The sequence below is a fragment of the Mesorhizobium sp. CNPSo 4661 genome, assembly GCF_057784215.1.
Window position 1 is genome coordinate 1 of the sequence record NZ_JBWGIO010000020.1, and the last position, 110,789, is coordinate 110,789.

Here is a 110,789-nt window from a genome sequence, read left to right on the forward strand (position 1 = left end):
CGTGCCGTCGAGCGGCTCTTCCCTCAGCCGGCGTTCGAGATTGATGAGCTTGCCTTCGGCGCGGCGGCGGCCAAGCTCACCCTTTTCGATGGTGGCAACGCCGGCGGAGTCGTAGCCGCGATATTCGAGCCGCTTCAACGCATCGACGATGAGCGGCGCGACCTGGCTTCGGCCAACGATTCCAACGATACCGCACATGGCGCGTGCCCCCGATTCCCAGCGGAAAATCCGGCGTTATCTAGGGACTGCCGGCCTGCCGCGAAAGTCACTTTGCGTTTCGTTCCGTGTCAGTGGAACGGTTCTTTGCCAAGGCACAATGCCAGACTGCGCTTGCAATCCGGTTACCTGAACCGCTCGGGTTTTCAGGGCCCAGGTTTTCCACTCGTTCATATCTGATCGAGCAGCGACCGCCTCCCGAAGGAGGCGCTGAAGATCATTCCGCGGCCTTCTTCTTCGCCGCGGCGGCCGAGGCGAAGCGCTCGCGCAGCTCCTTGCCCTTGCCGGGGATCGTCTTCTGGCGGGCACGGCCGAAGGCCAGCGCGTCGTCGGGCACGCTCTCGGTGATCACGCTGCCGGAGGCGATATACCCGCCCTTGCCGATCGTGACCGGCGCCACCAGCGAGGAGTTCGAGCCGACAAAGGCCCCCTCGCCGATATCGGTGAAGAATTTCGAGTAGCCGTCATAATTGCAGGTGATGGTGCCGGCGCCGATATTGGCCGCGGCCCCGACCCGCGCATCGCCGATATAGGTCAGATGGTTGACCTTGGCGCCCTCCTCGATCGTCGCCTGCTTGACCTCGCAGAAATTGCCGACCTTTGCCTTGTTGCGAAGATCAGCGCCCGGCCTGAGCCGCGCGAAGGGCCCGACATCGCAATTGGACGCGATCGTCGCGCCCTCGATATGGCTGAAGGCGTGGATCTTGGCGGCCGAAGCGATCCTGACGCCCGGCCCGAACCAGACATTCGGCTCGACGATCGTGTCGGCGCCGATCTCGGTATCGTGCGAGAAATAGACGGTCTCGGGCGCGATCAGCGTCACGCCCGCAAGCATAGCCTCGCGCCGCCGGCGTGCCTGCCAGACCCGCTCCGCCTCGGCGAGTTCGGCCCGGTTGTTGATGCCGAGCGCGTTTTCGAAACTGGCTTCCGTCGCCACCACGCTGAGGCCTTGCGCGCCGGCGATCTCGACGATGTCGGTCAGGTAGAACTCACCCTTGGCATTGTCGTTGCCGACTTTTTCGAGCAATTGCAGCGCCTGGTCGCCGGCAATGGCCATCATTCCCGCATTGCAGAAGGTGATCTTCTTCTCGTCCTCGCTGCAATCCTTCTCCTCGATGATGGCAAAGAGCTTTCCGCGTCTTTCGATCAGGCGCCCGTATCCGGTTGGGTTTGGAGTGCGAAAGCCGATGACGACGACGGCCGCGCCCTCTGCCAGCTTCTGCCGCGCGGCTGCCAGCGCTTGCGCATCGATCAGCGGTGTGTCGCCGAACATGACGAGAATATCGTCATAACCCTTTGATATCGCTTCGCGAGCGGCGAGCACCGCATGCGCGGTGCCGAGCCGCTTCTCCTGCACGAAAGTCTCCGCCTTCGGCGCGAATTTCTGCGCCGCCTTGCGCATCTCGTCGGCGCCGTGGCCGATCACCAGCGCCAGGCCGGTTGCACCGGCAGCCTCGGCGGCCTTCACCACGTGAGCCACCATTGGCAGGCCGGCAATGGCATGCAGCACCTTGGGCATGGCGCTTTTCATGCGCGTGCCTTCGCCGGCGGCGAGGATGACGGACAGGCAGGATCTCTGGCTCATATAAAGGCAACCATGTGAAAGGGCTTGAATCAACGCATGCTAGCAGCGGGGTGATGCTGCACCAATGCGGTTAAATTCCGGTGAGGTGGGAGAGCAGCTGACTCTTAATGAGCGGGTCCGCCATTCGATCTGGTGCTACGCGCCCGGCTCTACCCCAGCCGTCCCAGCACCGGAAAATTCTCCAGAAGCCAATAGGACGCGCTCTGCACGCCGCCGGTCAGGAAGAACACGCCGGCGACGACCAGCAGCGCGCCGATCGCTTTTTCGACACGACCGAGATGGACGCGGAATTTGCCGAGGAAGCGCATGAAGGCGCCGGAAAACAGCGCCGCGATCAGGAACGGAATGCCGAGGCCGAGCGAATAGGCGGCAAGCAGCAGCGCGCCCTCGCCCACCGTCTCGCGTCCGCCGGCCAAAGTCAGGATCGGTCCCAGCACCGGGCCGATGCAGGGCGTCCAGCCAAAGGCGAAGGCCAGCCCCATGACATAGGCGGCGACCATGCTGGCGGGCTTGCCCTGCGACTGGAAGCGCGCCTCGCGCGACAAGAGCGGAATGCGCAGGATGCCGAGGAAGTTGAGGCCCATGACGATGATCAGCGCGCCGGCGACCATCGCCAGCGGCTCCTGCCAGACCCTCAGCAGGTGGCCGATGGTCGAGGCGCCGGCGCCGAGCGCAACGAAGACGGTCGAGAAGCCGAGCACGAAAGCGAGCGAGGCATAAAGCAGCGCGCCGCGCGTGCCTTCCCGCGCCGTCACGCTTTGGTTGCCGCGGAAATCGTCGACCGAAACGCCGGCCATGTAGCAGAGATAGGGCGGCACCAGCGGCAGCACGCATGGCGACAGGAACGAGATCGCCCCTGCCCCGACCGCGCTGACATAGCCGATGTCCAATGCCATTTCGTCCGCCCTGCTTGTGCTGGCGACGATATAGCGACGCGGATGGCGCTTCGCCAATCACCATTGTGTGGCACGTCGCCGCTTCGCCAAGGAAGAAACAGCCGCGCCAACGCGTTGACATAGCCAGCGCGGAACTTCCGCGCGTGTTCTCAGGGAGATTGTCATGAAATCGATCGCACTCGGGTTTGCCGCACTTCTGCTCGGCACCGTCGCGTCCCATGCCGCCGAAGCGTGGAAGGAAGCCGAAGTCGGCGGCACCAAAATCTACACCGATGCCAAGGGCATGACGCTTTACACTTTCGACAAGGACGAAAAGGGCAAGTCCACCTGCTACGACAAATGCGCCGCCAACTGGCCGCCGCTGAAGGCCGAGGCCGGCGCCAAGGCAGACGATGAATGGACTGTTATCGACCGCACGGACGGCTCCAAGATGTGGGCCTATGACGGCAAACCGGTCTACACCTTCGTCAAGGACAAGAAGGCCGGTGACATGGCCGGAGAAGGCGTCGCCGGCGCCTGGCACGTCGTCAAGGCCGATTGAACCTGCCCTCGCCACCGCCCGGCTGGAGGGTGGCTGCCGGGTCTCTCTCGACTCGGCAGCCGGCAATCCCTTTCCGATCCGAGCCGCTTCGACGATCGTCTTGCGACAAGAGCGCACGACCGTATCTCATGTGATCGAGACGCGGACCTCGCCATCCCCAAAAAATGTGATCTTTGCCATACACTCTAAGAGTGTATCGCCGATCGCCGCTTCCCAAATTGCCCGCCTCCCCTTGACCGATTGCAAAAGCGCGGCCATGTGAGCGACGAAAAGAGTGGGATTTCGTCGCGCGTCGCGGAGTTCTTCCGCCACCTCACAGCTGATTAAGAGACCTCATGGACGTCGTCGTCGTCGAATCGCCGGCCAAGGCGAAGACAATCAACAAATATCTCGGCAAGAACTATAAGGTTCTGGCCTCGTTCGGCCATGTCCGCGATCTGCCGGCCAAGGACGGCTCGGTGCGCCCCGACGAGGACTTCGCCATGTCCTGGTCGGTCGACACCGCGTCGGGCAAGCGCCTGGCCGACATCGCCAAGGCGGTCAAGGATGCCGACGGCCTGATCCTCGCCACCGACCCCGATCGCGAGGGCGAGGCGATTTCCTGGCACGTGCTCGAAGTCCTGAAGCAGAAGCGCGCGCTGAAGGACAAGCCGGTCAGCCGCGTTGTCTTCAACGCCATCACCAAGGCTTCGGTGCTGGATGCGATGGCCAATCCCCGCCAGATCGACGCGCCGCTGGTCGACGCCTATCTCGCCCGCCGTGCGCTCGACTATCTCGTCGGCTTCACGCTGTCGCCGGTGCTGTGGCGCAAGCTGCCGGGCGCCCGTTCGGCCGGCCGCGTGCAGTCGGTGGCGCTGCGCCTGGTCAGCGACCGCGAATCCGAGATCGAGCGCTTCATCCGCGAGGAATACTGGCAGATCGCCGCCATCCTCAACACGCCCCGCAACGACAGTTTCGAGGCGCGGCTGACCGCCTTCGCCGGCAAGAAGCTGCAGAAGCTCGACATCGCCAACAAGGCGCAGGCCGACGACATCAAGGCCATGCTCGAAGGCGCGACCTTCAAGGCTTTGTCAGTCGAGGCCAAGCCGACAAAACGCAATCCCGGCCCGCCCTTCACCACCTCGACGCTGCAGCAGGCAGCATCGTCTGGGCTCGGCTTCTCGGCCACCCGCACCATGCAGGTGGCGCAGAAACTCTATGAAGGCATGGATGTCGGCGGCGAGACCGCCGGCCTCATCACCTATATGCGTACCGACGGCGTGCAGATGGCGCCGGAGGCGATCGAGGCCGCCCGCGACGCCATCGTCAGCGAGTTCGGCGCGAAATACCTGCCGGAAAAGCCGCGTTTCTACACCACCAAGGCCAAGAACGCCCAGGAAGCGCACGAGGCGATCCGCCCGACCGATTTCAAGCGCACCCCGACTTCCGTTCGGCAATATCTCGATGCCGACCAGGCGCGCCTCTACGAGCTGATCTGGAAGCGCGCCATCGCCAGCCAGATGCAGCCGGCCGAGATCGAACGCACCACGGTCGAGATCGAGGCGGTCAACGGCGCCCGCACCGCGGAGCTGCGCGCGATCGGCTCGGTCATCCGTTTCGACGGCTTCATTGCCGCCTATACCGACCAGAAGGACGAGGACGCGGAGGACGAGGAGAGCCGCCGTCTGCCCGAGATCCGTTCCGGCGAGCAACTTGCCCGCCAGGCGATCAACGCCACCCAGCACACGACCGAGCCGCCGCCGCGCTATTCCGAGGCGTCGCTGATCAAGAAGCTGGAAGAACTGGGCATCGGCCGGCCGTCGACCTACACCGCGATCCTGAAGACGCTCGAGGACCGCGACTACGTCACCATCGACCGGCGCCGGCTGGTGCCGCAGGCCAAGGGCCGGCTGCTCTCGGCCTTCCTCGAAAGCTTCTTCGAGCGCTACGTCGAGTATGACTTCACCGCCTCGCTCGAGGAGAAGCTCGACGAGATTTCCGACGGCAAGCTCGCCTGGAAGGACGTTCTGCGCGACTTCTGGAAGGATTTCTCCGGCGCCGTCGACGACATCAAGGAACTGCGTGTCACCGACGTGCTCGACGCGCTCAATGAGGAACTTGCGCCGCTTGTCTTCCCGGAACGCGAGGACGGCTCCAACCCGCGCATCTGCCCGAAATGCGGCTCGGGAAACCTCTCGCTGAAGCTCGGCAAGTTCGGCGCCTTCGTCGGTTGCTCGAACTATCCGGAATGCTCCTACACCCGCCAGCTCGGCGACGCCGCCAACCCCAATGGTGAGAACGGCAATGGCGACGACGGCGTCAAGCTGCTCGGCAAGGACCCCTACACCGCCGAGGAAATCACGCTGAGGAGCGGCCGTTTCGGCCCCTATATCCAGCGCGGCGAAGGCAAGGAGGCCAAGCGCTCGAGCCTGCCCAAGGGCTGGACGCCGGAGTCGATCGACCACGAGAAGGCGCTGGCGCTGCTGGCCCTGCCGCGCGATGTGGGAAAACACCCCGAAACCGGCAAGATGATCTCGGCCGGCCTCGGACGCTACGGGCCGTTCGTGCTGCATGACGGCACCTATGCCAATCTGGAAAGCATCGAGGACGTGTTCTCGATCGGCTTGAACCGCGCTGTCTCGGTGATTGCCGAGAAGCAGCAGAAGGGCAAGGGCGGCCGCAACGGCGCCACGCCCGCGGCGCTCAAGGACCTTGGCGACCATCCCGATGGCGGCGGCAAGATCGTCGTGCGCGACGGCAAATACGGTCCCTATGTCAATTACGGCAAGGTCAATGCGACGCTGCCCAAGGGCAAGGACCCGCAATCGGTGACGATGGAAGAAGCGCTCGCTCTGATTGCCGAGAAGGAAGCCAAGGGCGGAGGCGGCAAGAAGCCCTTCCGTCGGGGCGCGAAGAAGGGGTAGCGGGACGTGGCGCGCAGGATCTCCGGAAGAAGCCACGGCGATCCGCGCAACGCCGACACGAGGGCCAAGGTGGTCAAGGACGATTACCGGCCCTCGCGCGACGAGTTGCTGCGCTACATCGCCGAAAATCCCGACCGGTCCGGCAAGCGCGAGATCGCCAAGGCCTTCGCCCTTCGCGGCGACGACCGCATCTGGCTCAAGGATATGCTGCGCGACCTTCAGGACGAGGGCCTGTTGACGAAGGAGCGCAAGCGGCTCTCCCGTGTGGGCGCCGTGCCTCACGTCGCGGTGCTCGATATTTTCGGCCGTGACGACGACGGCGTGCTGCTGGCGCATCCGAACGAATACACCGGCAACGGCTCGCCGCCCGTCATCGCCATCCGCATTTCGCGCGGCGCCAGCGGCCCGGTGCCCGGCATCGGCGACCGCGTTTTAGCCAAGACCTTCCCGACCGACGATCCGTCGGGCCCCGCCTATACCGGCCGGGTGATGAAGATCTTCGAGAAGCGCAGCGACGCGGTGCTCGGTGTCTTCCGCGTGCTGAAGGACGGCACGTTCCGCATCGAGCCCGTCGAACGGCGGCAGCCGGAACTGATCGTCGACAAGGAATTCCAGAACGGCGCCAAGAACGGCGATCTCGTCGAGGTCGAGCCGGCGCGGGCATCCCGTTACGGACTGCCCAGGGCAAAGGTGCTGGCGGTGCTGGGATCGCTGAGCAGCGAGAAGGCGGTCTCGATGATCGCCATCCACGCCCACGACATTCCCCATGTCTTTCCGGCGGACGTGATCGCCGAGGCCGAAGCGGTGAAGCCGGCGACGCTCGATCACCGCGAGGATTGGCGCGATCTGCCGCTGGTGACCATCGATCCGGCCGACGCGAAGGACCATGACGACGCCGTCTTCGCCGCGCCCGATGCGGACGAGAAGAATCCCGGAGGCGTCGTCGTCACCGTGGCGATCGCCGATGTCGCCGCCTATGTCCGCTATGGTACCGCGCTCGACCGCGAGGCGCTGAAGCGCGGCAATTCGGTCTATTTTCCGGACCGCGTCGTGCCGATGCTTCCCGAACGCATCTCCAACAACCTCTGCTCGCTGCGCGAGGGCGAGGACCGGCCGGCCATCGCCGTGCGCATGACCTTCTCCTCGGAAGGCCGCAAGCTCAGGCATTCCTTCCACCGCGCGATGATGAAGTCGGCCGCCAAGCTTGCCTACCCGCAGGCGCAAGCCGCGATCGACGGCGTGCCTGACGACAAGACGAAGCCGATCCTCGATAGCGTCCTGAAGCCGCTTTGGGATGCCTATTCGGTGCTCAGGCGCGGCCGCGACTCCCGCCAGCCACTGGAGCTCGACCTGCCGGAGCGCAAGATCCTGCTGAAATCCGACGGCACGGTCGACCGCGTCACCGTGCCGGAGCGACTCGATGCGCATAAGCTCATCGAGGAGTTCATGATCCAGGCCAATGTCGCGGCCGCCGAGACATTGGAGGGCAGGAAAGAACCCCTCGTCTACCGCATCCACGACGCGCCGTCGCTGGCCAAGCAGGAATCGCTGCGCGAGTTCCTGCAGACGCTCAGCCTGTCGCTGGCGCGCGGCGCGCAGATGCGGCCCAGCCAATTCAACGGCATTCTGGAGCGGGTGCGCGGCGCCGACAACGAGGCGCTTGTCAACGAAGTGGTGCTGCGCTCGCAGAGCCAGGCCGAGTACTCCCCGAAGAACATCGGCCATTTCGGCCTCAACCTCAGGCGCTACGCGCATTTCACCTCGCCAATCCGCCGCTATGCCGATCTGATCGTGCACCGCGGGCTGATCGCCGCACTTGGTCTGGGTCCCGGTGGCTTGACGCAGCAGGAGGCGGACAGGCTGGAAGAGGTCGCCGCGCTGATCTCGGCCACGGAACGCCGCGCCATGGCCGCCGAGCGCGACACGGTCGACCGGCTGATCGCCGCCTATCTGGCCGAGCGCGTCAACGACACGTTCGACGCGCGCATCTCCGGCGTCACCAAGGCGGGGCTCTTTGTCCAATTGCCGCAGTACGGCGCCGATGGCTTTATTCCGGTGTCAAGTTTGGGCGGCGACTACTATATCTACGACGAAACCGCCCGATCGCTGTTCGGGGAACGCACCGGCAAAGGCTATCAGCTTGCCGACCGCGTCGAAGTCCGGCTGGTCGAGGTCGCGCCAATGGCCGGCGCGATGCGTTTCGAGATGCTGACCGACCCGAAGCCACTGCCCGGCTCGAAGCGGTCGTTCCACAAGGCCAAGGGCCGCGCCCGTGCGTCGCAATCACGCACCGGTCCGCGCGGCAGGAGAAGATGATGCCAGGCGATATGCGCGTGGAAGAACAGGTTTTCGGCGGCGAGCATCACTCCGGCCGCGTCGCGCGCCCGCTATGGACGGCGATCAAGCGCGGCTTGCTCGGCCGCTGCCCGCATTGCGGCAAAGGGAAGCTGTTCAGCGCCTTCGTGAAGCCCGTGGACAAGTGCGAGGTCTGCGGCGAGGAACTGCACCACCATCGCGCCGACGACCTGCCTGCCTATCTGGTCATCGTCATTGTCGGCCATATCGTGGTTGGCTCGTTCATGGCCGTGGAGGCCGCCACCACGCTGTCGACTTGGCAGCACGCGCTGATCTGGGTGCCGCTGACCATCATTCTCGCTCTCGTGCTGCTGCAGCCGGTCAAGGGCGCCGTCATCGGCCTGCAATGGGCGCTGTATATGCACGGCTTCGGCGACGAGAAGGACGAATTCGAGAGCCATTGATAAGCCAGGTCTCGCCGCTGCCCGGCCCTGGTGCAAAGGCAGCGACGAGCAAGCCACTTTCGCATCCGGGAAGTTTCCGCTAGGTCGAGCGCATGGAACGAATGACCAAGGCGGATGTCGACAAGCTCGATAAGGGCCTGGCCGTGCGCAGCGGCCGGGCGCTGCGTCCGCGCGATGCCGCGACCCTCATTCTCCTCGACCGCAAGGGCAAGGACGTTCTGGTGCTGATGGGCCGGCGCCACGCCCGCCATGCCTTCATGCCCGGGAAATTCGTCTTCCCCGGCGGCCGCACCGACCCGGCGGACAGCCGCATTTACGTCGGCGCCCCCCTGCCCGGCGAAGAAGAGAAAAAGCTGCTCGCGGGTCCTGGCCGCGCGAGCGCGGCGCGGGCGCGGGCAATCGCCCTGTCGGCGATTCGCGAGACCTATGAGGAAGCCGGCCTGCTGATCGGCCGCAAGGGCGCCTTCTCCACCGTAAAGCGCGACTGGCAGGGTTTCGCCGAACATGGCGTGGTCCCGTCGCTGGACGTGCTTCGCTTCATCGCCCGCGCCATCACCCCGCCCAACCGCGTGCGCCGTTTCGATACGCGTTTCTTCAGCGCATGGCGCCACGACGTTGCCGTGGAGTTGCCCGGCGGCGGTCCGACCAACGAGTTGGAGGAACTCGTCTGGCTGCCGCTCGCCGATGCCCGCAAGGCCGACATCCCCGACATTACCGGCATGATCCTGGAAGAACTGCAAAGTCGGCTTGCCGACGATCCCTTGCTGCGGCCGGGGGGCGCCGTGCCGTTCTTCCGGCTCGTCCGCAACCGCTTTGTCCGCGAAGTCCTTTAGAAGCAGAGCATTTTGATCCCATGACGGTCGATACCCAACAACAGGGCGACGAACGCGTACACTGGCTGCCGATGATCGCGGCGATCTCCTCGATCAGCGTCGTCGGCATCGCCATCGGCCTCGGCATGCCACTGCTCAGTGTCATCCTGGAGACACGCGGCCACTCGGCCTCGATGATCGGCCTCAACACGGCGGTTGCTGGCCTGGCCTCGATCGCCGGTGCGCCGCTCGCCACGCCTTTAGCCATGCGGCTCGGCGTCGCCTGGACCATGCTGTCGATGATTGCCATCGGCGCGCTGGCCTTTGTCGGCTTCCACTTCGCGCCAGATTTCTGGATGTGGTTTCCGCTCCGCGTCGTGCTGCACATTTCGCTCACGGTGCTGTTCATCCTGTCGGAGTTCTGGATCAGCACCTCCGCGCCGCCGCACCGGCGCGGCCTCGTGCTCGGCATATACGCCACGGTGCTGTCGCTCGGCTTTGCCGCCGGGCCGTGGCTGTTCGCTCATCTCGGAAGCTCGGGGTTCAGACCCTTTGGCGTCATCATCGCCCTGGTGACGCTGGCCGCGATTCCCGTGCTGGCGGCACGCAAGGAGAGTCCGACCATCGTCGCCGACAGCGAGACCAGCCACTTCCTGCGCTACATCTGGCTGGTGCCGACCGCCACTTTCGCCGTGCTGGTCTTCGGCGCGGTCGAGACCGGCGGCTTCGCGCTCTTCCCGGTCTATGGCAACCGCATCGGTTATTCAGAAGCCGACGCGGCGCTGCTTTTGACCATGATCGGTCTCGGCAATGTGCTGCTGCAGATCCCGATCGGCATGATCAGCGACCGCATTTCAGACCGGCGCTACCTGCTCCTGATCTGCGCCACGGTAGGGCTGATCGGAACCGCCTTCATGCCGTTCTTCGCCCAGAACTGGCATCTGATGGCGGCGCTTCTGTTCGTTTGGGGCGGCGTCGTGGCGGCCATGTACACGATCGGCCTTGCCCATCTCGGCTCGCAGCTTTCCGGCCATGAGCTTGCCTCCGCCAACGCGGCCTTCGTGCTTTGCTATGGCGTCGGCATGGTGCTGGGTCCGCAGGCGATCGGCATCGGCATGGATGCGTTCGGCCCCTCGGGCTTCGGCTGGTCGCTGGCGATCTTCTTCGCCGCCTACATGCTTCTGGTCCTGGTCAGGCTGGTGCGCAAGATTCTGTAGAAGAACGTAGCCGAAGCTTCGGGCATCCTGACATCACCATGTCAGCAGCACCCCTGCTATACCCTGTCTCCAACGCGAGGTAGGAGAATTGCTATGATCGACAGCGGCTTTGAAACCAGATCCCTCAGGATGGAATTGCTTCTGCTCGTCACATTCCAGGCGCCGGCCGCCGATGTCGAGCGCATCATGGAGGCAGTGGTGGCGATCACGCCGCTGCGCATGGGCAAATATGACAGCAACGCCTATCAGTCGGCGCAAGGCGTCGAGCGCTATCGGCCGCTCGAAGGCGCCGCCGCTGGCGCCGAGACGGAATTGCGCCGGCGGCCCGGCACCGTCGAAGTGTCGTTCGAGATCGCCGACGACCAGGCGCTCGCCGCTCGTGTCGTCGAGGCGATATTCCAGGCCCACTCCTATCAGGAGCCCGTCATCCGCATCCAACCGCTGCTCGCCAGCCGTTCCAAGGGTCTTGACGACCATGCCAATCCCAACCGCTGGTGGAACACCACGGGCGACTGGAAAAAAACCGCTCAGCGGATCGAGGAGAACGCCTGAAGCAGCGAAATCAGCCGTGCCGAGATGAGGCAAGGACGGCGCCCGGGCTTGACTTTCCGGGCGCGTTCTTTATGTGTCGCGCCAAGTTTCCCGCGTCCGGGTGTTTTCCCCGTGCTCCAGCGGCCAAAACTCCACGAACATTAACGGACGAAAATCATGGCCAAAGCCGCAAACATCAAGATCAAGCTTCTGTCGACCGCCGACACCGGGTTCTTCTACGTCACCAGCAAGAACAGCCGTACCAAGACGGACAAGCTCTCGTTCCGCAAGTACGATCCGGTTGCCAAGAAGCACGTCGAGTTCAAGGAAACCAAGATCAAGTAATCTGGTTATCCTGAGAAATCAAAACGCCGCCTTCCGGGCGGCGTTTTTGTTTTTGGAAAGACCCCAGGAAAAGTCGGACACGGCTTTCCGACAAGAGGAAGCCGCGCGGCTGTCCGCGCAAGCTTCCGATGTCGGTTTTGAGAAAAAGGGGGCCGGTCGGCGTTTGGCAGCGGTACGAGGAGGCCACTATGTGCCAGCGCCGGCCGGCCGACCCCACGGACCCAGGAGATGCGGCGGACCTGAGCATCATGGGGTATTTTCTGGATCGAGCCGGCTAGTCTACCCTCGTGCCGGCCTCGTCTTCGGTCTATGCATCGCAGATTTGCGCAAGACCTTATAAAAATCAATCATTTCTTAACCACCGCTCGCGAATCGCTTGGGTTAAGGTAAATTCGTAACCCTGTCGGGACGGCCGGGAATCAGCGCCTTTTGCAGGGCATGTCTCCGAAAGTGGGAACATGCGCAAAAGTTAAACCTAAAGCATAAACAGCAAATCTGAAAGATCGCGGCGGCGCGCCTCAGGCAGCCTTAGCGACCACCCGGTTGCGACCGCCGCTTTTGGCCTCATAGAGCGCCAGGTCGGCACGCTTCATCAGAGCGGCGACGCTGTCCGTCCCTTTCAGGACCGAGGATACGCCGACACTGACCGTGACCTCGATCGCCTTGCCGTCGGCACCGATGGCAAAAGGCGCCTGCGCGATCTCGGCGCGAATGCGCTCGGCCACCTTCTCGGCCACCGCGCCGTCGGTATCCGGCATGACCACGACGAACTCCTCGCCGCCGAAACGACAGGCGAGATCGATGCCACGCACATTCTTGCGCAGCCGCCGGGCGAACTCGCGCAGCACGTCGTCGCCGCCATCATGGCCGTGGGTATCGTTGATCGACTTGAAGCGGTCGAGATCGGTGATCATCACCGACAGTGGCCGCCGCCGCGCCACGGCGCGATCGAACAGCGTCTGCAGATGGCTGTCGAGATAGCGTCGGTTGTGCAGCCCTGTCAGCCCGTCGATCACCGCCATCTCGATCGTCTGGGCGACGCTGGCGCGCAATTGGTCGTTGTAGCGCTTGCGCCGCACCTGGGTGCGCAGCCGCGCCGTCAGCTCGTGCTGGTCGATCGGCCGCATCAGGTAATCGTTGATGCCGAGCTCCAGCCCGCGCAGGATGCGGCCCTCCTCGCCCTCGTCGGCCAAAAGCATGATTGGCAGGAAGCGGGTGCGGTCGAGCGAACGTAGCTGCGAGCAGAGCCTCAGCGCATCGAAGTCGGAGAAGGCGGTCGACACCAGCACGCATTCATACGGCGTCTCGGCCGCCTGGAAGAACCCGGCATGGGGATCGGTCGCGACATCCAGCTCGGCGCTGTTGCGCAGCATCTTCTGGATGCGTTCGACCGAAGATTGGCGCTCGTCGACAAGCAGTACCCTCGGCTTGGTGTCCTCGGTCGCGAAATCGCGGCTCAGAAGTTCTTCGATGCCGATATTGCGCGTGGTCGAGGCGCGCAGCCGTAATTCGTCGGTCAACGATTTCAACCTGACTAGGCTCTTCACGCGCGTCATCAGTTGCAGGTCGTTGACCGGCTTGGTCAGGAAATCGTCGGCGCCCGCCTCGAGGCCGCGCACCCGGTCCGACACCTGGTCGAGCGCGGTGATCATGACGACGGGGATATGCGAGGTCGCCGGATCGCTCTTCAGGCGCTTGCAGACCTCGAACCCGTCCATGTCCGGCATCATCACGTCGAGCAGCACGACGTCGACCTTGCCGTTCTCGCAGGTCTCGATCGCATCCGGGCCGTTGCTGGCCGTCAGCACCTCGAAATACTCGGCAAGCAGCCGAACCTCCAGCAGCCGCACATTGGCGGGGATATCGTCGACGACGAGGATCCGCGCTGTCATCTCAAAAAACTCCGGTTCTGCTGGTCTTGGGCATCAGGCGTCGCCCAGATAGGATTTGATCGTCTCGATGAAGCGCGGCACCGAAATCGGCTTGGAGATATAGGCCTCGCAGCCGCCTTGGCGGATGCGCTCCTCGTCGCCCTTCATGGCGAAGGCGGTGACGGCGATGACCGGGATCGAATGCAATTCGTCGTCTTCCTTCAGCCACTTGGTCACTTCCAGGCCGGAGACCTCGGGCAGTTGGATGTCCATCAGGATGAGGTCCGGGCGGTGCTGGCGCGCAAGATCCAGCGCCTCCAGCCCGTTGCGCGTGCGAACCGTCTCGTAACCGCTGGCTTCGATGAGGTCCCGAAAGAGCTTCATGTTGAGCTCATTGTCCTCGACGATCATGACCTTCTTAGCCATCAGTTTCCCGTCCCGACCGCCCTCGAAGCCGAAGGCCGTCGCAATGCGTCCCCCTCGGACCGCACCCAACCCTTTTCCACCCTAGCCCAATATGATTGACGAAACGGAAACCGAAGGTTGGAAAAGCTGCACGGATTCCACCTTCGGACGTTGCACGGGGAGAGAGCGGAGGCTTGCCGCAAGCGACGCTTGCCGTTACTGCGGAAGGAGACTCGAAAATCCACCATTCAAAGGTAATGATGGCGAACGCAGCGTCAATGCGCGAGGAAGCGGAAACCATTGCCGTCAAGGCGCTGGGCTTCATTGCCGCGGATCCCGAACTTCTGCCCCGCTTCCTGGCGATCACCGGCATCGCCGTGCAGTCGATCCGCAAAGCCGCCGCCGAGCCCGGCTTCCTTGCCGGCGTCCTGCAATTCATCCTTGCCCACGAGCCGACGCTGCTGCGCTTCGCCGAGGAAACCGGCACCCCGCCAGCCGCCGTCGGCAAGGCACTGCGCGCGCTTCCGCTCGGCAACGACGACCACGAGCGTTCGACATGAGCGACGATCCTGAGACGGCGCGGCAGATCGAAGAGCTTGCCGCCGATGACCGGCCGCTGCTGGTGCTCGACGTCGACGATGTCGTGCTCGAATTCATCCGGCCTTTTCCGCACTATCTGAAGTCGCGTGGTTTCGGCCTGACACTCGCTTCCTTCCGGCTCACCGGCAACATCGCCGAGACGGCAACCGGCCGGCTGATCGAGCAACCCGAGGTGACGGCGCTCTTGGGCGAATTCTTCGATGCCCAGGCGGATTGGCAAAGCATCGCCGACGGCGCCGCGGACGCGCTCGCAATGCTCGGCCGAGGCGCCGAGATCGTCATGCTGACCGCCATGCCGCACAAGCACCGCGCCGTGCGCCGCGCGCACCTCGATGCGCTGGGGCTCAATTATCCGCTGCTGACGACGGAAATGGCCAAGGGACCTGCCATCGCGAAACTGCGCGGCGTCAAGGGCCGTCCCGTCGCCTTCGTCGACGACCAGCCCTCCAACCTGGTCTCGGCGCGCAATTCCGTGGCGGATGCCCATCTCTTCCACTTGATGGCCGACAACGCGTTGCGCGCCTTCCTGCCGCCGACGTCCGAAGACATCTTCTCGGTCGAGGACTGGCGCGAAGCGACGCCAAAGATCGCGGCGGCGCTTGGGCTCTAACTCAAGTGCTCAGGGCTGCAGCTTCGCGCCAGCCCCGCCATTGTCGCCGCCGTCAGAATCGTCGCCTCCGGTGGAATCATCCGTTCCGTTGGCGCCGTCATTGCCCGAATTGTCATCCTGGCCGGCGCTGTCATCCTGGACTTCATCCGGCCCCTTCAGCATGGCGCCATTGACTGTGACGGATCCATCGGCCTTGGTGTTGATCATCCATTCCAGCCGGCCGTCCGGCAGCGTCTTGCCAAAACCTTTGACCGCCAAGGCGAACGGGAAGGCCTGCGCCATCTGCTCATCGCTCTTGGCCGCTTCCTTCAGGGCATCGACGATCTTGTCATAGCCGGCGACGTCGATGGTCACGGTCGCATCGGGCTTTTCGCCGGGGAAGGTCATCTCACCTTCCATCGCGACCTCGATGGCGCCATTCTTCAGCGTGCTGTGCCCGATCACGACCTTCGGGTTCTTGGCCTTGAAATCGGCGACCAGAGCCTTGCCGAATTCATCCGACAGCGGCGGATTCTTATTGAGATCAAAGGCTTCGATCGCTTTCTTGGCCATCGTATCGAGATCGATATTGGCGCCGCCGAAGTTCAGATCGATGTCGGTTGGCAGCAATGCGGCGGTCCATTCCGGAAGGGTCTGCCGCGGGATCGTCAGGCCGGTTGCCTTGATCGTGTAGTCGAGCTTGCCGTTCTGGGAGACACCGTCCATCCCGAAGGCGGTGCTGAATTGCGCGGCCCCGAACTTGCCGACGGGGCTCTCCACCTCGAAATCCTTGAAGCCGTAGTTGCCGTCGACCCGTTCCCAAACGGGCAACGCAGCCAGCATGAGCGATTTGAGCTCCGCCTGGTTCGCCTTGAGCTTGGTTTCGTCCTCATTGGCCACGGCGAAGGCAAGCAGGTCGAGCAAGGGCTTCGTGCGCACGCCTTTGCCCTTTGCGTCCACCGAAAGTTCCGGCGTTTTCAAGGTGAGTGGGAAATTCATTCCGCTATTGGGATCATCGATCTTGATCTTCTCGACGAAGTCCGAAACTTTCTGGGTGGCAGTGAAGTCGACGCCGCCATTGGCGGACTTGGTCGCCGTAACGGTGGCAGTGCCGGCGCCGGTCGAGACATCGGCCTGCTGCTTGGCTTCCCGGGACGTCATGGTCATCCCGGCCAACGAGCTGGTGGCGTTGGTGAAGGCGGCAAGCGCCGGATCGTAGACACTGGTCAGCTTGCCGTCCTTGATCGTGAACTCCATGCTCTGACGGCCTTCCGGCCCATCAAGCTCGAAGGACGCGCCCTGCGAGAAATTCGACGAGACGTCCCAGGACCCGTCGCTGCGCGGTTTCACCATCAGGGCGTATGGCGCCATGTCGAATTTCAGGAGCTTCTGCTCCGGCAGAGCACTGACGAGCGCCTTGATGTCGAGCGCGATCTTGTAGGCGCCACCCTCGACCGAAACCTTGAGCACTCCCTTGTCGAAGGCCTGCTTGCCAAAATAGCGCGACAGATTGTCGGACAGCTCCTTTGCGCCCTGGTTGTCGACGGTCTGGGCAAAAGCTGGCGCGCTGAGCGCAAGGGCAAAGGCAAGTGGCAAAATACGCTTCACGTCGGTTCTCCGTTGGTCTCGGAAGACGAAATATTTGTGCTTCTGGTAGGCAAGAAGCGTTACAGCCGCAAGACACCGACTGTAGGCCAAAAGCGCATCCGGCTAAAGCACAAGTCGCATCAGCGGCCGGCCGGGCTTGCGCTCCACAAGTCTTTCGAAGCCTGCCTTCTCGAACACCCGCGACGAGCCGACGAAAAGCCCGATCGAGCGCGAATCGCGCGACAGGTCGATCGGGCAGGCTTCCAGCAGCCGCGCGCCGTTCTCACGCGCAAATGCGATGCCGCCCTCGACAAGGCGATGCGTGACGCCGCGGCCCCTCGCCTTGACGCGGATGAAGAAGCAGGAGATCGCCCAGACATCCGGATCGCCGGCATCGGCAGGATCGACCGGCGCCGAGCCCCTGCCCTGATTGTTCCACTCGGGCACGTCGGCGCGCGGACCGATCTGCATCCAGCCGACGGCCTTGCCGTCCTCGAAGGCTAGAAGCCCAGGCGGCGGGCCGGCCTCGATTCGCGCCTTGATGTGGTCCTTGTTGCGTTCCTTGTCGCTGGCGCGGCGCTCCGCCGGCGTCAGCCGGAAATGGGTGCACCAGCAGCCGTAACAGGCGCCCTGCTTGCCGAAGAGGTCCTCGAAATCGGTCCAGCGCTCAGGGGTCAGCGGTGCTATGGTTGTGCTCATGCGTTCTCCCCAGGCCAAGCTTGTTGCCAGCCTTGCGCTGTCGTACCATTGCATCTGTTCTCTTTATGTTCGCAGCGATGGCGGCTCCTGTCAACAATCCCGAACACGGTTTTTGCCGTGACTGCCTGGCTCTCCAGCGCTCGCAGACGCGTCGCTGCGATCGCTGCGGCAGCCCGCGCCTGGTCCGTCACGCCGAGCTCTACCGGCTCAAGATCGCCCATATCGATTGCGACGCCTTCTACGCGGCGATCGAAAAGCGCGACAACCCGGCGCTGAAGGACAGGCCGGTGATCGTCGGCGGCGGCCGGCGCGGCGTCGTCTCCACGGCCTGCTATATCGCCCGCATCCAGGGCGTGCGCTCGGCCATGCCGATGTTCAAGGCGCTCGAACTGTGCCCTGAAGCGGTGGTGATCCCGCCCAACATGGAGAAATATGTCGGCGTCGGGCGCGAAGTCCGCGCGTTGATGCTGGCGCTGACGCCGCAGGTCGAGCCGCTGTCGATCGACGAGGCCTTTCTCGACCTCGCCGGCACCGAGCGGCTGCACGGCATGCCCCCGGCGCTGGTGCTGGCGCGCTTCGCCCAGACGGTGGAAAAGGAGCTCGGCATCACCGTTTCGGCCGGCCTCTCCTACTGCAAGTTCCTGGCCAAGATCGCCTCGGATTTCCGCAAGCCGCGCGGCTTTTCGGTGATCGGCGAAGCAGAGGCGCCGAGCTTCCTCGCCGCGCAGCCGGTGACGATGATCTGGGGCGTCGGCAAGGCGCTGGCCGCGACGCTGGAGCGCGAGGGCATCCGCATGATCGCGCAATTGCAGCGCATGGATCGCGGCGACCTGATGCGCCGCTACGGCGTGATGGGCGACCGACTCTATCGCCTGTCGCGTGGCGAGGACGACCGCCCGGTCGACCCCGGCGGCGATGCCAAGAGCGTCTCGGCCGAAATCACCTTCGACACCGACATCGCCGCCCTGGCGGAACTGGTGCCGGTGCTGCGCGGGCTCTCGGAAAAGGTCTCGGCGCGGCTGAAGAAATCAGGCATTGCCGGGCGCACCGTGGTGCTGAAGCTGAAGACGCAGGATTTCAAGCTCCGCACCCGCAACCGCCAGCTTGGCGATCCGACTCGGCTGGCAGACCGAATCTTTCAGACAGGGCTCGATTTGTTGCGCCGCGAAGCCGACGGCACCAGATTCCGCCTGCTCGGCATCGGCGTCAGCGACCTTTCGGACGACGAAAAGGCCGATCCGCCGGATCTGGTCGACGTACAGTCGCGCAAGCGCGCGCTGGCTGAAGGCGCGATGGACACGCTGCGCGACAAGTTCGGCAGGAAAGCCGTCGAGACCGGCTACACATTCGGCAAGGGCCGGGCCGCCAATCCGCCCGAGCCGCTGGAAGATTGAGGGGTCAGGTCCGCTTGAGGTCGATCCGGCTCGTCACCACCATCTTGCCGGTCGCCGGATCCATGTCGGTCACCGTCATGCGCATATTGTCCGGCCCGACCTTCTCGACCGTCAGCTCCGCGTCGCGGTCGCCATTGACGATTTTCGCCCAGTGGATGTCGAGATTGATCGCATCGCCCTCGCGGCTTCCGCTGAGCCCGGCGGGTCCGCTGCGCGAGCCGATATAGGTGCCGGTGTAGCTCGCCCCGCTGACTTTCAGGTCGGCGCGGATTTCGCGCGACATGATCAGCAGCGCGCGGCAGGTGCCGTCGAGCGACAGCGAGTCCGCCGTCGCGTCCGAGGTGAAGGTGCAGTTGATGTTCATCACCGGCGTGTTGGTTCGGATCCTGACCGTTCCCTTGCCGGAGAACTTGCCCTGCAGCGAGCGCAGGAAGGCCGCCTCGTCGGCATGCGCGCCCGTCGAGCAGAAAAGACAGGCGGCGGCCAGCAAAGCAGCGGTCGATTTCATCAAGACGTCCCCTCTTGCGATTGTGGCCTTCCAACGGAAGGCGTGGACTTAACGGGTACCCGGGCAGCAGGTTCCGATGCAGCGATGACGGTTTTTTGACACCCGATCCGCTGGCCCAGTGAAATGACGCCGCTAGCGGTTGCGGCCCGGGTCCGGGCTTGCGACATAGGCCCCCAAATGGCGCCCGCTCCCTCGATCCCAAAAGCCGCGTTCTGGATGGCTCTGTCAATCGCCTCGATGCTGGCGATGTCGGTTGCCGGTCGCGAGACGACCGCCGAGTTCAACGTCTTCCAGGTGCTGGAACTGCGCTCGGTGATCGGCTTCTTCATCCTTTTACCGCTGGTGATGATGAACGGCGGTTTTGCGGCGATGCGAACCGAGCGTCCCTTCGCCCATATCGCCCGCAACATCATCCACTATACCGGCCAGGCCGCCTGGCTCTATGCGCTCACCCTCATTCCGCTCGCCGTGCTGATCTCGATCGAGTTCACCACGCCGATCTGGACGGCGATTCTCGCGGTCAGCTTTCTGGGGGAAAGACTGTCGCGCTCCAGGCTCACGGCGATCGTGCTCGGCCTGGTCGGCGTGGTCGTCATCGTGCGCCCCAGCGCGGGTTCGATGGACCCCGGCCACCTGGTCGTCCTGGGCGCAGCGGTCTGCTTCGGCATCTCGATGGTGCTGGTCAAGTCGATGACCAAGACCGAAAGCGTGGTGCGCATCATCTTCTGGATGCTGATCATCCAGTCGGTGGTCGGCCTGATCCCGGCTCTCTACGGCTGGCACACCCCCTCACCCGGCCTCTGGCCATGGATCTTCATCATCGCTTTCACCGGCATGTCGTCGCATTTCTGCCTGGCGCGCGCGCTCACCCACGCCGACGCCACCATCATCTCGCCGATGGACTTTTTGCGCGTGCCGCTGTCGGCGCTGGTCGGGTGGCTGCTCTATCACGAGCAGATCGACGTCTTCACCGCCGGCGGCGCCGCCCTGATCCTCGCCGGCAACCTGCTCAATTTGCAGCGCAAGGCGCCGCGGGTGGCAGAGGCGGAGGCGGCAACGCCCTGAGCTAATGCATGTCGCGCAAAAGTGACCTCGGTTTTGCGGCAACGACATGCATCAAACAAAGGCCTAAAGCGCGTCGCCTGAATCCGTTTCAGCGCGACGCGCTTTAGAGCAATTCCAAGAAAAGTGCGCAGCGGTTTTCTGCCCGAAATTGCGTAAAAACAAGAAGTTAGACCAACTCCACTTCCACCACGCCCTGCACCGCACGCATGGCGGAGGCGATTTGTGGCGAGACGCGATAATTACCCAAGCCTATCTCAACCTCGCCCTGCGCCTCTCCCTTGAGAACGATGATGCTGACTTGACTGTCGCCACGCTGTTTGAGCTGCGATTGAATTATCGATGATGGTCCATCGTCTCTGACAAAGATGCGTAGCGCTTTCTGGATGCGGCTGGCTTCATCGTCCAGTGATTGCACCGAGTTAATGCGCAGGTTTACGCCCTCGGGCCTGTCTTCGGCTGCAACCATAATCACCACCGAACTGCCGGGTTCCAGCATGTCGCGATACTGCGCCAGACCTTCGGAAAACAGCACAGCCTCATACTGTCCCGTCGTGTCGGAAAACTGCACAACGCCCATCTTGTTGCCGGTGCGGGTCTTGCGCTCCTGCTTGGAAGTGACCGTGCCGGCGAGGCGTCCGGCCGCTGCGCCGCGTTTGACCGCAGCCGAGAATTCCGCCCAGTTCTGCACCCGCATCTTTTGCAGTGCGGCCTTGTACTCGTCGAGCGGATGCGCCGAGAGATAGAAGCCGACGATCTGGAATTCCCGGTGCAGCTTGTCGGCGGCAAGCCACGGATCGGTCACGGGCAGGTTGAGCGCCTGCGACTGGCTCCCGAGCGACGCGCCGAAAATGTCGGTCTGGCCGGAGATGGCGTTTTGCTGCGCCAGCGAGGCCAGGCCCATCATCCGCTCGACGCCGGCCATCATCTGGGCGCGGTCGTGGCCGAAGCAATCGAGCGCACCGGCCATGATCAGGCTTTCGAAGACGCGCTTGCCGACGATCTTCGGATCGACGCGCTCGCAGAAATCGGCAAGGTTCTTGAACGGCTTTTCGCCGCGCTTGTCGACGATGTGCTCGACCGCCGCGTCGCCGACGCCTTTCAGCGCCGCCAGCGAATAGAAGATCTTGTTCTCGCCGACCTCGAAGGGACGGAAGCTCGACATCACCGACGGCGCCACCACCTCGATGCCGAGGCGCATGGCGTCCTGGCGGAAATCGGCCAGCTTGTCGGTATTGCTCATGTCGAGCGTCATCGACGCCGCCAGGAACTCGACCGGGTAATGCGCCTTGAGATAGGCGGTCTGGTAGGACACGACCGCATAGGCCGCCGCGTGTGATTTGTTGAAGCCGTAGTCGGCGAACTTGGCCAGGAGGTCGAAGATGAAGTCGGCCTGCGGCTTGCTGACACCGCGCTCGACCGCGCCCGTGACGAAACGCTCGCGCTGCTTGTCCATCTCGGCGCGGATCTTCTTGCCCATGGCGCGGCGCAGAAGGTCGGCTTCGCCGAGCGAATAGCCGGAGAGCTCCTGCGCGATCTGCATCACCTGTTCCTGGTAGACGATGACGCCCTGCGTCTCCTTCACCAGGTGGTCGATCTTCGGATGGATCGAGGCCATCTCCTCCTCGCCATGCTTTCTGGCGTTGTAGGTCGGAATGTTCTCCATCGGGCCGGGACGGTAGAGCGCGACCAGCGCGATGATGTCCTCGATGCAGTCCGGCCGCATGCCGATCAGCGCCTTGCGCATGCCCGCACTTTCAACCTGGAACACGCCGACCACCTCGCCGCGCGACAGCATCGAGTAAGTCTCTTTGTCGTCGAGCGGGATCGTCGCGAGATCGATGTCGACGCCGCGCCGGCGGATCAGCTTCACCGCCGTTTCCAGCACGGTCAGCGTCTTCAGGCCGAGGAAGTCGAATTTCACCAGCCCGGCCTGCTCGACATATTTCATGTTGAACTGGGTAACCGGCATGTCCGAGCGCGGATCGCGGTACATCGGCACCAGCTCGGACAGCGGCCGGTCGCCGATGACGATGCCCGCGGCATGCGTCGAGGCATGGCGGTAGAGGCCTTCGAGCTTCTGCGCCGTATCGAGCAGCGTCTGCACGATCGGCTCCTTCTCCGCCTCCTCGGCGAAGCGCGGCTCGTTGGCGATGGCGTCCGCTAGCTTGACCGGATTGGCCGGATTCTGCGGCACCATCTTGCTCAGCTTGTCAACCTGGCCGTAAGGCATCTGCAGCACGCGGCCGACGTCGCGCAGCACCGCGCGCGCCTGCAGCGTACCGAAGGTGATAATCTGCCCGACCTGGTCGCGGCCATACTTCTGCTGGACGTAGCGGATCACCTCCTCGCGCCGGTCCTGGCAGAAGTCGATGTCGAAGTCGGGCATCGAGACGCGGTCCGGATTGAGGAAGCGCTCGAACAGCAGCGAGAAACGCAGCGGGTCGATATCGGTGATGGTGGTCGAATAGGCGACCAGCGATCCGGCGCCCGAACCGCGGCCCGGCCCGACCGGAATGCCTTGCGCCTTCGCCCATTTGATGAAGTCGGCAACGATGAGGAAGTAGCCGGGGAACTTCATCTTCTCGATGATGCCGAGCTCGAATTCGAGCCGCTCGCGATATTGCTCGACCGTGTAGCCCGGCGTCGGCCCATGCGCGGCAAGCCGCGCCTCCAGCCCTTCGCGCGCCTGCCGTGCAAGCTCCGCCGCCTCCGCCTTCTCGGCTGCGTCCTTGTCGGCCGCATCGGCGCCGGTGAAGCGCGGCAGGATCGGGCTGCGGTTCTTCGGATAGTAGGAGCAGCGCATGGCGATCTCGACCGTGTTGTCGATCGCTTCCGGCAGGTCCGAGAACAACCGCGCCATGTCGGCCTGGCTGCGCAGGAAATTGTCCGGCGCAAGCCGCCGGCGGTTGTCGGCGGCCACCACCGACCCTTCGGCGATGGCGATCAGCGCGTCATGCGCCTCGTAGTCGTCGCGCTTGGAGAAGAACGCCTCGTTGGTGGCGACCAGCGGCAGTTTATGGGTGTAAGCGAGATCGACGGTTGATTTCTCGACCATGCGGTCATAGCCCGTGACCCGCTCGAGCTCGACATAGAGCCTGTCGCCGAACAGGCCTTTGAGGAACAGCAGTCGCTGTTCGGCGAGGTCGCGGCGATCGGCCTTCAAGGCAGAGCCGATCGGCCCGCGCGGCCCGCCGGTCAGGCAGATCAGGCCGTCGCTTTTGCCTTCCAGCATGGCGCTGGTCAGATGCACCGGCTCGCCGGGCGGTGTCTCCAGATAGACCTTGCTGATCAGCCGCACGAGATTGGCATAGCCGGCCTCGCTCGCGGCGATCAGCACGACCGGCGACATCTCCGGCCCATGCCGGCGGCGGTCGCGCTGGCCGTCGCTCGCCTCCCCGGAGAAGGCGAGATCGACCTGGCAACCGATGATCGGCTGGATGCCGTCCTTGACCGCCTTCTGGGCGAATTCGAGCGCGCCGAACAAATTGTTGGTGTCGGTGACCGCGATCGCCGGCGCCTCGTCCTTGACCGCGTGGCCGACGATCGCGCCAAGCTGCAAGGCGCCCTCGAGCAGCGAATAGGCCGAATGCACGCGCAGATGGATGAAGGTCCGCGCCGGCACTTCCGGACGCGCGGCCTTCACGGCAGCTTCACGCTGCAAGGGGTCGCGGGGAAGTCGTTCATCCGCCATGTTTTTTCGCGCTATCCCAAAGACTCAAAATCTATGCAGATGTATTGTCCCGGACGGGGTCATGCCAGTCCAGCACAATCGACCCACAGGCTTGCGGCCAGGTATCGCCTCGTCTCAGGCGAACTCCATGATCACCGCGTCGACCGCCAGGCTGTCGCCAGGCTTGGCGTTGAGCTTGGCTATAGTAAGGTCGCGCTCGGCGCGCAGCACGTTTTCCATCTTCATCGCCTCGACCACGGCAAGCGTTTCGCCGGCCTTGACCTCCTGCCCTTCCGCGACGGCGATCGAGACGACGAGGCCAGGCATCGGGCAGAGCAGCATCTTCGAGGTGTCGGGCGGCAGCTTCTCCGGCATCAGCCTTTCAAGCTCCGCGGTGCGCGGCAGCATGGCGCGCGCCATCACCGACATGCCTTTCCAGGCGATGTGCAAACCGTTCAGCGCCGGACGGATCTGCGCCGTGACCCTGTCGGCGCCGACCGTGCCCTGCCAGATCGCGTCGCCCGGCCGCCAGTCCGAAGCGACCGTCAACGGCTTGCCGCCGTCGATCGACAAATCGACCTCCATCGGAATAGAAATCATCCCGTCGACGATCGCGACCGGAAGATAGTCGGCGCCGATCTTCGCCACCCAATCGCGCTTGAGATGGCCGGAATGCGGCGCCAGCCTGCCGTCGAGACGATCGAGCCGGTCGCGGCGCAGCAGTTCGATCGCCGTTGCGACAGCGGCGAACACGGCCCTCTCCGCGCCATCGGGCTCGACCGGCGCGAAGCCGTCCGGATATTCCTCGGCGATGAAGCCGGTCGACAGCCGCCCCTCGCGCCAGCGCGGGTGCTGCATCAGCGCCGCCAGGAACGGAATGTTGTGCTCGATGCCATCGACGACGAAGCTGTCCAGCGCCTCCGACATGGCGTCGATCGCCTCGAGCCTGGTCGGCGCCCAGGTGCAGAGCTTGGCCACCATGGGGTCGTAGAACATCGAGATTTCCGACCCTTCGGCGACGCCGGTGTCGTTGCGGATGACGATGTCGCCGAACGTGCCCTCATGGGGCGGCCGGTAACGGGTCAGCCGGCCGATCGACGGCAGGAAATTGCGGAAAGGATCTTCCGCGTAGAGGCGGCTTTCCACCGCCCAGCCGTTGAGCTTCACGTCGCTCTGCTTGATGCCGAGCTTCTCGCCGGCGGCGACGCGGATCATCTGTTCGACCAGGTCGATGCCGGTGACAAGCTCGGTCACCGGGTGCTCGACCTGCAATCGCGTATTCATTTCAAGGAAATAGAAGTTTTTGTCCTTGTCGACGATGAACTCCACGGTGCCGGCGCTCTGGTAGTCGACGGCCTTGGCCAGGGCCACCGCCTGCTCGCCCATCGCCTTTCTGGTCTTGGCGTCGAGGAATGGCGACGGCGCCTCCTCGACCACTTTCTGGTTGCGGCGCTGGATCGAGCATTCGCGCTCGCCGAGATAGAGCGCGGTGCCATGCGCGTCGGCCAGCACCTGGATCTCGATATGACGCGGGTCGACGACGAATTTTTCGATAAAGACGCGGTCGTCACCGAAGGAGCTTTTCGCTTCCGAGCGAGCCCTGTCGAAGCCGTCGCGCACTTCCGATTTGCTCCAGGCGATGCGCATGCCCTTGCCGCCACCGCCGGCCGAGGCCTTGATCATCACCGGGTAGCCGATCTCGCCGGCGATCTTTTCGGCATGGTCGGCGTCTTCGATGACACCCAGCCATCCGGGCACGGTGGAGACTTTGGCTTCGCTGGCGAATTTCTTCGATTCGATCTTGTCGCCCATCGCCTTGATGGCCTTGGGCTTCGGCCCGATGAAGACGATGCCTTCCTTCTCCAGCGCCTCGCAGAATGAGGCACGTTCCGAAAGAAAACCATAGCCCGGATGCACGGCTTCCGCCCCTGTCTCCTTGCAAGCGGCGATGATCTTCTCCGGCAGCAGATAGCTCTGCGCGGCGGGCGGCGGTCCGATATGCACCGCCTCGTCGGCCATTTCGACATGCAGGGCATCGCGATCGGCATCCGAATAGACCGCAACGGTGGCAATCCCCATCTTGCGCGCCGTCTTGATGACGCGACAGGCGATCTCGCCGCGATTGGCGACCAGGATCTTCTTGAACATTCGGATGTCGTTCCTCCGGCGAAGCGGTCCAGTTCTATGGACAATTCCGGCGCGCCTCAAGTGCCCGCGGGCCAGCTCCCACGGCTGGCGCCGATTACGGAAACCGCGCCGAAAAACGTCGCAACAGACGTTGGCCGCCAGCCCGGAACTCGCTAAGCTTGCCGTAACGCCGGAGGGATGGCAGGCTGGCATTCGCCATAAACAGCTTGCCGTTAGCCAAAACTTACAGATTGCTTGGGAGGAGTGCCTCATGAAAACGCGTGCCGCCGTAGCCGTTGCCGCCGGAAAGCCGCTGGAGATCATGGAGGTGGACCTCGAAGGGCCGCGCGATGGCGAGGTACTGGTCGAGGTCAAGGCGACCGGCATCTGCCACACCGACGAGTTCACGCTGTCGGGCGCCGATCCGGAAGGCCTGTTTCCGGCGATCCTCGGCCATGAGGGCGCCGGGGTCGTCGTCGATGTCGGCAAGGGCGTGACCTCGGTCAAGAAGGGCGACCACGTCATCCCGCTCTACACGCCCGAATGCCGGCAGTGCCCGTCTTGCCTGTCGCGCAAGACCAATCTGTGCACCGCCATCCGCGCCACGCAAGGGCAAGGCCTGATGCCGGACGGCACCTCGCGCTTCTCGATGGGCAAGGACAAGCTCTTTCATTACATGGGCTGCTCGACCTTCTCCAACTTCACCGTGCTGCCCGAGATCGCTGTCGCCAAGGTCAATCCCGACGCCCCCTTCGACAAGATCTGCTACATCGGCTGCGGGGTCACGACCGGCATCGGCGCCGTCATCAACACCGCCAAGGTCGAGCAGGGCGCGACGGCGGTCGTCTTCGGCCTCGGCGGCATTGGCTTGAACGTCATCCAGGGGCTTCGCCTTGCCGGCGCCGACATGATCATCGGTGTCGATCTGAACAACGACAAGAAGGCCTGGGGCGAGAAGTTCGGCATGACGCATTTCGTCAATCCGAAGGAGATCGACGGCGACATCGTGCCTTACCTGGTCAACCTGACCAAGCGCGGCGCCGACCAGATCGGCGGCGCCGACTACACCTTCGACTGCACCGGCAACACCAAGGTGATGCGCCAGGCGCTGGAGGCCTCGCATCGCGGCTGGGGCAAGTCGGTCGTCATCGGCGTCGCCGGCGCCGGCCAGGAGATTTCGACCAGGCCGTTCCAGCTGGTCACCGGCCGCAGCTGGATGGGCACCGCCTTTGGCGGCGCGCGCGGCCGCACCGATGTGCCGAGGATCGTCGACTGGTACATGGACGGCAAGATCCAGATCGATCCGATGATCACCCACACGCTGAAGCTCGAGGACATCAACAAGGGTTTCGACCTGATGCATGAGGGCAAGTCGATCCGGAGTGTCGTGGTTTATTGAGGAAAGCCACCAGGCCGCAGGCCGGAATGCCCGCGACCTCTGTGGTCAAACATGGGAGGAAGTGTAAATGGCCGAAAAACTGCATCCGAAGATCGACAATGGCTTGCCGAAGGAGAGCGCATCCTTCGCCGGGGGCACGCTGGTCTGCCTCTGCACCAGCAATCCGGTGAAGGTGAAGGTCAAGGGTCAGATTGCCCACAACCATGCCTGCGGCTGCACCAAATGCTGGAAGCCGGACGGCGCGATCTTCTCGGTGGTGGCCGTTGCCGGCACTGGCGACGTCACCGTCACCGAAAATGGCGACAAGCTGAAGGTGGTCGACCCCTCGGCGCTCATCCAGCGCCACGCCTGCACCGGCTGCGGCGTGCACATGTACGGGCCGGTCGAGCGCGACCATGCGTTCAAGGGCCTGTCCTTCATCCATCCCGAGCGTTTCGAGGAAGACGGCTGGTCGCCGCCGGGCTTCACTGCTTTCGTCTCCTCGATCATCGAATCCGGCGTTGATCCGAGCCGCATGGACGGCATCCGCGGCCAGCTGAAGTCGATCGGGCTGGAGCCTTATGACTGCCTCAACCCCGGCCTGATGGACTACATCGCCACCTGGACGGCGAAGAAGTCGGGCGCGCTTCCGGCCTGACTTCGTGCGAGATTTATGCGAAGGGCCGGCCAGCGCCGGCCCTTTTGCGCATTTGGAGGCACGATTGCCCGCACCTGTCATCTATGTCGACGCCGACGCCTGCCCGGTCAAGGCCGAGGTCGAGAAGGTCGCGGAGCGCCATGGCATCGTCGTCACTTACGTCTCGAATGGCGGCCTGCGCCCGTCGCGCGATCCGATGATCCGCAACATCGTCGTCTCCAAGGGCGCGGACGCGGCGGACGACTGGATCGTCGAGAACGCCAGGGCCAACGACATCGTGGTGACGGCCGACATTCCGCTTGCCGCGCGCACGGTGGCGCTCGGCGCGCATGTGCTCGGCCCTACCGGTCGCCCGTTCACGCCGGAAACCATCGGCATGGCGGTGGCGATGCGCGATCTCAAGCAGCATCTGCGCGAAACCGGCGAGAGCCGGGGCTTCAATGCCTCCTTCACGCAGAAGGACCGCTCGCAGTTTCTCGGCGAGCTCGACCGCATCTTGCGGCGCGCGCTCAAATCCGTCACACCGGACTGATCCAACGTCTTCAGGGCTCGGGCCATGGGTGAGGATCTCAAGACGCCGATGCATCGGCACATGCAATTCGCCCTCGCCGCGGCCATCGGCATCGTGGCACTGCTGCTTGCCCTGCTGCTGCGCGCGCCGCTTCCCTACTCGATCGGCGCCAACGTGTTCTTTGTCAGCTATATCGCCCTGGTGCTGGCCCTGATGCCGAGCCTTACCGGCCGCTATCTCAGCAAGAACGCGCGCGCCACCGACCTGCCGGTACTGCTAATCTTTGCCGTCACGCTCTTTGTCGTCGGCGCGGCCATCGTTTCGCTGTTCCTGCTCATCAACCAGAAGGATGCCGCGCATCCCCTGCAGCTCGCCTTCGCCATGTTGTCGATCCCGCTTGGCTGGTTCACCATCCACGCCATGGCGTCGCTGCACTATGCGCATCTCTATTGGAAAGACGGCGACGAGATCGACGAGAAAACCCAGAAGAAGATGCCGGTCGGCGGCCTTGATTTTCCCGGCGGCAAAAGGCCGAAAGGCTGGGACTTCCTTTATTTCGCGACGGTCATCGGCATGACGGCGCAGACGGCGGACACGGCCGTCACCACCTCGCAGATGCGGCTGGTCGTGCTTGTCCACTCGATCCTGACCTTTTTCTTCAACACGGTGATCGTTGCCGCGGCGGTCAATCTCGCGGTCAGCCTGGGCGCTCCGTAATAAATCCGTGATTGCATGAAACATTGCCTTGTGCGGCGACGTATTGAGGGGAAGACAATGATCTGAGAAGCCGCCTGCAGGAGGCGGCCGGAGGCAAGATGGACACTGTTGCCAACGACCAATCCGCCCCCACGGCGGACGGCAAGGACACGACCCTTATCTACCGGCAGTCGCGCTGGACGCGGTTGACCCACTGGATCTGGGCTTTCTCGCTCTTCTTCATGCTGCTTTCCGGCCTGCAGATCTTCAACGCACGGCCGCAGCTCTATATCGGCAAGCAGTCCGGCTTCGAGTTCAACAACACCATCCTCCAGATCGGCGCCGAAAACACCGCCAACGGCCCGCGCGGCTTCACCGAAATCCTCGGCCATCGCTTCGACACCACCGGCGTGCTCGGCTGGTCGGGGCCGCCGGGACAGGAGACGCCGCGCGGCTTCCCTGCCTGGGCGACGATCCCGTCCTACTACGATCTCGGCACCGCCCGCGTCGTGCATTTCTTCTTCGCCTGGATCCTGACTTCAACGCTGCTCGTCTGGCTGATCGCCGGGCTGATCAACGGCCATATCCGCCGCGACCTCGCCCCTCGCGTGTCGGACCTGCGCAAGCTCCCACGCGACATCGTCGACCACGCGAAGCTGAAATTCCATCACACGCGCGAATACAACACGCTGCAGAAAATGGCCTATGGCGGCGTGCTCTTCGTGCTTCTGCCGCTGATGATCGTCACCGGCCTCGCCATGTCGCCGAGCATGAATTCGGTATTGCCCTGGCTCAACGAAATCCTCGGCGGCAGGCAGACGGCACGCACCATCCACTTCACCGTCATGGTGCTGCTCGTGCTTTTCTTCGTCATCCACATCCTGATGATCCTGGCCGCCGGCCCGATCAACGAGCTGCGCTCGATCATCACCGGCTGGTACCGCACCGACCCGCCCGCCAAGCAGGACCAACCGACCGAGAGGAGTGCCTGACATGGCAAAATTCCAGATCAGCCCCAAGCTCCAAATGAGTCGAAGAAAGTTCCTCACCGCCAGCAGCCTCGGCCTGTCCGGCATCGCGCTGTCGGGCTGCGACGCCTTCGACAGCGGCCTGGGCATCGGCGGCGGCTTGCGCAGCTTCCTCGAAAACGCCAATGGCCTGACATACCGCGCGCAACGCCTGCTCGCCGGTCGCGAAGCGCTGGCGCCGGAATTCACCGAGGCCGATATCCGCCAGCCACAGCGGCCGAATGGCAGCACCGCGCCCGATGACGACACCTACAAGGGTCTGCTCGCCAACAATTTCGCCGACTGGCGCCTGGAGGTTTCAGGCCTCGTCGAAAAACCGTTGTCGCTGACCCGCGAGCAGCTCCAGAACATGCCGAGCCGCACCCAGATCACCCGCCACGACTGCGTCGAAGGCTGGAGCTGCATCGCCAAATGGACCGGCACGCCGCTGTCGCTGGTGCTGGACCAGGCGGTGGTCAAGCCGCAGGCCCGCTACGTCATGTTCCACTGCCTCGACACGATCGAGCAGAGCCTGTCCGGCGACATCAAATATTACGGGACGATCGACCTGATCGACGCCCGCCATCCGCAAACGATCCTGGCCTATGGCCTGAACGGCAAGCCGCTGCCGGTCGAAAACGGCGCGCCGCTGCGCGTGCGGGTCGAGCGCCAGCTCGGCTACAAGATGCCGAAATACGTCTACAAGATCGAGCTGGTCGACAGTTTTGCCAATGTCGGCGGCGGGCGCGGCGGCTATTGGGAGGACAATGGCTACGACTGGTATGGCGGGATTTGATGGCCCCTCGCCCGCAGGCCGAGCATGATCTTGCGGCGGCAGGGCTGGATGCCATCGAGCAGCGTCTCGACAATGACAACCGGCGGCTGACAGGCCGTAGCGACGACCGTGCCCTCGTCTTTACGCTGCGGGATGATGAAGGGCGCGCGGTCGGGGCCGCCGCCGGCTATTCCTGGGCCGGCATTGCCGAGCTCACGCTGATGTGGGTCGACGAGGCCTATCGAGGCCTCGGCCACGGCAGGAAGCTGCTCGATGCCTTCGTCGTGGAGGCCGCCGCGCGCGGCTCGCTGCGGATATGGGTTTCGACCCATGACTTCCAGGCGCCCGGCCTTTACGAGAAAGCCGGTTTCGACCGCATGGCCGAATTGACCGGGTGGCCCGAAGGCCATTCCAACATCATCCTCTGCAAGACGGTCGCTGCCTAAGCCACCTTCTCAAGCAGCGGCTTCAGCGCCGGATGGATTTCCGGCGAAGCGTGCCTGATCAGCGTCAGCAGCGCGCGCTCGTTGTCGCGCAGCGGCCGCTGGCCGCCGCCGACGCGCTCGGCCAGCCATTCGGCTTCGCTGGCATCGATCGTCTCGGCGCGGCGGGCAAGCGCCTCGGTGGCCCGGTTCCTGGCTTCCCATTCGGCCTCGATGTCGCCGGGCGAATGATAGGCTTCGAGGATCGCGGCGAATCCGCCCGAGACCATCCGGCTGAAGAAGCCGCCAAGCGTCGGGCCTGCCTCGTCGAGGAAAGTCTCGTGGCGCAGCGCCACTTCCCGCGTCGGCGGTTCGTAGCCGGTCGAGCACATGACATAGTTGGCGATCGCCTTGACGAAGAGGTCGTTCCAGGACGGATCGTTGTCGGCGGTCGCGGTCCGGTCGTTGATCTTGAACAGGACCTCAGCCTCGGCCTTGCTGATGGCGATGTTGCCGTCGCCGCCGTAGGCATAGAGAATGCGCCGCAACAGATCGACCTCGGCCTTGGCGATTAGCCCTGGCACGAGATCGCCGCCGAGCATCAACGGGCCTTTGCCGTCGATCACCGCATGCTCGACCTGTTCCAGCGCATAGGCCGAGAGCTGGCCGGGCGAGGATTTCGCTTCCTCCAGCACATGAACCAGCAGCTCGAGCTCGGTGTGGCTGTCGACCATGCCGTCGCGCGAGATCGTGCGGACCAGCCAGTCGGCATTCTCCTCAGAGATATAGCCTTCCGGCTTTTCCTGATGGACGATGTAATCGGTCACCGCCTCGACGAAGAACGACGCCCATTCGCCGCATTTGTCGCGCGCCGTCTGGTCGAGCGCGAACAGGGCCTCGGCCTCGCCGCGGCTCACCACGCCGTCCGCGAAAACCTCGCGCCGCAGCATCGTCACGTCCTCGGCCGTGATCTTGTTCTTCGAGGTCAGCCCCGCCACCGGAGCGCTCATGATCAATTCGCCCATTTGCCGTCCCTGCCCGTCGCCCGTTGCCGGCGTTATCCCGTCAGGTTTATCAGCATTGTCTTGAGAAACCGGCAAATGGAGTGGTTAGCGAAGCCTTGCCGGTGCGGAGGATCTGGTCCAATAGCGCCCCGCGCCTGAAAATGTCGCTGGGAGGTGACAAGGTGTCGCCGACGGGCTATGGATGGCGCGTCGAGGACTCAGGTGACTGAGTCCTACCTGTTTGCGGGAGAGAGCAGCGTAAGCTGTCGCCGAAGGGGAAATCGCCCGAAATCTCTCAGGCAAAAGAACCGTGGACGGGAAAGACAACTCTGGAAAGTCGGGAATCTTCCCGCGCCGAAGGTGTAAGCGCTGCCGACAGAGTTACGGGGCGCGAGTCTCTCAGGCTTCAGACAGAGGGGCACGACTAGGCCGCCATTGGCGGTCGATTGGCGTGCGACTCTGGAGAAGACATGACAGGCGACGACACCAGACATCTACCCCTCGAGGATTTGCATCAGGCCGAGGGTGCGCGTTTCGGCGCCTTCGCCGGCTGGTCGATGCCGCTCACCTACCCGCCCGGCGTGATGAAGGAGCATCTTCACTCACGCGAGCATGCCGGCCTGTTCGACATCTCGCATATGAAGCTGTTCGAGGTCGCCGGTCCGGGAGCCATCGCGTTGTTGAACCGAGCCTGCCCGCTCGATGCCGGCGCGCTGGACATCTCGCAGTCCAAATACACCTTCTTCCTCAACGAGGCGGCAGGCATCATCGATGACCTGATCGTGACGCGCCTGGGCGATGACCGGTTCATGGTGGTGGCCAATGCCGGCAACGCGGTGGAGGACGAGAAGCATCTGCGCGACCTCTGCGCCGATTTCGACGCCAGGGTCGACCCGCTCGACCGGGTTTTCCTGGCGATCCAGGGACCGGACGCCTGGGCAGCCCTGGCGCGGGCCGGCATCGAAACCGGCTCGCTGCTCTTCATGCATGGGGTCGAGCCGCGGCAAAACTGGTTCATGAGCCGTTCCGGCTACACCGGCGAGGACGGCTTCGAAATCGGCTTGCCGGAGAAGGATGCCCGCGATCTCGTCGCCAGACTCCTGGAAGACGAGCGCGTGCAGTGGATCGGCCTTGCCGCCCGCGACAGCCTGCGGCTCGAGGCTGGGCTTTGCCTGCACGGCCAGGACCTGACGCCCGAGATTGATCCGGCAAGCGCCGGACTGATGTGGGCAATTCCCAAGGAGGTCCGGGTCTCGGGTCATTTCATCGGCGCCGACGCGCTGCGCTCTATCCTCGAGCGCGGGCCGTCGCAGAAGCGCGTCGGCCTGAAGCCCGACGGACGCCAGCCGGTGCGCGCGGGCGCGGCGTTGATCGATGCCGACGGCAATCCGGCCGGCCACGTCACATCCGGCGGCTTCGGCCCTTCGGCCGGGCACCCGGTCGCCATGGGCTACGTCAACACGCCGCTGTCCAAGCCCGGCACGAAACTCTTCACCGACGTCCGCGGGACGAAAATCCCGGTCGACGTCACGTCCCTGCCCTTCACGCCGCATCGCTACCGCAAAGGATAAGTCCCGATGGCAAAGACCTATTTCACCGAAGACCATGAATGGTTGCGCGTCGAGGGCGGCGTCGCCACCGTCGGCATCACCGACTATGCGCAGGAACAGCTCGGCGATCTCGTTTTCGTCGAGCTGCCGGAAATCGGCCGCAAGCTCGCCAAGGGCGACACCGCCGTCGTCGTCGAATCCGTCAAGGCGGCGTCGGACGTCTACGCGCCGGCCGACGGCGAGATTACCGAGGCCAACGCCTCGCTGTCGGCCGATCCCTCGCTGGTCAACTCGGCCGCGACCGGCGACGGCTGGCTCTGGAAGATGAAGCTCGCCAACGAAAGCCAGCTCGACAGCCTGATGGATGAGACCGCCTACAAAGCCCATATTGGCTGATATCAGGACATAAAGACATGACCGCAGTGCTTACTCCCTTCTCGGCCCGCCACATCGGCCCGGGCGTCAACGATGTCAGAGCCATGCTCGCCGTGCTCGGCGTTCCGTCCGTCGAAACGCTGATCAGCCAGGCCGTGCCGAGATCGATCCGCCTCGACCAGCCGCTCAACCTGCCGGCTCCGGCCAGCGAAGCGGAAGCGCTGGCCGAACTGTCTGCGATCATGGCGAAGAACACGGTGCTGAAGAGCTTCATCGGCGCCGGCTATCATGGCGTCTTCGTGCCGCCGGTCATCCAGCGCAACCTGTTCGAGAATCCGGCCTGGTACACGGCCTACACGCCCTACCAGGCCGAGATCAGCCAGGGCCGGCTGGAAATGCTGTTCAACTTTCAGACATTGGTGACGGAACTGACAGGCCTGCCGGTGGCGTCCGCCTCGCTGCTCGATGAAGCCACCGCCGTCGCCGAAGCCGTCGGCATCGCGCTGCGCCACCACCGCGACAAGCGCACCAAGGTGGCGCTTGCCGGCACGCCGCATCCGCAGACGCTGGACGTCGTGCGCACCCGCGCCGAACCGCTCGACATCGAGGTCGACGGCGAGACGATCGACGACAACACCGCCGCCCTGCTCGTCTCCTGGCCGGACACCTTCGGCGTCTACGGCGACCACAAGGCGGCAATCGAGAAGGCCCGCGCGACCGGCGCGCTCGTCGTCTTCATCGCCGACCCGCTGGCGCTCACGCTGACGGACGCGCCGGCAAAACTTGGTGCCGACATCGCCGTCGGCCCGATGCAGCGTTTCGGCGTGCCGATGGGCTTTGGCGGTCCGCATGCCGCCTATTGCGCCGTCTCCGACAAGCTGACCCGCCTAATGCCCGGCCGCCTCGTCGGTCAGTCGACGGACACGATGGGCCGCCCGGGCTACCGGCTGGCGCTGCAGACGCGCGAGCAGCACATCCGCCGCGACAAGGCGACCTCCAACATCTGCACCGCACAGGCGCTGCTGGCCAACATGGCGACGGCCTATGCGATCTGGCACGGCCCCCCCGGGCTGCAGGCAATTGCCGGTCAGATCCACGGGTTGGCCGGCCGTCTTGCCTCGGGTCTCAAGGCAGCCGGTGTATCCGTCCTCGGCGCAAGCCGCTTCGACACGGTGACGGCCGAGGTGAAGGGCAAGGCCGGCGCTATCGCCGCTGCCGCCGAAAACACCGGCCGGCTGTTGCGCGTCATCGACGCCGACCGCGTCAGTATCGCCTTCGACGAGACCTCCACGCAAGCCGATCTCGAGGCGATCGCCGCCTTGTTCGGGGCCAAGCCCGGCGCGGCGGAAGGCGGCTCCATGCCTGGCAAGCCGCGCGGCAAGGAATTCCTCACCCAGCCGGTCTTCCGCGACAACCATTCCGAAACCGAGATGATGCGCTTCCTGCGCAGGCTGGCCGACAAGGACCTCGCGCTCGATCGCACCATGATCCCGCTCGGATCCTGCACCATGAAGCTCAACGCCGCCGCCGAGATGATGCCGGTGAGTTGGCCGAGCGTCGCCAACCTGCACCCCTTCGCGCCGGCCGGTCATTCAGAGGGCTATCTCAAGATGGTCGGCGACCTGGAAGCCTGGCTGTCGGAGATCACCGGTTTCGACGCCGTCAGCCTGCAGCCCAATGCCGGCAGCCAGGGCGAATATGCAGGCCTGCTCGCCATCCGCGCCTATCACCGCGCGCGCGGTGAAGGCCACCGCACCATCTGCCTGATCCCGTCCTCCGCACACGGCACCAATCCGGCGAGCGCCGCGATGGCCGGCATGAGTGTCGTCGTCGTGCGTTGCCTGGACGACGGCAACATCGACATGGACGACCTGCGCGCGAAGGCCAACGAGCATTCCAAGGACCTCGCGGCGCTGATGTTCACCTACCCTTCGACGCATGGCGTTTACGAGGAAGGCGCGCGCCATCTCTGCGCGCTGATCCACGAGCATGGCGGCCAGGTCTATTTCGACGGCGCCAACCTCAACGCGCTCGTCGGCCTCGCCCGCCCCGGCGACATCGGCGCCGACGTCTGCCACATGAACCTGCACAAGACCTTCTGCATTCCGCATGGCGGCGGCGGTCCGGGCGTCGGCCCGATCGGCGTCAGGGCGCATCTGAAGCCCTATCTGCCGGGCCATGTCACGGAAGGCTCGGCGCATGCCGTTGCCGCCGCTCCCTTCGGCAGCGCTTCAATCCTGCCGATCACCTGGATGTACATCCGCATGATGGGCGGCTCCGGCCTGAAGCAGGCGACCGAGACGGCGATCGTTTCGGCCAACTATGTGGCGACGCGACTGGCACCACACTACCCGCTGCTCTACAAGGGCAGGAGCGACCGCATCGCGCATGAATGCATCCTCGACACGCGCGTGCTCAAGGAAAGCGCCGGCATCAGCGTCGACGACATCGCCAAGCGCCTGATCGACTACGGCTTCCACGCGCCGACCATGTCGTTCCCGGTCGCCGGCACGCTGATGGTCGAGCCGACCGAGTCCGAACCCAAGCGTGAGCTCGACCGCTTCTGCGAGGCGATGATCGCCATCGCCGGCGAGGCGGCGAAAGTGGCGAAAGGCGAGTGGCCGTCCAACGACAACCCGCTGGTCAACGCCCCGCACACCGCGGCGGAAGCGCTTGCCGGTGAGTGGAAGCATCCCTATTCGCGGCTGGAGGCGGCCTATCCGGCGGGCGACGCCGATCTGGCGGCGAAGTACTGGCCGCCGGTCTCGCGCATCGACAACGTCGCCGGCGACCGCAACCTGGTCTGCTCCTGCCCACCGCTGTCGGAATATCTCGGCGCAGCGGAGTAGACGCCGACGTTTGCTCAGGCGGTTCTCAGGGCCGGCCCGGCATCGGGCTGGTCCGCTTCGACCTGAGCGATGACGCGGTTGCGCCCGGCGCGCTTGGCCGCGTAAAGCGTGGCGTCCGCTTGCGCCAGCACCTCGTGCAGGGGACGGCCCGCGGCCGAGCCGAAGCCCATGCCGCCGCTGACGCTGCTGCGCAGCGGGCCGCGATGGGTAGGCACGATCTCCGTGCCGAACGCGACGCCGATCCGGCTTGCCATGTCATGCGCCTTTTCCGGTGTCACGCGCGACATGACGAGCGCGAATTCCTCGCCGCCCAGCCGGAAGGCGTCGACCCCTGCCCTGCCGTATTTCTTGATCACCGCCGCGAAGCGGCAAAGGACCTGGTCGCCGACGGGGTGGCCGAAGACGTCGTTGGTCATCTTGAAATGGTCGAGATCGAACATCGCGATCGCCATGAACGGACCGAAGCTGCGATCGCCGTAAAGCTCGTTGAGCGCCCTGCGGTTCATCAGGCCGGTCAGCGGATCGGTCATGGTTTCGGCCTTGAGCTCGATCTGCGCCTGCAGGTGGTGCAGCGAAAGCGTCAGCGCGCCGAGCCCGGTCATGCAGGCGACCGCGACGACAGAGTTCAGCCGCTCCGCCCAATTGTCGGGCGCGGCGCCGAGGGCCCATTGCCCTTGCGCCAGCAACGTCAGGCCGCACAGCGCGAAGGACAGGCCGCAGGCGCCGCTGAGGAACGAAACGACGAGCAGGATCTGGCGATCGTGATCCCCCTTCATCCAGAACATCGTCCCGATCGCCACGAGCAGCGCCGTCACGGCCGCATAGGTGATCTGGAAGCCGATGCCGTCGAAACCGAGAAAGGTGACGATCGCGCAGGCTGCCATCGCGGCCAACGTCGGCACGATGGCGCGACGGTAGTCGCGAAAGCCGAGATACTGCATGGCCGACAGGCAGATGATCAGGAAACCCAGGGTCAGCAGCGCCAGCACGATCTGGCACAGCCAGGGTTCGGGATCCTTGGTATAGCGCCAGAACGCGACGACGTGGGCGACGAGCACCAAGATGCCGCAGGCGACCGTGAGCACGAAGCGCGCCCGCGGCGTGGTGAGCCAGATTGCAAACATGGTGATGCTGAGGCATGTGCCCGACAGCGCCGCGGCGAGCAGGAGCGAACTGAAATCCAACATCGGTGAAGAACTGCCTCTAGCGAGTGCCCGTCGTCCCTCAATGTAGGCTGGCGGCGGCCGGCGCAAACCGTTTTCAGCGAATGCCCAACGCTACCTCGGCAAAGGGTTTACAAAGCGTCGACATCAGAGGCGAAGTCCCTCGACGGCACACGGGAAACGGGAACCCGCGGAGGGATCAGCCCTTGTTGAGCAGCGCCAGATTGGCGTTGACCACCGTCTGGTCGGCCATGCCGGCCTTGGCCTCGAGCAGCAGCGCGCGCGCCTTTTTCTTGTTGCCGCGCAGAAGCTGCGAATAACCCATGTTGTTGACGATCTGCGGCTTGCGCCCGGCGACCTTCAGCAGCTGCGCATAGGCGCGATCGGCGAAGTCGAAGCGGCCAAGCTCGTCATAGGACGCGGCAAGCCCCATCCACGCCTCGGCATTATCGGATTTGAGCTCGACCGCCTTGCGGAAATGCTGTTCGGCAAGGCCGAAATTCGCCTCGCGGAACTGCGCCTTGCCTTCGACGAGGTCGTTGGCGCTGATATCCTTGGCCACCGGCTGGATCGCCGTGGTCTTGGTCGTGTCGACGTTGTTGTCCGTCGTGCAGCCGGTGATCATCAAGACGGCCGCCAACGCCGCCGCTGCCCTGGGAAGTCTCTGACGCATGCCCCTGCCCCATCGCCCGATTTGCCGGGTCGTTCTTCAGGAAAAGACGATACAGGAGAGCGATTAAGCTTCGGTGCCGAAATGCAGCTAAAATTCGGTTGCGCGCCAAGGGTGCGTTAACCAGTGCTCCTGAGATGCCGCCCATTCAGGGCAGGCCGAGTCGAAAACGGTAGCCACCGAGAACCGGCCTACGCCGGCCGTAGCCTTCCTGGAGCGAAGACCCTTATGAGGGCTTCGGCCGGCGAAGGCCGGAGCGGAGCGTACTTGAAGTACGTGAGCACCGGAAGCGCAGGAGGCTGCCGTTTGCAGGCCGGCCTCACCTGAATCCTCAGTGGGCGGTCAGCTTCACGATGATCGGTATGATGGCGATCATCAGCACCACCGGCAGGATGCAGACCGTCACCGGGACCGACATCTTGGCCGGCAGGGCATGCGCCTTCTCCTCGGCCAGCGACATGCGCTTGTGCCGCATTTCGTCGGAAAAGACGCGCAGCGAACCCGACAGGCTGGTGCCGAGTTCCTTGGATTGCTGCAGCAGCGTCGCGAAGGAGCGAACCTCGTCGAGGCTGAGGCGGTCGGCAAGCGCCTTCAGCGCGTCGTCGAGGCTGCGCCCGGCCCGCAACTCCAGCGACACCAGGATCAGGTTCTGGCTGAGCGACGGATAGGTCCTGGCAAGCTCCTTGGACACCCGCTCGATGCCGGCCTCCATGCTCATGCCCGCATCGGAGCAGACGATCATCAAATCCATGAAATCGGGAAAGCCGTTGCGGTATTCGCGCATCTTTTCCCGAACCTTCTGCGTCAGCACCAGGCCAGGCAGGAAATAGCCGCCGGCCCCCGACAGGATGATGAAGGTCCAGCGGCTGGTCATGGTCGACTCGGCGCTCGCCGCCCAGTGGTTGACCAGGAATGCGCCGAGCGCCGCGCCGACCAGCGCGGCGAAACGGATCAGGAAGAACATGCCGACCGCGCGCGGCTCCATATAGCCGGCCTGGATGAGCCTCAGGCGCAGCCGCGCGACATTTTCCGGGTCGCTCTTGGCGTAGAACTCCTGCGCCCGTTTCACCGCCTTCTCGCGCACGGCATTGGTGCTCTTCTTGGGCGCGGGCTCCACCTGCTCGACCGGCTGCAATATCTCCACCTTCAGCCGGCGCTTGACATCGCCGCGATCGCCCTTGGCGAGCACCAGCGGCCAGGCGACGGCGCCGCCGCCCAGCACCAGGAGCAGCACGGCGATCGGCATCAGCGAGGTCGGCGCGAGCGAAGCAAGGAAGCGGATGACGTCTTCCATCTCAGAACCTGAAATTCGACATCTTGAACATGATGGCGTTGCCGAGCAGCAGCCAGATGATGGAGCCGCTCAGCATGTACCAGGTCTTCGGCACGTCCCAGACATCCTGGTAGAACTGTGGCATCAGCACCATGATGGCGGTGAACAGGAGCACCGGGACCGCGGTCAGGATGTAGGCCGACATGCGCCCTTCCGTCGAAATGGCGCGCACCTTGCGGCGCAGCTTGCCACGGTCGCGGATCGTCGCCGACAGGCCGTCGAGGATCTCGCGCAGATTGCCGCCCGAGCTGCTCTGGATCGACACCGCCGTGACGAACAGCGGCAGGTCCTCGTGCCCCACCCGGTCGAAAAGGTTGTTGAGCGCCGAGACCAGGTCCGAGCCGTAGGTCACCTCGTCGGCGACGACGCCGAACTCGGTGCCGATCGGATCGGCCATTTCGCGCGAAACCATGGCAATAGCCACCGGCACCGGATGGCCGGCCTTCAGGCCGCGCGTGATCAATTCAAGCGCCTCGGGCAGTTGCATGCCGAACCGCTTGTGCCGGCGCTTGCGCATGAAGCGCATGACCATCACCGGCAGCACCGGCAACAACACGAGAAGCAGGATGAGGCCGAACAGGAGCGGCAAGCCCTTCCAGATGCCGACAAGCGCCAAAGCGAGAGCGATCCCCGATGTGACCATGAGGAACTTCGGCAGCGGCGTGGTCATGCCGGACTGCGTGCGCAGGGCGCGGAAGCGGTCGAGGGAAAAGATGGAGCTGCCGCCGTCGATCCCGCGCTCCTTGCGCAGCTGGATCAGCACCTGCTCCTGGCTGATCTTGTTCTCCGCGAGCTTCATGCGGCGGTTGATGGCCGTGCGCTTATCGCTGCGCCCGGCATAGAGCAAATAAAGGCCCTCGGCGATCATGATGCCGGTGAGCGCCGCCGCGGCGTAAACGACGTAGACCGGGCTGAATCCCTCGAACACCGGCCTAGTCCTGCGGCCGGCCGGGTTCGAAATACTTGCCCGGGAATTCGATGCCCATGTTGCGCAGGTCCTCGAGGAAGCGTGGGCGGATGCCGGTTGCTTCGAAGTGGCCGAGGATCTTTCCGTCAGCCTCCATGCCGGTGCGCACGAAGCGGAATATCTCCTGCATCTGGATGACGTCGCCTTCCATGCCGGTCACTTCGGCGACGCTGGTCACCTTGCGCTTGCCGTCGGACAGGCGCGTCAACTGGACGATGATGTCGATGGCGCTGGAGATCTGGCTGCGGATCGACTGCACGGTCATCGGCATGCCGGTCATGCCGAGCATCTGTTCCAGGCGCGAGATGGCATCGCGCGGCGTGTTGGCATGGATGGTGGCCATCGAGCCTTCATGGCCGGTGTTCATCGCTTGCAGCATGTCGAAGGCTTCCTCGCCGCGGCACTCGCCGAGGATGACGCGGTCGGGGCGCATGCGCAGCGCGTTCTTGACAAGGTCGCGCTGCTTCAATTCGCCGTGGCCCTCGATATTGGCCGGGCGCGTCTCCATGCGCGCGACATGCGGCTGCTGCAATTGCAGCTCCGCCGCATCCTCGATGGTGATCAGGCGCTCGTCTTCCGGAATGAAGGCCGACAAGGCGTTGAGCATCGTCGTCTTGCCCGTGCCGGTGCCGCCGGAGATGATCGTGGTCTTGCGGGCATGCACCGCCGCCGCCAGCACTTCGGCCATGTTCTGGGTGATGGCGCCGAATTCGACCAGCTTGTGCAGGCCGAGCTTGTTCTTGGAGAATTTGCGGATCGACACCAGCGGCCCATCGACGCCGACCGGGCGGATCGCGGCGTTGAAGCGCGAACCGTCGAGCATGCGGGCGTCGACCATCGGCTGTGATTCATCGACGCGGCGGCCGACCGCCGCAACGATTTTATTAATGATTCGAAGCAGATGCGCCTCATCCTTGAACGGGATGTGGACCTGCTGCAGCTTGCCGCGCTTTTCAACGAAGCAATTCTCGTGGCCGTTGATCAGGATATCGTTGATCTCGGGGTCCTTGAGCAGCGGCTCCAGCGGGCCGAGGCCGACCATCTCGTCGACGATGTCGTCGACGAGCGCGTCAAGTTCGGCGTTGTTGATCGCCATCCGCTCATTGCGCGTCTTCTCGGAGACGAATTCATGCACCTGACGGCGCATTTCATCCTTGGGCAGCCGCTCCAGCGCCACGAGGTTGATCTCTTCGAGCAGCATGCGATGGATGCGCACGCGCGCATCGAGCACCTTGTTGGCGCTTTTTGCGGGCGTGGCTTCAGGCTTCGGCGGCGCCGGCTTGCGGGTCGTCGGGATGATGACCGCATTGTGCGTGACGGGCGCGGGTTCCGGCGCACGCTGCGGACGGACGTCGCGACTCTGCAGGTTGGAAAAGCGGCTGTTCATCCTGCTTTCCTCTTCAGCAAGCCCTTGCCCAGGCCGAACAGCGACTTCGACTTGGCCATGGTCTGGACGGCCTCTTCCGGAAGGATGATCTTCTTCAGGTCGTTGACGACATTGGCGTTGGGGTCGATGGCGTGCAGCGGCACACCGCGGTCGACCGCCTCGCGCACCAGCCGGTAATTGTTGGAGATGCCGCCAACGAAATGCTCGCCGAGTATCTCCTGGACGTCGGCCTGCTTGATGCCGCTGTCGAACATCTTCTGCTCGAAGCGGTTGACGATGACGTTCGGCTTCACTTCCTTGCCGGCGGTCTCATAGACGGCCTGGATGAGACGCTGCGTATGGCGCAGGCAGGGCACCGTCATCTCGGCGACGATATAGAGCTTGTTGGAACCCAGCAGCACCGTCTCGGTCCAGGGGAACCACGTGCGCGGCAAGTCGATGACGACATTGTCGAAATAGGCCGCCACGAGGTCGAGCATGCGCACCACGACATCGGTCTTGAACGAACGCATGTCGGACGGGCGCGTGGGAGCGGCAAGCACGCACAGCCCGCTCGCATGCTTGGACAGCATCACGTCAAGCAACTGCCGGTCGAGGCGCTCCGGCTGGTTCTCGATTTCCGTGATGTCGAAGCGCGGTTCCAGGTCGAGATATTCAGCGCAGGCGCCTTGCTGGAAATTGAGGTCGACGACGCATGTCGAGGCGCCGCGCGTCACCGAATGATGCAGCTGGAAGGCCGTCTGCAGGGCGAGCGTGGTGGTGCCGACGCCACCGGCGGCCGGCATGAAGGTGTAGATGTGCGATTCGGTGTTCTCTTCCCGCCCCGGCCCTTGCAGCGCACGGATGACGGAACGCACGAGGTCGGCCGTGGTGATCGGCTTGACCAGGAAATCGGCGACCTTGAGCTGCACCAGGATGCGCACCGCCGCCGCATTGAATTCCTGGGTGACGACGACCACCGGAACGCTGCCTTCCAGCCGCCGCATGACGCGCTGCAGCGACTCGATCTCTTCGAGCTTCGCCGCGTCCATGTCGACGATGACGGTGCCGAAATCCGCCTCAACGGCCTCGCCGCGCAGCTCATTGACGCTCTTTTCCACCGTCAAAAGCTCGATCACCTCGGAAGCGGCGAAGGCCGTCCGCGTGTCCTGCACAAACACTTTGTCGGTGGAAACGAGCAGGATCTTCTTGGTCTTGCTACCAGATGCCATCGTCGTCAGCCCATCAGTTCGATGTCGTTGATGATGATGTCACCGGCGCCGGCCCGGAGCCGGCTTTCGCACCGACGGCAGCGCTTTCGGAACCCGGGCGCTGGGCCGGCACCAGGAGTTTTGTGTTCTGCACGCCGTATTTCCAGGGATCGACCATCTGCATGGCGGTGTTGGACGCCTGCGCGTTGCCGGCCGCCAGTGTCACCCCTTCGGCGCGAATGTAGTCGTCGCTGGTGCAACCGCCGGCGAAGCCGGCCAGCAGCAGAGCGATGCAAACGGGGATGCGCATGGCCTTAGTCCTTTGGCAGGTCGAGGAAGTGGCCGGACGTGGTGGCGGCCACCGGCCGGGCGGCGCTGCCGTCCGCCAGAGCCAACGGACGCTTCGACGCCGAGGCGTCCACTTCCTCGGTGTTGTTCAGGAAATAGTCGGCCGGACTTGCCGGCTGGGTGCCGTCGGTCGGCTCGACCATCTTCTTCGAGGGATCGACCGGCTTGACCAGGTAAGGCGTGACGATGATGACCAGGTCGGTCTCGCGCCGCTGATAGGATTTCGAGGAAAACAGCGGACCGAGCACCGGCAGCTTGCCGATCCCCGGCACCCGCGATGTCGTGATGTCGTTCTGCGACTGCAGGAGGCCGGCGATCATGAAGCTCTGGCCGTTCTTGAGGTCGATCGATGTCCTGGCGCGGCGCACGATGAAGGCCGGAATGGAAATGCCGCTGCTGACCTGGATGGAAGCGGACGGGTCGATCGAGGACACTTCCGGCGCGATGTCGAGGCTCACCAGCCCGTCCTTCAGCACCGTCGGCGTGAAGTCCAGGCCGACGCCGTACTTCTTGTAGGTGACGCTGATCTTGCCATTGTCCTCGGAGACCGGGATCGGGAACTCGCCGCCGGCAAGGAAGCTCGCCGTCTGGCCCGAACGCGCAATCAGGTTCGGTTCCGCAAGCCGCCGCGCCAGGCCGCGCTCCTCCAGCGCCTTGATGGCGATGTCGATCGAAACGCCGTTCGACAAAAGGCTGCCGATGATCTCACCGGTTCCGGCCCCCGTTACGCTCCCCCCGTCCGGATTCAGCACGACTTTGCGGTTGCCGATGCCATAGGCGAAATTGGCGGAGTATTTGGCGCCGAGGTCCTGGCCGGCCTGACGGTTGATCTCGACGAAGCGGACGTTGAGCTGCACCTGCTGCGAGGACGAGATGTTGACCGAGTTGATGACTTCCTCATTGCCGGAAAAGCGCGACGCGATCTTGCTGGCCTTGTCGGCGGCGACCGCATCGTCGGCCTCGCCCGACAGCACGACGCGGCCGTTCGCCGAACCGACCTTGATCTTGGCGTCGGGCACGCTGGCGCGGATGGTGCTGGCCAGCTGGTCGGTATCCAGCGTCACCTCGATGTCGATGGTGCCGACAAGCTGTTTGTTCTGGTCGAAGAGCGCAATGCCGGTGGTGCCCAGATTGTTGCCGAGCACGTAGAAGGACTTGTCGGTCAGCGGATTGACGTTGGCGATCTCAGGATCGCCGATGACGATCTGGTAGAAGGCGGCGCTCGTCATGATCGTCTTGGGCTTGCCCTTGGCAACCTTGATCGAGGCGTTCTTGTTCGCCGAGACATAGACGATTTCATTGTCCGCCCTTGCCGGCGCGGTGACGCCAAGCATTGCCGCCGCCAGCGCTATCGCGCCGAGAAGACGCCATCCCCCGGCCGTCCGAAATGCATCAAACCCGAACATCTTGCCCCGTCCCCGCCGGTCCCCACCGGCTATTGCTGCAGTTCCTGCGGCGGTTCCCGTGAAGGAACCTTGTATTCCTCGACCTTGTCGCCGCGCGTCACGATCACCGTCTTGAATTTCGGCTTGTCCTCATCCTTCGTCATCGCGTTGACGAGCGAGGCGGCGCTCGCCTGCGCGTTTGCGGCAACCGACCCGCCGAAGGAGGAGATGGTCGTAAGCCCGCCTTTGCTGGCGCTGGCGTCGGCCGCGGAACGCAAGGACAGCGACAAGGAGCCGACGGTGCGAGCGAGCGCCACTTTCTGCGCCCCTTCATTGGTCACCTCGAGGGTCACCGAATTGGCGACCTGCGGCTCGGTCTTGCGTTCGTCGGCGCCCTGTCCGACCGAAAGCACCTTGGCGTCGGACACGACGATCTCGGACGTGACGGTCGAGCCGGCGGCGCCCTGCGCATTCTTGGACACTTCCTGGATATCCCCTGCGTCGCGCGTCAGCACGACGTCGACGCGGTCTCCCGGCGTGATGAAGCCGCCGACGCCGGCGATCTCATCGGTACGGATGGTGACGGCCCGCATTCCCGGCGACAGCATGTTGGAAAGGGTGGCGCGGCCGTTTGGCCCCGACAGCTTGGCGAGCAGCACCGGTTCATTGACCTCGATCGGCGACAGCACCACCCGGCTGCCGTCCGCAAGCAGCTTATCGATGGTCGGGAAAGCGCCCTGCGGCAGGGAATCCTGCGGCCACGGAATCTCGGCGAGCTGCGGCCGTCCGAGCTCCATGCCGTAGCGCAGCGGCGCTTGAGCCACCACGATGGTCTTGAACTCGACCTTGGGTTGCTGCGGGGCTTCGACCGTGACGACCTTGACCTCGGGCTGAGCCTTCGCCTGGCTCTTGACCCAGAAATCCGCCGCAAAGATCGAGATCGCGCCGAAAACGGCGGCGATGCCGATCATGGGTATGGCCCTGCCCCTCACAACGAAACCCCTGACGCCCGTGGTCTTTTGTTGGTTGGGCCTCACGCTAGGCATTAATGTTAAAGAATAAGGAACACCGGGTCTCACGGACCGCCCTATTTCGGCCGGCTTGGTTATCGAATGGTTTTGGAATAAGAGACAGTTTGATCCCTGAACGGAACAGGAACTCGTTCGCCCGTCAAAAGCGTGGCAGTATCGAGACGTGATTCGCATTACCGGACGCTAGGCCCAGCATGGACGACAGCAACGACCTCTTCGGCAAGATGGAAAAGCCGGCACAGCCGGTGCGCGCGCCCTCGCGTCCGGCCGATCCGCTGATTCAGGCCGCGAAGCGCTCGACCCCCGCCCGTGATGGCAGCGAGGGCTACAGCGCCGCCGACATCGAGGTTCTGGAAGGGCTGGAGCCGGTACGCCGCCGTCCGGGCATGTATATCGGCGGCACCGACGACAAGGCGATGCATCACCTGTTCGCCGAGGTCATCGACAATTCGATGGACGAGGCGGTGGCCGGTCACGCCACTTTCATCGACGTCGAGCTTTCCGCCGACGGCTTCCTGACCGTCACCGACAACGGCCGCGGCATCCCGGTCGATCCGCATCCGAAATTCAAGAAGCCGGCGCTCGAAGTCATCATGACGACTCTGCATTCGGGCGGCAAGTTCGACTCCAAGGTCTACGAGACCTCCGGCGGCTTGCACGGCGTCGGCGTTTCGGTCGTCAACGCGCTGTCCGACCATCTCGAGGTCGAGGTCGCGCGGGGTCGTCAGCTCTACCGCCAGCGTTTTTCCCGCGGCGTCCCGGTCAGCGGTCTTGAGCATCTCGGCGAGGTCCACAATCGCCGCGGCACCAGGACCCGCTTCCATCCCGACGAGCAGATTTTCGGCAAGGGCGCCGCCTTCGAACCGGCGCGGCTTTACCGCATGACGCGCTCGAAGGCCTATCTGTTCGGCGGCGTCGAGATCCGCTGGACCTGCGATCCGTCGCTGATCAAGGACAAGGACCAGACGCCGGCCAAGGCCGAGTTCCATTTCCCAGGCGGCCTGAAGGACTATCTCAAGGCGACGCTCGGCGACGAATTCCAGGTCACGCGCGAGGTCTTCGCCGGCAAAGGCGACAAGCAGGGCGGCCACGGTTCGCTCGAATGGGCGGTGACCTGGTTCGGCGGCGACGGTTTCCTCAACTCCTATTGCAACACCATTCCGACCCCCGAAGGCGGCACGCATGAGGCCGGCTTCCGCAATGTGCTGACGCGCGGGCTGCGCGCTTATGCCGATCTGATCGGCAACAAGCGCGCCTCGATCATCACCACCGACGACGTGATGATCTCGGCCGCCGGCATGCTGTCGGTGTTCATCCGCGAGCCGGAATTCGTCGGCCAGACCAAGGACAGGCTGGCGACGATCGAGGCGATGCGCATCGTCGAAAACGCCCTTCGCGACCCGTTCGACCACTGGCTGGCCGACAATCCGCAGGAAGCCTCGAAGCTTCTGGAGTGGGTCATCGCGCGCGCCGATGAGCGCGTGCGCCGCCGCCAGGAAAAGGAAGTCTCGCGCAAGAGCGCGGTGCGCAAGCTGCGCCTTCCGGGCAAGCTCGCCGACTGCACGCAGAACGCCGCCGCCGGCGCCGAGATCTTCATCGTCGAGGGTGACTCGGCCGGCGGCTCGGCCAAGCAGGCGCGCGACCGCGCCAGCCAGGCGGTGCTGCCGCTGCGCGGCAAGATCCTCAACGTCGCCAGCGCCGGCAACGACAAGCTCGCCGCCAACCAGCAGATTTCCGACCTGATCCAGGCGCTCGGTTGCGGCACGCGCTCGAAATACCGCGACGAGGACCTGCGCTACGACCGCGTGATCATCATGACCGACGCCGACGTCGACGGCGCGCACATCGCTTCGCTGTTGATCACCTTCTTCTATCAGGAGATGCCGAACCTGATCCGCGGCGGCCATCTCTACATGGCCGTGCCGCCGCTCTATTCGATCAGGCAGGGCGGCAAGGTCGGCTACGCCCGCGACGACGCGCACAAGGACGAATTGCTGCGCACCGAGTTCACCGGGCGCGGCAAGGTCGAGATCGGCCGTTTCAAGGGCCTGGGCGAGATGATGGCCTCGCAGCTCAAGGAGACCACGATGGATCCGAGGAAGCGCACGCTTCTGAGGGTCGATGTGATCGACGCCGAGCAGGCCACCAAGGATGCCGTCGACGCGCTGATGGGCACCAAGCCCGAGGCGCGCTTCCGCTTCATCCAGGAACGTGCCGAATTCGCCGAGGCGGACGTGCTGGATATCTGATCGCCTGCTGGTCCATAACAGTCTCCGGCACGGAGAACCGATGTGACCTGGACGCGGTTGAAAGAGCTTGTCGAGACGCCGCTGAGCGGCCTGACGCAGCCGACCCGTTCGGGCTGGATTTTTGCCCTGCGCACGGTTTCGGCCGGACTGATCGCGCTGCTTGTCGCCTACGCGCTGAAGCTCGACCATCCGCAATGGGCGATGATGACGGTGTTCATCGTCGCGCAACCAGTCGCCGGCATGGTGCTGGCAAAGGGCTTCTACCGGCTGCTCGGCACTCTGGCCGGCGGCTTGGCCGCGGTCGGCATCACATTCCTGTCCGGCGCCAATCCCTGGGTGCTGGTCACTATCCTGGCGCTCTGGATCGGCATCTGCACGCTTGTATCCTCGCTGCTGCGCAACCCGGAGGCCTATGGCGCGGCGCTTGCCGGCTACACGGCGATGATCATCAGCCTGCCGGCGCTCGGACAGCCGCATATCGTCGTCGACCTGGCGATCGCGCGCTGCGCGGAAATCGTGCTCGGCATCGTCTGCGCCGGCGTCACCAGCCGGCTGATCCTGCCGAAGCTCGCGGCCGACGCCATCATTTCCAGGTTGAAGCGCAGCATCCTCGATCTCGCCGAATATGCCGGCGGCGCCTTTTCCGGCGGCGATCCGGCAAGCCTCGCCGCGCTTCAGCGCAAGCTGATCACCGATGCTCAGACGCTCGCCGAAATGCGCACCTACGCGCGCCTGGAGGCGCCGAGCTTCGCCACGCGCGCACACCCGGTGCGGCGCACGATCGGTCAGCTTCTATGGGCGCTTTCGGCGGCGCGCGCGCTGCACAGCCACCGCAGGCCGAAGAACGCGGCGCTCATTCCCATGCGCAGCGAATTGAAAGCCTTCGTCGGCGAGCTGGCGGCGACGCCCGGCGCGCTCGACGACACGGCCCCCTGGGTGGCCCGGCTTGACGCGATCGCGGGCAAGGCCAGGGAGATGCCCGACCTGCCCAAGGATACCGGCCCGAACGATAGCGGCCCCGACGATAGTGGCGAAGACAAGGTCGGCACCATCACCCGCCTGACCATTGCCGGCGATTTCGCCGAGGCGCTGAAGCAGGTGATGCGCGGCCTTGACGCGCTTCGCTCGCCTGTCTCGCGGAAGTCGAGCGAGCGAGCCCAGCCGGCGCTGGTCGTCCACCGCGACTATCAGGCCGCATGGCGCAACGCCGTGCGCGCGGCGCTCGCGACCTTGCTCGTGGCGATCTTCTGGCTGACGACCAAATGGTCGGAAGCGGCCGGCACCGTCATTCTCGTCGCCGTCGTCTCCAGCCTGTTCGCGGCGCGCCCTGATCCCGTGCAATCCGCCTTGGGCTTCTTCACCGGAACGCTGATCGCGCTGCCTTTTGCCTTCCTGGTCGGCCAGGTCGCGCTGCCGGCGCTGCCCGGCTTCGGCTGGTTCACGCTCTTCGTCGTGCCGATCATGGTGCCCGCGGCGCTCGGCATGGCCAATCCCCGCCATGTCGGCGTCGCCACCGCTTTCGCCATCAACTTCCTCGCCTTCCTCAGCCCGCATCAGCAGATGATCTACGATCCCGGGCCGTTCTTCGCCGGCTCGGCCTCGATCCTGGTCGGCATCCTGATTGCCATCGGCGTCTTCATCGTCGTGCTGCCCGCCGATCCCTGGGGCACCGTGGAGCGCATCTCGCAGGCGATGCGCGAGGATCTGGCGCGGCTTTGCCTGCATGAGCGTATTCCCCGGCGCTCGGCCTTCGAAAGCCTCGCCTATGACCGGATCAACCAGTTGATGCCGCAGGTGCAGCAGACCGGCCGCAAGGGCGATCCCATTCTTGGCGGAAGCATCGCCGCCGTCACCGTCGGGCTGGAGGTGCTGCGGCTGCGCCACGCGCAACTGAACTCCACCGTCCCGCACGAAACAGTCGAGTCCATCGGCAACTTCCTGCGCGGCCTGGCGCGCGAATTGCTGTTCAGGCGGCCGGGTGAGCCACAGACCGCGACCGTCGCGGTGGCGAGGCAATATGCGGCCAGCATCGCCCAGCGCAGCGACCGGCTCGACATGCTGCAGATCGCCGCCTCGCTGCGCATCATCGCCGCGGCGATGGAGGATTACCCGGATTTCTTTGCGAAGGGTCGCGCTTGAACAATTCGGGCGTGTCGCGTTTCAGGTCGGATCGTTTCGGGAATGGTTCCTTGATAACTGGTCGACACTTTATAGGGTGGACACATGGCGCTCAAACGGATGGACAACATAGGAATCGTCGTCGAGGACCTCGACGCGACGATTGATTTCTTTCGCGAGCTCGGCCTCGAGTTCGAGGGGCGCGCCATAATCCAGGGAGAATGGGCCGGACGTGTCACCGGGCTCGGCGATCAGAACGTCGAGATTGCGATGATGCGCACGCCGGACGGCCACAGCCGGCTCGAGCTGTCCCGCTTCATCAGGCCGCCTGTCGTCGCCGATCACCGCAACGCCCCGGTGAACGCCCTGGGCTATCTCCGCGTCATGTTCGCCGTGGACGATATCGACGACACGCTTGCGAGGCTTCGCAAGCGCGGCGCCGAGCTCGTCGGCGAAGTGGTCCGGTATCAGGACGTCTATCGGCTCTGCTACATCCGCGGGCCTGAAGGGCTTCTCATCGGCCTCGCCCAGGAGCTCGGATGAGCCTTGAACATGCGCTTTAGGCCGCTGCGATCGCCAGCGCGTGCCCGCGCGCATTTTCCCGCAGGGCGTCGAGATGGATCGATTTCACCAGCCCGGCAAGATCGCCCTCTGCCGATTGGCCTCCGAGTTCCTTCAGCATCAGCCAGCTCACTTCCTGCACGCCGGCGACACGCCGGCCGTTGGCGACCTCGCGCCATACTTTCAGCGCGCGCAGGATTATGCCATGCGTCGCCGGCGCAAGTCCGGCGCTGCGGAACAGCGCCTGCAGCGCAACGTCATGCCCGCCGGCGAGAAGCGCCGTCACCCGCTGCTCGGACTGCTGGGCCAAAGCCACCAGCGTCGAGCCGAAGAAGTCCACCTTGCCATGCGCGATGGTGCGGATGATGAAACTTGCCGTGAGGTCGCCGCGCAGTCTCAGATGCTCGATCAGCGCGGCATGCTCTTCCATGCGCGTCCCCTCGATCAGCGTGACCGAGGCTTTCACGCAGGCGTCGCGCATCACGCGATCGGCGCGCGCCGCCCCCATCATCGCCAGCACCAGCGGCGAACCTTTCAGGGTCTCGCCGAGCTTGACCAAAAGCATGTGCCGGCAATCGGCGGGCAGGCGCTGATCGGCAATCAGCGCCTCGCGCACCAGCGGCAGGTGGCCGTGGCGCTCGGCCATGCGGCGGAAACTCAGCGAAGCAATCTCGGCGCCGCTGTTGCCGACCAGCGCGGCGCAGGCTTCCGGCTCGCCGATCTCGGCGATCGCCGCCGCCAGCGACATCGACACGACCGGGCGGTTGGCGATCAGCTTTTGCGTCGCCTTCTGGCCACAGGCGACGCGTTCGACCAGATCGGCATCGGTAAGCAGCGGCGAACGCGCCAGCACCAGCGCCGCCACTTCCGGCTGGTCGGCAGCCAGGGCGCTGATCACCTGCGGCGGCGCGTGATGGCTCATCGACAGCGCCTCGGCAAGCGCCTGGCGAACCTTGGAGGAAGCGTCGTCCAGAAGCAGCGTGAGGGCCGCCTCGGCGGCGCAGCGGTCCTCGAACGGCAGATCGGAATTGACATAGGCGCGCGCCAGCGCGCTCGCGGCGGCGGCCCGCTCGGAAACCCTTGCCGTATCAATCCACTTTAGAAAGTGCGAAACAACCATACCGACCAGCTACGCCCTCGCCGGAATTATTCCGGCCCCGTTGTGAACGGTAGGCCGGAAATGGTTTACGAACGGTTCACCATGTTTCTTAACCGGCTTGATGGCAGCGCGGCCAACGCCTATCAAGCACGGGCATTGGAGGAGATCGAACCATGGCCGGGCTTTATCTGGAAGAGTTTGTCGTCGGCCATGTCTTTCACCACACGCTGCGCAAGACGGTGACCGAGAGCGACAACATGCTGTTTTCGGTGATGACGCTGAATCCGCAACCTCTGCACATCGATTTCGACTTCGCCGCGAAAACCGAATGGGGCAAGCCGCTGGTGAATTCGCTATTCACGCTCGGCCTGATGATCGGCATTTCGGTGAACGACATCACCGTCGGCACCACTGTCGCCAATCTCGGCATGAAGGAAACGGTGTTCCCACACCCCGTCTTCCACGGCGACACCATCCGGGTGGAGACCACGGTCGTCTCGTTGCGCGAATCCAAGTCGAAGCCTGATCGCGGCATCGTCGAGTTCGAGCACCGCGCCTACAATCAGAATGATGTTCTCGTCGCCAGATGCACAAGGCAAGCGATGATGCTGAAAAAGGCTGCCTGATGCGCTCGCTGCTGTTCGTGCCCGGCGATTCCGAGCGGAAGCTGGAAAAAGGGTTTGGCGCAGGCGCCGACGTGGTCATCGTCGATCTCGAGGATTCCGTCGCCGCCGCCAACAAGGTCGCGGCGCGCGACGTTGCGGCGCGCTTCATCTCCAGCCAAAAGCAGCAGACGCGCTCCGCCATCTACGTCCGGGTCAACGACCTGTCCACCGGCTTTACCGACGCCGACCTCGCGGCGCTCGTCCCTGCGAAGCCCGACGGCATCATGCTGCCGAAGTCGAACACCGGGCAGGACGTCCAGCAACTGGCGGTGAAGCTTCGGGTGCATGAAGCCGAAAGCGGGCTGCCGGACGGCGGCATCAAAATCCTGCCGATCATCACCGAAACCGCGACGGGCGTGCTGGCAGCGGCCAGCTATGCCGGCGCGAGCGCGCGGCTCGCCGGCGTGACCTGGGGCGCCGAGGACTTGTCGGCCGCGATCGGCGCGCGCTCGACCCGCGACGAGAACGGCCGCTACACCGACGTGTTTCGCCTGGCGCGCGCCATGACCGTTCTGGCGGCCGGCGCTGCGGAAGTCGCTGCCGTCGACACCGTCTTTCCCGATTTCCGCGACATGGCCGCCTTCGAGAAGGAATGCCGTGAGGCCGAGCGCGACGGCTTCACCGGCAAGATGGCGATCCATCCGGCGCAGGTGCCGGTCATCAACGCCGCCTTCACGCCGTCCGCTGAAGCGGTCGGGCTATCGCAGGCGATCGTCGACGCCTTCGCGGCGGCGGGAAACCCGGGCGTCGTCGGCATCGGCGGCAAGATGTACGACCGGCCGCATCTGCGGCTGGCCGAACGGCTGCTCGCGCGCGCCAGGGCCGCAGGCGTATCCGCCTGACCGCTACCAGACCATCGGGATCAGTTTGTAGCGAACGCGCGCGGCGTAATCGTCATAGCCCCGCAGGCCAGTCCGCAAGGTCTTTTCCTCGATGAAGGTGCGGATGGCGAGCAGGACGATGAAGACGAGCACCGATGCCAGCCCCCACCAGGAGCCGAGAAGCAGCGCCGTGCCGGCGAAATAGAGTATGGCGCCCGCATACATAGGGTGGCGGACATAGGCGTACGGCCCGGTGGTGATCACCTTCTGCCCGCGCTCGTCCTGGATCTTCACGACAGGTGCGGCGAAGCTGTTTTCCAGCATTGTGAGATAGCAGATCAAGATGCCGACGAGCAGGATCAGCATGCCGATCGCCTGCGCCCAGACTGGTACTGGCGACCAGCCGAAACGGATGTCGAGCCCCATCAGCGCCAGCCAGGCGAAGATGCCGAGCAGCAATATGCTCAGCAGGATCTTGTCGGCCGCAGTCTGGGTCTTCTGGATCGGGGGACGGAGGCGTTCATTCATCAGGCCTGGATCGCGCCGGGCCAGTGCCACCCCCATGGTAAGACTCAGCCCGACCATCACGACCATGTACACCCAGGCGCCGATCCAGTGCAGGGTGCCGGCCGACAGGAACAGCAGCACGCCCATGACGCCGAACCATATGAATGTCTGGAAAACCAACCTCGAGATCATGACCAACCTTCCGTGACGTGCCCCCGCCGCTATTGGTCGAATCCGACCAGTGGTCTATTATACCGACCGACGGTCTACTCTCAAGTGCAATCGGCGCCGGGCATCTGGACGAAAACGGCCGCCGCGTGCACAAGGTTTCGTCATGCCACGTATCATCAAGCACCCGGAGCTCAGGCGAGAAGAGCTGCTGGACCATGCCCAGGCACTGTTCCTGACACATGGCTACGACAGAGCGAGCCTCAACGACGTCATCGCCGCCGCCGGCATCTCGAAGGGCGCCTTCTATCACTACTTCGCCTCCAAGGAGGCCCTGCTGGAGGCGCTCGCCGAGCGTTTCGCAAGGCAAGCGCTCGCCGGCGTTCAGGATGTAATCCGCGATCCGGCGCTCGATCCGCTTGGACGCCTCAATGCCTTGCTCGCGAAGTCACGGCAGGCCAAGGTCGAGACCGCGGCGGAAGCCTGGGCGCTGTTCGAGACAATGTTCCGGCCCGAAAACCTGGTGCTGTTTCACCGCATCAACCTGGCGGCCAGCGCGGCCTTTTCGCCCTTGCTGGTCGAAATCATCAGGCAGGGTGTCGAGGACGGGACGTTCCGCACCTTCGATCCGGAAGGCGTCGCCGACATCGTGATGCAATTCGGCATGGCCACGCACGACGTGATCGCCAAGGCATTCGCCGGCGGCAGCGATGCCGATATGGACATTGCGATCGAAACCCTGGAAAGGCGCGTCAGGCTCTACGAGATCGCGCTCGACCGCATCCTGGGGCTTCCCGACGGCAGCATCCGGATCGGCGAGCCCGGCTATGTGCGCACCGTCATGACAGCGCGTCGTGCTAATCCTGCCGTCGGCGCCGACGCACGGTCTTCGAAGAATAGTGAGCCAGGCCGCGCCTCTTTGCGGCGTCCGTAGATCGCCTACCCGGCCCAGGGGCCGGCATAGTCGGCATAGAGCTTTGCCGGATCGGGCCGCGGCCGCTCCGGCGCCGGCCCCTGGTATGAGCCGATATGGACGAAGCCGACGACGCGCTCCTGCGGCGACAGCCCGAGGATCGCCCTGCCCTCGGCGACGTCGGAGTACCAGTTGCTGATCATGTTGGTGCCATAGCCCAGCGCGTTGGCCGCGATCATCAGGTTCAACGCCGCCATGCCGCCCGACAGGAACATCTCCCATTGCGGGATCTTCGGGTTTTCCTTCGGCACCGACACGACGCCGATTACCAGCGGCGCGCGCGAGAAGCGCGCCAGCTCCTGGTTGCGCCGGCCCTCCGGCAACGGCCCCTCGCGCTGCTCGGCAAGCGCCGCCAGCTTCCTGCCGATCTCGATGCGCGCCTCGCCGCGATAGAGGATGAAGCGCCAGGGCTCCAGCCTGCCGTGGTCGGGAACGCGCGAGGCGGCCGCGATCATCGTCGCGATCTCGGCGTCGCTCGGCGCCGGTACCTTGAGGTCGGGGATCGGCGCGGAATTGCGGGTGAGCAGGAAATCGATGATCGGCGACGCCATGGGCGCAAGTCTCCTGGAAGGCATTCGATTTTGAGCTGAAGCACGCCATCGGGAGGTCGGGCGGCTCGGGCGGTGGCGTTTTGCGCCGGATAAGAAGCAGCCGAAGGAAAGCAGCGCGCTCCTAGGCCTTGAAATTGCCACCGCCTTGGGCTTCAACGCAAGGCATGTTTGAGGGGACACTGCGCCTTTTCGTGATCGCACTCGTCGCTGCGTTGTTCGCGGTGCCAGTTTCCTTTGCGTTGGCCCAGAACGCCAACGATGTCGGCGACCTCAAGCTTCCAGGCATTTCGAGCTACGCGACGCCGAAGGCGGAAGGACCGCTGTCGCTTGGCAGTGGCGGCGCCGTCACCCTGTCGGCCCAGCTGACCGACAAGGGCGCGGACATCTCCCGCGGCATCGTCTGGCGCGTCTTCAAGCCGGAACCGACCGGCGACGGCAAACTGCCGATGGTGGCGTCCGCCCATGGCGGCACGGCTGTTTTCCAGCTCGCCCCCGGCAGCTATCTCGTCCATGCCTCCTATGGGCGCGCCGGCGCCACCAAGCGCATCACCGTCGGCAAGGAAGCCAAGCGCGAAAGCCTTGTGCTCGATGCCGGCGGCCTGAAGCTCGACGCGGTGACGTCCGGCGGCGCCCCGATCCAGTCGAAGAAATTGCGCTTCTCGATCTATGAAGGCGAGGCCGCGGCCAATGGCGACCGCGCGCTGATCGCCCCTGACGTCGCGCCGAACACCGTGGTGCGGCTGAATGCCGGCACCTACCATGTCGTGTCCACCTACGGCGCGGTCAACGCCGTCATCCGCTCGGACATCCGTGTCGAGGCCGGCAAGCTGACCGAGGCGACCGTCGAGCACCGTGCCGCCGAGCTGACGATGAAGCTGGTGCGCGAGCCCGGCGGCGAAGCCATCGCCGACACGTCCTGGTCGCTGCTCAACGAAAGCGGCGATCCGATCAAGGAAGCGGTCGGCGCCTTCGCCTCGATGGTGCTGGCCGAGGGCCAGTACACCATCATCGCCAAGAACCGCGACCGCATCTACCAGAAGGACTTCACGGTCGTCGCCGGCCAGAACCAGGAAATCGAGGTCGTGGCCAACGAATCGGCCGCCATCGATCCCAACGAAGGCGCCGATTAGAGCGTTTCACCGTTTCACGGAAACGGCGAACCGCTCTATCTCTTTGTTTTTATGCAATTCCAGACGGAAAACCGCCCACACTTTTCCTGGAATTGCTCTAAAACGCGTCGCGCAGAAACGGATTCAGGCGACGCGCTTTAGGTCCTTTGTTTGATGCATGTCGTTGCCGCAAAACCGAGGTCACTTTTGCGCGACATGCATTAATCCCGTTAGTCAGGCCGCCTTGCGCATCCGCTTGGGCAGGAACGGCACGCGGCCACGCGGTGCGGCCGGGATCGCCAGGTCGAAGACCGCGCGGTAGAGTCGGTCGAGCAGCGCCTTGCGCTCGCGCAGCGGTTCGAGCTCGCTCCATCTCAGCACGTCGCCTATCCGCACCTCGATTGTCCTGCCTGACAGGCGTGCGAACTCGCGGATGAGCAGGGAAAGACGCAGCGTCAACGATGCCTTGCCGATGAACTTGGCCACGCGGTTGTCGCGCTCGGCCATGTTCATCGGACCGCTGACGAGGTGGAACAGACGCCCGTTCTGGCCGGAAAAGTGCATCGGGATGACAGAGGCCTTGGCCTCCTGAACCAGCTTGGCTGGAAATATCTTCCATGGCAGGTCGATGGCGCGGCCGAAGACCTTGGGCGCCGTGGCGACACCGCCAGCCGGGAAGATCACGATGGTGACGCCTTCCTTCAACAGCCGCACCGCTTCATGGCGCACCGCCATATTGTTCTTCAGCGCCTCTTTAGTTTCGGAAAAATCGATCGGCAGCGAATAGGGCTCCATCTCGCGGATCCGGAGCAGATCCTTGTGGATCATGACCCGGAACGGCCGGCCGAGCTGCTCGACAAGCGACAGCACCGCAATGCCGTCGCCGATGCCGAAGGGATGGTTCGCGACGATGACCAGCGGCGTGTCCGGCAACTCCGCCGGCGGCCATTGCACGGCGTTGCGGACCTTGACGTCGATCAATTCCAGCATGCGGCTGAACACGCGGTCGCCGGTCGGCACCACGTGGCGGCGCCAGAAATCGTAAAGCACGGCGAAGCGGTCGCGGCCCGACAGGCCCTCGACGGAATGGATGAACCAGCGCGTCAGCACCGGCTGATGCGGGTTGGCGTAGGACAGCTCGGGAAAACGTCTTTCCCGCAGTTTCAATTTGAGCATGGCGGCTGGTTACAAGGCAGGCGTGACAGGCGTGTGAAAATGGCGGTGGACACGCCACCGCCATTCAGAACGTGCCGCTATGTCAGGCGGCGCGGCGCTTGCGGTCGGGCGAAACCGCTTCATCGGAAAGCTGCTTCACCGCATCGTCGAGCTTCAGCGATTCCTGGTCGCGGGAGCCCAGCCGGCGGATATTGACGGTTTCCTCTTCGGCTTCGCGCTTGCCGCAGACGAGGATGACCGGCACCTTGGCCAGGGAATGCTCGCGCACCTTGTAGTTGATCTTCTCGTTGCGCAGATCGGTCTCGGCCAGCAGCCCCGCAGCCTTCAGCCGCTCGACGACCTTGATGGCGTATTCGTCCGCATCCGAGGTGATCGTCGCCACCACCACCTGCAGCGGCGCGAACCACAGCGGGAAATGGCCGGAATAGTTCTCGATCAGGATGCCGAGGAACCGCTCCATCGAGCCGCACACCGCGCGATGCACCATCACCGGCTGCTTCTTCTCCGAATCCGAGCCGATATAGAAGGCGCCGAAGCGCTCCGGCAGGTTGAAGTCGACCTGCGTGGTGCCGCATTGCCATTCGCGGCCGATGGCGTCCTTCAGCACATATTCGAATTTCGGCCCGTAAAAGGCGCCCTCGCCCGGATTGATCGAGGTCTTGATGCGGTTGCCGGAGCGCGCGCGGATCGTCTCCAGCACGTTGCTCATGATCGCTTCGGCATGGTCCCAGGCCTCGTCGGTGCCGACCCGCTTGTCCGGCCGGGTCGACAGCTTCACGCTGACCTCGTCGAAACCGAAATCGGCATAGGTCGACAGGATCAGGTCGTTGATGCGCAGGCATTCGGCCGCGAGCTGCTCCTCGGTGCAGAAGATATGCGCGTCGTCCTGCGTGAAGCCGCGCACGCGCATCAGCCCGTGCAGCGCGCCCGACGGCTCGTAGCGATGCACATTGCCGAACTCCGCAAGCTTCACGGGCAGTTCGCGGTAAGACTTCAACCCATGCTTGAAGATCTGCACATGGCCGGGACAGTTCATCGGCTTCAGCGCGAAGACGCGGTCGTCGTCGGTATCGTCGCCGGCAACCGTCACCTTGAACATCGCATCGCGATACCAGCCCCAGTGGCCCGACGTCTCCCACAGGCTCTTGTCCAGCACCTGCGGCGCGTTGACTTCCTGATAGCCGTGCTCGTCGAGGCGGCGGCGCATGTAGTTGATCAGGTTCTGCACCATCTTCCAGCCCTTGGCGTGCCAGAAGACGACGCCGGGTCCCTCTTCCTGGAAATGGAACAGATCCATCTCGCGGCCGAGCTTGCGGTGGTCGCGCTTCTCGGCCTCTTCCAGCAGCGTCTGGTAGGCATCGAGCTGCGCCTGGTCGGCAAAGGCAGTGCCATAGATGCGCGTCAGCATCGGATTGTTGGAGTCGCCGCGCCAATAGGCACCAGCCACCTTCATGAGCTTGAAGGCATTGCCGATCTGCCCTGTCGAGGCCATATGCGGACCACGGCAGAGATCGAACCAGTCGCCCTGCGCGTAGATCTTGAGATCCTGGTCTTCCGGAATGGCGTCGATCAGCTCGAGCTTGTAGCGCTCGCCCTTGTCGGAAAAGACCTTCTTCGCCTTCTCTCGCGACCAGACTTCCTTGGTGAACGGCTTGTTGCGCGCGATGATCTCGCGCATCTTCTTCTCGATCACCGGGAAATCGTCCGGCGTGAACGGCTCGTTGCGCGCGAAGTCGTAATAGAACCCGTTCTCGATCACCGGCCCGATCGTCACCTGCGTTCCCGGCCACAGCTCCTGCACGGCCTCTGCCAGCACATGCGCCGTATCGTGGCGGATGAGCTCCAGCGCGCGCGGATCCTCGCGGGTGATGATCTCGACCTTGCCGGACGTGCCGAGCGGATCGGAAAGATCGCGAACGGTGCCGTCGAGGCTGTAGGCGACAGCCTTCTTGGCCAGCGACTTGGAGATCGATTCGGCAAGACCAGCGCCGGTCAGCGCTGAGTCATACTCGCGGACGGAACCATCGGGAAATGTCAGGGAAACGGAATTCGGCATCAGGGTTCTCCTATCCAGTCCCGCAAACGAGCGCGGGTGGTGAAATGCATGCCGCAGGATGCGACGCGGCACGCAGAAGGTTAGCCGGAGGCGCCAATCAAGGGGATGATGGCCAGCGGCGCGGTTTTAGAGGCAGTGTCGCGCGAGGTAAAGAGCGGCCGTCAGGAAATGTCGGGAGCGATGCCGCAGGCTGCTCGCGAAGGCTTGTGAACAAAGCGCGACGCAGCTTGTATAGCCGCATGGAAGACGCATCGCCCAGCCGAACCGCCCTGCGCGTCGCGCGCCTGAGGGCTCTTCATCAGTTCTCGCCGCAGGCAGCGCTGTTTCGCGATCCTTATGCGAGCGCAATCCTGGGCGATGCCGCGCCCGGCGCGCAGGAGCTGCATGAGGAGGACGAACATGACCGTCGCATGCGGCTGTTCGTGGCGTCACGCGCCCGCCTCGCCGAGGATTGGCTGGCGGCAGCGGTGCGGAGCGGCATCCGCCAGGTCGTGGTGCTCGGTGCCGGCCTCGACACCTTTTCGCTGCGCAATCCGTATCCGGACATCGCGGTGTTCGAGGTTGATCATCCGGCCACACAGGCCTGGAAGCGCCAACGTATCGCCGAGGCCGGTCTTGCCGAGCCGGCCGGCGTAACCTTCGTGCCGGTCAATTTCGAACGCCAGAGTCTACCCGGGGAATTGGCGGCGGCGGGTTTGAAGCCGACCGAACCGGGATTCTTCATCTGGCTGGGGGTCGTGCCCTATCTGACGCGCGACGCGATTTTTGCCACGCTTGCCTATATCGCCCGCATCCCTGGCTCCGAAGTGGTCTTCGACTACAGCGAACCGGCCGAGAACCGCGACGAGGCGGCTTGGGCAACGCGTGCCTTTTATGCGGCGCGTGTCGCGGCTATCGGCGAGCCCTGGATCAGTTTCTTCGATCCTGTTGAGTTGGCGAAGTCCCTCACCGAGCTCGGCTTCGACGAAATCGAGGATCTCGAGAGCGGCGAGATCGCCGCGCGTTTTGCCAGGTCTCCCGCTACCGCCCGAAGCAATTCCGGCGGGCACATCCTGCGCGCCCGCCGCAGCGCCTGAGACAAACTACTTCACCAGTTGCGGCAGATCCTTCAGGAACGCCGCCCGCGTCGCCAGGCCCTTCGGCTTGTCGGTACGCTTGGCGTCGACGACCAGCCTGGCAAAGACGACGCGGCGGCCATTCTTCTCGGCCCAGCCGACGAACCAGCCGAGCGAGTGTTTGCCGTCCTGGCCGAGCCTGGTGCTGCCGGTCTTGCCTTGCACGGTCCAGTCCCCTGCCGGGAAGATCGGCAGGATCGCCCTGGTCATCTCATGCGCCTTCGCCGACACCGGCATCTTGCGGGCGAGCAGTTGGCGCAGGAAAGCCGTCTGTTCGACCGGCGATATCTCGAGCGAGGAATTGATCCAGGATTGCGTCAGCCCGTTGTCCTTGCCGGCATCGCCCGAAACGTCCTTGTTGCCATAGCCGAATTTCGACACGTAGGAGGCGAACTTCTCCGCCCCGAGACGCCGCGTGACCTCGCGCGAGTACCAGACGATGGAATCGCGTTCCCAGACAGTCGGATCGACGGTCTTCTGGTCGCGCTTCGCCGCCTTGAACTCCGGCTTGTAGTCCCAGCTCGGCGTGTGCTGGTCGCTCAGTATGCCGGCATCGTAGCCGATCAGCGCGAGCGGCACCTTGAACGTCGAGGCCGGGCTGACGCGCTTGTCGCACACGCCGTCCTGGTAAAGCGTTTCGCCGCTCTGTGAGTCCTGGATCAGCGTGCAGTGGATATCCTGGAGCGGCGCCGATTGCGCCCGCACCGGCAAACCCAGCATCCAGGCCAGAAGGAAAAGGACGATGGCAAAAATAAAGGGATAGCGGTCCATCTGGCGCATGGCGAAGTCACTCCGGAATGAGATTACGGCAGCGGCTTAGCGAGGCGACTTGTCTCGATTTTGTCTCAAATTCGCAGTGTTTGTGCAGCCTCGCGTTAACCCTACCAGATCGTAAAATTCGACGATCATGGTCGCTCGGTTATCAGACTTCGGCTTCGCCGCGTTTCTTACCGATCCGCCAGTAGCGCCAGGGCATGAACCAGACATAGCGCTGGGCAAGCATCTCCGGCACGCGGTCGATGCCGTGCGTTCCGAACGGCCCGCAGCGCAGGACCCGGAACAGCCCCATCCAGCCGCCGGCCCACAAGCCATGCCGGGCGATCGCCTCATGCGCGTATTCGGAGCAGGTCGGCAGGTGCCGGCAGCTGTTGCCGACGAAGCCTGAGAGCGTCAGTTGATAGAGGCGCACGAGCGATGTGCCGAGTACGCGCCCGGGCGTCTTGCGCCATGGCCCCGGCCAGTTGCGCCCGCGCTGCACCGGCCGGACGCCATGTGTATGCCCGGAATGGTCGCCCATTGCTCCGCAGCCTGTTTCACTGCGCGATAGATGTGGGCTCCGACGCCGAAACGCAATGGATTTCACCCTCAAGGCCTGGAGCGCCGGATGGGATGGCTGCCGGTCCATGGGCGATGATGAGAGGCAAGATCGCGACAGTTATGGTGGCCGCCGCGCACGACTTCGCCGTGCCACTGGAAGGTCGCTATCCGTATCACGTCGCTGAAAATGGCCAGGAACTCGTTCATGGCAGGTCTCCTTCGAAACGGATTAGACTGCCGCTGGCCTTCCTTCTCAAACGAGTATAATTTCCGCTTCGGATAACTTGAGGTTATGCGAAATGAAGCGAGGACGGCTGCCGCTGACGGCGCTCAGGAGTTTTGAGACGGCCGGCCGGCATTTGAGCTTCAGCCGCGCGGCCGAGGAGCTTTATGTTTCGCAAGCCGCGATCAGCCGGCAGATCCGCGAGCTCGAAGCCTTCCTGCGCCAACCGCTGTTTGTTCGCCTCCACCGCCGCGTCGAACTGACGGATGCGGGACAAAGGCTGCTCGACCGATTGGTCAGAAGCTTCGACGACATCGACCGCGTGCTTTCCGAGCTGACGGCCTCGCCGGCGCAATCGGTGGTCCGCGTCAGCGTCGAGCCATCGCTGGCAGCCGTCTGGCTGGTGCCGCGGCTTAACCGCTTTCGCCAATTGCGACCCGACATCGACGTGTCCCTCGAAGTCGATCCACGTCCGATCGAGTTCCGCAGCGACCAGCCCGAGCTCGCCTTGCGTTTCAGCGCGCACGCCACCTCATGGCCGCGCAGCGAGGCCGAGCGCCTGGCCTCGACCGTCGATTCTCCGGTTCTGTCGCCGGCGCTGCTGGCCGCTGGCCCTCCGCTGGAAAAGCCGATCGACCTTCGCCATTACACGCTGCTGCATGAGGAAAACCGCCAGGGTTGGGCGCGCTGGTTCCAGGCCGCCGGCGTGCCCGCCGACGCGGTCCCCGCGCGTGGCCCGATGCTGGCCGACGTCTCGCTTTCCAAGCAGGCCGCGCTGCTTGGCCACGGCGTGGCGCTTGGCGATCTCTTGCAGATCGGCGAGGAACTCGCGTCAGGCACTTTGATCAAACCGTTCGATATCGATGTCGCTTCCGGCGCCTACTGGCTGGTGGCGAGGAGCTTGGCGGATCTGCCGGAACCCGCCAAGGCGTTCGCCGACTGGATACGAAGCGAATTCGCGGTGACCAGAAGAGCTGCCTAGCCCTATCCTTAGGCCGCCTGTCCGGCGCGCTTCTTCTCGATCTGGCCGATCGCGTCGACCACCGCGTCGAAGGTCAGCATGGTCGAGGCGTGGCGCGCCTTGTAGTCGCGCACCGGCTCCAGATATTTGAGGTCGGCGAAACGGCCTTCCGGCGGCGCGCCGTTCTCCTTGAGCATCCTCAGCATGGTTTCGCGCACGGCGCGCAGTTCGTCGGCGCGGGCGCCGACCACATGCTGGGCCATGATCGACGACGAGGCCTGGCCGAGCGCGCAGGCCTTCACGTCATGGGCGAAATCGGTCACCACGTCGCCGTCCATCTTGAGGTCGACGGTCACCGTCGATCCGCACAATTTGGAATGCGCCCTGGCCGTCGCGTCGGCATCGTCGAGCCGGCCGATCCGCCCTATGTTTCCGGCGAAGCCGAGAATTTTCGCATTGTAGACGTCGTCGATCATATTTTTCCAATCCGTCGCCGCCCAGCGAACAGGCTTTGCCGCTCTCGCGTCTTCCTTTCGCTCCGCTGTAACCATATATAATGGTCGCAGTCGGGCATCGACAAGGCGATCAAAAGCCGCTGTCTTTGCTCATATGTTCACGCCGCTTGCGGGATGGAAATGGGCGATTTTCACCCAAAAGGTCGTGGTCCGTTCAACTCGTCCCACCTTTGAGTGGGACTACGGGAGACGCCTTTATGGATGCCGTCATCAAGAAAATCATGCCCCCTTCCGAATACTTGGAAAAGCCAGTCACCGACCGGCCGACCGAGGCGGAGGTCGAAGTTGCCGTGCGCACGCTTTTGCGCTGGACCGGCGACAATCCTGAACGCGAAGGCCTGATCGATACGCCGAAGCGTGTCACCAAAGCCTTCCGCGAAATGTTCAACGGCTACGACATGTGCCCGGCCGACGAGCTTGGCCGCACCTTCGAGGAGGTTGCCGGCTATGACGATCTCGTGATCGTCAGGGACATAAAGTTCCATTCGCATTGCGAGCACCACATGGTGCCGATCATCGGCAAGGCGCATGTCGGCTATCTGCCGGACGGCAAGGTCGTTGGCCTGTCGAAGATCGCGCGTGTCGTCGACATCTTCGCGCATCGCCTGCAGACGCAGGAAGCGATGACGGCGCAGATCGCCGGCGTCATCCAGGACGTGCTCAACCCGCGCGGCGTCGCCGTCATGCTCGAGGCCGAGCATATGTGCATGGCCATGCGCGGCATCCGCAAGCAGGGCTCGACCACGCTGACCTCGACCTTCACCGGCGTCTTCAAGGACACGCCGGAGGAGCAGATCCGCTTCGTCACCATGGTGCGCGCCGGCGGCTGATTGCCGGCCCTCGCCGGCCCAAACACATAAGGACCGGCGATGTCGGCACTGCAATTCCCGAAGGCCCCATCTGACAAGAAGGCGCTGGAGGAAGGTTCTGTCCTTTCTCCGCGCTTCGATGCCGCGGGCCTCGTCACCGTCGTCGTCACCGATGCCGGCGACGGCATGCTGTTGATGGTCGCGCATATGAATGCCGAGGCGCTGTCGCTTACGCTGGAGACCGGCATCGCCCACTACTGGTCGCGCTCCCGCAACGCGCTGTGGAAGAAGGGCGAGACCTCCGGCAATTTTCAGCACATCGTCGAGATGCGCACGGATTGTGACCAGGACGCGATATGGTTGCGCGTGAAAGTGTTGGGCCAGGACGCAACTTGTCACACCGGTAGACGTTCCTGCTTTTATCGGACGGTGGGGCTGAACGACGGCAGAGCGACGCTTGCCGACGACGGCAGCAAGCCGCTGTTCGATACGGACCAAACGTATCGGAAGCCTCTGTGAACCGTTCAATATTCACAAACCACTCATATTCATTATTCTCAAACATCCTTGTGGTACAAGGGATATGGGACACGGGAGATCGTGATGCTCGAATGGGCGTCATTGCGCAGCAGACCTGACGTTCGGGAGGCCAACGGCCCCGCATCGTCCGGCGGCGTGCCCGATCCGAAGCCTGGCAGGAAAACAGGGATCTCGCTGGCGCTGGGCGGCGGATGCGCCCGCGGCTGGGCCCATATCGGCGTGCTGCGCGCGCTCGACGAGGCCGGCATCGAAGTGTCGATGATCGCCGGCACGTCGATCGGCGCCCTGGTCGGCGGCTGCTACCTTGCCGGCAAGCTCGACGAGTTGGAAGAGTTCGCCAGAAGCCTGACCAAGCGGCGCATCTTCGGCCTTCTCGATCTCAATCTGGGCGGCAGCGGCCTGTTCGGCGGCATGAAGCTCGATCGGCGCCTGCGCGAGCACCTCGACGGCGCCCGCTTCGAGGACCTGTCGAAACCCTTCGTCGCCGTCACTTCCGAAATCCGCACCGGCCATGAGATCTGGCTGTCGAGCGGCTCGCTCGTCACCGCCATGCGCGCCTCCTATGCGCTGCCGGGCGTCTTCGAGCCGGTCGCCTGCAACGGGCGCATGCTGGTCGACGGCGCCCTGGTCAATCCAGTGCCGGTGTCGGTCTGCCGCGCTTATGAGCAGCCGCTCGTCGTGGCGGTCAACCTGCACTACGACCTGTTCGGTCGCGCCGCTGTCATCAAGCACAGCGCCGGGGAACTTCTCGTCGAAAACGACGCGCCGCGTCCCGGCCAGGTCAATCCCCAATCGCACCAGACACGCCTTGGCATCACCGGCGTCATGGTCGAGGCCTTCAACATCATCCAGGACCGGATTTCGCGCGCGCGTCTCGCCGGCGATCCGCCGGACATGTCGCTGCAGCCCAAGCTCAGCCATATCGGCCTCACCGAATTCCACCGGGCAGACGAGGCGATCAGCCTGGGCTACCAGGCGACGAAGTCGCAGATCAACGAACTGACCCGGCTGCAGTCCGTGCTCATGTGAATTCCCGCTATCGTCGTTACGCCAGCGCCGCATCGCTGATGCGGAACTGCACCGTGCGGTTGCCGTTCCAGTAATTGCCCGACAGTGAACCGGCGATGTGCACGGTCCTGCCCCTGTTTTTAAACAGGAATTCGCCGAGCGCCGTGTCGACGGCGCGGAACGCGATGGCCTGAATGTTGCCGCCGCTTTGCGACTGCAGGTCCACCCGGATGTGGTTGGTGCCGATCGCGCGCGCGTCGGCCAGCCGGTGCCGCGGCAGCACGAATACCGGCGCGATGTGCCCGGCGCCGAATGGCCCGGCTTTCTCCAGCGCGTCGAGCAGCGCGATCGTGGCGCCCTCGGCAGCCAAGGCGCCGTCGATCGCCAGGCTTTCCTCGTTCTGAAGCCGGAACACGTCGGCCGCGGCGCGCTCCTCGAAGAAGGCGCGCAATTCGCCGAGCTTGGCGCGCTCGACGGTGATGCCGGCGGCCATCGCATGGCCGCCGCCCTTGACGATCAGCCCGGCCTCGGCTGCCTCGCGCACCAGCCGACCGAGATCGAAGCCGGTCACCGAACGGCCGGAGCCCGTGCCGATGCCGGTCGAATTGAAGGCGATGGCAAAGGCCGGCCGGCGCGCATAGTCCTTGAGCCGCGAAGCGATCAGCCCGACGATGCCCGGATGCCAGGTGTTGCTGGCGGTGACGATGACTGCCGGGCCGTTGCCGCCGGCAAGCTCCGCATCGGCCTCGGCGCGGGCCTGCGCCAGCATCTCTTGCTCCATCTGCTGCCGTTCCTGGTTCAGCCGGTCCAGCGTCTCGGCAATGCTTGCCGCCTCGACGGGATCGTCGGTGGCCAAAAGCCGGCTGCCGAGCGCGGCATCGCCGATGCGGCCGCCGGCATTGATGCGCGGGCCGATCAGGAAGGACAGATGGAAGGTGTTGATCGGCTCGCCGATGCGCGAGACCCGCGCCAGCGCCGCCAGCCCCTCATTCTTCTGCTGGCGCAACACCTGCAACCCCTTGACCACGAAGGCGCGGTTGACCCCGGTGAGCGGCACGACGTCGCAGACCGTTGCCAGCGCCACCAGATCGAGCATGGAAAGCAGATCGACCGGCGCGGCGTCCGGCAACCTCTCGCGCAGCACCTTCGCCGTCTGCACCAGGCACAGGAAGACGACGCCGGCGGCGCACAGATGCCCCTGCCCCGACAGGTCGTCCTCGCGATTGGGATTGACCACGGCGTCCGCGGCCGGCAGCGGGCCGCCGACCTGGTGATGGTCGAGCACCACGACATCGGCGCCGGCCTCTCTGGCCGCATCGATCGAGGTCGCGCTGTTGGTGCCGCAGTCGACGGTGACGATCAGCTTCGCGCCGCGCGAGATCAGCTCCCGCATCGCTTCGGGATTGGGTCCGTAACCCTCGAAGATGCGGTCCGGGATATAGATTTCCGACGGCACCGAAAAATGCGTGAGAAAGCGTTTCAGGAGCGCCGACGACGCGGCGCCGTCAACGTCATAGTCGCCGAAGATCGCCACTTTTTCACGGGCAACGATCGCATCGGCCAGCCTCGCCGCCGCTTTCTCCATGTCAGTCAGCGACGCCGGATTTGGCAGGAGCTCGCGAATGGTCGGATCGAGGAAGCGCTCGGTCTGCTCGGCGCTGACGCCGCGCCCGGCAAGCACCCGCGCCACGATGTCGGGCACGCCATGGCCCTGCGCGATGGCCAAGGCGGCCATGTCCTGCCGCTCGGTCAGCCGGTGTTCCCAGGAAACACCGGTCGCCGACTGCCTGACATTGAGGAAGAGGCGCTTTTCGCCGCTCAACTACGCTTTCCGCTTTTCAGCCTGGCGGCGGAGCCATTCGTCCGCCGCATCGCCCATGGTCTTTTCCGTACCATCCTTGAGCCAGGCCATGAAAGGGCGGTCGAACCGAAATGCACTGCCGCATTCGCGCGCGAGAAGCGGCGCACCTTCTGGGTATTGCGATAGGATTTCGTAATCACCGTGGCACGCGAAATCGGATCCGCGTGCCAGTCAAACGCCTTCATCGTCAGATCCCTGCAGCCGGTATCGTTGTCGCTGAGATGGCTAACAACTGCGGTCCGACCTCGCAAGCAGGTCTAGAACTTATCCAGATCCTGGTGGCGCGCCTTGATCTCGCGCACCGTGCGCGAGGACGAGCGCAGCACGATCGTGTGCGTGGTGATGAAGGTGCGGCCGAACTTCACCCCGTCGAGCAAATTGCCGTCGGTAACGCCGGTCGCCGCGAAGAGCACGTCGCCGCGCGCCATATCCTGGGCGCGATAGACGCGCTTCGGGTCCGAAATGCCCATCTTCTGCGCCCGCGCCACCTTCTCGGGCGTGTCGAGGATCAGCCGGCCCTGCATCTGTCCGCCGGTACAGCGCAGCGCAGCCGCCGCCAGCACGCCCTCCGGCGCGCCGCCGGTGCCGAGATAGATGTCGATGCCGGTTTCGTCCGGATCGGTGGTGTGGATGACGCCCGCGACATCGCCGTCGCCGATCAGCCGGATCGCGGCGCCCGTGGCGCGCACGGCGTCGATCAGCCTGGCATGACGCGGCCGGTCGAGGATGCAGGCGGTTATGTCGGAGACGCCCACGCCCTTGGCCTTGGCCAGATTGGCGAGGTTCTCGGCCGGCGAGGCGTCGATGTCGATCAGGTCTTCGGGATAGCCGGGGCCAATGGCGATCTTGTCCATGTAGACGTCGGGCGCAAACAGCAGGCTGCCCTTTTCCGCGATGGCGATGACGGCCAGCGCGTTGGGCAGGTTCTTGGCGCAGATCGTCGTGCCTTCGAGCGGATCGAGCGCGATGTCGACGGCCGGACCTTTGCCGGTGCCGACCTCCTCGCCGATATAGAGCATCGGCGCCTCGTCGCGCTCGCCCTCGCCGATCACCACCGTGCCTTTGATGGCCAACCGGTTGAGCTCCTGGCGCATGGCGTCGACCGCCACCTGGTCGGCGGCCTTCTCGTCACCGCGCCCGCGCAGCCTCGCCGCCGCGACCGCCGCACGCTCGGTGACACGCACGACTTCCATGGCAAGGATCCGGTCGAGACCACCGACGATGTTCTGGGCGATGTTCATGGATTACGCGTTCCTCGTTGTCATGAGAGCGGTTCAGTTCTGAGCCGCTCCAATTGTTGCTTCGAGCAATTCCAGAACGGTCGAGCGCCGGAATTGCTCCGCCTCCCGCCAGAGGCGCGCTTCTTCTGGCAAAGCTCCATGACAACGGCAAGACTCAGCCGGTCACTTTTCGAAATGACAGCAAAATCAATCGATTGAAGGCAAAAACGGACTTGGCTTATTCGGCCCGCTCGATGCGGATCACCTGCGGCTTGTCGGTCAGATGACCGTCCTTGGTGATGCCTTCTACGGCCTTGCGCACCGCCGCTTCCGTCGTCTCGTGGGTAACGAGGATGACAGTCTTCTGCGCCTTCGTTTCGGCGCCAGCCGCCTGCTGGACGATCGATTCCAGCGAGATGTCGTTGTCGGCCATGCGCTTGGCTATGGCCGCGAAGACGCCGGTGCGGTCATGCACGGTCAGCCGGATGAAATAGCCGCCGGCATGACTGCGCATCTGCGCCTTCTTGTAGGGCTTCAGTTCCTTCGCCGGCCAGCCGAAGACCGGGCCATGCTGGAAGCCTGGCCGGCTCTTGGCGATGTCGGCAATGTCGCCGACGACCGCCGAAGCGGTGGCATTGCCGCCCGCGCCCGGACCCGAGAGCAGGAGCTCGCCGAGGATATCGGTCTCGATCGCCACCGCGTTGGTGACGCCATGCACCTGCGCAATGACCGAAGCCGTCGGCACCATGGTCGGGTGCACGCGCTGTTCGATGCCGCTCTCGGTGCGCTGCGCGACGCCGAGCAGCTTGATGCGGTAACCGAGGTCGCCCGCCGCGCGGATGTCGGCCTGGGTGATGTTGGAGATGCCTTCCATGTAGATGTCGCCGGCGGCGATCTTCGTCCCAAACGCAAGGCTGGTCAGGATCGACAATTTGTGCGCCGTATCGTGGCCTTCGATATCGAAGGTCGGATCGGCCTCGGCGTAACCCAGCCGCTGCGCGTCCTTCAGGCAGGCGTCGAAGGCGATGCCTTCGGCTTCCATGCGGGTCAGGATGTAGTTGCAGGTGCCGTTGAGGATGCCGAACACACGCGTCACCGCGTTGCCCGCCATCGCCTCGCGCATCGTCTTGATCACCGGGATGCCGCCGGCCACCGCAGCCTCGTAATTGAGCAGCACGCCCTTCTTCTCGGCGATCTCGGCAAGCGCCACACCATGCTTGGCAAGCAGCGCCTTGTTGGCGGTGACGACATGGCGCCCGGCCTCGAGCGCCGCCTTCACCGAGGCACGCGCCGGCCCTTCGTCGCCACCGATCAGCTCGACGAAGACATCGATATCCGCCTTCTCGGCCAGCTTGACGGGATCGTCGAACCATTTCGCGGTGCTTAGGTCGATGCCGCGGTCGCGCTTCGGGTCGCGGGCCGACACGGCCGTCACGACGACGTCGCGGCCGCATTGGCGGGTGAGCTCGGGCGCCTTGTCGCGCAGCACGCGCGCCACCGAGGCGCCGACCGTGCCGAGGCCGGCAATTCCAACACGCAACGCTTCAGCCATGTCCGGCGACGCCCCTCAAATTCTACGGGATATAAGGCAAACTCAGCGACGAGCGGTGAGCGGCACCACGTTGTTGGGCTGCTTGGCGGTGGTCGCGAGGAACTTCTTGATGTTGCGTGCCGCCTGGCGGATCCGGTGCTCGTTCTCGACCAGCGCCACGCGCACATAGTCGTCGCCATGCTCGCCGAAGCCGACACCCGGCGCCACCGCGACATCCGCATGCTCGATGAGCAGCTTGGAGAATTCGAGCGAGCCGAGATGACGGAACTGCTCCGGGATCGGAGCCCAGGCGAACATCGAGGCCGCGGGCGCGGGAATGGTCCAGCCGGCGCGGCTGAATGAATCGACCATCACGTCGCGCCGCTTGTGGTAGACCTCGCGCACCTCCTCGATGTCGGCGCCGTCGCCGTTCAGCGCATGCGCCGCCGCTACCTGGATCGGCGTGAACGCGCCGTAGTCGAGATAGGACTTCACCCGCGTCAGCGCCGAAATCAGCCGCTCGTTGCCGACCGCGAAGCCCATGCGCCATCCGGGCATGGAAAAGGTCTTCGACATTGAGGTGAACTCGACGCAGACATCCATCGCGCCCGGCACCTGCAGCACCGACGGCGGCGGATTGCCGTCGAAATAGATTTCCGAATAGGCGAGATCCGACAGGATGATGATGTCGTTCTTCTTCGCGAAGGCGACCACGTCGTTGTAGAAGTCGAGCGAGGCGACAAGCGCCGTCGGGTTCGACGGATAGTTGAGGATCAGCGCCAGCGGCTTCGGGATCGAATGGCGGATGCCGCGCTCGACCGCCGGAATGAAGCCGTCATCGGGCTCGACCTGAAGCGATCGGATCACCCCGCCCGACATGATGAAGCCGAAAGCATGGATCGGATAGGTCGGATTGGGGCACAGGATGACGTCGCCGGGCGCGGTGATCGCCTGTGCCATGTTGGCGAAGCCCTCCTTCGAGCCGAGCGTCGCCACCACTTGCGTATCGGGGTTCAGTTTTACGCCGAAGCGGCGCTGATAATAACTCGCCTGGGCGCGGCGCAGGCCGGGAATGCCGCGCGACGACGAATAGCGATGCGTGCGCGGATCGCGCACCACTTCGCACAATTTGTCGACGATGGCCTTCGGCGTCGGCAGGTCCGGATTGCCCATGCCAAGGTCGATGATGTCGGCGCCGCGCGAGCGGGCGCTGGCCTTCAGCCGATTGACCTGCTCGAAGACATAGGGCGGAAGCCGGCGGACCTTGTGAAATTCTTCCATTGGAGTTCCAGACGATCAAAGGGGGCGCTTTCGGCGCGCGATATAAACCTAATTGCAGCTAGGGTCGAGGGCAGGGTCGCATTTGCCCTCGATCTGCTTCAGCGTGTCGTCGCCATGCGTCTTGGCAAGCTTGTTGAGAGCCGCCGCATTCGCCGGTGCCTTGACGCTGCCGCCCTTGGCGGCCTGCGCCTGCTCCTCGGCCTTGAGCTGGGCCAGGTTCGCCGCGGTCTCTTCCTTGGTGAGCTGCTTGGCGGCCACCGGCGGCGGGACATTGAGGTTCGGATAGGAGCCGGTGTCCTTCGGACCTTCGGTCAGGGACGTCGGCGCCGCATTGTTCGTGCTGGTGCTCGTGCAGCCGCCGGCGGGCAGCAGGACGCCGACCAACCCGGCCACGACCGCCATGCGGCAAATCGAACCCGGCCTGAGAAAAAAAGTCCCGCCAACATTAATCGTCATATTGTTTTCCTGGCAGCCGGGTTACAGCGAATTGGACCCGGTCAGATGTCCCATGGTAATATGTCAAGAAAACGCTCCGGGAGGAACCCCGCGAACCATGTCCAAACCTGACGATTCGGACAAAGCGGAAAATGGCGGACCTTCGGCCATCGAGCAATATCTGGTGAAGGACCCCGAGCGTTTTGCCTTGAACATGGCGCGCATGATCGAGCAGGCCGGCAAGGCGGCTTCCGCCTGGACCGAACCGCGCGAGAAGGGCGAAGTGCGCGATCATGTCGCCGAGCCCGTCGTCGACATGGTCAAGACTTTCTCCAAGCTCTCGGAATACTGGCTGGGCGACCCGCAACGCGCGCTCGAAGCGCAGACGCGACTGTTCGCCGGCTACATGACCGTGTGGGCGAACGCCATCCAGAAGGTCAATCCCAACGCCGAGGCGCCGCAGGACGCGGTTCAGCCCGAGCGCGGCGACAAGCGCTTCCAGGACCCGGAGTGGGGCCGCAACGCCTTCTTCGATTTCCTCAAGCAGGCCTATCTCGTCACCTCGCGCTGGGCGAACGAGCTGGTCGAGCATGCCGAGGGTCTGGACGAGCACACGCGCCACAAGGCGAGCTTCTACGTCAAGCAGGTGTCTAACGCGATCGCGCCGTCGAACTTCATCCTGACCAACCCGGAGCTGTTCCGCGAGACCATGGCCTCGAACGGCGAGAACCTCGTGCGTGGCATGAAGATGCTGGCCGAGGACATCGCCGCCGGCCGGGGCGACTTGAAGCTGCGCCAGGCGGATTACACGCCGTTCGAAATCGGCAAGAACATCGCCACCACGCCCGGCAAGGTCATCGGCCGCAGCGACGTCGCCGAGATCATCCAATACGACCCGGCGACGGAGACGGTGCTGAAACGGCCGCTGCTGATCTGTCCGCCATGGATCAACAAGTTCTACATTCTCGACCTCAACCCGCAGAAATCCTTCATCCGCTGGGCCATCGAGCAGGGCCACACCGTCTTCGTCATCTCCTGGATCAATCCGGACGAGCGCCACGGCGCCAAGGGCTGGGAGGCTTATATCCGCGAAGGCCTGCAATTCGGCCTCGACATGGTGGAGAAGGCCACCGGAGAGAAGGAGGTCAACGCCATCGGCTACTGCGTCGGCGGCACGCTGCTTGGCGCGGCGCTGGCCCTGCTGGCGCAAGAGGGCGACCATCGCATCAAGTCGGCCACCTTCTTCACCACGCAGGTCGACTTCACCTATGCCGGCGACCTCAAGGTGTTCGTCGACGAGGACCAGGTCGCCGCGGTCGAGCGCTCGATGAGCGAAAAGGGCTATCTGGATGGCACCAAGATGGCGACCGCCTTCAACATGCTGCGCTCGGGCGATCTGATCTGGCCCTATGTCGTCAACAACTATATGCGCGGCAAGGAGCCCCTTCCCTTCGACCTGCTCTACTGGAATTCCGATTCCACGCGCATGGCGGCGGCCAACCACTCCTTCTATCTGCGCAACTGCTATCTCGAGAACAATCTGTCGCGCGGCGTGATGGAGCTTGCCGGGCGCAAGGTCTCGCTGGCCGACATCACGATCCCGGTCTACAACCTGGCCACGAAGGAAGACCACATCGCGCCGGCGCTTTCGGTGTTCCTGGGATCGCAATTTTTCGGCGGCGACGTCGAATATGTGATGGCGGGTTCCGGCCATATCGCGGGCGTCGTCAATCCGCCCGCCGCCAGGAAATATCAGTACTGGACCGGCGGCAAGCCGGTGGGTGACTTCAACGCATGGCTCGCCGCGGCGCACGAGCATCCAGGCTCGTGGTGGACACACTGGCAGCACTGGATCGAGAACCAGGACGACATCCGCGTACCCGCCCGCAAACCCGGCAAGCGTATGAAAACCTTGGGAGATGCGCCGGGCAGCTATGTCAAGGTGCGCGTGTAACGGACTGTAATGTCTGGTGAGTTGACGGGCCGCCAAAACAGGGCGAAATGGTGGCGTCAATCGTTTGGCGGCCTCAAATCACCTTCCGACGCAGAATAATTCCGAGGCTTGCAGATTCGACACACGTCCCGTTTCCGGTTGGGAACAGGAGGGTTATCGCGGCCGGGTTGTGGAGTGGCGCGGCGATAACGAACCGACCGGATACCGAGGGGGAATTTGTTTTGAAATCAGCAGGTTGGCGTCTTGCACGAAGGGAAAGCCGCAGCATTGCGGCGGCGCTTTTCTCCGTGCTCCTGGCCTCTTGCACGTCGACCGGCGACCCGACGATGTCGGTCGTTTCGCCCGCCTACAATTCAACCGCGACCGAAATGAGCGCGACATCTGGCGCCAAGACCGCGACCGCGTCCGATTCGTCGTTGCAGGCATCGGCGCCCGCCGAGGCGACGGCGACCGTGATGAGCGAGGGCGATACGCCCCTGCCCGAAAAAGTCGCCTATGTGCCGGAGACGCGGCCGCAAGCCGCCTTCCCGACCGTCGCCTTGCCGGCGGGCTCCACCACGATCGCCGGCAGCACGCCGCAACCGCTGGTTCAGCAGGCGCAGACGGCGGAACAGACGCAGGGCGTCGCCCAGCAGGTCGCCGCCGGCGATGCCGCCGCCATCGCATCGAAGGCTCAGGCGACCACGCAGGCCATGAGCAACGGCGTCTATGTGACCGCTGGCGAACCGGCGCAGCCGCAGGTCGCCGCGCCGAAGAAGAGCCTGTTCGCCTCGCTGTTCAGCACCACGCCGGCTTCGGCCGCACCCGCCCCCCTGATCAACAATGCGCGCTCCGGCGAGCAGCCTGCGGCGCAGGCCAAGACGACGACGCCGGCCAAGCCGATCGTGACGCTGGCCTCGGCCACCCCGGCCGACAAGCCGGTGCAACTGGCTTCGATCGACGACCCGGCCAATCACATCACCGGTGCCGACGCGCTCCCCGGCGTGCGCCAGACCGCGCTGTTCGAGATCAAGCGCAAGTCCGGCATCGACGACGAAAGCGACGTGGACCTCAATGAGGACGAGGGCGGCGGCGGTTCCTACCAGGTGGCGTCGGCCGCCGGCATGGCCAGGCTCGCGCCCAATGGTCTTTTGAAGCAGAACGAAAGCGTCGACGTCGCCTGCCTCAAGCCGTCGCTGGTGCGGGTGCTGAAAACGATCGAGGGCCATTTCGGCCGCAAGATGATCGTCACCTCCGGCTACCGCGATCCTTCGCGCAACCGCCGCGCCAACGGCGCCAAGAACTCGCTGCATATGTATTGCGCGGCCGCCGACATCCAGTTGCCCGGCGTGTCGAAGTGGGACCTGGCGAGCTATGTCCGCTCGATGCCCGGCCGCGGCGGCGTCGGCACTTACTGCCATACAGAATCCGTCCACATCGACGTCGGTCCCGAACGCGACTGGAACTGGCGCTGCCGCAGGCGCAGCGGCGGTGGCGAGGACGGCTGAGCCCTTCGGCTTGGCCTCGTGGGCATAGCAGGTTTGATCGGTTGAAGGCCGATTGCCGTCAACATTAGTTTCAAAACGCCACCACAGACATTGGCGATTAGCCGAAGCCCGTCCGAACTTCGTCATCCACGGGCGGAGCGGGAGCGAAGCGGACGCGCAGACCCGAGGATCCATTCCGTGACCTTGGCCTAAGAGTTCAGCGGCGCAGATTCTGCACCGTTGCGGCGCGTCATCGTCACGGAATGGATTCTATGGTCTGCGCGCGTCGCTTCGCTCCTTGCTCCGCCATAGAATGACGATCGCGAGGGGCGTTGCAGTCAATCTCCAAGCTGCACGATCAAGTGGAGTCGGAAACCACGCCTAAAGCGCGTCGCGCTGAAACGGATTCAGGCGACGCGCTTTAAGTCTTTGTTTTGATGCATGTCGTTGTCCCAGAACCGCTGCACACTTCTGGGCGACATGCATTAGCGTATTGGCGGAGCGCTTTTTGCCCCTTTTGAAAAAAGTTGTCGCATGTGGCGGCAGATGGGTTGCCGGTTGGCAACAACGCAATTATAAGCCGCTTCGTCTGAGCGCGCCCATCGTCTAGCGGTTAGGACACCGCCCTTTCACGGCGGTAACAGGGGTTCGATTCCCCTTGGGCGTACCAGTCTTTCTCAAGCATTTGGCGCGTCGCTGATCGATAAGCATCGTAGATGGCGGGCCTAGTCTGGGATTTCCCGGATGAAGTAGACGATTTGATCCTCAAATCGGTCTATCGAAATCTTACCTTCGATGAGCTTGATGAACTCCTCGGCTATGGCCTCATCGTCCCACGTCATTTCGTATCCGTTTAGAGCGAGGAACATGAGACCGCAAACCCACCCGGTGCGCTTGTTTCCCTGCTCAAAGGCATGGGCTTGGGCGATAGCCAGAGCCAAGATGACCGCGAGCCGCAAGACGTCTTGTTCGCCATCGTATACGTAATGGTTTTGCGGGCGGGACATAGCCGATTCAAGCTTCGCCACGTCCAGTATGGCGTGAGCCTCCGAACTAGCAGCTACTTCATCTTGGTTGGCGCGGATTGCCTGCTCAACAGGGAGCCACAGCGGCTCACTTAGCAAGTTCGGCCCGGATTTTAGGATACCGAGCGCTGATCTCTTTGCGCAAAGCGTCGAAATCTACCGGACCCTTAGGAGGGCGCGGAGGGAATTGGACTCCATCGTCCTTTACCACTGGAACCGCAAAGCGCATTCTTTTCGTGTCTTTCTTTGGCCCGGGTCTCCAGGCTCGCTTAATCATGGTATATCTCATTTCTCGTTACAAGTGCCTTAAGGGCATCTAACTGAATTCAATGGTGAATGTTCCATAAAGTCCGCCCTTTCACGGCGAGGTTCGCTTCCCTTGAGCGTACCAGAAATTTCAATCAGCTTTTCCGGTCGGCGCCCCGGTCTCGATGAACGACCCGAAAGGCAATCCATCATCTTGCCGTTTCACCCGGCTAAACCCAGAGGCGGGCCTGTGAAGGTCAGGCCGAAACGCGCCCCGATCGCGGCGACCTGGTCCATGTCATCGGGGATCCGGCACTTGCGCTCAGCCATCTCCGCGAAGAAACCCTCGAAGCCGCCGGGTGTCATGACGGTGAGCATTCTGGCGGGTCGCTCGCCAAGCACCCGGAATGTATGCTCGGTTCCGCGCGGAACGTGCACGACACAGCCCGGCCCGACTATGCGCGTTTGACCGTTCATCCAGAACTCCACTTCGCCGGACTGGATCTGGAAGGTCTCGTCTTCGTCCTTGTGGATATGGCGCGGAGGACCATAGCCGGGCTGATCGAGGCTTTCGAACATTCCGAGCCGCGAGGCCGTTTGCTCCGCTGTCAGGCAAATCCGGTAGGACGTGCCAAGCCACTGGACAGTGTAGGGTACCGAAGCAGCCGCCACCGAAACCTCCAACGCCATTTCGATGCGGGAAGGTTGCCAGAATCGATTTCATAATTGAAATCGATAGCTTCTATAAAATATATTTGGCAGATGAATTTATCGGGCTTCGACCTCAATCTCCTGCGGGTGCTCGACGCGTTGCTGCGCGAGCAGTCGACCGTAAAAGCCGGGGAGCGCATCGGCCTGTCGCAACCAGCGGTCTCAGCCAGCCTCGGGCGGCTTCGGAATTTTCTGGGCGATCCGCTTTTCGTGCGCGCGGGACAGCGCATCGTACCAACACAATACGCCCGCGATCTCGAACTTCCGCTTCGCCGCATCCTCGATGAATTGTCGGCGCTGCTCGCCGGGCCCGGCAGCTTCAATCCGGCGGAGGCCGAGCAAAGCTTCAAGATCGCGGGTTCGGATTTTTTTGCCGAGATGCTGATGCCTGCCCTAGCCAACGCAATTTCCCGGCTTGCTCCGAGAATACTGGTCCAACTCGTGGATCTCGTGCCCGACGATTATGTCGGCACGCTGGAAAAGCATGGTATCGACCTTGCCCTCGTTCCCAAGGTCGATTTCCCCGCCTGGATCGACCATCTGCCTGCCTTCCGGTCGACCTTCGTGACGATAGCCCGCGCCGGGCACCCGAGGCTGGAGCGGGCGAAGGTGAGGCCCGGAGACGTCGTTCCGATCGATCTCTTCTGCGACCTCGGCCATGTCGTCTTCTCGCCCGAGGGCAAGCTCAAGGCCATGGGCGACGCCGCGCTTGCCCGGATGGGCCGCGAACGGCGGGTGGGCATGACGATGCCGGTGTTCGGCGGCGTCTGTAACGCGGTGGCGGGAAGCGATCTGGTCGCGCTCGTGCCGGAACAGCTCGCCCGCAAGGTGGCACCTCGACTGGGGCTGGCGATATATAGTCCGCCCATGCCGATCAATCCCGCCCTCATCTGCATCGTCTGGCACAAGCGCAATACGACCGACCCCACACACCGCTGGCTGCGGGAATTGGTGCTGAAACTGCTCTCGCAACTGAGCGCCTGTGAAACCGATGGCAGCGCCCATGAACCGCGCCCGAGCTGAATAGCTGGCCCGGTGTCGGTGCCAATAACAGATGGCATATGCAGAAACGCGCCGTTAACGCCGTTCCCGAACGGCAGGAGCCGGCCTCAGCCCCAAAGTGTAGAGTTCTTCACGCTCCCGGACGTGGAGACGAGGATGAACCTGCTTCGGACAGCGCTCCTATGCGCGGCAATGACCGGCCTGGCCGGGCTGCAGGCTGCCCGCGCCGAGGATCAGCCCGTCCAGTCGAACGGCGACGCGGCGCAACAACAGCAGCCGGTCGTTCACTGCGAGGGGCAGAATTGCCTTCCCCCGAAGGACGACCCCGCATTGGAGTGCAAGGGGCAGGATTGCACGCCGGCTCCGGCGGCCGACCAGCCGGCGGGCCCGGAGATCAAGAAGGTCAAGTGAGCTGCAGCGGGCGCGCTGTGGCGAACCCGCGGCGAGCGCCGATCAATCCGGAACCATCGGCGCCGGCTCTTCGCACCGATAGACCATGCACTCACCTTCACGGACCGGGACATAGTCGACCATCGGCACGTAGGGAGCATCGCACTCGTTGCCGAATTGACGGACATAGCGCTCATATGTGTTCGCCCCGGTGGTCAGCACCACCGCTTGCCGGCTCTGGATCAGCGCCTGGGTCTGCGCACAAGTCATTGTGCGTGTGTCGGGCCGTGCATCGGCGAAATTTGTGGCGGCAACGATCAACGCTGCCGCGCAAAACGCAATCTTGCGTATGGGCATGGAGGCATCCTCGCAAATCGGCAAATTCGCATCTTGCGACATCGCTCCGCAACAGCGGTGCGGTCACGATGCAGCGAGCGAAGCCTTGAAAAGCAGTTGAAAGCCCGCGCCAAAGGCCTGGAATTACCCGAGGACGAACGTGCGACGTCAGGCTGTTGCGAACACCACCGCAGCAAGCCCCCCGGCCGGCGCAGGCCGAGCGCGCCGGCTTTGACCGACACATGATCGAGATGGTCGATCGTCACCATCGACGACGCAATGACCGGCATGCCGTGCTGTCTATTCGTCGCGAACGGCCCGAACAAATTCCCGTGAGCCATGTCCGCAAGCAATATCCCACTATATAACAGCGTCGTTGAGGTAATGAGATGTCAGGCGCCTACGATCTGGGAACCAATCTGGTCCGCCGTATCTATGAGAAGCGCATAGATACGCCGGCCATTCTTGATGCCGGCACGCATTTTCCCAATGCCGCGAAGTTCACCGCCGCCTGGGAGAATATCCGCGACGAGGCGCTGGCGGCGAAGCTGAACAAGGCGCCGCGCTTCCACGACATCATGCCGGAGCAGGCCGATATCTCGGCCAATGACGGTCTCGACTGGCGCATGTTCGTGCTCAAGGCCTATGACATGACGGTCCCGGAAAACCTCGCGCGCATGCCGGTCCTGAGCCGGTTGCTTGCGGAGTGCCCCGAGGTCAAATCGGCGGCTGTCTCGTTCCTTGCCCCGCGCAAGCACATCCCGCCGCACCGCGGACCTTTTCGCGGCATCATGCGGTTCCATCTCGGCCTGGCCATCCCGAAACAGCCGGACGGCCGTCCGGCAACGATCATGATGATCAATCACGAGGAAAGGCGCATCGCCGACGGCGAGTGCATGCTGTGGGACGACACGTTCGAGCACGAAGTCATGAACAACTCGGATCAGCCCCGCGTCGCTCTCTTGCTCGACGTGTGGCGTCCGCAAATGCCGCTGGATATGGAAATCCTGTCGCGCGTGATCGTGCGCGGCGTCCAGGTGGGGATGCGCTATCGCGGCGTGTCGTTCGGCGGCTGAACCAGTTGCAAAGGCTTAAAGCGCGCCGCTTTGCGCGCGTGCCTCGCGATAGGTCCCTGCCCTGTTGCCACGCTTGCCCGGAAACATCGCGTCCCTCGCCAGCAACCCGCTGACGCGGCAGAAGGCAGCGAACGCGCGGCAGGCTTCCTCGACGCTGGCCACGTCGACCGTCGCGCCGAAGCAGGCATTGAAGGCGGCTTCGTAGACCTTGCCTTGCCGGCGCTTCGGCCAATCCTGAAGGAGATCGAGCGCCTGCTCGACGCTGTAGATTTCCTCGACCGGCAGGCCGGGCGCGGGCGTGATGCGCACCGGCACTTCGAATTGCAGTCTGTCCATTCCCTGTCTCCCGAACTGGCGCAGCCGGAGCAACGCCGCTCGATGTGAAAAGTTGCTTTTGCGGCCTTCTGACTCGCAAATGTGACCTCAGTGCGGTGAAGAATCGGTTCGCCGGCGCGGCAGATCGCGGAATGCGATGCGGAAATGGCTGCCGTTCGATGCAACCGCATCGCCTAGCGGAGGTTCCCCATCCTCGCCCCACCTACTGGTTGGCCGGGTCGGTCTCGGCATCGTAGGCCATGCGGATGACCACCATCAGTACATAGGCGGACGGCAGCGCGAAAATGGCGCCGAGCACGATCGCCGCCGTTCCTTCCATGCGAAGGGTGGCGGCAACGGCCCAGTAGACGGTGCCGATGCAGATTACCGCCTGGATTGCCAGAAAAGAGGCAGCGGCCGCCGCGTGGGTAAGTGTCTTGAACGTCTTGATGCGTTGCATTGAATGGAATCCGAACTGACGCGCACACGACCGGCGGACGGCCTGTGGCCGTCGCCGTTTCGCGACGCGAAGGGATGTTTTTGGTTTGAATGCCGAGCTTGGCGGCTAGGGCTTTACGCGGCGGGCGGCGCGCGTGGCTGGTTGGTGCGCGAAGCTGTAGCGCTTCCCGATACGGGTGTGATGCCCATCTCGGCCGGCAACGCCTTGCCGATGAGCAGGAAATCGGATGCGGGCGCGAGCGCGCCGGGATTGCCGCTGACCAGCTTTGTCGGGAGCGGCCGGCTGGCCCGGACTTCAAGCGCCTGCGCCTTGCCGGTGGTTCTGAGCAGCGCGATCGTATCGCCTTGACGAGCAGCGCTGATGCTGGAACCACCCGAGAACGGGGCGGTCGACGCGGAGATTTCAGCCTGAGCGAAGCCCAGCAGCGCGAGCATCAGCAGCGCCATCAAGCCCGCAAAAGCGGTCCTGACCGGCAGCAGCATCGATCTTTCGCGTTCAGGTGCCGTCAAGGCAATCTCCATATACCAGAACCCGCCCTAACCCATGGAATGGCCGAAGGAAAGCCGCAATGGACGCCGCAACCGCACTTCGTCCTTGAACCTTGCGGCTTCCGGTGCCAAATCTGGGGCAGATTTTCGCGTTCGGCCCCTTTGGAGCCAACGCCGGCAAACGGACAAAAATGGTTACCTATCTCGACGCCTCCACCGCCCCCCTTCGAAATACCGGCCAGATCCGCCTCTATGGCGAGGAAGGTTTTGCCGGCATGCGCAAGGCCTGCGACCTCACCGCGCGCTGCCTCGACGAGCTCGTGCCGATGGTGAAGCCCGGCGTGACGACGGAAACGATCGACCGCTTCGTCTTCGAATTCGGCATGGACCATGGCGCGCTGCTGGCGACGCTCAACTATCGCGGCTACACCAAGTCGTCCTGCACCTCGATCAACCATGTCGTCTGCCACGGCATTCCCGACAACAAGCCGCTGAAGGAAGGCGACATCGTCAACATCGACGTCACCTTTATCCTCGACGGCTGGCACGGCGATTCCTCGCGCATGTACCCGGTGGGCACGATCAAGCGCGCCGCCGAGCGCCTGCTCGAAGTGACCTATGAGTGCCTGATGCGCGGCATCGCCGCGATCAAGCCCGGCGCCCGCACCGGCGCCATCGGTGCCGCGATCCAGACCTATGCCGAGGCCGAGCGCTGCTCGGTGGTGCGCGATTTCTGCGGCCACGGCGTCGGCCAGCTTTTCCACGATGCGCCGAACATCCTGCATTACGGCACCGCCAATGAAGGCGTCGAGATGCGGCCGGGCATGATCTTCACCGTCGAGCCGATGATCAATCTCGGCCGGCCGCATGTGAAGGTGCTGTCGGACGGCTGGACGGCGGTCACCCGCGATCGCTCGCTGTCGGCGCAGTACGAGCACACGATCGGCGTCACCGACACCGGCTGCGAGATCTTCACGCTGTCGCCGAAAAAGCTCGACCGTCCGGGCCTGCCGGCCTAGAACTTCGACCTAAGCCTGAGGGGGAGCGGGCGAGCATGGGGAAAGTCGAGGACGAGCCGGCGTTCTTTTCCGAAGGCTGGATCGAGCCGCCCAAGACGGCGCTGAAAAAAGCCGCAACAACAGAAACGCCGCATTATCACGGCCATCGTGACCGTCTGCGCGAACGCTTTGTCGCCGGCGGGCCGGATGCCCTGCCCGACTATGAACTGCTCGAACTGCTGCTCTTCCGGCTGATCCAGCGCGTCGACACCAAGCCGATCGCCAAGGCACTGATCGCCCGCTTCGGCTCGTTGGCCGAGGTGCTCGGCGCGCCGGCATCCCTGCTTGAGGAAGTCAAAGGCATCGGGCCGGCCGTCGCGACCGATCTCAAGGTCGTCGCCGCCACGGCCCAGCGCATGGCGCGCGGCGAGGTGCGCGGCCGCGAGGTCCTGTCCAACTGGACGCAACTCCTCGACTATTGCCGCTCGGCCATGGCCTTCGAGGCGCGCGAGCAGTTCCGCGTCCTGTTTCTCGACAAGAAGAACGGGCTGATCGCCGACGAGGTGCAGCAGACCGGGACCGTCGACCATACGCCGGTCTATCCGCGCGAGGTGGTGAAGCGGGCGCTCGAGCTCTCCGCCAGCGCCGTCATCCTGGTGCACAACCACCCTTCGGGAGATCCCACACCTTCCCGCGCCGACATCGAGATGACCAAGCAGATCATCGATACGGCCAAGCCCCTCGGCATCGCCGTGCACGACCACATCATCATCGGCCGCAAGGGCAACGCCTCGATGAAGGGCCTTCTGCTGATCTAGGCCTGACGTTCGAGGTTCCAGGCGCGAACAACATCGTCATCAGGTAGTCGGCTCTGGAATTTCAACCGAAAATCGAGCATGATGCGGCTTGGTATTTCCGTTGGATGCCTCGCGCGCCTGTGAAATACCGGAGGAACGGGACATGGCCATCGCGCTTGTACTCGTTTTGATCGTCGTGGGCTCGGTGTTGTTCCACCTCCTGAGCCCATGGTGGTGGACGCCGATTGCCTCGAACTGGGACTATATCGACAACACCATCATCATCAGCTTCTGGATCACCGGCGCCGTCTTCAGCGCCGTCGTGCTTTTCATGGCCTATTGCGTGTTCCGTTTCCGCCATCGCGAAGGCAACCGCGCCGCCTATGAGCCCGAGAACAGGCGCCTCGAATGGTGGTTGACTGTCGGCACTGCTATCGGTGTCACGACCCTCTTGGTTCCAGGCCTGTTCGTCTGGAGCCGCTTCGTCAACGTTCCAAGCGACGCGACCGAGATCGAAGTGATCGGCCAGCAATGGCAGTGGAGCTTCCGCCTGCCCGGCAAGGACGGCAAGCTCGGCACGTCGGACACCCGTGACGTCACCGCCGACAATCCGCTCGGTGTCATCCCCAGCGATCCCAACGGCCAGGATGACATCGTAGTCGAGGCGGCGGACCTGCATCTGCCAGTCGGCAAGCCGGTCAAGGTGCTGCTGCGCTCGATCGATGTTCTGCACGATTTCTACATCCCGGAATTCCGTGCCAAGATGGACATGATCCCGGGCTCGGTCACCTATTTCTGGTTCACCCCGACAAGGACCGGAACCTTCCAGGTCCTCTGCGCCGAGCTATGCGGCCAGGGACACCCGCTGATGCATGGCGAGGTCATGGTGGACACCGAGCAGGATTATCTCGCCTGGCTCGGCCAGCAGCAGACTTTTGCGCAATTGTCGGCGCCCAAGCAAACAGGCTCGGCGAACCGGTTGTCAGAAAAGACGATGGCGTCCGGTTTGGACGTCGGGGCAAAACTCGAAACGCTCGAGGCCCGCTGAACGGGCACGGAGGTGCTCCCATGGTCGACGTCACACCCGCAGATGCCGTTCCGCCCGCCGAAGTCGGGGAGGTGGAACTCTACCATCCACACAGCTGGTGGACGAGATACGTCTTCTCTCAGGACGCCAAGGTCATAGCGGTCCAGTATGCGGGGACGGCCACGGCGATCGGCCTGGTGGCGTTGGTGCTGTCCTGGCTGATGCGGCTACAGCTCGGCTTCCCCGGCACCTTCGACTTCATCACGCCGGAGGCCTACTACCAGTTCATCACCATGCACGGCATGATCATGGTGATCTACCTGCTCACCGCGCTCTTCCTCGGCGGCTTCGGCAACTATCTGATCCCGCTGATGGTCGGTGCCCGCGACATGGTCTTTCCCTATGTCAACATGCTGAGCTACTGGATCTATCTGCTTGCCGTGTTGGTCCTGGTCTCGAGCTTCTTTGCGCCGGGCGGACCGACTGGTGCAGGCTGGACGCTCTACCCGCCACAGGCGATCATGACCGGAACGCCTGGCGGCCAGAACTGGGGCATCATCCTGATGCTCTCTTCGCTCATCCTGTTCATCATCGGCTTCACCATGGGTGGCCTGAACTATGTCGTGACGGTGCTGCAGGGCCGCACGCGCGGCATGACCTTGATGCGCCTGCCGCTCACCGTCTGGGGCATCTTCACTGCGACCGTCATGGCGTTGCTCGCCTTCCCGGCGCTGTTCGTCGCTTGTGTGATGATGCTGCTGGACCGCGCGCTCGGCACGTCTTTCTTCATGCCGGCGATCGTCGAGATGGGCGAGCAGTTGCAGCACAATGGCGGCAGCCCGATCCTCTTCCAGCATCTGTTCTGGTTCTTCGGCCACCCGGAAGTCTACATCGTGGCGCTGCCGGCTTTCGGCATCGTGTCCGACCTGATCAGCACCCATGCGCGCAAGAACATCTTCGGCTACCGAATGATGGTCTGGGCCATCATCGCCATCGGCGCTCTGAGCTTCGTGGTCTGGGCGCACCACATGTATGTCAGCGGCATGCATCCCTATTTTGGTTTCTTCTTCGCCACCACAACCTTGATCATCGCCATACCGACCGCGATCAAGGTCTATAACTGGGTGCTGACGCTGTGGCGCGGCGACATCCACCTGACCATACCGATGCTTTTCGCGCTCGCCTTCATCGTCACCTTCGTCAATGGCGGCCTGACGGGACTGTTCCTCGGCAATGTCGTTGTCGACGTGCCGCTGTCGGATACGATGTTCGTTGTCGCCCATTTCCACATGGTCATGGGCGTCGCCCCGATCCTGGTGATCTTCGGCGCGATCTATCACTGGTACCCGAAGGTCACCGGCCGCATGCTCGACGAGACGCTAGGCCGGTTCCATTTCTGGGTCACCTTCCTCGGCGCCTATCTGATCTTCTTTCCCATGCACTATCTCGGCCTGATGGGCATTCCGCGGCGCTATGCCGAACTGACTGATATGACCATCATGACGGAGTCGGCGCGCCATCTGAACTCGTTCATCAGCATCATGGCCTTCATCGTCGGTTTCGCCCAGATGGTGTTCCTGTTCAACCTGATCTGGAGCATCCGCCACGGCCGCGAGGCCGGCGGCAATCCGTGGCGGGCAACGACGCTGGAATGGCAGACGCCTGAAACGCCGCCGGCTCACGGCAATTTCGGCAAGGAACTGCCGATCGTCTATCGCTGGGCCTACGACTACAGCGTGCCGGGCGCCAAGGAGGACTTTATTCCGCAGAACGTGCCGGGCTCCTTTGCCCCCTCGAGGGAGCCGATATGAGCGTCATCCTGGTCTTCCTGGCTGTGATCGCCGGCTTTGCGGGATGGTGGCTTTCGCATCAGCGGCTAACGTCCAAGCCGTGGCTGGAACAGGGCCTGGCGGGGGATTTCGTCGGTCTCGACCGGTCGGCGCTGCCCACCGCCAAGATCGGCCTCGGCGTCTTCCTCGCCGTCGTCGGCTGCCTGTTTTCGCTATTCACCAGCGCCTACTTCATGCGCATGGGGCTGTCGGACTGGCGGCCGCTGCCACTGCCGCGCCTGCTCTGGCTGAACACCGGCGTGCTGGTGCTGAGCAGCATCGCGCTGCAGTGCGCCGTAGTCGCCGCGCGCAGAGGCCAGACGGACATGGTCAGGCTCGGTCTTGCAACGGCCGGGCTCACCGCCCTCGCCTTCCTCGCCGGCCAGTTGCTAGCCTGGCGCCAACTGACCGAAGACGGCTATCTCCTGGCTTCCAATCCGGCCAACAGCTTCTTCTATCTGATCACCGCAATGCATGGCCTGCACATACTGGGCGGGCTGGTCGGCCTTGGCAGGGCAAGCGCCAGCGCTTGGAACGGCGCCCGGGCGGAGCGGCTGCGCCTCAGCGTCGAACTCTGCGCCATGTATTGGCACTTCCTGCTTTTCGTCTGGCTCGGCATCTTTGCCCTGTTGGCCGGTTGGGCGGGGACCTTCATCGACATTTGCCAACGGCTGCTGACCTAGGAGACTGGCGATGGCTGAGACGACACTGACGCATTCCAGCCAGTTGGATCGCCCCCAGGGTTGGCGCGGTATCGCCGCTGACTGGGCCTCGGATCAGCGCGCGTTCAAGAACGTGTCCTGGGGCAAGGCCATGATGTGGATCTTCCTGCTCAGCGATACCTTCATCTTCGGCTGCTTCCTGCTTTCCTACATGACGGCGCGAATCTCCACGCGCGTGCCCTGGCCGAACCCGAGCGAGGTCTTCGCCTTGCGCATCGGCGGTTCGGAAATTCCGCTGATCCTGATCGCCATCATGACCTTCGTGCTGATCTCGAGCAGCGGAACCATGGCCATGGCTGTCAATTTCGGCTACCGCCGCGACCGCCGCAAGACAGCGATCCTGATGCTCTTGACCGCCGCGCTCGGCGCGACATTTGTCGGCATGCAGGCTTTCGAATGGACCAAGCTGATCACTGAAGGGGTGCGGCCCTGGGGCAACCCTTGGGGCGCGGCACAGTTCGGCTCCTGCTTTTTCATGATCACCGGCTTCCATGGCACCCACGTCACGATCGGCGTGATCTTCCTGATCATCGTGGCGCGAAAAGTCTGGCGCGGCGACTTCGACACAGGGCGACCCGGCTTCTTCACCAGCCGCAGGGGCCGCTACGAGAATGTTGAGATCATGGGCCTCTACTGGCACTTCGTCGATCTGGTCTGGGTGTTCATTTTCGCCTTCTTCTATCTTTGGTGAGAGGCAGACATGGCTGAAGCAACCGCAAACGGTCTCGGGCAGCACGCATTGCACCCTACCCATGCACATGAAGCCTCGGCGACAGTGGTCGTCGCCGAGGCTCATCAGCAACATCCGATCAAGCTCTATCTGGTGGTCTGGGCCTGGCTGTTCATCCTCAGCACCTGCTCCTATCTGGTCGACTATTTCGGTATCCACGGTTACCTCAGATGGTCGCTGATCCTGATCTTCATGATGCTCAAGGCAGGGCTGATCGTTGCCGTCTTCATGCACATGGCCTGGGAGCGGCTGGCGATGTTGTATGCAATCGTCCTGCCGCCGATACTGGTGCTGGTTTTCGTGACCATGATGGTCTTCGAAGCCGACTACACGCTGCTGACCCGCATAGCGTTTTTCGGCGCCGGGCCCTGATCGCGGCTCGAATCCATCCCGCGACTGATCCAGCCGGGGGCCGCGGATGCCGCTACCTTGAAACAACAGGCTGCCGGTCCATTTTTCCCGGCACGACGACAAGGGCGCGAGAATGATTGCGCTCGTGTGCACGCGCGTCACAAACTCAAGCAAAGGACGCCCAAAAATGACAATGGCAAACAGACTTAGGGATTTTATCGACGGCAAGGGAGTCTCGTACGACACCGTCGCGCATCATCGTACAGCCACCAGCAGGCAGGCAGCCATGGCCGCGCATGTGCCCGGCAGCATAATGGCGAAGTCAGTGGTCGTTCACCACGAACTTGGTTATGCACTGGCCGTGGTCCCCAGCACCCACAGGATCGAACTCGGTAAGTTGCAAGACGTCATGGACAAACGCCTCGGGCTCGCCTCGGAGGACGAGGTGGTATCGCTCTTCGATGACTGCGACATCGGCGCTGTTCCGCCGATCGGCGCGGCCTACGATGTGCCGGTAGTACTTGACGAAAGCCTCGTCGACGCCGCCGATGTCTACTTCGAAGGCGGCGACCACAGGACGCTGGTGCATGTCAGCGGCAAGGATTTCCGCAACCTGACCACGGGCGCGCGCCAGGCTCGGTTCAGCCACCTGGCCTACTGAAAACGCGCCAGCGCTGTTGCCGGTGCGTCATTGCAGGATTTGCTCATCTCGCCGGTCCGGTCGCAGCCGATGGTTCGACGACTTTGCGATAAACATGCCAGGTGGCGTGACCGAGGATCGGCAGTACGATCGCCAGCCCCGCGAACACCGGCACCGACCCGATGATCAGGGCCACGGCGACAATCAGTCCCCACACGGCCATCACAATCGGGTTCGCCAGGACCACGCGCACCGAGGTGTGGATAGCTTCGTAGGCGCCCACGTCACGGTCGAGAAGCAGAGGGAAAGCGACGACCGTCGTGCACAACACCACTACGGCGAAGACGAAGCCGATGACATGTCCCATGATGATAAGGGTCCAACCGCGTCCGGTGGCGAATATTTCGTTGATGAAGCTCGATATCGATTCCGGCGGCTGCGGGCCGAAGAGATGCTGGTAGAACAGCTGTGCGGTCAAAAGCCAGGTGATGAAGATTGCAAGCAGCATGATCCCGACGGCGGCGATGGCAGGCAGCGCCGGAGAATTCCTGACTTCGAATGCGTGACGCCAGGAGGTATCCAGGCCCGCTTCCCGCCGCCGGCTAATTTCATAGAGGCCAATCGCCGCGAATGGACCGATCAGCGCGAAACCGGAAACGAGCGGAAACAGCAGGGGAAGTGCGTTGGCCCCCGAGGTCCAGGCGGCAAGCACCACGCCGACAAGCGGATAGATCATGCAAAGAAAAACGATATGCGAGGGTTTGACCATGAAGTCGTCGACGCCGCGCCTAAGAGCATCGACGAGGTCGGCAACGCCGATTTTTCGAATTTTTGTGTGTTCCAGCGCCTCAGTGGCGCCAGCTATCACGTGAAAACTTGCCATGACCATTCCTCCAGACCGGGTCTGGCAAGGTCGCGGGCCTCGTGGTGCTGCCGTTCTGGCTGGCCACGCGTACCGCGACCTGCACTAGTGTCAATATACGCGCTTGCAAGGAGGTTGTCGCGCATTGTCGAGGCGGCCCGCCGTTCGGAGCCAGAACCTGGCAAGGCGCGCTCTCGGATCGAGCGCTGGCTCTAGAGGGGTTTTTTCGATATTCTTGACGGACGGAGAAGGTCATGGATGCAAGGACGCTTCTCATACTCGGTCTTGGCGTCATCGCCCTGCTGATCCTGGGATTTTGCGCGCTTCCTACATGAAAGCCAGGGTTCAAGCGTCAGGACGCTAACTGTCGATCACCGTTCCGGCGACCGATCCACAAGCATTGCGCATGTGGTCAATTTGCAGCTGTCGCGCGCATCACAACGGTGTCGGTAAGCAGCATTGCGAAGATCGCGAAAAGATAGAAGATCGAATAGGCAAACAGCGTCCTTGCCGGTCTCATCTCTTGGTCTGGGGCAGCGAGAACCTTCCACGCATGCCAGATGAAGCCGCCGCCCAATGCGGTCGAGGCGGCCGCGTAGAATCCGCTGGCGAATCCCAGGGGCCAGGGCAGTACGCCGATTGGTGCCAGCAACAGAGCGTAAATGAGAATCTGTCTTTTCGTCGAAGCCTGGCCGGCCACGTTCGGCATCATGGGGATGCCGGCCGCTTCGTAGTCGCCGATCTTGAACAAGGCCAACGCCCAGAAATGTGGCGGCGTCCACAGGAAGATGACCAGGAACAGGACTAGGCTTTCAATACCGATTTGGCCGGTGGCGGCCGCCCATCCGATTACAGGTGGAAGCGCGCCCGCAGCACCACCTATAACGATATTCTGCGGCGTCGAGCGTTTCAGCCACATCGTATAGATCACAACGTAGAAGAAGATGGTGAAGGCCAGCAGCGATGCGGCAAGCCACCCGACCAGCACCCCAAGCGTCATCACCGACAGCGCGGAAAGCACAAGGCCAAAGCTGAGCGCCTCACCGGCAGTGACACGGCCAGACGGCACCGGTCGCTTTGACGTGCGTGACATCAACGCGTCTATATCCGCGTCGTACCACATATTTAGGGCACCGGCCGCTCCGGCTCCAACGGCAATCGCGCCGATCGCTATCACCGCGATGATCGGATTCAAACCACTGGGCGCCACCACGAGACCGACGAAAGCTGTGAAAACGGCAAGCGCCATCACGCGAGGTTTCAACAGCGCGAAGAAATCGGCTGCCGTCGCTTCCGAAAGGCCGATGCCGGAATCCTTGAGGCTACTATCCTTGACCGACATTGGCACTTCCAACGGTGGGAGCGGGAACAGCCGGATTAGTTGGAGAATTGCTTCAGATAGGCAATGACGTTGGCCACGTCCTCGTCTGTCTTGAGGCCGGGAAATGTCATCTTCGTCCCTTTGACCATGGCCTTGGGGTCGTGAAGATATTTGGTGAGTGTCGGTTCGTCCCATTTGACGCCGGATTTCCCGGCTGCAACCATGGCTTCAGAATATTTGAAATCCGGATGCGTGCCGGCGGTCCGGCCAATCACACCGTGCAACGACGGGCCGACCTTGTTCTTGTCCTCTTCCGCCACATGGCAGACTTTGCACTTGACGAAGACTTTCTCGCCGGCCGCGGCATCCTGTGCCTGCGATGGGTGCACAACGAAGACAACAGCTGCCACGACAGCTGAGAACACGATTGGACGCATGGCATTTCCTCCCTGATCGCCATTATGCACGCGTGCCGGTCGCGGCGGCATGCTGCCCTCATGGCAGAGCGGAATATCGGCACCTCCCCAGTGGAATTGCGTTACATACCACGGAATCCATCGGTCAGGTAGGAAAACCTAACATTTGCGAAGGTTTACAGCCCCGGCAGCGCTCAAGGCGGATCGGTTTTGCAGCTTGCCGCGATCTGGCCGATCGCCTCGGAAAGGCCCGCGAGTTCGAAATCGGCCTCGCCGCGTCCCGACAGCAGGCCGAAGCGCCACGACAGCGTCAGCCGGTTCGCTGAAGCCAGACGCTTGATGCCGTCGTCCCCATCCCTGACCAGCGTCCTGCCGCGCGTGCCGACCGACCAGCTTTCATCGGTCTTGCCGCCGCCGTCGACCACGACGGAGATGGTGATCTTGCGGCTGGCGGAGACGGCATCGTTGAGCTGGAGCCATTCGCTCCAGCGCGGTTCGCCATCGGGCCGGCAGGCCAAGGTCAGCACCGGACTGTAGCCCAACGCTCCGCCGCCGGTGATCAGCTTGTTGCTGGCGTGCAGCGATGCCGTGATCTGGCCGTCATTGCCAGCGCCAACGCTCCAATTGCCGAGATCCTGCTCAGCCCGGGCAGCGCCGGCGGCTGCGGCAAACAAGAGCGCCGCGGCGACGACCACGTCCCTCATCATGAACCCCAGTCTCACCAATGCCTCCAAGCGCCCGCGAATGCGATGAAGCGCAGATAATGTTCAACGGTTGGTATCGCCAGCGGCGGGCCATCAAGACAAGTTGTCTGTGTTGCCGCGCCGCCACAATGAAGTGCCTCACAACGAAAAAGGCCGCCCGGAGGCGGCCTTTCGAAATCGATGGATTGGAACCTGTTACTCGGCTTCCTTGGCGGCCTTCTTCTTCGGCGCGGCCTTCTTCTTCGGCTCTTCCGCCTCGTCGGCGGCTTCGCCCGCCTTTGCCTCGCTTGCCTTGGCTTCGGCCTTCTTCGAGGAAGCCTTCTTGGCCGGCTTCGCCTTGGTCGCGGTCTCGGCCTCCTCGTCGTCGGCCATCAGCTCGTCCTTGCCGACCTTGACGTCGTTGACCGAGATCTGGCCGAGCAGATAGTCGACGACCTTCTCCTCGAACATCGGCGCGCGCAGCGCGTTGATGGCTTCCGGATTGCTGCGATAGTACTCGAAGGCTTCCTGCTGCTGGTTGGCCGGGAAGCGGCGCACCTGCTCGAATAGGCCGCGCTGCAGTTCCTCGTCCGACACGGTGACGCCGGCCTTCTCGCCGATTTCGGCCAGAACGAGACCGAGGCGCACGCGGCGCTCGGCAAGGCGCATATATTCGGCGCGCGCCTCTTCTTCCGTCGTCTCTTCGTCGGTGAAAGTGCGGCCTGCGGCTTCAAGGTCGCGGTTGACCTGAGCCCAGATGTTGTTGAACTCGGCCTCGACGAGCTTGGACGGCGCCTCGAAAGAATAGGCGGCGTCGAGCTGGTCGAGCAGCTGGCGCTTCACCTTCTGGCGGGTCATCGAGCCGAACTGGTTCTCGATCTGGCCGCGCACGATCTCGCGCAGGCGCTCGAGCGATTCCAGGCCGAGATTCTTGGCCGTCTCGTCGTTGACCTCAAGCGCGCCGGGCGCCGACACTTCCTTGACGGTGACGTCGAAGGTGGCTTCCTTGCCGGCCAGATGCGCCGCCTGGTAGTTTTCGGGGAAAGTGACGGTGACCTGCTTCTCGTCGCCGGCCTTCGCGCCGATTAGCTGGTCCTCGAAGCCCGGGATGAACTCCTTGGAGCCCAGCACCAGCGGCTGATCGGTGCCGGCGCCGCCGGCGAAAGCCTCGCCGTCGATCTTGCCGACATAGTCGATGCTCACGCGGTCGCCCTCGGCGGCCTTGCCGGTCTTCGGCTCGTAGCTGCGCGCCGATTCGGCGACGCGCTTGACCTGATCCTCGACTTCCGTGTCCGGCACGTCATAGACTTGACGGGTCACCTTGATGTCGGAGAAATCCTTGATCTCGATCGCCGGGATGACTTCGTAGTTGAGGCTGAATTCGAAATCGGTGCCGCCGGCCAGGATCTTCTCGGCCTCCTTCTCGTCCTCGGTCATGATCACCTCGGGCTGCATGGCGGCCTTTTCGCCGCGCCCCGAAATGATCGAACGGGTCGAGTCGTTGAGGATCTCGTTGACGACCTCGGCCATGAACGACTTGCCATACATCTTGCGCAGGTGCTGCACCGGCACCTTGCCCGGGCGGAAGCCGTTGATGCGCACCTTGTCGCGGGCGTCGGTCAGCCGCGCCATCAGCTTGGCTTCCATGTCACCGGCCGGCACGGTGATCTTGATCTCGCGCTTGAGACCGGAGTTGAGCGTTTCGGTGACCTGCATCCTAGAACCTTTGTTTTCAACAACGAGACTGCCAAACGGTCGTAGCCGTTTACAGCCTGCCGGTATGATCTTGCCGGAAATGGCTTTTGGGACGGAACCTGGCGATTTGACCGCTAGCGCGGTTCAAACTCTCCTGAACTACGCTTTGCCGGATGCGAATAAGTTTTTGTTTTTCCTACAACTTTTCACATCTTGCAGAAGCGGAAATTCACGTTCCGTCACATTCGACACGCCTTTTGTCACAGGCTAGGCTAATTTTCAACTATCTTCGCTCCAATGCATGTCGCCCAAAAGCGTGCAGCGGTTTTGGGAAAACGGCATGCATCACAACAAAGACTTAAGGCGCGTCGCCTGAACCCGTTTCGACGCAACGCGCTTTAGCCGGATAAGCATGGCTTGAGCCGCGACATTGACAGAATGATGGCTACATGGGATTGCCGGGGAAAGCGGATGTGGCGGAATTGGTAGACGCCCTGGATTTAGGTTCCAGTGCCGAAAGGCGTGGGGGTTCGAGTCCCTTCATCCGCACCAACCTTCGCTCTTCGAGCTTCGGGTTGCTGGCCAGCCAGCCCTGTCTCCTAGCCTTGGCGGCTGAGGACTAATAAAGCGGCTCCTCGAACAGCGTCTTGTCGCCGTCCATCAGCGCCTTGATCTGCGCCGTGCCGTCGGACGCTAGCGCGAGCTTGATGCCGAACGGCCGCACGCGCATGTCGTCCTGGATCGCCATGCCCTCGCCTTCGGGCACATAGAATCGATCGATCCCGTAGTCCGGTGCGATCGTCGCGTCGGGGCTGCGCAGGTCCCAGCCCGCGGCGACATGTCCGGCGATATCCGCCTCGTCCGCTCCGGCCGGGGCCGGCGCTTTGCCGAACCAGGCCGCCGTCGGCTGCCAGTAACCGTCAGCGCCCTTCTTCAATCGCACCGTGATCGAGCCGTCGTCGCTGGAAAACGCGCCTTGCGGAATGTTGGCGATCAGCTTCACCGGGACGCGCGAAATGGTGTTGTTCAACGAGACGTAGTCGCCGCGCAGGAGATCGCGCGGATCGATGGGCTCGACTTTCAGAAGCACTTCCTTGCCGTTGCGCAGGATCGCGGCCCGTCCAGCGATGATCCAGCTGAGAAAGCCGATCTGGACAAGCGCCAGCACCAGCGCCGAGACGATCAGTTTCCTGCCGGTCATGCCGTTGCTCCCTTCTCCGTGGGCGCCCTCATGCGTTTCTCGACGCGGATGATGATCAGCGCCAGGATGCCGAGCAGCACAGCCGCGGCCAGGAAGAATCCGGCCGTATCGAGCATCGACCGCAAGGTGACGCCGTAGATGATGGCGAGTTCGAAGGCGAAGCCGGCATAGGCCAGCCAGCGCAGCCCCCTGCTCTCGCGGCCAGCCTGGATGATCGCCGCCACGATGCCGGCAAGCGCCACAATCGAGGCGACGACGAAACCGCTGTTGTAGGTGCTTTCATCCGCCAGCTCGAACTGGATGATCGCCATGCCGGTGAGGAAACCGAACAAGGCGTGCAACGGCAGTCGGCCGTCCAGTTGAAGTATCCTATCGATCGGATCGCCCGCAAAGACGGCGGCGACAAAGAGCAGCGACGACACGATGGCCAGAGACATCGCTACCGGCAGCGTGTCATGATCCGTCGCCAGCAAAACCAGATAGAGAACCACCGACAGGATGATGAGGTGGCGTGCCGCCCGGCTGCGCGTCCAGAACGAAATGGCGAACAGGACGATCGCCATGACGATGAAGAGGTGCGGAATTTCCGCGCGCCAGTAGAAGCCGAACCCCTTGAGGACCAGCCAGGCATCGGCAATGCCAACCGCCGCCACCGTCAGCGGATTGGAACGCAGCGCCACCGCCGCCAGCGCCGTGCCGGCGCACCATGTCAACAGCGCCGAGGCCTCGTCGCCCGAGAGGTGATACATCTGGCCGATCAGCGCAATCGAGCCGCCGAAGGCGGCGGCGGCGACGATCCACAGCGCCTCGCCGATCGCGGCATGGTCGCGCGTCTTCAGCACCGCGCCGCCGACATAGCCACCGAGGATGAGGGCAAACAGCGCCGCCACGCGAACAAGACGCGGGATGACCTCCCAGTTGGCAGCGACGAAAATCAGGATCGCCGCGCCGAACAAAAGCGCCGCCATCATCGCCAGGATGGAACCGAAACTCAGCGACGCTCGCTCATTGGCAGCGATGTCGCTCGTCAATGCTTTCGCCGTGGCGGGATCGATCAGCCCTCTCTCCCGCCAGCGGGCGATATCCGCCCTCACTCGTGTCGCATAGCCCGCCATGCCTTCCCCCCAAAAACCCGGTCATTCCCTTAGCCGGAACAGGCAAGCCGTTGACGCTGCGGCATTTTCCGATTCGGTCTTCTTCGTGACGCAGGCGTGAATGGCCGTTAATGTTGCATTGCACAATTTGCATTGCTGCCATGCGCCAACGGCACTTTTAAATCGATATGACCCCACCTATTTTCTATTCGTACACAAACGGAATGATCCGAACCAAAGACGAAACGAGAACTACCATGAACCTGATCCGCAACTACCGCAACTGGCGCCGCTACCGGGACACCGTCTCCGAGCTGAGCCGCCTGTCGAACCGTGAACTGACCGACCTGGGCATCAGCCGCAGCGACATCCACTACGTCGCCCGCAAGGCGGTCTAATCCGCTTCGGACCGCAAATGGTCCGAGCCAGTTTTGAAGAGAGTTAACACAATGAACCTGATCCGCAGCTATCGTAACTGGCGCGTTTACCGCGACACCGTTACCGAGCTGGGTCGGCTTTCGAACCGCCAGCTCCACGATCTCGGCATCGTTCGCGACGAGATCAAGATGGTCGCCCGCAAGGCGATCTAAGCAAGGAATTTCGCCAGGGTCGACCTCCTCCCCGACCCTGACGGATACGGCCAACCCTCACCTCCTCCCGAGGGTTGACCACCGAAACGGCGCCCGCCGGATCTCCTCCCCCGGCGGGCGTTGTTCCAGAAGCGAACGAAGTTCGTCTTCGAAGGTTTCGCCCCTTCTCAAAGGCGAAAGGAATTTTCGCCCTCAAAGGCGACAAGGAATTTCGTCAAAGCCGACCTCCTCCCCGGCAATGACGAATAAGGTCGATCTTCACCTCCTCCCGAGGATCGACCTCCAAAACGACACCCGCCGGACCTCCTCCCCCGGCGGGTGTTGTTGTTTTCAGAGCATGATCCCGAAAAGTGGGAACCGGTTTTCGGAAAAAGATCATGCTTCAGGGATATCGAGGGCAGGCGGCGCCGTTGCCGGCCGGCAATTGCAATCGTGCCGCCAAGCGACTATTCCGGCGCTCATGAGCAAAAATCCCGTACACGTCATCGGCGGCGGCCTCGCCGGCTCCGAGGCCGCATGGCAGATCGCCGAGGCCGGCGTTCCCGTCGTTTTGCATGAGATGCGCCCCGTGCGCGGCACCGACGCCCACAAGACCGACGGTCTGGCCGAGCTCGTCTGCTCCAATTCCTTCCGCTCCGACGACGCCCAAAACAACGCGGTCGGCCTGCTGCATGCCGAAATGCGGCTCGCCGGCTCGCTGATCATGAGCGCCGGCGACGCGCATCAGGTTCCGGCCGGCGGCGCGCTGGCCGTCGACCGCGACGGCTTTTCCGATGCGGTCACCGCGAGGATCGAGGCGCATCCGCTGATCACCATCCAACGCGAGGAAGTGCCGGGACTGCCGCCCGAGGATTGGGACCAGGCGATCATCGCCACCGGCCCGCTGACGGCGCCCTCGCTTGCCCAGTCGATCGCCGACGCCACCGGCGCCGATGCGCTTGCCTTCTTCGACGCCATCGCGCCGATCGTGCATTTCGACACGATCGACATGAACACGGCCTGGTTCCAGTCGCGCTACGACAAGGTCGGCCCCGGCGGCACTGGCAAGGACTACATCAACTGCCCGATGGACAAGGACCAATATCTCGCCTTCGTGGCGGCGCTGCTGGAAGGCCAGAAGACCGAGTTCAAAGAGTGGGAAGGCACGCCTTATTTCGACGGCTGCCTGCCGATCGAGGTGATGGCCGAGCGCGGCGTCGAGACCTTGCGCTACGGGCCGATGAAGCCGATGGGCCTGACCAACGTCCATAATCCGACGGTCAAGGCCTATGCGGTGGTGCAGCTTCGCCAGGACAATGCGCTGGGCACGCTCTACAACATGGTTGGTTTCCAGACCAAGCTGAAGCATGCCGAACAGGTGCGCATCTTCCGCACCATTCCGGGGCTTGAGAACGCCGACTTCGCGCGGCTCGGCGGCCTGCACCGCAACACCTACATCAACTCCCCGACGCTGCTCGACCCCTCGCTGCAGCTGAAGTCGCGGCCGGGCCTGCGCTTTGCCGGCCAGATCACCGGCTGCGAAGGCTATGTCGAAAGCGCCGCGATCGGCCTGCTCGCCGGGCGCTTCGCCGCCGCCGAACGGCTTGGACAGGCGCCGTCGCTGCCGCCTTCGACCACCGCATTCGGCGCATTGCTGAACCACATCACCGGCGGTCATATCGTCTCCGACGACGAGCCCGGCAAGCGCTCCTTCCAGCCGATGAACGTCAATTTCGGCCTGTTCCCTCCGGCGGAAGCGCCGAAGGTCGAGGGCAAGCGCCTGCGCGGCAAGGACAAGACCGTCGCCAAAAGGCACGCCATCACCTCGCGCGCGCTGGCCGATTGCAGGGAGTGGCTGGGACTGCCGGCGCAGGCGGAGGCTGCGGAGTAGGCAGCTTTCGCATTAGACACCATGGTGCAAAGTAGGATATTATCCTACTTACTCTTCGATAGGAGCTGTGCCATGGAAGCCGCCGAGAAACTGTCCGTCACCGTCACGCCAGCCATGGCGCGAATGATTCGCGAAAAGGTCGAGGACGGGTCTTTTGGGTCGGCGAGCGAGGTTATCCGTGCAGCGCTACGCGCCTTCCAGCGCGAGGAGGAAGAGCATGCCGAGCGCATGGCATCGATCCGGGCGCGGGTGAAGGCTTCGATCGAGGACAAGCGGCCGAACCTTTCAGGAGAACAAGTGCGCGCTTATCTACAAGGGCTGTTTGCCGAGCATTCGAGCCCCGATGATGATTCGGCATCTTGAAGTCGAATATAGCCAAAGCGCGAGAGACGATCTCGCTAACATTTTCAGACACATAGCCGAGGCCAGCGGAAATCCGCGCATCGCACTGAAATTCGTCCTACGCATAGAGGACCGCTGCCAGAGCATCGGAAACGTCCCTCGCGGCGGGCGCTCTCGTGACGATATACTACCAGGGCTGCGAACCGTCCCTTTCGAGCATTCAGCCGTCATAGCCTATGTTGTCGAAAGCGATGTTGTTCGCATACTCAACATCTTCTATGGCGGCCGTGACTCTGAAGCACTGATGCGCGACGGTGGGTTGAGCGCTCCATCCTGAAGGGGTCTTACTCCGCAGGCTTGGCGCTCGCTTCCGGCAACCGCGGCTTGCCCGCCTCCCCCGGATTCCTCCGCACATAAGCCCCCTTCAGCGTCTCCGACGTGTCGCGCGAGCCGTCATGGCTCCAGCCCGGCGGCTTGATGAGATAGTTGAGGCGTTGGCCGAACGTCAGCCCTGGCGCAAACGCATCCTTGAACATGCCGATCCATTCGTGGAACGCCACCTTCAGCGGGTTGAAGGTGCCGATGTTCTTGACGATGCCGTAGCGCGGCCGGTCCTCCTCCAGCTCCGCAACGAAGGTGCCGAACATGCGGTCCCAGATGATCAGCGTGCCGGCGTAGTTGGCGTCGAGATAGCGCGGATTGGTGGCGTGGTGGACGCGGTGGTGCGAGGGCGTGTTGAAGATGAATTCGAACCAGCCCCACATCTTGCCTATCGTCTCGGTGTGGATCCAGAACTGCCAGACGAGGTTGAAGCCGAAGACGAAGGCGATCACCGCCGGATGGAAGCCGGCGAGCACCAGCGGCGCCTGCAGGATGAAGGTGAAGGTGAAAAGCCCGGTCCAGCTCTGCCTCAGCGCCGTCGAGAGATTGTAGTGCTGGCTGGAATGATGGTTGACGTGCTCGGCCCACACCCAGCGCACCCGGTGCGCGATGCGGTGATAGACGTAGTAGCGCAAATCATCGAGCAGGAAGGCGGCGACGAACACCCAGATCGACAGGCCGAGATTGAAGAAGCGGAACTGCCACAGCCACAGCAGCGCCCAGTAGGACACGACGCCGAGCAGCAGGCCGGCAACGACATTGCCGGTCCCCATCATCAGGCTGGCCAACGTGTCGCGCGTCTCGAACGATCCCCTGGCGCGGCCGGTGCGCACCAGCCAGAGCTCGATCAGGATCGCGGCGACGAAGAACGGGATCGCAAGCTGGGTCACCTGTGGGAAATTGTACTCGTCCATCACGCCGCCTTTCGGATCCCATCATGGCCCTGCAATGCCGCCGCCACCGCGAGCGCGCCGGCTTCGTCGGCAAAGACGAAATTGCCGCCTTTCCAGGTGAAATCATTGAGCCGCAGCGAGACCGCGTTCCTTTCCCTTGCCAGGGCCAGAATGTCGTGCGGCGTGACGATGCGCGTCAGAAAACAGTCGCCAATGCTCTGGACGATGCCGCAGCGCTGCGGGCCGAGATCGAGAAACGCAGCATGGGCGTCGGCTGTCAGCCGCACAGCGCCTGGCCTTTCATCGGGAAAATCCTCGGCAAAGCGTGCGAGCGCGTGGTCGGCGCCGGCAAGCGTCGCGGTCGTCGTGCCACCGGTGAAGTGCACGGCGGCGACGGACAAGGCGATGCCGAACACGACAAGGACGACCAGGACTGGCAGGCTCATGGGACGGCGACTCCTCCAGCGGCCCGCATTTCTTTGACGCGAGTCCGCCCAAATGGAATCCCTAGCATGATTGACGTTTACGTCAAAGGGGCGTCCAGCCCCGCATCGCATGACGCAAGAGCAGCCAGTGGCGGCGCAAGGTGGAGAGCGTCGCCGTTGTACTGAGCGGCGACCTCCCCGCCTTGTCCATCTTGTCGAGATAGGCACGGGTCAGCGCCAGCGGCAGGAAGGCCGGCCGCAGCGCAACGGGAAGCGCCGGCGCGCCTTTCTCGAAGGCGTTGAGATGGTCGCGCGCCAGCGCGATCATCGCAGCGACCGCGCGCTCCGCGGCGGCCCCGCCCTCTCCCTTGACGAACCCTTCCGGCGTCGTGCCGGCTGCCGAAAGGATGTCCGCGGGCACGAAACATTGTCTACGCCGACGGTGCAGCGGCAGCAGAAGCAGCAGGCCGGTGATCGCCTGCGCGCAACCGGCTCGGCCCGCCAGTTCGGCAAAGCCTGGCGCCGCGACCGGGTCGAGCACCATCGCCGCAAGCTGGATCAGCGCCGCGGCCGTTTCGCCGCAATAGCCCTCGAGGTCGGTCCGCGACGGCATCGGATCGTCATAGAGATCGAAGATGCGCGCCTCGAGCATGTTGTCGAAGGCGGATCTCGGCAGATGATTGCCGACGATCGCGGCCTTCAGGGCGTCGGCGATCGGATGGCCGGTCTCCTCCGTGCCGTTGGCATCGATGACGTCGCGCCACCATTGCAGCCTGACCTCGCCCGGCAGCGGCTCATGGATGCGGTCGCGCACGCCGGCGATCTCGGCGTTGAAGGCGTAGAGGGCAAGCAGCGCGTCGCGCTTGTCGACCGGCGCATAGAGCGCCGACAGATAACGGTCATGGTCGGCGGCCCGGGCCGCACCCATGACGATGTCGCCATTCTTGACGATGTCGGGAGTGCCGGCCATTCAGTCGACGGCGATCAGCGCTGCGGCCACGGCGCGGTCTTCGGCGAGCAGCACGTTATAGGTCCGCACCGCTGCTCCGGTCGACATCGGGTCGGCCGAGATACCGGCCTCCTTGAGCGCGGCGCGCAGTGCCGCCGGCAGCGGCCGCAATTCCTTGCCCATGCCGACCAGCAGGATCTCCACCCTGCCGGCCTCGGCGAACAGCCTGTCGAAGTCCGAGGCCTTCAGCGCCAGCGGATCGGCCGGCTCCCAGCCGTGGATGCCTGACGGCAGGACGAGCAGCGATCCGCGATGCGACATGTCGGCAAAACGGAAGCCGCCATTGCCATAGGCCTCGATCGGCGCCTTGCCGGGGAAATGCGCCTCGCGGATGATGATGCCTTTGGCCATGGGTCTAGAGCATGATGCCGAAAAGTGTGAAGCGGTTTTCGGACGACATCATGCTCTTTACCATCCGGCCCTGGCGACGTCAGGTCGCCACGGCCTTGCCGTTGACCGGCTTCTTCTCGTCTTCGGTGGCGGCCTGCGGCCGCAACCGGAACAGGATCAGCAGCGGCGCGGCGATGAAGATCGACGAATAGGTGCCGAACACCACGCCGAACAGCATCGCCATCGTGAAGGACCGGATCACCTCGCCGCCGAACAGCACCAGCGCCAGCAGCGCCAGGATGGTGGTGACCGAGGTCAGCGTGGTTCGAGACAGCGTCTCGTTGATGGCGTTGTTCAGGAGCTGCGGCAGCGGCATCTTCTTGTATTTTCGCAGATCCTCGCGGACGCGGTCATAGACCACGATCGTGTCGTTCAGCGAATAGCCGATGATGGTCAGGATCGCCGCCAGCGACGACTGGTTGAACTCCAGCCCTGTCAGGACGAAGAAGCCGATCGTCATCACCACATCGTGCACCGTGGCGACGATGGCGCCGACCGCGAACTGCCACTCGAAGCGGAACCAGACATAGAGCAGGATGCCGACCAGCGCGATCAGCATGGCGATCGTGCCCTGCTTGGCGAGTTCGCCGGAGACCGTCGGTCCCACCACTTCGACACGGCGGAAGTCGTACTGGTCCTGCAACTCGCCCCGCACCTTGTCGATGACGGTCTGCTCGGCGTTCTCGCCGCCGTCCTGCGTGCCGACGCGGATCAGGACGTCGTTCGGCGCGCCAAACTGCTGCACCTGGATCTCGCCGATGTTGAGTTCGGACAGCCGGTTGCGGATGTCGCCGAGATTGGCGTCGCCCTGCTTGGACTGCACCTCGATCATCGAGCCGCCCTTGAAGTCGATGCCATAATTGATGTCGATGGTCAGGAACCCGACGACCGACAGGATCGACAACAGGCTGGACAAAGCGAACGTCCAGCGGCGGATGCCCATGAACGGGATTTTTGTGCCCGGTGGAATGAAGGTGACCGGCGCGCGTGGCAGTTCCTTCGGCCGGGCGCGGCGCAGCCACATCGACACCAGCATGCGGGTGAAGGTGAAAGCGGTGAAGACCGTCGTCAAAATGCCGATCGCATAGGTGATGGCAAAACCCTTGACCGGGCCGGTGCCCAGCCAGAACAGCACCACGGTGGCGATCAGCGAGGTGACGTTGGAATCGACGATCGTCGCCAGCGCCTTGGAGAAACCGGTATCGATCGACTGGATCACCGAGCGGCCGTTTCGTCGCTCCTCGCGGATGCGCTCGTAGATCAGAACGTTGGAGTCCACCGCCATGCCGATGGTGAGCACGATACCGGCGATGCCGGGTAAGGTCAGCGTTGCGCCCAAAAGCGACAGCACCGCCACGATCATCGCCACGTGGACAGCGAGCGCGATGTTGGCGAGGAAGCCGAGGAAGCCATAGGCGACGAACATGAAGGCGACGACGAGAATCGAGCCGATGATGCCCGCAACCTTGCCCGCATGGATCGAGTCCTGGCCAAGGCCCGGACCGACGGTACGTTCTTCGATCACCGTCAACTTCGCCGGCAACGCGCCGGCGCGCAGGAGAACCGCAAGATCGTTCGCGCTTTCGGCGGTGAAGTTGCCCGAAATCTGGCCAGAACCGCCGAGAATTGGTTCGCGAATTTGCGGCGCGGAAATGACCTGATTGTCAAGGATGATGGCGAAGCGCTTACCGACATTCGCAGCTGTCGCCTGGCCGAACCGGGTCGCTCCTCTCGAGTTGAAGGTGAATGAAACGACCGGTTCGTTGTTCCGGGAATCATAGGTTGCCGACGCCTTGGCAAGGTCCTCCCCTGAAACGAGAACGCGGTTTTCGATCAGATAGGGAACCGGCGGATCGTCCTGGGAATAGAGCACCGACGAACCGGCCGGCGGACGATTCTTCACCGCATCCTGCGCCGGCATCGACTCGTCGACCATCTGGAAGGTCAGCTTGGCGGTCTGGCCGATGATCTCCTTCAGCCTCTGCGGGTCCTGCAGGCCCGGCACCTGAACCAGGATGCGGTCGTCTCCCTGCCGCTGAACGATCGGCTCTGTGGTGCCCAATTCGTTGACGCGACGTTCCACGACTTCGATCGATTGCGCCAGAGCGGACGAGGTACGAAATTTTATGCCGGCGTCGGTAACAGTGAATTTAAGCAACCCAGCTTCGGAATCATCCAGCGCCATTTCCTGGACAGAGCCGCCAGAGAACAAGCCGGCAGCGACGGGAGCGGTCAGCGACTTCAACGCGGTCTTTGCTGCATCGATCTGGGTCGGATCCGTGATGCGAACCTGCACGGTTCGGCCCGTTCCACCAAGTGCCGTATACTGAATCTTGGCCTCGCGCAGCAGCGTCCGGATTTCGTCACGCGCCGTCTCCAATTGCGCCTTGATCAGGTCGTTCTGATCCATCTGGAGCAGGATGTGCGAACCGCCCTGAAGGTCGAGGCCGAGCGTCATCTGCCGCTTCGGCACCCAGCTGGGCAATTGCGCCAGCATGCTTGCCGGGAAAAGATTGGGCGCGGCGAGGATCACTGTGATGGCCACGGCGAGCCAGATCAGGATCATCTTCAGGCGCGAGAAATAGAGCATTCGTTCTTATCCGTTCAGGCGTACAAGCGGCAGCGTTCCGCCATGAGGGTTAGGTTACTTCTTGGCGTTCTGGTTCGCCACCGGTTCGCCCTTGACGCGCACGTCCGAGATCGTCGAGCGCAGCGCCGTCACCTTGGTTCCGCCGCCAAGGTCGATCTCCAGCTCATTGTCGTCGATCACCTTGGTCACCTTGCCGACGAAGCCGCCACCGGTCACCACCGTATCGCCGCGGCGCACCGCCGACAGCATTTCCTGGCGCTTCTTCAGCTGTGCGCGCTGCGGCCGGATGATCAGAAAATACATGATCACGAAAATCAGGACAAACGGCAAAATCGAGATGAGCATGTCTGGCGAGGCGCCGACGCCCTGGGCGTATGCCGGTGTAACGAACATCAAGAAACTCCTGGGTGGTGAAATACCGCCGCGGCCGCCCCGCGAAAATTTGGCCGGAATATAGTCGCTAAACTTGCCAATGCAACTGCGCTGCGAGCCCAATCCGTTGCTTTTCCAGCCGTTTGCGACGTGCTAGAGCGTCGCAGCGGAAGCCGCTTCGAGGCCACCGAAAAGATCATGCTCCACAAAAGCTTGGGCCTGGTTCCAGCAGCGACGCCACGGAAGCTGCTCCCACATCCCGACACACCACAACACAAAGACCTGACATGACCGACAGCCTGGACGCCTTGAACAAGAAGCTCGACCGCCTGATCGAGGCGGTTTCCCGCCTCGCTCCGCCGCCCGTGCCGGAGACCGACCTCGGCGTGGCGGACTGCTTCGTCTGGCAGGCGGACCCCGGCTTTCTGGAACCGGTGCGCAAGGTCAACCGCGTCGACATCGGCCTGATCCGCGGCGTCGACCGCGTGCGCGACATCCTGCTCGACAACACCGAGCGTTTCGCGTCCGGCTACGCGGCGAACAACGTGCTCTTGTGGGGCGCGCGCGGCATGGGCAAATCCTCCTTGGTCAAGGCCGTGCATGCCACCGTCAACGCCTCCGACAAGCTCGACCGGCCGCTGAAGTTGATCGAGATCCATCGCGAGGACATCGACACGCTCCCCAAGTTGATGGGCCTCCTGAAGGCGGCTCCCTATCGCTTCATCCTGTTTTGCGACGACCTTTCGTTCGACCATGACGACACGTCGTACAAGTCGCTGAAGGCGGCGCTCGAAGGCGGCGTCGAGGGTCGGCCCACCAACGTCATCTTCTATGCCACGTCCAACCGGCGGCATCTGCTGCCGCGCGACATGATCGACAATGAGCGTTCGACCGCCATCAACCCTTCGGAAGCGGTTGAGGAAAAGGTTTCTCTTTCCGACCGTTTCGGCCTGTGGCTCGGCTTCCACAAATGCTCGCAGGACGAGTATCTCGACATGATCGACGGCTATGTCCGCCATCACGGCCTGGCGATCGACCCCGAGCAGCTGCGCGCCGAGGCGCTGGAATGGGCAACCACGCGCGGCAGCCGCTCCGGCCGCGTCGCCTGGCAGTTCACCCAGGACCTCGCCGGCCGCCTCGGCAAGCCGCTGAAGGACTAAGCGCGGACGTCACCTGGACGGCCGCGCCCCCGCAGGTCACGCGGCGTCTGGCCGATCTCGCGGCGCATCCAATGCGCCAGATGCGACTGGTGCGCGAAGCCGGTCAACGCAGCAACCTCGCTCGTGCCGAGATCGCCTCGCTGCAGCAGAACGCGCGCGCGTTCCACGCGACGCCGCAACACATAGCGATGCAAGGTGACGCCCATCGCCGCCTTGAACCATGTCCGCAAATGCGAGCTGCTCGCGCCGGCAACCCTACTTAGGCGATCGATCGAAAGCGGTTCATGGAGCGCGGCCTCGATATGCTCCAGGACGCGCTTGAGCTGGGCGTCCGACAACCGATTCACTCTCGAACCAACTATGTCTGGCCCATCGAGGCCAAGCAGCCTCACGGCAAGCGCGGCGCCAATGCTGTCGGCAAACAAAGGGCTGCTCGGCGTGCCTGCGTCGAGATCGCTCTGCAGCGCCCGGGCCAGATGTTCGATGCGCTGGTCACGCAGCAGATGGCGCGTCTCGAACCGCGACACTCGCGCCCTGCCGCCGAGTTCCGCCGCGACCCTTTCCATCAAGGCCGGCTGCAAGACGATCTCAACCGTGTCGAACGGGGTTTCCGCCTCGAAGCCGCCCTCCTCGCCGGCTGGCACAAGATCGATATCGCCGGCGCGCCTGACGAAATATCGCCCGACCTGATTGCAGTAGGAGCGCGTCGCGGCACTTGCATGCACCATGATCCGATGGTGCAGCGCCCGGGGCAGCCGATGGATGCCGGCTTCGACATGTCGGGAAACCATTGCTACGTCGGACGCGGATCGGGCCGGAGCGGATTGCGGGCGCATGCTCTCTCGATTCATGGCAAAACCTGTTCAAGATTTGGCGGTTCCCGCGCGATTTTCAATGCCGCGAACCTGTACTCACCCCTCTCCCATCAAGCTTGGAAGAGAGGTTGCCATGAGTTTGTATGTCGTTGTCGGCGCAGGCCCGGTCGGACGCGAGACCGCTCGCCTTCTTGGCGAAGAGGGACATGACGTCATTCTGACGAGCCGGAGCGTCGGCTCGAATGCGTTGCGGAACGTGCGGACCGTACAGGCCGACGCCACGGATGCCTCGGAATTGTCGCGTGTCTGCCGAGGCGCCGATGCCATCTTCATGTGCGCCATGGCCACATATCATCGCTGGCCAACCGACTTTTTCCCCATAATCGACGGCACCGTGCGCGCCGCGGAGACGGTCGGCGCCAAGCTCATCGTGCTCGGAAACCTGTATGGCTATGGGAAAAATACCAATGGCCCGCTTCGCTCCGACATGCCGCTGGACCCGACTTCGAGGAAGGGAACCGCAAGGACGATCATGTGGCAACGGGCGGCCCGTGCCGGTGTGCCGGCGATCGAAATACGCTCCAGCGACTATCTCGGGCATGGCGCGATCAGCTACTTCTCGCTGGTCGCGCTGCCCTCCATCATCGAGGGCAAGCCAACCGCCTTCATTGGAGACCTCGACGCGACCCACGCCTGGAGCTTCACCAGGGACGTCGCCAGGACACTTGCCGCGGCCTCCTTCTACACAGGCGAATGGGGACGGGCGTTCCATGTCCCCTCCCAACCCGCCTCGCCCCGGGAGCTCATCCGCAAGACCACGGCGATGCTCGGAAAAGAGGTTCCGGAGATGCGTTCCTATTCCGTCCCCGAGATGGAAGCGCTGGGCATGCATGAGCTCATCGAGATGAGCTACCTCTTCGAAAGCCCCTTGCTGGTCGATTCATCCGACTCCGAGGCACTTCTGGGTGTGAAGGCCAGCAGCCTCGAGGAGATGATCGCCGACACGCTCCGCGATCACCTTTGAGCCTTGCGGGCGGGCATTTCATACAACTGAAAAAGCCCGCTCCTTGCGAAGCGGGCTGAAGACGGCGGGCCGGACTGGAGGTCAGGCGGCCCGCAAAGGTTCTTGTTCTATTCGAGGTAGCCGGTCGGATCGACCGGGGCCGAGTTCTTGCGCACTTCGAAGTGCAGCTTGGGCGAGTCGGTGGTGCCGCTCATGCCGGACAGCGCGATCTCCTGGCCGCGCTTGACCTTCTGGCCGCGCTGCACCTCGATCGAGCTTGCATGGCCATAGACGGTGACCAGGCCGTTCTCGTGCCGCACCAGGACGGTGTTGCCGAATTCCTTGAGGCCGTCGCCGGCATAGATGACGACGCCGTTCTCGGCCGCCTTGATCGGCGTTCCTTCCGGCACCGCGATGTCGACGCCGTCCTTGCCGGAACCGAAGCCGGAGATGACACGGCCGCGCACCGGCCAGCGCATCTTGCCGATGCCGGTTGCGTCGGGCGCCTCCGCATTGTCGTCCTCGGCCTGCTGGATGACCTTGGCGTCCTTCTTCGGCGGCGTATAGGAGGCGAGCGTCTCGGTGGTCTTGGCCGCCGGCGGCGTCGTTGCCGTCGTCACTGGGTCGACGGCCGGCTTGGCCGCCGCCGCGGGCTTGGCGGACGCGACCTGAACGGTGCCGCCGGCCGGAACCTTGAGTGTCTGGCCGATCTTGAGCAGGCCGTCCTTCATGCCGTTGGCCTGCTTCAGCGCCGTTGTGCCGACGCCGGTCTTCCTGGCGATCGACGACAGCGTGTCGCCCTGCTGCACCGTGTAGGTGCCGCCGGCGCCGGCTGGCTTGGCCTCGGCCATCTGCTGCGCGGGCTTCGGGTTCTTGGAACCCGCGGCCGCGGCCGATGCATCGACCTGGGCGGCTGCCTTGCCGTCCTTGACCTTGGGCTGCTGCGGCAGCACGGCGACCTTCTCCGGAGCGGGCTGCTTCGGCGTGTTCGTCGGCTTGCCTTCCGCGACCTTCGCCTCCGCCTTGCTGGAATAGGCATAGGCGGGGATAACGATCTTCTGGCCGCTGCGGATGCCCTTCTTCGGATCGATCCCGTTGACCTTGGCGATGGCATCGGCCGGCACATGATAATGCGCAGCCAGGCCAGAAAGCGTCTCGCCGTCGCGCACCACGATCTCGGTCGCGTGCGGCGCGGCGCTCGCATTGCGCACGGCGTCGGGCTCGGC

At 63.7% G+C, this 110,789-nt stretch carries 108 protein-coding genes, 2 tRNA genes, 2 pseudogenes and 1 riboswitch (1 of these 113 running past the window's edge); of the genes and pseudogenes, 56 read left to right on the forward strand and 56 right to left on the reverse strand.

Translation table 11 applies throughout. The features are described from left to right. The 3 genes and pseudogenes from AC0YKC_RS26780 to AC0YKC_RS26790 all read right to left on the reverse strand — a co-directional run. Positions 1 to 198: pseudogene (locus AC0YKC_RS26780) on the reverse strand (glutamine--fructose-6-phosphate transaminase (isomerizing)); the annotation flags it as partial. Positions 199 to 433: 235 nt separating this feature from the next. Continuing rightward, the gene (gene glmU / locus AC0YKC_RS26785) at positions 434 to 1,801 is read right to left on the reverse strand and encodes a bifunctional UDP-N-acetylglucosamine diphosphorylase/glucosamine-1-phosphate N-acetyltransferase GlmU (RefSeq protein ID WP_488513267.1); all 1,368 of its coding nucleotides are present in this window, start codon (positions 1,799 to 1,801) and stop codon (positions 434 to 436) included. Positions 1,802 to 1,950: 149 nt separating this feature from the next. Continuing rightward, a complete protein-coding gene (locus AC0YKC_RS26790; RefSeq protein ID WP_488513268.1) occupies positions 1,951 to 2,697 on the reverse strand; it encodes a cytochrome c biogenesis CcdA family protein in 747 nt (248 codons plus the stop codon). A gap of 163 nt (positions 2,698 to 2,860) precedes the next feature. Here AC0YKC_RS26790 and AC0YKC_RS26795 point away from each other — a divergent pair, with 163 nt between their 5' ends. The 8 genes from AC0YKC_RS26795 to rpmG all read left to right on the forward strand — a co-directional run bounded on the left by AC0YKC_RS26795 (position 2,861) and on the right by rpmG (position 11,805). Next, the gene (locus AC0YKC_RS26795) at positions 2,861 to 3,238 is read left to right on the forward strand and encodes a COG4315 family predicted lipoprotein (RefSeq protein WP_488513269.1); all 378 of its coding nucleotides are present in this window, start codon (positions 2,861 to 2,863) and stop codon (positions 3,236 to 3,238) included. A gap of 335 nt (positions 3,239 to 3,573) precedes the next feature. Then, complete coding sequence (topA, locus tag AC0YKC_RS26800; protein ID WP_488513270.1) at positions 3,574 to 6,141, forward strand: type I DNA topoisomerase; 2,568 nt, start codon at positions 3,574 to 3,576, stop codon at positions 6,139 to 6,141. Between the two features lie 6 nt (positions 6,142 to 6,147). Next, positions 6,148 to 8,457: a ribonuclease R gene (rnr, locus tag AC0YKC_RS26805; protein ID WP_488513271.1), complete on the forward strand. Its 2,310-nt coding sequence runs from the start codon at positions 6,148 to 6,150 to the stop codon at positions 8,455 to 8,457. After that, positions 8,457 to 8,900, forward strand: a complete 444-nt coding sequence (locus tag AC0YKC_RS26810; RefSeq protein WP_488513272.1) for a DUF983 domain-containing protein — start codon at positions 8,457 to 8,459, stop codon at positions 8,898 to 8,900. Before rnr ends, AC0YKC_RS26810 begins: the two co-directional genes overlap by 1 nt. A 92-nt stretch (positions 8,901 to 8,992) precedes the next feature. Continuing rightward, positions 8,993 to 9,733, forward strand: a complete 741-nt coding sequence (locus tag AC0YKC_RS26815) for an NUDIX hydrolase (protein WP_488513273.1) — start codon at positions 8,993 to 8,995, stop codon at positions 9,731 to 9,733. A 20-nt stretch (positions 9,734 to 9,753) separates the two neighbouring features. After that, positions 9,754 to 10,929: an MFS transporter gene (locus tag AC0YKC_RS26820; RefSeq protein WP_320295542.1), complete on the forward strand. Its 1,176-nt coding sequence runs from the start codon at positions 9,754 to 9,756 to the stop codon at positions 10,927 to 10,929. A gap of 93 nt (positions 10,930 to 11,022) precedes the next feature. Continuing rightward, on the forward strand, positions 11,023 to 11,481 hold the full coding sequence (locus AC0YKC_RS26825; RefSeq protein ID WP_434722975.1) for a YqfO family protein: 459 nt from the start codon (positions 11,023 to 11,025) through the stop codon (positions 11,479 to 11,481). A gap of 156 nt (positions 11,482 to 11,637) precedes the next feature. Next, positions 11,638 to 11,805: a 50S ribosomal protein L33 gene (rpmG, locus tag AC0YKC_RS26830; RefSeq protein WP_006201775.1), complete on the forward strand. Its 168-nt coding sequence runs from the start codon at positions 11,638 to 11,640 to the stop codon at positions 11,803 to 11,805. 518 nt (positions 11,806 to 12,323) lie between these two features. On the opposite strand, the gene AC0YKC_RS26835 is transcribed toward rpmG, so the two are convergent. Further along, positions 12,324 to 13,697 carry a PleD family two-component system response regulator gene (locus AC0YKC_RS26835; protein ID WP_320295540.1) on the reverse strand — a complete coding sequence of 458 codons (1,374 nt, stop codon included), beginning with the start codon at positions 13,695 to 13,697 and terminating at the stop codon, positions 12,324 to 12,326. A gap of 33 nt (positions 13,698 to 13,730) precedes the next feature. Next, positions 13,731 to 14,102, reverse strand: a complete 372-nt coding sequence (locus AC0YKC_RS26840) for a response regulator (RefSeq protein WP_027166515.1) — start codon at positions 14,100 to 14,102, stop codon at positions 13,731 to 13,733. Positions 14,103 to 14,341: 239 nt separating this feature from the next. Between AC0YKC_RS26840 and AC0YKC_RS26845 the strand changes: the two genes are divergently transcribed. Next, entirely contained in the window at positions 14,342 to 14,641 is a 300-nt protein-coding gene (locus AC0YKC_RS26845) for a DUF3572 domain-containing protein (RefSeq protein ID WP_488513274.1), read from the forward strand. Continuing rightward, the gene (locus AC0YKC_RS26850) at positions 14,638 to 15,291 is read left to right on the forward strand and encodes a hypothetical protein (protein ID WP_320295539.1); all 654 of its coding nucleotides are present in this window, start codon (positions 14,638 to 14,640) and stop codon (positions 15,289 to 15,291) included. Before AC0YKC_RS26845 ends, AC0YKC_RS26850 begins: the two co-directional genes overlap by 4 nt. A gap of 9 nt (positions 15,292 to 15,300) precedes the next feature. Here the strand turns inward: AC0YKC_RS26850 and AC0YKC_RS26855 are convergent, their stop codons facing one another. Both AC0YKC_RS26855 and AC0YKC_RS26860 read right to left on the reverse strand, forming a co-directional pair. Beyond that, positions 15,301 to 16,878, reverse strand: a complete 1,578-nt coding sequence (locus tag AC0YKC_RS26855; protein WP_488513275.1) for a YdgA family protein — start codon at positions 16,876 to 16,878, stop codon at positions 15,301 to 15,303. Between the two features lie 102 nt (positions 16,879 to 16,980). Next, entirely contained in the window at positions 16,981 to 17,556 is a 576-nt protein-coding gene (locus AC0YKC_RS26860; protein WP_488513276.1) for a GNAT family N-acetyltransferase, read from the reverse strand. A 65-nt stretch (positions 17,557 to 17,621) separates the two neighbouring features. Here AC0YKC_RS26860 and AC0YKC_RS26865 point away from each other — a divergent pair, with 65 nt between their 5' ends. Further along, the gene (locus AC0YKC_RS26865) at positions 17,622 to 18,950 is read left to right on the forward strand and encodes a DNA polymerase IV (protein ID WP_488513277.1); all 1,329 of its coding nucleotides are present in this window, start codon (positions 17,622 to 17,624) and stop codon (positions 18,948 to 18,950) included. 4 nt (positions 18,951 to 18,954) lie between these two features. On the opposite strand, the gene AC0YKC_RS26870 is transcribed toward AC0YKC_RS26865, so the two are convergent. Continuing rightward, positions 18,955 to 19,458, reverse strand: coding sequence for a hypothetical protein (locus AC0YKC_RS26870; protein WP_320295535.1), 504 nt, complete (start codon positions 19,456 to 19,458; stop codon positions 18,955 to 18,957). A 177-nt stretch (positions 19,459 to 19,635) separates the two neighbouring features. Here AC0YKC_RS26870 and AC0YKC_RS26875 point away from each other — a divergent pair, with 177 nt between their 5' ends. After that, complete coding sequence (locus tag AC0YKC_RS26875) at positions 19,636 to 20,523, forward strand: DMT family transporter (protein ID WP_488513278.1); 888 nt, start codon at positions 19,636 to 19,638, stop codon at positions 20,521 to 20,523. 166 nt (positions 20,524 to 20,689) lie between these two features. Here AC0YKC_RS26875 and dnaE read toward each other — a convergent pair whose 3' ends face one another. Both dnaE and AC0YKC_RS26885 read right to left on the reverse strand, forming a co-directional pair. Continuing rightward, on the reverse strand, positions 20,690 to 24,214 hold the full coding sequence (gene dnaE, locus AC0YKC_RS26880) for a DNA polymerase III subunit alpha (protein WP_488513279.1): 3,525 nt from the start codon (positions 24,212 to 24,214) through the stop codon (positions 20,690 to 20,692). A 114-nt stretch (positions 24,215 to 24,328) separates the two neighbouring features. Further along, entirely contained in the window at positions 24,329 to 26,341 is a 2,013-nt protein-coding gene (locus tag AC0YKC_RS26885) for an acetyl-CoA carboxylase biotin carboxylase subunit (protein ID WP_488513280.1), read from the reverse strand. 250 nt (positions 26,342 to 26,591) lie between these two features. On the opposite strand from AC0YKC_RS26885, the gene AC0YKC_RS26890 reads away from it, so the two are divergent. From AC0YKC_RS26890 to AC0YKC_RS26920, 7 genes are all read left to right on the forward strand, one after another. Continuing rightward, positions 26,592 to 27,719: an S-(hydroxymethyl)glutathione dehydrogenase/class III alcohol dehydrogenase gene (locus AC0YKC_RS26890; protein ID WP_488513281.1), complete on the forward strand. Its 1,128-nt coding sequence runs from the start codon at positions 26,592 to 26,594 to the stop codon at positions 27,717 to 27,719. 67 nt (positions 27,720 to 27,786) lie between these two features. Continuing rightward, entirely contained in the window at positions 27,787 to 28,356 is a 570-nt protein-coding gene (gene gfa, locus AC0YKC_RS26895; RefSeq protein WP_488513282.1) for an S-(hydroxymethyl)glutathione synthase, read from the forward strand. A 64-nt stretch (positions 28,357 to 28,420) separates the two neighbouring features. Further along, positions 28,421 to 28,888 carry a YaiI/YqxD family protein gene (locus AC0YKC_RS26900; protein ID WP_488513283.1) on the forward strand — a complete coding sequence of 156 codons (468 nt, stop codon included), beginning with the start codon at positions 28,421 to 28,423 and terminating at the stop codon, positions 28,886 to 28,888. Positions 28,889 to 28,912: 24 nt separating this feature from the next. After that, positions 28,913 to 29,584: a DUF1345 domain-containing protein gene (locus AC0YKC_RS26905; protein WP_320295523.1), complete on the forward strand. Its 672-nt coding sequence runs from the start codon at positions 28,913 to 28,915 to the stop codon at positions 29,582 to 29,584. A 98-nt stretch (positions 29,585 to 29,682) separates the two neighbouring features. After that, complete coding sequence (locus AC0YKC_RS26910) at positions 29,683 to 30,555, forward strand: cytochrome b/b6 domain-containing protein (protein WP_488513284.1); 873 nt, start codon at positions 29,683 to 29,685, stop codon at positions 30,553 to 30,555. A gap of 1 nt (position 30,556) precedes the next feature. Then, positions 30,557 to 31,366 carry a molybdopterin-binding protein gene (locus tag AC0YKC_RS26915; protein ID WP_488513285.1) on the forward strand — a complete coding sequence of 270 codons (810 nt, stop codon included), beginning with the start codon at positions 30,557 to 30,559 and terminating at the stop codon, positions 31,364 to 31,366. Then, on the forward strand, positions 31,366 to 31,791 hold the full coding sequence (locus AC0YKC_RS26920) for a GNAT family N-acetyltransferase (protein WP_488513286.1): 426 nt from the start codon (positions 31,366 to 31,368) through the stop codon (positions 31,789 to 31,791). Before AC0YKC_RS26915 ends, AC0YKC_RS26920 begins: the two co-directional genes overlap by 1 nt. Here AC0YKC_RS26920 and AC0YKC_RS26925 read toward each other — a convergent pair. Next, the gene (locus AC0YKC_RS26925; RefSeq protein WP_488513287.1) at positions 31,788 to 32,792 is read right to left on the reverse strand and encodes a hypothetical protein; all 1,005 of its coding nucleotides are present in this window, start codon (positions 32,790 to 32,792) and stop codon (positions 31,788 to 31,790) included. The two genes, AC0YKC_RS26920 and AC0YKC_RS26925, sit on opposite strands and share 4 nt — an antisense overlap. 213 nt (positions 32,793 to 33,005) lie before the next feature. Next, positions 33,006 to 33,092: riboswitch (glycine riboswitch) on the forward strand. A gap of 149 nt (positions 33,093 to 33,241) precedes the next feature. Here AC0YKC_RS26925 and gcvT point away from each other — a divergent pair. Genes gcvT through gcvP form a run of 3 tightly spaced genes read left to right on the forward strand, consistent with a single transcriptional unit; the run spans position 33,242 to position 37,545 of the window. Further along, complete coding sequence (gene gcvT, locus AC0YKC_RS26930; protein WP_488513288.1) at positions 33,242 to 34,342, forward strand: glycine cleavage system aminomethyltransferase GcvT; 1,101 nt, start codon at positions 33,242 to 33,244, stop codon at positions 34,340 to 34,342. A 6-nt stretch (positions 34,343 to 34,348) separates the two neighbouring features. Beyond that, the gene (gene gcvH, locus AC0YKC_RS26935) at positions 34,349 to 34,717 is read left to right on the forward strand and encodes a glycine cleavage system protein GcvH (protein ID WP_434722992.1); all 369 of its coding nucleotides are present in this window, start codon (positions 34,349 to 34,351) and stop codon (positions 34,715 to 34,717) included. Positions 34,718 to 34,734: 17 nt separating this feature from the next. Beyond that, positions 34,735 to 37,545, forward strand: a complete 2,811-nt coding sequence (gene gcvP, locus AC0YKC_RS26940) for an aminomethyl-transferring glycine dehydrogenase (protein ID WP_488513289.1) — start codon at positions 34,735 to 34,737, stop codon at positions 37,543 to 37,545. Positions 37,546 to 37,559: 14 nt separating this feature from the next. On the opposite strand, the gene AC0YKC_RS26945 is transcribed toward gcvP, so the two are convergent. From AC0YKC_RS26945 to cpaB, 9 genes are all read right to left on the reverse strand, one after another. Continuing rightward, positions 37,560 to 38,732: a GGDEF domain-containing protein gene (locus AC0YKC_RS26945; protein ID WP_488513290.1), complete on the reverse strand. Its 1,173-nt coding sequence runs from the start codon at positions 38,730 to 38,732 to the stop codon at positions 37,560 to 37,562. A 175-nt stretch (positions 38,733 to 38,907) separates the two neighbouring features. Further along, a complete protein-coding gene (locus AC0YKC_RS26950) occupies positions 38,908 to 39,381 on the reverse strand; it encodes a tetratricopeptide repeat protein (protein WP_488513291.1) in 474 nt (157 codons plus the stop codon). Between the two features lie 328 nt (positions 39,382 to 39,709). Further along, positions 39,710 to 40,672, reverse strand: a complete 963-nt coding sequence (locus AC0YKC_RS26955) for a type II secretion system F family protein (protein ID WP_488513292.1) — start codon at positions 40,670 to 40,672, stop codon at positions 39,710 to 39,712. 1 nt (position 40,673) lies between these two features. Continuing rightward, positions 40,674 to 41,639: a type II secretion system F family protein gene (locus tag AC0YKC_RS26960; protein WP_488513293.1), complete on the reverse strand. Its 966-nt coding sequence runs from the start codon at positions 41,637 to 41,639 to the stop codon at positions 40,674 to 40,676. Between the two features lie 4 nt (positions 41,640 to 41,643). Next, positions 41,644 to 43,065, reverse strand: coding sequence for a TadA family conjugal transfer-associated ATPase (locus AC0YKC_RS26965; RefSeq protein ID WP_434722997.1), 1,422 nt, complete (start codon positions 43,063 to 43,065; stop codon positions 41,644 to 41,646). Next, positions 43,062 to 44,276: a CpaE/TadZ family protein gene (locus AC0YKC_RS26970; RefSeq protein WP_320295510.1), complete on the reverse strand. Its 1,215-nt coding sequence runs from the start codon at positions 44,274 to 44,276 to the stop codon at positions 43,062 to 43,064. Before AC0YKC_RS26970 ends, AC0YKC_RS26965 begins: the two co-directional genes overlap by 4 nt. 13 nt (positions 44,277 to 44,289) lie before the next feature. Further along, a complete protein-coding gene (locus AC0YKC_RS26975) occupies positions 44,290 to 44,565 on the reverse strand; it encodes a hypothetical protein (protein WP_320295509.1) in 276 nt (91 codons plus the stop codon). 4 nt (positions 44,566 to 44,569) lie between these two features. Beyond that, a complete protein-coding gene (locus tag AC0YKC_RS26980) occupies positions 44,570 to 46,009 on the reverse strand; it encodes a type II and III secretion system protein family protein (protein WP_488513294.1) in 1,440 nt (479 codons plus the stop codon). A 29-nt stretch (positions 46,010 to 46,038) separates the two neighbouring features. Further along, positions 46,039 to 46,959, reverse strand: a complete 921-nt coding sequence (gene cpaB, locus AC0YKC_RS26985) for a Flp pilus assembly protein CpaB (protein ID WP_434722999.1) — start codon at positions 46,957 to 46,959, stop codon at positions 46,039 to 46,041. A 254-nt stretch (positions 46,960 to 47,213) separates the two neighbouring features. Here cpaB and parE point away from each other — a divergent pair, with 254 nt between their 5' ends. The 3 genes from parE to AC0YKC_RS27000 all read left to right on the forward strand — a co-directional run bounded on the left by parE (position 47,214) and on the right by AC0YKC_RS27000 (position 51,929). After that, complete coding sequence (gene parE / locus AC0YKC_RS26990) at positions 47,214 to 49,268, forward strand: DNA topoisomerase IV subunit B (protein WP_488513295.1); 2,055 nt, start codon at positions 47,214 to 47,216, stop codon at positions 49,266 to 49,268. 42 nt (positions 49,269 to 49,310) lie between these two features. After that, positions 49,311 to 51,407 carry an FUSC family protein gene (locus AC0YKC_RS26995; RefSeq protein ID WP_488513296.1) on the forward strand — a complete coding sequence of 699 codons (2,097 nt, stop codon included), beginning with the start codon at positions 49,311 to 49,313 and terminating at the stop codon, positions 51,405 to 51,407. Between the two features lie 84 nt (positions 51,408 to 51,491). Next, positions 51,492 to 51,929 carry a VOC family protein gene (locus tag AC0YKC_RS27000; RefSeq protein ID WP_488513297.1) on the forward strand — a complete coding sequence of 146 codons (438 nt, stop codon included), beginning with the start codon at positions 51,492 to 51,494 and terminating at the stop codon, positions 51,927 to 51,929. 16 nt (positions 51,930 to 51,945) lie between these two features. On the opposite strand, the gene AC0YKC_RS27005 is transcribed toward AC0YKC_RS27000, so the two are convergent. Continuing rightward, positions 51,946 to 53,067, reverse strand: a complete 1,122-nt coding sequence (locus tag AC0YKC_RS27005) for a DUF2336 domain-containing protein (protein ID WP_488513298.1) — start codon at positions 53,065 to 53,067, stop codon at positions 51,946 to 51,948. Positions 53,068 to 53,219: 152 nt separating this feature from the next. On the opposite strand from AC0YKC_RS27005, the gene AC0YKC_RS27010 reads away from it, so the two are divergent. Both AC0YKC_RS27010 and AC0YKC_RS27015 read left to right on the forward strand, forming a co-directional pair. Continuing rightward, on the forward strand, positions 53,220 to 53,672 hold the full coding sequence (locus AC0YKC_RS27010) for a MaoC family dehydratase (RefSeq protein WP_488513299.1): 453 nt from the start codon (positions 53,220 to 53,222) through the stop codon (positions 53,670 to 53,672). Then, the gene (locus AC0YKC_RS27015) at positions 53,672 to 54,553 is read left to right on the forward strand and encodes an HpcH/HpaI aldolase/citrate lyase family protein (protein WP_488513300.1); all 882 of its coding nucleotides are present in this window, start codon (positions 53,672 to 53,674) and stop codon (positions 54,551 to 54,553) included. Before AC0YKC_RS27010 ends, AC0YKC_RS27015 begins: the two co-directional genes overlap by 1 nt. 3 nt (positions 54,554 to 54,556) lie before the next feature. Here AC0YKC_RS27015 and AC0YKC_RS27020 read toward each other — a convergent pair whose 3' ends face one another. Continuing rightward, positions 54,557 to 55,231: a methyltransferase family protein gene (locus tag AC0YKC_RS27020; RefSeq protein ID WP_488513301.1), complete on the reverse strand. Its 675-nt coding sequence runs from the start codon at positions 55,229 to 55,231 to the stop codon at positions 54,557 to 54,559. A gap of 142 nt (positions 55,232 to 55,373) precedes the next feature. Between AC0YKC_RS27020 and AC0YKC_RS27025 the strand changes: the two genes are divergently transcribed. Then, positions 55,374 to 56,141 carry a TetR/AcrR family transcriptional regulator gene (locus AC0YKC_RS27025; protein WP_488513302.1) on the forward strand — a complete coding sequence of 256 codons (768 nt, stop codon included), beginning with the start codon at positions 55,374 to 55,376 and terminating at the stop codon, positions 56,139 to 56,141. A gap of 5 nt (positions 56,142 to 56,146) precedes the next feature. On the opposite strand, the gene AC0YKC_RS27030 is transcribed toward AC0YKC_RS27025, so the two are convergent. Beyond that, positions 56,147 to 56,731 carry a nitroreductase family protein gene (locus AC0YKC_RS27030; RefSeq protein WP_488513303.1) on the reverse strand — a complete coding sequence of 195 codons (585 nt, stop codon included), beginning with the start codon at positions 56,729 to 56,731 and terminating at the stop codon, positions 56,147 to 56,149. Between the two features lie 164 nt (positions 56,732 to 56,895). Here AC0YKC_RS27030 and AC0YKC_RS27035 point away from each other — a divergent pair, with 164 nt between their 5' ends. Then, a complete protein-coding gene (locus tag AC0YKC_RS27035; RefSeq protein ID WP_434723007.1) occupies positions 56,896 to 57,861 on the forward strand; it encodes a hypothetical protein in 966 nt (321 codons plus the stop codon). A 213-nt stretch (positions 57,862 to 58,074) separates the two neighbouring features. Here the strand turns inward: AC0YKC_RS27035 and AC0YKC_RS27040 are convergent, their stop codons facing one another. Continuing rightward, positions 58,075 to 59,016, reverse strand: a complete 942-nt coding sequence (locus AC0YKC_RS27040; RefSeq protein WP_488513304.1) for a lysophospholipid acyltransferase family protein — start codon at positions 59,014 to 59,016, stop codon at positions 58,075 to 58,077. 82 nt (positions 59,017 to 59,098) lie between these two features. Then, a complete protein-coding gene (thrS, locus tag AC0YKC_RS27045; protein WP_488513305.1) occupies positions 59,099 to 61,072 on the reverse strand; it encodes a threonine--tRNA ligase in 1,974 nt (657 codons plus the stop codon). A gap of 44 nt (positions 61,073 to 61,116) precedes the next feature. Between thrS and AC0YKC_RS27050 the strand changes: the two genes are divergently transcribed. Next, entirely contained in the window at positions 61,117 to 62,148 is a 1,032-nt protein-coding gene (locus tag AC0YKC_RS27050) for an SAM-dependent methyltransferase (protein ID WP_488513306.1), read from the forward strand. A gap of 6 nt (positions 62,149 to 62,154) precedes the next feature. On the opposite strand, the gene blaOXA is transcribed toward AC0YKC_RS27050, so the two are convergent. The 3 genes from blaOXA to AC0YKC_RS27065 form a co-directional block, all read right to left on the reverse strand. After that, positions 62,155 to 62,967, reverse strand: coding sequence for a class D beta-lactamase (gene blaOXA, locus AC0YKC_RS27055; RefSeq protein ID WP_488513307.1), 813 nt, complete (start codon positions 62,965 to 62,967; stop codon positions 62,155 to 62,157). Positions 62,968 to 63,109: 142 nt separating this feature from the next. Continuing rightward, positions 63,110 to 63,484, reverse strand: a complete 375-nt coding sequence (gene yidD, locus AC0YKC_RS27060; protein WP_488513308.1) for a membrane protein insertion efficiency factor YidD — start codon at positions 63,482 to 63,484, stop codon at positions 63,110 to 63,112. Positions 63,485 to 63,552: 68 nt separating this feature from the next. After that, positions 63,553 to 63,711, reverse strand: coding sequence for a hypothetical protein (locus tag AC0YKC_RS27065; RefSeq protein ID WP_488513309.1), 159 nt, complete (start codon positions 63,709 to 63,711; stop codon positions 63,553 to 63,555). Positions 63,712 to 63,803: 92 nt separating this feature from the next. Between AC0YKC_RS27065 and AC0YKC_RS27070 the strand changes: the two genes are divergently transcribed. Then, positions 63,804 to 64,709 carry a LysR substrate-binding domain-containing protein gene (locus AC0YKC_RS27070; RefSeq protein WP_434723014.1) on the forward strand — a complete coding sequence of 302 codons (906 nt, stop codon included), beginning with the start codon at positions 63,804 to 63,806 and terminating at the stop codon, positions 64,707 to 64,709. Between the two features lie 8 nt (positions 64,710 to 64,717). On the opposite strand, the gene AC0YKC_RS27075 is transcribed toward AC0YKC_RS27070, so the two are convergent. After that, the gene (locus AC0YKC_RS27075) at positions 64,718 to 65,164 is read right to left on the reverse strand and encodes an iron-sulfur cluster assembly scaffold protein (protein ID WP_488513310.1); all 447 of its coding nucleotides are present in this window, start codon (positions 65,162 to 65,164) and stop codon (positions 64,718 to 64,720) included. A gap of 236 nt (positions 65,165 to 65,400) precedes the next feature. On the opposite strand from AC0YKC_RS27075, the gene folE reads away from it, so the two are divergent. The 3 genes from folE to AC0YKC_RS27090 all read left to right on the forward strand — a co-directional run bounded on the left by folE (position 65,401) and on the right by AC0YKC_RS27090 (position 67,581). Then, a complete protein-coding gene (folE, locus tag AC0YKC_RS27080) occupies positions 65,401 to 66,033 on the forward strand; it encodes a GTP cyclohydrolase I FolE (RefSeq protein WP_488513311.1) in 633 nt (210 codons plus the stop codon). Between the two features lie 39 nt (positions 66,034 to 66,072). After that, positions 66,073 to 66,531, forward strand: a complete 459-nt coding sequence (gene hisI / locus AC0YKC_RS27085; RefSeq protein ID WP_488513312.1) for a phosphoribosyl-AMP cyclohydrolase — start codon at positions 66,073 to 66,075, stop codon at positions 66,529 to 66,531. Between the two features lie 84 nt (positions 66,532 to 66,615). After that, a complete protein-coding gene (locus tag AC0YKC_RS27090; RefSeq protein WP_320295489.1) occupies positions 66,616 to 67,581 on the forward strand; it encodes a patatin family protein in 966 nt (321 codons plus the stop codon). 16 nt (positions 67,582 to 67,597) lie between these two features. On the opposite strand, the gene recJ is transcribed toward AC0YKC_RS27090, so the two are convergent. From recJ to AC0YKC_RS27120, 6 genes and pseudogenes are all read right to left on the reverse strand, one after another. After that, complete coding sequence (gene recJ, locus AC0YKC_RS27095) at positions 67,598 to 69,382, reverse strand: single-stranded-DNA-specific exonuclease RecJ (protein ID WP_488513313.1); 1,785 nt, start codon at positions 69,380 to 69,382, stop codon at positions 67,598 to 67,600. After that, positions 69,383 to 69,606 (reverse strand): annotated as a pseudogene (locus tag AC0YKC_RS27100) (DUF6434 domain-containing protein). It abuts the gene before it with no gap. Between the two features lie 72 nt (positions 69,607 to 69,678). After that, the gene (gene glpX, locus AC0YKC_RS27105; RefSeq protein ID WP_488513314.1) at positions 69,679 to 70,662 is read right to left on the reverse strand and encodes a class II fructose-bisphosphatase; all 984 of its coding nucleotides are present in this window, start codon (positions 70,660 to 70,662) and stop codon (positions 69,679 to 69,681) included. Between the two features lie 217 nt (positions 70,663 to 70,879). Next, complete coding sequence (locus AC0YKC_RS27110; protein WP_488513315.1) at positions 70,880 to 72,193, reverse strand: homoserine dehydrogenase; 1,314 nt, start codon at positions 72,191 to 72,193, stop codon at positions 70,880 to 70,882. A 42-nt stretch (positions 72,194 to 72,235) separates the two neighbouring features. Next, complete coding sequence (locus tag AC0YKC_RS27115) at positions 72,236 to 73,453, reverse strand: LL-diaminopimelate aminotransferase (protein ID WP_488513316.1); 1,218 nt, start codon at positions 73,451 to 73,453, stop codon at positions 72,236 to 72,238. A gap of 48 nt (positions 73,454 to 73,501) precedes the next feature. After that, positions 73,502 to 73,909 carry a hypothetical protein gene (locus AC0YKC_RS27120; RefSeq protein ID WP_434723022.1) on the reverse strand — a complete coding sequence of 136 codons (408 nt, stop codon included), beginning with the start codon at positions 73,907 to 73,909 and terminating at the stop codon, positions 73,502 to 73,504. 97 nt (positions 73,910 to 74,006) lie between these two features. On the opposite strand from AC0YKC_RS27120, the gene phaC reads away from it, so the two are divergent. The 3 genes from phaC to AC0YKC_RS27135 all read left to right on the forward strand — a co-directional run bounded on the left by phaC (position 74,007) and on the right by AC0YKC_RS27135 (position 77,978). Further along, entirely contained in the window at positions 74,007 to 75,842 is a 1,836-nt protein-coding gene (phaC, locus tag AC0YKC_RS27125; protein ID WP_320295483.1) for a class I poly(R)-hydroxyalkanoic acid synthase, read from the forward strand. Between the two features lie 326 nt (positions 75,843 to 76,168). Beyond that, positions 76,169 to 77,329 (forward strand): YcbK family protein, encoded by a 1,161-nt coding sequence (locus AC0YKC_RS27130; RefSeq protein WP_488513317.1) that lies wholly within the window; start codon positions 76,169 to 76,171, stop codon positions 77,327 to 77,329. Between the two features lie 574 nt (positions 77,330 to 77,903). Continuing rightward, positions 77,904 to 77,978, forward strand: a tRNA-Glu gene (locus AC0YKC_RS27135). A gap of 55 nt (positions 77,979 to 78,033) precedes the next feature. Here the strand turns inward: AC0YKC_RS27135 and AC0YKC_RS27140 are convergent. Beyond that, positions 78,034 to 78,432, reverse strand: a complete 399-nt coding sequence (locus AC0YKC_RS27140; protein ID WP_320295481.1) for a type II toxin-antitoxin system death-on-curing family toxin — start codon at positions 78,430 to 78,432, stop codon at positions 78,034 to 78,036. 369 nt (positions 78,433 to 78,801) lie between these two features. After that, on the reverse strand, positions 78,802 to 79,158 hold the full coding sequence (locus tag AC0YKC_RS27145) for a cupin domain-containing protein (RefSeq protein WP_488513318.1): 357 nt from the start codon (positions 79,156 to 79,158) through the stop codon (positions 78,802 to 78,804). Positions 79,159 to 79,305: 147 nt separating this feature from the next. Between AC0YKC_RS27145 and AC0YKC_RS27150 the strand changes: the two genes are divergently transcribed. Both AC0YKC_RS27150 and AC0YKC_RS27155 read left to right on the forward strand, forming a co-directional pair. Next, complete coding sequence (locus AC0YKC_RS27150) at positions 79,306 to 80,313, forward strand: LysR family transcriptional regulator (RefSeq protein WP_488513319.1); 1,008 nt, start codon at positions 79,306 to 79,308, stop codon at positions 80,311 to 80,313. 135 nt (positions 80,314 to 80,448) lie between these two features. Continuing rightward, the gene (locus tag AC0YKC_RS27155) at positions 80,449 to 80,703 is read left to right on the forward strand and encodes a hypothetical protein (RefSeq protein WP_320295478.1); all 255 of its coding nucleotides are present in this window, start codon (positions 80,449 to 80,451) and stop codon (positions 80,701 to 80,703) included. A 42-nt stretch (positions 80,704 to 80,745) separates the two neighbouring features. Here the strand turns inward: AC0YKC_RS27155 and AC0YKC_RS27160 are convergent, their stop codons facing one another. Continuing rightward, the gene (locus AC0YKC_RS27160; RefSeq protein WP_488513320.1) at positions 80,746 to 81,039 is read right to left on the reverse strand and encodes a hypothetical protein; all 294 of its coding nucleotides are present in this window, start codon (positions 81,037 to 81,039) and stop codon (positions 80,746 to 80,748) included. Between the two features lie 368 nt (positions 81,040 to 81,407). Here AC0YKC_RS27160 and AC0YKC_RS27165 point away from each other — a divergent pair, with 368 nt between their 5' ends. After that, a complete protein-coding gene (locus AC0YKC_RS27165; RefSeq protein WP_320295476.1) occupies positions 81,408 to 82,094 on the forward strand; it encodes an aspartyl/asparaginyl beta-hydroxylase domain-containing protein in 687 nt (228 codons plus the stop codon). Positions 82,095 to 82,109: 15 nt separating this feature from the next. Here the strand turns inward: AC0YKC_RS27165 and AC0YKC_RS27170 are convergent, their stop codons facing one another. From AC0YKC_RS27170 to AC0YKC_RS27180, 3 genes are all read right to left on the reverse strand, one after another. Next, complete coding sequence (locus AC0YKC_RS27170) at positions 82,110 to 82,430, reverse strand: DUF982 domain-containing protein (RefSeq protein ID WP_320295475.1); 321 nt, start codon at positions 82,428 to 82,430, stop codon at positions 82,110 to 82,112. A 202-nt stretch (positions 82,431 to 82,632) separates the two neighbouring features. Beyond that, positions 82,633 to 82,869, reverse strand: a complete 237-nt coding sequence (locus tag AC0YKC_RS27175; protein WP_320295474.1) for a hypothetical protein — start codon at positions 82,867 to 82,869, stop codon at positions 82,633 to 82,635. 113 nt (positions 82,870 to 82,982) lie between these two features. Continuing rightward, complete coding sequence (locus AC0YKC_RS27180; RefSeq protein WP_434723072.1) at positions 82,983 to 83,351, reverse strand: hypothetical protein; 369 nt, start codon at positions 83,349 to 83,351, stop codon at positions 82,983 to 82,985. Between the two features lie 197 nt (positions 83,352 to 83,548). On the opposite strand from AC0YKC_RS27180, the gene map reads away from it, so the two are divergent. The 8 genes from map (at position 83,549) to AC0YKC_RS27220 (ending at position 90,472) form a co-directional block, all read left to right on the forward strand. Further along, positions 83,549 to 84,376, forward strand: coding sequence for a type I methionyl aminopeptidase (map, locus tag AC0YKC_RS27185; protein ID WP_488513321.1), 828 nt, complete (start codon positions 83,549 to 83,551; stop codon positions 84,374 to 84,376). Positions 84,377 to 84,411: 35 nt separating this feature from the next. Further along, the gene (gene radC, locus AC0YKC_RS27190) at positions 84,412 to 85,173 is read left to right on the forward strand and encodes a RadC family protein (RefSeq protein ID WP_488513322.1); all 762 of its coding nucleotides are present in this window, start codon (positions 84,412 to 84,414) and stop codon (positions 85,171 to 85,173) included. Positions 85,174 to 85,315: 142 nt separating this feature from the next. Beyond that, on the forward strand, positions 85,316 to 86,200 hold the full coding sequence (locus AC0YKC_RS27195) for a cytochrome c oxidase subunit II (protein WP_488513323.1): 885 nt from the start codon (positions 85,316 to 85,318) through the stop codon (positions 86,198 to 86,200). Between the two features lie 20 nt (positions 86,201 to 86,220). Next, positions 86,221 to 87,990: a cytochrome c oxidase subunit I gene (ctaD, locus tag AC0YKC_RS27200; protein ID WP_488513324.1), complete on the forward strand. Its 1,770-nt coding sequence runs from the start codon at positions 86,221 to 86,223 to the stop codon at positions 87,988 to 87,990. Continuing rightward, entirely contained in the window at positions 87,987 to 88,691 is a 705-nt protein-coding gene (locus tag AC0YKC_RS27205; protein ID WP_434723075.1) for a cytochrome c oxidase subunit 3, read from the forward strand. The genes ctaD and AC0YKC_RS27205 overlap by 4 nt, the downstream gene beginning before the upstream one ends. A 10-nt stretch (positions 88,692 to 88,701) precedes the next feature. Next, positions 88,702 to 89,421, forward strand: coding sequence for a heme-copper oxidase subunit III family protein (locus tag AC0YKC_RS27210; protein ID WP_320295467.1), 720 nt, complete (start codon positions 88,702 to 88,704; stop codon positions 89,419 to 89,421). Between the two features lie 9 nt (positions 89,422 to 89,430). Further along, a complete protein-coding gene (locus tag AC0YKC_RS27215; RefSeq protein WP_488513325.1) occupies positions 89,431 to 89,832 on the forward strand; it encodes a cytochrome C oxidase subunit IV family protein in 402 nt (133 codons plus the stop codon). Between the two features lie 166 nt (positions 89,833 to 89,998). Further along, the gene (locus tag AC0YKC_RS27220) at positions 89,999 to 90,472 is read left to right on the forward strand and encodes an aminoacyl-tRNA deacylase (RefSeq protein ID WP_320295465.1); all 474 of its coding nucleotides are present in this window, start codon (positions 89,999 to 90,001) and stop codon (positions 90,470 to 90,472) included. Between the two features lie 43 nt (positions 90,473 to 90,515). Here the strand turns inward: AC0YKC_RS27220 and AC0YKC_RS27225 are convergent, their stop codons facing one another. The 5 genes from AC0YKC_RS27225 to tig form a co-directional block, all read right to left on the reverse strand. Then, the gene (locus tag AC0YKC_RS27225; protein ID WP_488513343.1) at positions 90,516 to 91,334 is read right to left on the reverse strand and encodes a DUF2189 domain-containing protein; all 819 of its coding nucleotides are present in this window, start codon (positions 91,332 to 91,334) and stop codon (positions 90,516 to 90,518) included. Positions 91,335 to 91,725: 391 nt separating this feature from the next. Further along, positions 91,726 to 92,655, reverse strand: a complete 930-nt coding sequence (locus AC0YKC_RS27230; RefSeq protein ID WP_434723078.1) for a heme o synthase — start codon at positions 92,653 to 92,655, stop codon at positions 91,726 to 91,728. 35 nt (positions 92,656 to 92,690) lie between these two features. Then, positions 92,691 to 93,071 carry a c-type cytochrome gene (locus AC0YKC_RS27235; protein ID WP_488513344.1) on the reverse strand — a complete coding sequence of 127 codons (381 nt, stop codon included), beginning with the start codon at positions 93,069 to 93,071 and terminating at the stop codon, positions 92,691 to 92,693. Positions 93,072 to 93,244: 173 nt separating this feature from the next. Continuing rightward, positions 93,245 to 93,772: a hypothetical protein gene (locus AC0YKC_RS27240; protein ID WP_320295462.1), complete on the reverse strand. Its 528-nt coding sequence runs from the start codon at positions 93,770 to 93,772 to the stop codon at positions 93,245 to 93,247. Between the two features lie 177 nt (positions 93,773 to 93,949). Continuing rightward, entirely contained in the window at positions 93,950 to 95,449 is a 1,500-nt protein-coding gene (gene tig, locus AC0YKC_RS27245; protein ID WP_434723079.1) for a trigger factor, read from the reverse strand. 446 nt (positions 95,450 to 95,895) lie between these two features. On the opposite strand from tig, the gene AC0YKC_RS27250 reads away from it, so the two are divergent. Next, positions 95,896 to 95,980: transfer RNA gene (locus tag AC0YKC_RS27250), tRNA-Leu, on the forward strand. Positions 95,981 to 96,047: 67 nt separating this feature from the next. On the opposite strand, the gene AC0YKC_RS27255 is transcribed toward AC0YKC_RS27250, so the two are convergent. Together AC0YKC_RS27255 and AC0YKC_RS27260 are read right to left on the reverse strand one after the other, a co-directional pair. After that, complete coding sequence (locus AC0YKC_RS27255) at positions 96,048 to 96,629, reverse strand: GDYXXLXY domain-containing protein (RefSeq protein ID WP_488513326.1); 582 nt, start codon at positions 96,627 to 96,629, stop codon at positions 96,048 to 96,050. Next, entirely contained in the window at positions 96,626 to 97,744 is a 1,119-nt protein-coding gene (locus tag AC0YKC_RS27260; protein ID WP_488513327.1) for a DUF2157 domain-containing protein, read from the reverse strand. The genes AC0YKC_RS27255 and AC0YKC_RS27260 overlap by 4 nt, the downstream gene beginning before the upstream one ends. A gap of 236 nt (positions 97,745 to 97,980) precedes the next feature. Here AC0YKC_RS27260 and AC0YKC_RS27265 point away from each other — a divergent pair, with 236 nt between their 5' ends. The 5 genes from AC0YKC_RS27265 (at position 97,981) to AC0YKC_RS27285 (ending at position 100,862) form a co-directional block, all read left to right on the forward strand. Then, positions 97,981 to 98,121, forward strand: a complete 141-nt coding sequence (locus tag AC0YKC_RS27265; protein ID WP_006335194.1) for a DUF1127 domain-containing protein — start codon at positions 97,981 to 97,983, stop codon at positions 98,119 to 98,121. Between the two features lie 51 nt (positions 98,122 to 98,172). Further along, positions 98,173 to 98,313: a DUF1127 domain-containing protein gene (locus AC0YKC_RS27270; protein ID WP_084508100.1), complete on the forward strand. Its 141-nt coding sequence runs from the start codon at positions 98,173 to 98,175 to the stop codon at positions 98,311 to 98,313. A 460-nt stretch (positions 98,314 to 98,773) separates the two neighbouring features. Then, positions 98,774 to 100,183, forward strand: coding sequence for a methylenetetrahydrofolate--tRNA-(uracil(54)-C(5))-methyltransferase (FADH(2)-oxidizing) TrmFO (trmFO, locus tag AC0YKC_RS27275; protein WP_488513328.1), 1,410 nt, complete (start codon positions 98,774 to 98,776; stop codon positions 100,181 to 100,183). Positions 100,184 to 100,255: 72 nt separating this feature from the next. Further along, positions 100,256 to 100,546 (forward strand): type II toxin-antitoxin system ParD family antitoxin, encoded by a 291-nt coding sequence (locus AC0YKC_RS27280; RefSeq protein ID WP_488513329.1) that lies wholly within the window; start codon positions 100,256 to 100,258, stop codon positions 100,544 to 100,546. Further along, the gene (locus AC0YKC_RS27285; protein ID WP_488513345.1) at positions 100,530 to 100,862 is read left to right on the forward strand and encodes a type II toxin-antitoxin system RelE/ParE family toxin; all 333 of its coding nucleotides are present in this window, start codon (positions 100,530 to 100,532) and stop codon (positions 100,860 to 100,862) included. Before AC0YKC_RS27280 ends, AC0YKC_RS27285 begins: the two co-directional genes overlap by 17 nt. A gap of 7 nt (positions 100,863 to 100,869) precedes the next feature. Here AC0YKC_RS27285 and AC0YKC_RS27290 read toward each other — a convergent pair whose 3' ends face one another. From AC0YKC_RS27290 to yajC, 6 genes are all read right to left on the reverse strand, one after another. Further along, on the reverse strand, positions 100,870 to 101,820 hold the full coding sequence (locus tag AC0YKC_RS27290) for a sterol desaturase family protein (protein ID WP_488513330.1): 951 nt from the start codon (positions 101,818 to 101,820) through the stop codon (positions 100,870 to 100,872). After that, positions 101,820 to 102,245 (reverse strand): hypothetical protein, encoded by a 426-nt coding sequence (locus AC0YKC_RS27295; RefSeq protein WP_434723083.1) that lies wholly within the window; start codon positions 102,243 to 102,245, stop codon positions 101,820 to 101,822. The genes AC0YKC_RS27290 and AC0YKC_RS27295 overlap by 1 nt, the downstream gene beginning before the upstream one ends. An 82-nt stretch (positions 102,246 to 102,327) precedes the next feature. Further along, positions 102,328 to 103,194 (reverse strand): phytoene/squalene synthase family protein, encoded by an 867-nt coding sequence (locus AC0YKC_RS27300; RefSeq protein WP_488513331.1) that lies wholly within the window; start codon positions 103,192 to 103,194, stop codon positions 102,328 to 102,330. After that, complete coding sequence (locus AC0YKC_RS27305) at positions 103,195 to 103,584, reverse strand: Mth938-like domain-containing protein (RefSeq protein ID WP_140646714.1); 390 nt, start codon at positions 103,582 to 103,584, stop codon at positions 103,195 to 103,197. 79 nt (positions 103,585 to 103,663) lie between these two features. Further along, positions 103,664 to 106,213, reverse strand: coding sequence for a protein translocase subunit SecDF (gene secDF, locus AC0YKC_RS27310; RefSeq protein ID WP_320295454.1), 2,550 nt, complete (start codon positions 106,211 to 106,213; stop codon positions 103,664 to 103,666). Positions 106,214 to 106,267: 54 nt separating this feature from the next. Further along, positions 106,268 to 106,606: a preprotein translocase subunit YajC gene (gene yajC / locus AC0YKC_RS27315; protein ID WP_095765024.1), complete on the reverse strand. Its 339-nt coding sequence runs from the start codon at positions 106,604 to 106,606 to the stop codon at positions 106,268 to 106,270. Positions 106,607 to 106,872: 266 nt separating this feature from the next. On the opposite strand from yajC, the gene AC0YKC_RS27320 reads away from it, so the two are divergent. After that, positions 106,873 to 107,745 (forward strand): ATP-binding protein, encoded by an 873-nt coding sequence (locus AC0YKC_RS27320; protein ID WP_320295453.1) that lies wholly within the window; start codon positions 106,873 to 106,875, stop codon positions 107,743 to 107,745. Here AC0YKC_RS27320 and AC0YKC_RS27325 read toward each other — a convergent pair. Continuing rightward, positions 107,742 to 108,581: a helix-turn-helix domain-containing protein gene (locus AC0YKC_RS27325; protein ID WP_488513332.1), complete on the reverse strand. Its 840-nt coding sequence runs from the start codon at positions 108,579 to 108,581 to the stop codon at positions 107,742 to 107,744. The genes AC0YKC_RS27320 and AC0YKC_RS27325 overlap by 4 nt on opposite strands. Before the next feature lie 112 nt (positions 108,582 to 108,693). Here AC0YKC_RS27325 and AC0YKC_RS27330 point away from each other — a divergent pair, with 112 nt between their 5' ends. After that, a complete protein-coding gene (locus AC0YKC_RS27330; RefSeq protein ID WP_320295566.1) occupies positions 108,694 to 109,584 on the forward strand; it encodes an NAD-dependent epimerase/dehydratase family protein in 891 nt (296 codons plus the stop codon). Positions 109,585 to 109,691: 107 nt separating this feature from the next. Here the strand turns inward: AC0YKC_RS27330 and AC0YKC_RS27335 are convergent, their stop codons facing one another. Next, positions 109,692 to 110,789: the 3' portion of a peptidoglycan DD-metalloendopeptidase family protein gene (locus AC0YKC_RS27335; protein WP_488513333.1), read on the reverse strand. 426 nt of this gene lie beyond the right edge of the window; 1,098 of the gene's 1,524 nt are visible here — the last part of the coding sequence; the start codon falls outside the window, past its right edge; the stop codon is at positions 109,692 to 109,694.

Coding starts and splice junctions, on each gene's coding strand:
- glmU (WP_488513267.1), bottom strand. CDS start 1,801: ATGAGCCAGAGATCCTGCCTGTCCGTCATCCTCGCCGCCGGCGAAGGC.
- AC0YKC_RS26790 (WP_488513268.1), bottom strand. CDS start 2,697: ATGGCATTGGACATCGGCTATGTCAGCGCGGTCGGGGCAGGGGCGATC.
- AC0YKC_RS26795 (WP_488513269.1), top strand. CDS start 2,861: ATGAAATCGATCGCACTCGGGTTTGCCGCACTTCTGCTCGGCACCGTC.
- topA (WP_488513270.1), top strand. CDS start 3,574: ATGGACGTCGTCGTCGTCGAATCGCCGGCCAAGGCGAAGACAATCAAC.
- AC0YKC_RS26810 (WP_488513272.1), top strand. CDS start 8,457: ATGCCAGGCGATATGCGCGTGGAAGAACAGGTTTTCGGCGGCGAGCAT.
- AC0YKC_RS26815 (WP_488513273.1), top strand. CDS start 8,993: ATGGAACGAATGACCAAGGCGGATGTCGACAAGCTCGATAAGGGCCTG.
- AC0YKC_RS26820 (WP_320295542.1), top strand. CDS start 9,754: ATGACGGTCGATACCCAACAACAGGGCGACGAACGCGTACACTGGCTG.
- AC0YKC_RS26825 (WP_434722975.1), top strand. CDS start 11,023: ATGATCGACAGCGGCTTTGAAACCAGATCCCTCAGGATGGAATTGCTT.
- rpmG (WP_006201775.1), top strand. CDS start 11,638: ATGGCCAAAGCCGCAAACATCAAGATCAAGCTTCTGTCGACCGCCGAC.
- AC0YKC_RS26835 (WP_320295540.1), bottom strand. CDS start 13,697: ATGACAGCGCGGATCCTCGTCGTCGACGATATCCCCGCCAATGTGCGG.
- AC0YKC_RS26840 (WP_027166515.1), bottom strand. CDS start 14,102: ATGGCTAAGAAGGTCATGATCGTCGAGGACAATGAGCTCAACATGAAG.
- AC0YKC_RS26845 (WP_488513274.1), top strand. CDS start 14,342: ATGGCGAACGCAGCGTCAATGCGCGAGGAAGCGGAAACCATTGCCGTC.
- AC0YKC_RS26850 (WP_320295539.1), top strand. CDS start 14,638: ATGAGCGACGATCCTGAGACGGCGCGGCAGATCGAAGAGCTTGCCGCC.
- AC0YKC_RS26860 (WP_488513276.1), bottom strand. CDS start 17,556: ATGAGCACAACCATAGCACCGCTGACCCCTGAGCGCTGGACCGATTTC.
- AC0YKC_RS26865 (WP_488513277.1), top strand. CDS start 17,622: ATGTTCGCAGCGATGGCGGCTCCTGTCAACAATCCCGAACACGGTTTT.
- AC0YKC_RS26870 (WP_320295535.1), bottom strand. CDS start 19,458: ATGAAATCGACCGCTGCTTTGCTGGCCGCCGCCTGTCTTTTCTGCTCG.
- AC0YKC_RS26875 (WP_488513278.1), top strand. CDS start 19,636: ATGGCGCCCGCTCCCTCGATCCCAAAAGCCGCGTTCTGGATGGCTCTG.
- dnaE (WP_488513279.1), bottom strand. CDS start 24,214: ATGGCGGATGAACGACTTCCCCGCGACCCCTTGCAGCGTGAAGCTGCC.
- AC0YKC_RS26885 (WP_488513280.1), bottom strand. CDS start 26,341: ATGTTCAAGAAGATCCTGGTCGCCAATCGCGGCGAGATCGCCTGTCGC.
- AC0YKC_RS26890 (WP_488513281.1), top strand. CDS start 26,592: ATGAAAACGCGTGCCGCCGTAGCCGTTGCCGCCGGAAAGCCGCTGGAG.
- gfa (WP_488513282.1), top strand. CDS start 27,787: ATGGCCGAAAAACTGCATCCGAAGATCGACAATGGCTTGCCGAAGGAG.
- AC0YKC_RS26905 (WP_320295523.1), top strand. CDS start 28,913: ATGGGTGAGGATCTCAAGACGCCGATGCATCGGCACATGCAATTCGCC.
- AC0YKC_RS26910 (WP_488513284.1), top strand. CDS start 29,683: ATGGACACTGTTGCCAACGACCAATCCGCCCCCACGGCGGACGGCAAG.
- AC0YKC_RS26915 (WP_488513285.1), top strand. CDS start 30,557: ATGGCAAAATTCCAGATCAGCCCCAAGCTCCAAATGAGTCGAAGAAAG.
- AC0YKC_RS26920 (WP_488513286.1), top strand. CDS start 31,366: ATGGCCCCTCGCCCGCAGGCCGAGCATGATCTTGCGGCGGCAGGGCTG.
- AC0YKC_RS26925 (WP_488513287.1), bottom strand. CDS start 32,792: ATGGGCGAATTGATCATGAGCGCTCCGGTGGCGGGGCTGACCTCGAAG.
- gcvT (WP_488513288.1), top strand. CDS start 33,242: ATGACAGGCGACGACACCAGACATCTACCCCTCGAGGATTTGCATCAG.
- gcvH (WP_434722992.1), top strand. CDS start 34,349: ATGGCAAAGACCTATTTCACCGAAGACCATGAATGGTTGCGCGTCGAG.
- gcvP (WP_488513289.1), top strand. CDS start 34,735: ATGACCGCAGTGCTTACTCCCTTCTCGGCCCGCCACATCGGCCCGGGC.
- AC0YKC_RS26945 (WP_488513290.1), bottom strand. CDS start 38,732: ATGTTGGATTTCAGTTCGCTCCTGCTCGCCGCGGCGCTGTCGGGCACA.
- AC0YKC_RS26950 (WP_488513291.1), bottom strand. CDS start 39,381: ATGCGTCAGAGACTTCCCAGGGCAGCGGCGGCGTTGGCGGCCGTCTTG.
- AC0YKC_RS26955 (WP_488513292.1), bottom strand. CDS start 40,672: ATGGAAGACGTCATCCGCTTCCTTGCTTCGCTCGCGCCGACCTCGCTG.
- AC0YKC_RS26965 (WP_434722997.1), bottom strand. CDS start 43,065: ATGAACAGCCGCTTTTCCAACCTGCAGAGTCGCGACGTCCGTCCGCAG.
- AC0YKC_RS26970 (WP_320295510.1), bottom strand. CDS start 44,276: ATGGCATCTGGTAGCAAGACCAAGAAGATCCTGCTCGTTTCCACCGAC.
- AC0YKC_RS26975 (WP_320295509.1), bottom strand. CDS start 44,565: ATGCGCATCCCCGTTTGCATCGCTCTGCTGCTGGCCGGCTTCGCCGGC.
- AC0YKC_RS26980 (WP_488513294.1), bottom strand. CDS start 46,009: ATGTTCGGGTTTGATGCATTTCGGACGGCCGGGGGATGGCGTCTTCTC.
- cpaB (WP_434722999.1), bottom strand. CDS start 46,959: ATGATCGGCATCGCCGCCGTTTTCGGCGCGATCTCGATCTTTGCGGCG.
- parE (WP_488513295.1), top strand. CDS start 47,214: ATGGACGACAGCAACGACCTCTTCGGCAAGATGGAAAAGCCGGCACAG.
- AC0YKC_RS27000 (WP_488513297.1), top strand. CDS start 51,492: ATGGCGCTCAAACGGATGGACAACATAGGAATCGTCGTCGAGGACCTC.
- AC0YKC_RS27005 (WP_488513298.1), bottom strand. CDS start 53,067: ATGGTTGTTTCGCACTTTCTAAAGTGGATTGATACGGCAAGGGTTTCC.
- AC0YKC_RS27010 (WP_488513299.1), top strand. CDS start 53,220: ATGGCCGGGCTTTATCTGGAAGAGTTTGTCGTCGGCCATGTCTTTCAC.
- AC0YKC_RS27015 (WP_488513300.1), top strand. CDS start 53,672: ATGCGCTCGCTGCTGTTCGTGCCCGGCGATTCCGAGCGGAAGCTGGAA.
- AC0YKC_RS27020 (WP_488513301.1), bottom strand. CDS start 55,231: ATGATCTCGAGGTTGGTTTTCCAGACATTCATATGGTTCGGCGTCATG.
- AC0YKC_RS27025 (WP_488513302.1), top strand. CDS start 55,374: ATGCCACGTATCATCAAGCACCCGGAGCTCAGGCGAGAAGAGCTGCTG.
- AC0YKC_RS27030 (WP_488513303.1), bottom strand. CDS start 56,731: ATGGCGTCGCCGATCATCGATTTCCTGCTCACCCGCAATTCCGCGCCG.
- AC0YKC_RS27035 (WP_434723007.1), top strand. CDS start 56,896: ATGTTTGAGGGGACACTGCGCCTTTTCGTGATCGCACTCGTCGCTGCG.
- AC0YKC_RS27040 (WP_488513304.1), bottom strand. CDS start 59,016: ATGCTCAAATTGAAACTGCGGGAAAGACGTTTTCCCGAGCTGTCCTAC.
- thrS (WP_488513305.1), bottom strand. CDS start 61,072: ATGCCGAATTCCGTTTCCCTGACATTTCCCGATGGTTCCGTCCGCGAG.
- AC0YKC_RS27050 (WP_488513306.1), top strand. CDS start 61,117: ATGCATGCCGCAGGATGCGACGCGGCACGCAGAAGGTTAGCCGGAGGC.
- blaOXA (WP_488513307.1), bottom strand. CDS start 62,967: ATGCGCCAGATGGACCGCTATCCCTTTATTTTTGCCATCGTCCTTTTC.
- yidD (WP_488513308.1), bottom strand. CDS start 63,484: ATGGGCGACCATTCCGGGCATACACATGGCGTCCGGCCGGTGCAGCGC.
- AC0YKC_RS27065 (WP_488513309.1), bottom strand. CDS start 63,711: ATGAACGAGTTCCTGGCCATTTTCAGCGACGTGATACGGATAGCGACC.
- AC0YKC_RS27070 (WP_434723014.1), top strand. CDS start 63,804: ATGAAGCGAGGACGGCTGCCGCTGACGGCGCTCAGGAGTTTTGAGACG.
- AC0YKC_RS27075 (WP_488513310.1), bottom strand. CDS start 65,164: ATGATCGACGACGTCTACAATGCGAAAATTCTCGGCTTCGCCGGAAAC.
- folE (WP_488513311.1), top strand. CDS start 65,401: ATGGATGCCGTCATCAAGAAAATCATGCCCCCTTCCGAATACTTGGAA.
- hisI (WP_488513312.1), top strand. CDS start 66,073: ATGTCGGCACTGCAATTCCCGAAGGCCCCATCTGACAAGAAGGCGCTG.
- AC0YKC_RS27090 (WP_320295489.1), top strand. CDS start 66,616: ATGCTCGAATGGGCGTCATTGCGCAGCAGACCTGACGTTCGGGAGGCC.
- glpX (WP_488513314.1), bottom strand. CDS start 70,662: ATGAACATCGCCCAGAACATCGTCGGTGGTCTCGACCGGATCCTTGCC.
- AC0YKC_RS27110 (WP_488513315.1), bottom strand. CDS start 72,193: ATGGCTGAAGCGTTGCGTGTTGGAATTGCCGGCCTCGGCACGGTCGGC.
- AC0YKC_RS27115 (WP_488513316.1), bottom strand. CDS start 73,453: ATGGAAGAATTTCACAAGGTCCGCCGGCTTCCGCCCTATGTCTTCGAG.
- AC0YKC_RS27120 (WP_434723022.1), bottom strand. CDS start 73,909: ATGACGATTAATGTTGGCGGGACTTTTTTTCTCAGGCCGGGTTCGATT.
- phaC (WP_320295483.1), top strand. CDS start 74,007: ATGTCCAAACCTGACGATTCGGACAAAGCGGAAAATGGCGGACCTTCG.
- AC0YKC_RS27130 (WP_488513317.1), top strand. CDS start 76,169: ATGTCGGTCGTTTCGCCCGCCTACAATTCAACCGCGACCGAAATGAGC.
- AC0YKC_RS27145 (WP_488513318.1), bottom strand. CDS start 79,158: ATGTTCGAAAGCCTCGATCAGCCCGGCTATGGTCCTCCGCGCCATATC.
- AC0YKC_RS27155 (WP_320295478.1), top strand. CDS start 80,449: ATGAACCTGCTTCGGACAGCGCTCCTATGCGCGGCAATGACCGGCCTG.
- AC0YKC_RS27160 (WP_488513320.1), bottom strand. CDS start 81,039: ATGCCCATACGCAAGATTGCGTTTTGCGCGGCAGCGTTGATCGTTGCC.
- AC0YKC_RS27165 (WP_320295476.1), top strand. CDS start 81,408: ATGTCAGGCGCCTACGATCTGGGAACCAATCTGGTCCGCCGTATCTAT.
- AC0YKC_RS27170 (WP_320295475.1), bottom strand. CDS start 82,430: ATGGACAGACTGCAATTCGAAGTGCCGGTGCGCATCACGCCCGCGCCC.
- AC0YKC_RS27175 (WP_320295474.1), bottom strand. CDS start 82,869: ATGCAACGCATCAAGACGTTCAAGACACTTACCCACGCGGCGGCCGCT.
- AC0YKC_RS27180 (WP_434723072.1), bottom strand. CDS start 83,351: ATGCTGCTGCCGGTCAGGACCGCTTTTGCGGGCTTGATGGCGCTGCTG.
- map (WP_488513321.1), top strand. CDS start 83,549: ATGGTTACCTATCTCGACGCCTCCACCGCCCCCCTTCGAAATACCGGC.
- radC (WP_488513322.1), top strand. CDS start 84,412: ATGGGGAAAGTCGAGGACGAGCCGGCGTTCTTTTCCGAAGGCTGGATC.
- AC0YKC_RS27195 (WP_488513323.1), top strand. CDS start 85,316: ATGGCCATCGCGCTTGTACTCGTTTTGATCGTCGTGGGCTCGGTGTTG.
- ctaD (WP_488513324.1), top strand. CDS start 86,221: ATGGTCGACGTCACACCCGCAGATGCCGTTCCGCCCGCCGAAGTCGGG.
- AC0YKC_RS27205 (WP_434723075.1), top strand. CDS start 87,987: ATGAGCGTCATCCTGGTCTTCCTGGCTGTGATCGCCGGCTTTGCGGGA.
- AC0YKC_RS27210 (WP_320295467.1), top strand. CDS start 88,702: ATGGCTGAGACGACACTGACGCATTCCAGCCAGTTGGATCGCCCCCAG.
- AC0YKC_RS27215 (WP_488513325.1), top strand. CDS start 89,431: ATGGCTGAAGCAACCGCAAACGGTCTCGGGCAGCACGCATTGCACCCT.
- AC0YKC_RS27220 (WP_320295465.1), top strand. CDS start 89,999: ATGACAATGGCAAACAGACTTAGGGATTTTATCGACGGCAAGGGAGTC.
- AC0YKC_RS27225 (WP_488513343.1), bottom strand. CDS start 91,334: ATGGCAAGTTTTCACGTGATAGCTGGCGCCACTGAGGCGCTGGAACAC.
- AC0YKC_RS27230 (WP_434723078.1), bottom strand. CDS start 92,655: ATGTCGGTCAAGGATAGTAGCCTCAAGGATTCCGGCATCGGCCTTTCG.
- AC0YKC_RS27235 (WP_488513344.1), bottom strand. CDS start 93,071: ATGCGTCCAATCGTGTTCTCAGCTGTCGTGGCAGCTGTTGTCTTCGTT.
- tig (WP_434723079.1), bottom strand. CDS start 95,449: ATGCAGGTCACCGAAACGCTCAACTCCGGTCTCAAGCGCGAGATCAAG.
- AC0YKC_RS27255 (WP_488513326.1), bottom strand. CDS start 96,629: ATGACCGGCAGGAAACTGATCGTCTCGGCGCTGGTGCTGGCGCTTGTC.
- AC0YKC_RS27260 (WP_488513327.1), bottom strand. CDS start 97,744: ATGGCGGGCTATGCGACACGAGTGAGGGCGGATATCGCCCGCTGGCGG.
- AC0YKC_RS27265 (WP_006335194.1), top strand. CDS start 97,981: ATGAACCTGATCCGCAACTACCGCAACTGGCGCCGCTACCGGGACACC.
- AC0YKC_RS27270 (WP_084508100.1), top strand. CDS start 98,173: ATGAACCTGATCCGCAGCTATCGTAACTGGCGCGTTTACCGCGACACC.
- trmFO (WP_488513328.1), top strand. CDS start 98,774: ATGAGCAAAAATCCCGTACACGTCATCGGCGGCGGCCTCGCCGGCTCC.
- AC0YKC_RS27280 (WP_488513329.1), top strand. CDS start 100,256: ATGGAAGCCGCCGAGAAACTGTCCGTCACCGTCACGCCAGCCATGGCG.
- AC0YKC_RS27285 (WP_488513345.1), top strand. CDS start 100,530: ATGATTCGGCATCTTGAAGTCGAATATAGCCAAAGCGCGAGAGACGAT.
- AC0YKC_RS27290 (WP_488513330.1), bottom strand. CDS start 101,820: ATGGACGAGTACAATTTCCCACAGGTGACCCAGCTTGCGATCCCGTTC.
- AC0YKC_RS27295 (WP_434723083.1), bottom strand. CDS start 102,245: ATGAGCCTGCCAGTCCTGGTCGTCCTTGTCGTGTTCGGCATCGCCTTG.
- AC0YKC_RS27300 (WP_488513331.1), bottom strand. CDS start 103,194: ATGGCCGGCACTCCCGACATCGTCAAGAATGGCGACATCGTCATGGGT.
- AC0YKC_RS27305 (WP_140646714.1), bottom strand. CDS start 103,584: ATGGCCAAAGGCATCATCATCCGCGAGGCGCATTTCCCCGGCAAGGCG.
- secDF (WP_320295454.1), bottom strand. CDS start 106,213: ATGCTCTATTTCTCGCGCCTGAAGATGATCCTGATCTGGCTCGCCGTG.
- yajC (WP_095765024.1), bottom strand. CDS start 106,606: ATGTTCGTTACACCGGCATACGCCCAGGGCGTCGGCGCCTCGCCAGAC.
- AC0YKC_RS27320 (WP_320295453.1), top strand. CDS start 106,873: ATGACCGACAGCCTGGACGCCTTGAACAAGAAGCTCGACCGCCTGATC.
- AC0YKC_RS27325 (WP_488513332.1), bottom strand. CDS start 108,581: ATGCGCCCGCAATCCGCTCCGGCCCGATCCGCGTCCGACGTAGCAATG.
- AC0YKC_RS27330 (WP_320295566.1), top strand. CDS start 108,694: ATGAGTTTGTATGTCGTTGTCGGCGCAGGCCCGGTCGGACGCGAGACC.